We start from the raw sequence: 115343 nt of genomic DNA on the forward strand, positions 1-115343 counted from the left end.
GGCCTTTTAAATTTAAATCTGTATTTGCTAATTACTTAGCATCTAAGAAGCTTTTCAATAAGTCAGAGCGTGAAGGGTGGCGTAATTTACGTAGTGCCTTCGCTTCGATTTGACGAATACGCTCACGCGTTACGTCAAACTGCTTACCTACTTCTTCTAGGGTATGGTCGGTATTCATATCGATACCAAAACGCATACGCAATACTTTAGCTTCGCGGGCTGTTAAGCCAGCAAGCACATCATTGGTAGCGCCACGAAGAGATTCCATTGTTGCCGAGTCGATTGGCGAATCAATAGTGGTATCTTCGATAAAGTCACCTAAGTGCGAATCTTCATCATCACCGATTGGCGTTTCCATTGAAATTGGCTCTTTAGCAATCTTAAGTACCTTACGGATTTTATCCTCAGGCATCATCATGCGTTCTGCTAATTCTTCTGGATTTGGCTCACGACCCATTTCTTGCAGCATTTGACGAGAAATACGATTAAGTTTATTAATCGTTTCAATCATATGCACCGGAATACGGATTGTACGCGCTTGGTCGGCGATAGAGCGGGTGATTGCTTGACGGATCCACCACGTAGCATAAGTTGAAAACTTATAACCACGGCGATATTCAAACTTATCAACAGCTTTCATCAAACCAATGTTACCTTCTTGGATTAAGTCCAAAAATTGTAAACCACGGTTGGTGTATTTTTTCGCAATTGAGATCACAAGACGTAAGTTAGCTTCAACCATTTCTTTTTTCGCACGGCGCGCTTTTGCTTCACCAATGCTCATACGACGGTTGATGTCTTTAATACGCTCAATGCTTAAACCTGTGCTTTCTTCGATTACACATAGTTTATTAATACAGCGGATGATTTCTGGTTTGATTTCTTCTAATTTTGCAGAATGTTTTTCATTCGCAGCAATCTCAAGATCAATCCATGCAGCATCAGTTTCATTATTAGCAAAGTGCTTAACAAAAGTTTTCTTCGGTAACTTAGCGATTTGTACAGCTTGTTTCATGACGATACGTTCTTGAACACGAACTCTGTCCATCATTTCACGCATGTTGTTAACCATACGATCAAACTGTTTCGGCACTAGTTTAAAGGTTTTAAACAGCTCACCAATCTCAAAAATCGCAGCTTGCGATTCTGGATGTGAACGGCCTTTACTATCAAACGTGTCGCGCGCTTTATTATAAAGATCACGAAGATTTTCAAAGTGAACACGAGCCTCTTCAGGATCTGGGCCAGTATCTACTTCTTCTTCGTCTTCATCATCGCTATCAGTATCATCGTCATCTTCATCATCAAGTTCTTTTTCGCTTAATTCAGAACCGATATGGGTAGCAGAGATTGGCGCAGCATCTTCATTAGGATCGAAGAAACCAGATATAATGTCGCTTAAGCGCATTTCTTCTGCTTCAAACTTATCCCATTGCTCAAGTAGGTATGTAATTGCTTCAGGGTATTCTGCAACCGAGATTTGTACTTGGTTGATCCCTTCTTCAATACGCTTAGCGATAACAATTTCGCCTTCACGGGTAAGCAATTCAACAGTACCCATTTCACGCATGTACATACGAACCGGATCCGTTGTACGGCCGATTTCTTTATCTACAGTAGCAAGCGCAGCGGCTGCAGCTTCCGCTGCGTCTTCATCTGTTGTTGTTTCTTGCATCATCAATTCATCGGCATCAGGCGCGTTTTCGCTAACCTTGATACCCATATCATTGATCATACTAATGATATCTTCTACTTGATCTGAATCGATAATATCTTGTGGAAGGTGATCATTAACTTCTGCAAAAGTTAAGTAACCTTGCTCTTTACCTTTTTGAATCAGAAGTTTTAATTGTGACTGAGGAGTTGGATCCATAGAGATTGTTTCTTCCACTCTGATAAGTTGATACAACAGGCGCCAGCTTGCTTATTTATTAAGCCAAGCTAAGTATTATTTGACGCAGTGAATAGCACAGTATAACAGCATAATTCATTTTTGACTAGCTGTTAGTGTCTTTTCGACCCTTTTAACGCTTGAGTAAGGGCTAAACATTCTAGTCTTTCTTCACTCGTAAGTCCTTGGGTCTTGTCTTTTATTAATAAGGTCTCGAGTCGATAATTTAAACACTGATCTTCAATAAATCTGAAAGTATTTTTAAATTCGTCCTCTAAACGGTCGTCATTGATCTCATGACGCCAAGTAGCGAGCTTAATGAGCGCCTCGTACTCGGGTGTTTCTCGAAATGATTCAATTAATTGCGCTGTAGTAATGTCACTTTTTTGTAAAGCGCAATGTTGCAACCTAATAAGCAAGGCGATACCGGCAATATTCATTTGTGCTAAATCAGCTAAATAAGGCACTGTATTGGCTAATTTAGGGTGCTGAATTAGTAACCCAATTGCGCGACGCATTGGCGTAATTTTAAATTTTCGCTCAATCGCATGCTGCTGTTTAGGTGTTTTTAAGCGATTGTTTAACTGCTCTTTAGTGCGGCCTATTAATCGACCTAAGTGCTCTAATAAGTTTTCTTGATAAAACTGACTAGGGATTTTCTCAACCAACGGAAGCACAGCACTAAGAAGCTTAGCTTTACCTGCATCGGTAGTTAAATCAATCTCTTGGCTGAGTTTATTAAATAGCACTTTAGTAAAATCATCGGCTTGAGATAAACGTAGTTCAAACGCTTCTTTGCCTTCTTTTTGTACTAATGAATCGGGATCTTCACCGTCTGGTAAAAATACAAACAGTAGCGCTTTGCCATCATTTAAATAGGGCAGGGCATTTTCGAGTGCACGCCAAGCGGCATCTCGGCCAGCGCGGTCACCATCATAACAACAAATTACCCGGTCAGTGGCTCTAAACAATGTATGCATGTGTTCAGTGGTGGTGGCAGTACCAAGCGCAGCTACCGCATATTCAATACCTTGCTCGCTCAGTGCCACAACATCCATATAGCCTTCAACTATGAGTACATGGTCGAGCTTTTTATGCGCTTGTTTTGCTTCATATAATCCATATAGTTCAAAGCCTTTATGGAAGATACGGGTTTCTGGCGAGTTTAAATATTTAGGTCCTTGATCCGCTTGCATCACACGGCCACCAAAAGCAATAACACGACCACGTTTATCGCGAATAGGGAACATTAAGCGATCACGAAAGAAGTCAAATTGGCGGCCTGGGGTTTTCTCTGAGGCCAGCTTTAGCTCAACTAATTGCTCTTTTTGTGCTTTATTGCGGCCAAGTTGTTGGCAAAGGCCTTCCCATTCACTGGGGGCATAACCAATCATAAACTTTTTAACGGTTTCGCCACTTAGGCCTCGGCCTTTTACATAGTCTATTACGGTTGCTGAATTAGCATGATGTTTTAACTGGTGTTGATAAAAACGCGCACTATGGAGCATTAAATCGTAATCTGAGCGTTTTTGTTCTGCGGTACGCTCTGGGCCATTACTGGTGCCTTGCTCTCGAGGTACATCAAGATTTAGGATGCTTGCAAGTTCTTCAATGGCATCAACAAAGTCAAGCTTGTCGTATTCCATAACAAATGAAATAGCGTTGCCGTTCGCACCACAACCAAAGCAATGATAAAACTGTTTGTCTTGAGATACGGTAAATGATGGGGATTTTTCGTTATGAAAAGGGCAACAGGCTTGGTAATCTTTGCCCGCTTTTTTTAAGCCAACTTTGGAGTCAATTAGCTCAACAATATCGGTTCTGGCAAGTAAATCATCTATAAAATTACGTGGGATCTTTCCAGCCATTAGTAAAGTGTAGTCCTGAGATAAATAGAAAATAAGGTGAACGAAATATCAGATAATTTAGTTCTACAATTTAGATTTGAACACAAATGCTATTTTTATTAAAGCGAAAAACGAAGAAACCGAGCACATGGCTCGGTTTGCTTAAATCATACATCTGTATGTGGGAGTATTAGGCAGTTAATCGTTGCTTAATTAAACCAGAGATCTTACCTAAATCGGCGCGACCTTCAGCTTTGCTTTTGATTATACCCATTACTTTACCCATATCTTGCATACCTGCTGCGTTAGTATCAGCAATAGCCGCATCAATAAGAGCTATGATTTCTTCTTCACTCAATTGTTGAGGTAAGAATTCTTCAAGAGCTGTAATCTCATTGGCTTCAATTTCGGCTAAATCTTCACGGCCAGCATCAGTATACTGAGTGTAAGAATCACGGCGTTGTTTAACAAGCTTCACTAATACTGCGGTAATACCGTCATCATCAAGTGTTATTTGCTCGTCAATTTCACGCTGCTTGATTGCAGCAAGCACCATACGAATTGGGTTAAGACGAGATTTGTCTTTCGCTCGCATCGCATCTTTTTGCGCATCTTTTAGCTTTATTAAAAGGCTCATTTATACAAGACCAATACTGATCAATATAATTTAACGCGACGTGCGTTATCGCGAGAAAGCTTCTTCATGTGACGCTTAACCGCTGCAGCTTTTTTACGCTTACGCTCAGCTGTTGGCTTTTCATAGTGCTCGCGACGACGAACTTCTGAAAGGATACCTGCTTTTTCACATGAACGCTTGAAGCGACGAAGTGCTACGTCAAACGGTTCGTTCTCTCTTACTTTAATTACTGGCATTAAAAATTCACCTACCTAAATAATGAGCGTTGCTCAAGTTGATCAAACAATGATCAAGTGGTTCAAAAATGGTGCAGTATTGTAATCCGAAGCCGCACCACATGTAAAGGATAAATATTGTCTGCTCCAAGTGGAAACAAAAAATATTTCTATGTTACTAATTTTACTGTAGTTCATAGAGGCGGCAAAATACTTGTCCCGCCGCTTTTTCTTTTAATAACAGCCAATTGCTAGGCGTTTGCAACGCACTCATCTCACTTTCTACTTCAACATAAATGAGGGCATTTTTACTTAGCCAGTCATTTTCAGTAAGTAAGTCACAGCATTTTTGGGCTAAACCTTGGCGAAAAGGTGGATCAATAAACACTAAGTTAAACTGTTGTTGCTGAGTATTGTTACTTAAATAAAGCAAACTGTCGGTGCAAATTACTTCAGCGTTAGTGAGCTTTAACGTGTCAATATTAGTTTGTAATTGGTTGGCGGCGAGTTTATCCATCTCTAAAAAGCGTGCACTGAGAGCAAAACGAGAGAGTGCTTCAAAACCTAATCCACCGGAACCTGCAAAACAATCGAGTACTTTAGTATCGCGAGTATCTTGCATTAACCAGTTAAATACCGTTTCTTTGATACGATCTGTGGTTGGACGAAGACCTTGCACATCTTTTACTGGTAATTTACGGCCACGAAATTGCCCGCTGATGATCCTAATAACGCCATCGCTGGCTTTATTACTCACTTGTTTTTGTGGTGATTTATTTCTCATTTAGCTCACTAAAAAATGGTATCTAGAATCCAGCTCAGATAATATTGCAATCATATAGTAGCGTGTCATTTTTCAACTGCGCTAAAAGTGTTACTATGAGCATCTTAGACAATATGTTGTGGTTATTAGCGGCTGTGCTTTTAAAGCAATGCAGCGAATACACAAAGTATTACCGTTAGTTTATCAGATTTTTATAAGTGGTTATTAGCAAGTATGGCAAAAAAAAATAAATTCCTGTCTTGGTTTGGTTTTGGTAAGTCAGATAAAAACCAACAAGTAGAGCAGACCGCCCAAGAGGCCGATAACCAACAAGCGGAAGTTGAGCGCTTAGAACAACAGCGTATTGCCGCAGAGCAAGCTGAAGCTGAGCGTTTAGAGCAACAACGAATTGCTGCAGAAGAGGCGGAAGCTGAGCGCGCAGAGCAACAGCGCATTGCTGCAGAGCAAGCGGAAGCTGAGCGCTTAGAACAACAGCGCATTGTTGCAGAGCAAGCTGAAGCTGAGCGCTTAGAACAACAGCGCATTGTTGCAGAGCAAGCGGAAGCTGAGCGCTTAGAACAACAGCGCATTGTTGCAGAGCAAGCTGAAGCAGAGCGCTTAGAACAACAGCGCATTGTTGCAGAGCAAGCTGAGGCAGAGCGCTTAGAACAACAGCGTATTGCTGTAGAGCAAGCTGAGGCACGTGATGCTGAACGCCAAGCCATCACAGATGCTGAATTAGCAGCAACAGAACAAGCAGAACAACAACGCCGCGATGAAGCCGCTCGTTTAGTGCAGCAAGAAGAAGCAATGCTTTTAGAGCAAGAACGTATCGCAGCAGAGCAAGCCGAAGCTGAGCGTTTAGAGCAAGAGCGTATTGTTACTGAGCAAGCGGAAGCTGAGCGTTTAGAGCAAGAGCGTATTGCCGCGGAGCAAGCCGAAGCTGAACGTGTAGAGCAAGAGCGTATTGCTGCCGAGCAAGCCGAAGCTGAGCGTTTAGAGCAAGAGCTTATTGCCGCAGAGCAAGCCGAAGTTGAACGTGTAGAGCAAGAGCGTATTGCTGCCGAGCAAGCTGAAGCTGAACGTGTAGAACAAGTGCGTATCGCAGCAGAGCAAGCCGAAGCTGAACGTGTAGAGCAAGAGCGTATCGCAGCAGAGCAAGCCGAAGCTGAGCGTGTAGAGCAACAACGTATTGCTGCCGAGCAGGCCGAAGCTGAACGTGTAGAGCAAGAGCGTATTGCTGCCGAGCAAGCTGAAGCTGAACGTGTAGAGCAACAACGTATTGCTGCCGAAGAGGCGGAAGCTGAGCGTTTAGAGCAAGAGCGATTAACGGCCGAGCTTGCCATCGAGGAAGCAAAAACAGCTGAAAAACCTAAAAAAGAAGGGTTCTTTGCTCGTCTTAAAAAAGGCTTATTAAAAACCAAAGTAAACTTAGGTTCTGGCTTTGCATCGATTTTCACTGGTAAGAAAATTGATGATGAATTATTTGAAGATCTTGAAACTCAGCTATTAACAGCCGACTTAGGTGTTGATACCACCATGAAGCTGATCGATCGTTTGACTGATGCGGCTAACCGCAAACAGTTAAAGGATGGTGATGCATTATATGAGCTAATGAAGCAAGAAATGGCGGCGATGCTTAAAACGGCAGAACAGCCATTAGAAATTCCTGCTGATAAAAAACCATTTGTTATTTTAATGGTGGGTGTTAATGGAGTTGGTAAAACAACGACCATTGGTAAACTTGCTAAGCAATTTCAGGATCAAGGTAAATCAGTCATGTTAGCTGCAGGTGATACTTTCCGTGCAGCTGCGGTTGAGCAATTACAAGTATGGGGCGAGCGTAATAAAATCCCAGTAATCGCACAGCACACCGGTGCTGATAGTGCCTCAGTGATATTTGATGCATTTCAAGCTGCCAAAGCGCGTAACGTTGATGTGTTAATTGCAGATACAGCTGGTCGCTTGCAAAATAAAGACAACTTGATGCAAGAGCTTGAAAAAATAGCCCGGGTGATGAAGAAAATTGATCCCGATGCACCGCATGAAGTGATGCTAACCATCGATGCAGGCACAGGGCAAAATGCAATTAGCCAAGTGAACTTATTTAATCAGTGTGTTGGCCTTACCGGTATTACATTGTCTAAGTTAGATGGTACAGCCAAAGGTGGGGTTATTTTTGCCGTCGCCGATAAATTTAATATTCCGATCCGCTATATTGGTGTTGGTGAAGGCATTGATGATTTACGTGAATTTAATAGTAATGACTTCATTGATGCGCTATTTAGCCAAGATGAGGACGAAGTTTAAATTTCAAAGGGGAGCTTGCTCCCTTTTCAGCTGTGGATGATTGATAACTAAAATGATAAATTTTCAGCAAGTCAGCAAAACATATCCCGGTGGTCACCGAGCACTGGAAAAAGTTAATTTCCATGTTAAACCGGGTGAATTGGCTTTTTTAACAGGTCACAGTGGTGCCGGTAAAAGTACCTTACTTAAACTCATTAGTTTAATGGAACGCCCGTCGGCGGGTCATGTTTTTATTAATGGCGTTGATTTAAATGCAGTAAAATCGCGGCAAATTCCTTATGTCCGCCGTGATATTGGTATCATATTTCAAAACCACCGTTTATTAGAGCGCCACACTATTTTTGATAATGTTGCCTTGCCGCTAATTATCGAAGGTACGCATCATAAGCAAATTGAAAAGCGTGTGCATGGCGCACTTGATAAAGTTGGCTTGCTAGATAAAGTAAAATGCCACCCTTCAACACTCTCTGGTGGTGAACAACAGCGAGTTGGGATTGCCCGGGCAATTGTAAACTCTCCGCCATTATTACTTGCAGATGAACCAACCGGTAACCTAGATCCTGAGCTTTCCATGGATATCTTGCGTTTGTTTGAAGAATTTAATAATCATGGCACTACAGTCTTAATTGCCACTCATGATTTAGGGCTGATCTCGCGAATGAAATACCGTAGCTTAACCTTAAAAGATGGTCGCATGAGTCAAGATCCATTGGCAGAGGCAACACTATGAGTTTGTTATTCAAAGGCCGAAAAAGCCAAAATGAACGAGTAAAAAAATCAGTTTTTGCAGCCGGCTATTTTTTTGTGCTGAATATATTTCGCCAAGGTGTATATAGCCTAGGGGAAATGTGGCGCACACCGATGGCGTCAATGATGACCATTGCGGTGTTGGGTTTAAGTTTAACCTTACCAGCGACCTTGTATTTAGTGGTTAAAAATGTGCAGCAGGTCAGCAGTGGCTTTGAAGAAGCTGCAGAGATTTCATTATTTGTAAAAGAATCCATGAGTGAACAAGAAACAAAAACGCTTGTTAAACGCTTAGCACTCTACCCAGAAATTGATAATGTCACTTTTATTTCTAAACAAAATGCGCTCATTGAATTTAAAGAAGTATCAGGGTTTGGCCAAGCACTTGAATATTTAGATAGCAATCCTCTGCCAGATGTTGTTATCGTCACGCCGACTTCTCGCCATCGTCAACCAAACGCCGCGCAAGCATTATTAAAAAAGCTTGAAGCAGAGCGTGAAGTTGATTTTGGTAAATTAGATATTGCCTGGCTTGAGCGCTTAAATGCATTATTAAGCCTGTTAAAAGAAAGCGTGATCACCATCGCGTTGTTATTACTGACTTCGGTAACTTTGATCATAGGCAACACTATTCGCTTATCAATTATGGATAAGAAAGAAGAGATCCAAGTGATGAAGCTAGTCGGTGCAACCAATACCTTTATTCATGCGCCATTTTTATGGACCGGCATTTGGTATGGCATTGTTGGTGGTTTGTTTGCTTTTATATGTGTGGCCCTCATGATGTGGTGGCTTGGATCTGCAGTCACCCAAGTCGCTGGAGTGTATCAAACTAACTTTAATTTAATCGGCTTAAGCTTAGGCGAATTTGGCGCGTTAGTGCTACTTGCAACCAGCTTAGGGTTTGTTGGCTCTTACTTATCTGTTAATCGATATATAAAAGAAATCGAACCCGATAAAGTGTAACAATTATTGTTTATAATCATTGATTAAGTTGGTTGTGGTGAATTGCTTTATCATAACCAACTGACCGCAAAGCTAGAATTCATCGCTTATTCAGGCGTTTAAAGTAGAATAAAAAACACTAAAAAACCACTTGCTTCAATCGAAAAAAAGTTTTACATTGAAGTTAGCACTCTAAGTGAAAGAGTGCTAAGATGGTTTCAAATGTTTATCACTGAGGTGAAAAATGAGTAAAGATTTATACGCAATGGCACTCACAGTTGGACAGCAAAGCGCAAGTATGGACGGCTACCTTCAAGCGGTAAGCACTATACCTATGCTAGGTGCTGAGCAAGAAAAAGAGTTAGCGACTCGCTTACAGGAAGATGGCGATCTTAACGCTGCAAAGCAACTCATCATGTCTCACCTTCGTTTTGTTGCACATATAGCTAAAGGTTACTCAGGTTACGGTCTACCGCAAGCTGATTTGATTCAAGAAGGCAATATCGGCCTGATGAAAGCAGTAAAACGTTTTGACCCATCAGTGGGCGTACGTTTGGTTTCATTTGCAGTGCATTGGATCAAAGCCGAAATACACGAATTTGTACTTAAAAACTGGCGCATTGTTAAAGTTGCGACCACTAAAGCGCAACGCAAATTGTTTTTTAATCTTCGTAAAAACAAAAAACGTTTAGGTTGGTTTAACCAAGCTGAAGTTGCTACCGTAGCGAGTGAGCTAGGTGTGAGTGAAAAAGAAGTTCGTGAAATGGAATCGCGCATGAGCGGCCAAGACATGGGCTTTGATTTAACCGGTGACGACAGCGATGACGCACCAACTAGTACCTATTCGCCTGTGCAATACTTAACTGATGGCAGTAATGATTTAGCTGAAGAAGTTGAACAGCAACAATATCAAGAGCAATCTCATACACGTTTATTTAGTGCGTTAAAAACCCTAGATGAACGTTCACAAGACATTGTTAGTGCTCGTTGGTTATCAGACGATAAAGCAACACTGCAAGAACTGGCTGAAAAATACAGCGTATCTGCAGAGCGTGTTCGTCAACTTGAAAAAACAGCGATGAAAAAGTTACAAGCTGCAATGAGTTAATCACAGTTTTACAAAATTATTAAAAGCCCTGCATGAAAATGCGGGGCTTTTTGCGTTTAGGGAAGCTATAAGTTTTAAGCGATAAGTCATAAGTAGCAAAAATAATATGGATTTCATACAGGGCGACTGCTCCGTCGTCACGGCTATTACTTTTGCTTAATTTAATATAATGACTAGGGTCTGTTGATCTTTCAAGGTTGAATTTGCAGCAGTCTGTTTGGTATTTAGGCAAGGCAGAGTCTATGTGGTGTGGTTATTCCCCATAAATAGGCTATAACGCAGCATCAATGCCAAACAGGCGCTGCCCGAAGGGTTCTGCCTAGGGGCAATTAACTCTTTGTTACTCGATTTTTACTTAGCCCACTAGGTTACAAACCTCGCGCCGCGATTAAATTGCCCCTAGTTTGAACAAATATTAATCCGCAAAGGTCAACAGACCCTAGGCGTTACAATTATTTTAAATAAAAATATACCTGCAGTATTTATACCGTGCTATTTATTTACACTCGTTAGGTTATTAATTTAAGTTTTACATTGAATTAATAATGATTCTTTTTATATTCACTTAAATCACTGATTTTAATTTATTATTCAAATCTTGTATGCGAAAATAGAACAAGATTGAGAATTGTCTCTCAATTCATACTCTAAATTAAGCTAACCCCAAGCTGTATTTATATCCGTATTTCAATTTAATTAAAGTCAGTATTAGCACTCAATATGAATTCATATTCACTAAAGAAAAAAATATTATTATCGGTTGTTCTCGCCCTCGTAATTGTTGTTGTATTATTGTCATGGTATAGCTACTCCACGCAAAAAGCGTTGTTACTGCAAAACAGTGTTGATAGTGTGAGGCAAGCAGGTAAACAGCAAGCCGCGCGTATCGAAGCATGGTTAACCGATCGTCAGCGAGTGATCGCTTCTGTCGCCACTAAAGTTGAAGGTGATACGCTTAATGCATTGCAGCAAGCACAGGTATCTGGCGATTTTCAATTAACCTATTTTGGTAACCGCGACGGGCTGATGGTGGACTCTGATCCCAGCATTGACCGCTCAGGTTATGATCCTAGAACACGTCCTTGGTATCAGCAGTCACAGCAAGCTCGTAGCAGCATAATTACCAAGCCTTATTTGGATGTTGCCTTTAATCTATTGGTCGTTACCATAGCTCATCCAGCGCGTAATGGTGTGGTTGGCGGTGATGTGTCAATTGCGAGTATTGTCGATAGCGTTAGCAATATGTCTCTACCGGCAAACGGTTATGCCATCATGATGCATGAAGACGGTACTGTGATCGCCTATAAAGACTCAAGTAAATTGATGGGTAAAATCACCAATATTGAGACTAAATTAAGCAGCCGACTAATAGAATCAAGTAGCCAAACAGGCCAACTTACGCCTGTTTATTTTGAAACTGAAGCTCGGGATAAGCTAATTTGGAGTGAAAAAATCCCCAATACAGATTGGCAGCTAGTTTTTGTACTCGACAAACAAACGTTAGAGGCACCATTAGTTAGCTTGATGGTCACCCAGTTAGGACTGGCAACGTTAGCACTGATCATTAGTGTATTATCTATTTCTTGGTTGTTAAGTTTGTTACTAGGGCCACTAAGTCGCGTGTCGCAAGCGTTATCTCGTATTGCTGCAGGCAATGGTGATTTAACTCAGCGTATTACAGTCGACAGCCAAGACGAAGTCGGCATGTTAGCTGATAGCTTTAATAGTTTTGTAAGTAGTCAACATCAGCTGATCAGTCATATTCGTCAACTAGCGACTGATCTAGACTCAGATGCAGAGAAAAGTCTGTTAACCAATCAATCAAGCGTTAATGAACTACAGCGCCAACAGCAAGAAGTTACAATGGTTGCTACCGCAGTTACAGAGATGTCCAGTGCTACTCATGAAATTGCAGCTAACGCTGAAAATACCGCTGCTGCATCCCAGCAATCGGCGCAAAGCAGTATTCAGGGGAAAAGCTTAGTTGATAAAACCAGAACCACGATTAACTCATTGGCATCAGAAATTGATGAAACCACAGTTGTGATCAGTGAGCTGAGCCTGCATGCACAAGCAATCTCAAGTATTTTAACGACGATTCAGGAGATTGCAGAGCAAACTAATTTACTGGCATTAAATGCTGCGATTGAAGCGGCGCGTGCCGGCGAGCAAGGCCGTGGTTTTGCTGTTGTCGCAGACGAAGTTCGCGTGTTATCACATCGTACTCAAAACTCTACTGCAGAGATTTATACCACGATTGAAACGTTGCAAAATACCACTAAAAAAGCGGTTAGCTTGATGGATAGCAGTAAAAGTTTAGCTAATAACAGTGTTCACGATGTCAATGCCGCAGCACAAGCTTTAGAAGAAATTACTCAAGCAGTGAATGAGATCTCCGACATGGCGGGGCAAATTGCAGTCGCAGCAGAAGAGCAAACTCAAGTAACAAATGAGATAACCCGAAATACGGTCGCAATTAAAGATGTCACTGATGAAATCACGGCATCAGCAACAACGCATTTAAGCCAAGCAAAGGTACTGAAAGACCGCGCCACTGACTTAAATGAAAAAGTCGCCACTTTTATCCTGTAGCTTGTTGATATAGCTAGTAGGGCGGATACAGCCCCGCTAGCTTTTTTAGTTCTAAGTGATAAGTTTTAAGCCATAAGTGACAAACGCTGCCACCGCTATTTTCTTTGTCCTCTTGCAAAACATTATAGAAAAAGAACTTTAAGTTTATTATTCACAAAGAGGTTAGAGGCGCCGCGCTTTAGAGTTATCAACGTAGGTTGGTTTGAGCGCAGCGAAACCCAACTAAAAATATCCAAACCTATAAACTACAAAGTTTTGACTTATCGACTGTCTTGAATGTGCCAATTGCAGACGGTCAGGAGTTATAATGTTTGAAGCCAAAATTTGGCCCTTCCGGCTCTAAAAATAAATCATAACCCACAAAAAAGCCATTGCATTGCTGCAACGGCCTTTTTAATCATTTGAAAAAGTAAGTTTCAAGTTACGTACATGTAATTAAGTTGATTATTGGTTTTCACCTAGCATTTCATTTAGTAAAGTCATTTTTAACTCATCAAAAGGCTATTACTAGATAGGGCTGGCTGTAATATTGGTGAATAACCTTGCCTAGACTCGCATGCAGAAATATGCAGCTCTTCTTTTGCTCTACTTGCCCCTAAATAAACTCTTGAAACAAACCGCCTGTAAGCGCCACAACTTGGATTGTCTTCATCAACTTCAACTTTATCTAAATTTATGAGGTAAACCATATCAAATTGTAAACCTGCGACATACTCTGGCATAGAAAAGATGCACTTTCCTTTTAATCGGCCTAATTTTGTAACATCATCTCTTGAACTGATCGGCTCATAGTACTTCTTGATACGACCGGCAATAAGATATTCTTCAAACAAATCAAAATTGGAACAAAGAATAGCGACTGTTTTCTTTCCTGAAAGGCTTCTTGCTTGTCTACTGGCAAGCTTGAAAACGTTATCAATAAGATCAACTGGATCACTGTATAATGATAGCTTTGGTATTGCACCACTTGGTGTATTAGTCTTTAAAGTTAACTCACTCCATTCACTAGCAAGATCAAGAGCAGGAAAAGAACCATCAAGATCGCTTAAAAACTTTGCGATTTCTGGTGTATACCTAAATACCTGAGTCAACTCTACTAAATTAGTTTTACCAACATTAGTGGAGTTTATTAGTGCACTACCAGAGCCTTTTTTGACAGTACAAATAAAATTATCATCAACACTTTGTTTAATATCATATGCCATAAAAAGTGGTAATTTTTTAGTTTCAAATGATTTATTCAATCGAAATAACTCATGGAAAACCATTCTTTCAGGTCTAGTAAAACAATGAAGTTCATCAACAAATACTCCATCATAGCCTTCATCTTCACATATATGGTTCCATTCATGTGACATTAAGTATCGATTCAAATCAGCAATCATTTGATCCATACTCAGAACATTTAAATCTTTCAAATACTTTCTGAAGCCCATATGAAGCTCTAGTACTGCTCGTCTTTCATGCTCAGTTGGCAAGTGCATTTGCCAATTTTCACGAGATGATGTCAGATATTTATCACCATTGTCTGATCCCATAACTATATTTTCAGCATCTAATACACATGCGAATTCATTAAGAATTTCAAGTAATAAGGGTTTCCTGCTTTCTTTACTTTCCATAGCTGACTTAAAATTATCCCCACATTTACCTAACACTCCGACTTTAAATTTAGCTTCCAAAAGTTTTTTAGTTAATACTTCCTCAAGTATTTCAAACTGCAATTTCCTGCCTTCTTTACCATCTTTAGATATTGGAGTAAACTTTTTTAAATTGTAGTTAAGTAGCTCCTGAGCCAAGTCATACAAAGAAACTATCTTAATTTTCACGTGTTCCAAAAATTTCCAATTCATTTCGGAATCCATTGAGTTAAGCATATCTTCGACTAACTGCGCAGTAACGAAACTATGAGTAACAAATAGTAAGCGTTTCTGTTTCTTCTCAGTTTCAAACCTGTATGCATCTTTAAGAATCTTTACAGCTAAAGCTAGAGTCTTTCCTGTACCAGCAGCGCCTTTCAGCCGGACAGGCTCGTCATAGCTTTTATCAACAAAGCTTCTTTGTTCGTTAGTAAGCTTATTTTCATACCACTGTTCAAAATTCAAGCACTCACCAAAAGAGCGATACAAATCCTCAGTAAGCTCTATTCCATACTGTGTTTTATCATCAGCTTCGACTGTATTTTGCCAGCTAGAATTTATTGCTTCGTCAATTAATGTGACTGAATCTAAAAATAAGCTTTCATCGACTTCAATGTTCTCAAAGCCATTATTATTACTATCTAATGCGTAGGCAAAAATGTGGTTAGTATCTATGGGTGAGGTATCAAAATACAATCGATTTTTATTTTTTTGGGTGCGTTTTGTTGCATAAATTGATAGCTTCTTCCCTGAAACATAGCGTCCCCAACCTTTGCCGGGTGAAATTGATTCACCAAATTGGCTGAGCGCTATAGTGATTACTCGATCAAATGCGATACTTTTATCTTTATTATCAAGTTCCGAAAATATCCCATTACTATTAACTTTAATGACAAGTAATTTGCTTTCTGAAGTCGTTTTTTCTGATATTAGGAACAGTTTATCACTAATCTGAACTCGCTTAATTCTTTGTTCGAGTGAGAGTGGAATCTGATAATCCGTAAACCATAATGGTTTTATTGAAGCGTATGATAAGACGTTCACTGTCTCTTCATCAATTATTAGCGTTTTAATCATATATTTTTATTCCACTATAGATTCAGTGATTAAACTCAAGGAAGCATCCATATCATCTTCAAATGTTTTCGGCATTCCAATTCGTGAAAACAAACTAGCAAAATTCTGAGTAATACTATATCTGAGATAATCTGAAAAGCGGCCGACTCTTTCAATACAAGTATTCGGATCTATTTGAGCTGTTTTTAACTCCATACCATCTATAAAAACTCTATTTTTATGAATTGCTCTAATGTCTCTCAATTTTAATATCATCCCAGTTTCGGAGCTTAAACCTAAGTCGGGGATAAACTGAAATTCAGCTCTCATGTTTTTTTGAATTGCTTCTTTAATCTCTTTGTCAATTTTACTATTCGGTTTTCCTAGGTACTTGCGGTAAAGGACAAACGTTCTAATACAATTTACCTTCAAAGTCTCATTGTATTTATCTATAGTATCCTTTATTCCATTTTTACCTGTTGAAATCTCGATATTTAATTGTGCCAGTATTAACTCTATTGTCTCGCTACTCATCCAATCTTCAAGCTCACATACGCTCATATCATTACATTCAAGTGCCTTGAAGTTTGGGGCTTTATTCATATGCTCGACTATCTTGTGTATATAAGACTTCTTTTCATCGGATATAATTTTCTTTAGCCAGATTTCTTTGAGGTAGCTCTCAGTGCTAATCATAGGAAGGATTGTGAAGTAGTCGCCCATCTTCTTGTTTACAATGTCACAGTCCGCAGTTATAACAACAGCAAAGTCTTCTAGCGGCCCAAAAATATCACCACAACTAGAGCCGACTTTAAATACATCACCTTGAAGTATTCCTTTGTAATCATCATTTATCTCTTTTAAAAAATATGACACATTTCATTCCATTCATGCAAACTAAGTAAATATATGGCTACGTTACTCATAAGTAATTTACGGTTAATACAATCTTTATAGTTTTCAAATAACTAAAGCGGTTAAGCAAGCTATTATAAACATAATTTAATTAGGTAATGCACTAAAAGAAATTATCTTAAGAGCCACTGGTGAGAAATTAATTTAATTATAAAAATATGAAACATCAGGCCCAATAAACGAACATTGGTACCATAGTTTCTTGTTAAATGTTCGTCGTGCGATTTAGAATTTTACCAAGCTTTTTATGCTGTTTTTACACCTCGTATTTTTGATATTAAATCATTCAGCTCACCTTCTGAAATAGTCATTTTGAACGAACCTTCATTATTGAGGGTTAAAACAAACTTGTCTTTTTCAGGGTATTTTGACAGAGGGGCATTAGGATTAGAACTTACCCCATCTAAGGCGGATAGAATATGTTCAAGAGGGAAGTGCATATGAATGTTATTTATAACACCAAAAATAAACTGTTTTCCTTGGTATTCAAATGGCGATACACCTATAACAAATTTATTTCCGACTGAAACTGAAGTTTGATCAGACATCATTTTGATAGTAGAGAGTAAGTTTGAGATTTCTTGTTCTTTATTCTGAATTTCTCGTTCAAAATGTAACACCTGATCATTGCTGCCAGTAGTATTAATTTTTTGTAATTGGATTTTTAAGTCATTTACTTCTATTTCGTGCAGCTCTTTCATTGCATTTATTTGAGCTATAACATTAACGGCACTAACCGTTTCTAAGTATTTATTTTCTTTTTCGAGTATTTCTTTTTCTTTTGTAACATGATCAATTTCAGAATTACTTTTATTTGATTCAACAATAATGTTGTATATTTGGTAAGTAATGTTTTGGATCAAAGCAAATCCACACAAAACGATACCATAAATAGTGTTATCTTCACTCTCAAAATTTAAGTCGATTGGAAAGCCAAAATAGTCAGTGGATATTTTCCCAACAAATTTTAAAGCTGCAGGGCCACCAATCAAAGCAATACCAGCAAAACCAAACAACCATGTTAGTTTATTAGTAAAGTCAGGTAGTAGCACCTTTCTTAATTTATCTCTTAATATAATTTTTACACTATCCGTCATTGTTGAAAATAGCTCCTTGCAGCATAACAGTTTATTGAACACCATTTTGATGGTTTATAACACACAAAAACGGCGTATATTACATACCCTGATAATTTCACCAATAATTACTTTTGTAAACAAGTAATTAAAACAGCTAGGAATTAAGCATGTTATTTTTGCCCCAAAACGGCGTTTAATAATGCTATGGACAAAATTAGGCTCGTACTCAAAGAGGTAGGAATAAATTTAACTTTATCAGCGTCCGGTTATCGCTCGAAGCCGTAACCCAATTTGATTCTTCCATCGTTGGGTTTCGTTGCTCTCAACCACAACCTACGTGGTTAATTTTACGACGGACTATTCTGTTTTCCTAGAACCTAGTACCTAGAACCTTTTCCCTTGTAACTTTAGAGCCTACCTCGCACTAACCCCTTTATGCTCAGCTTGTGCGAGTTGTATATATTTTCGCTCTACCAGCTGCGATAGCGGCACGAGTTCAAAACCTTGTTGTTCAAGTTCGGGTAGCATGCGCTGTAAAAATTCAATGGTTTCAGGGTAAGGGTGGGCAATCGCGATGGCGAAGTTATAACGTTCGGCTTTATACTTTAGTTCGTTGAGGCGAAATTGTAACTGTTTCTCATTGGGAATATTATCTAAAAACACATGGCGGCCGACATTTTCAACGCCATATAAGTTGGCAACATTTTGCGCTTGGCTTAAGCCTGTGGTGCGGCTATCTAAAAAGTACAGGTTGCGCTTTTTCAGCACCTCCATAGTCCATTTCATGGGCAGGCTTTCTTGAGTAAGTGCTGAGCCCATATGATTATTTACACCTTTCACCTGAGGTAAGGTTGCAAGCGCATTGCCGAGGGTGATTTGTAATTGTTCTTTGCTCATATCGCTGGTAAGTGCGCCGGGGCCTAGTGCTTTGCTGCTGTCGAGTGCTTGCATGGGAATATGTAGCAGTAATTCTTTATTTGATTTACTGGCTAAGCGCGCAAAAATTTGCGAATACGGGGTATGAGGCAAAATCGAGAACGATATTTTACCTGGTAAATTTAGGATTTCGAGGTCGCGTTGATGGTTGCCAATATCATCAATTACAATCGCTATTTGCTTATTTGCGGCAAGCGTAGGCAAGCTAAAAAAAAGCCAGAACAACCAAGTTAATTTTTTCACGTTTATAATTTTTATTATCTTTTTTATAGTGAGCTAAAAGCTTTATTTCATAGTTAATAGCTGCTGTGCTTTTAATAACAGTGGATCAGCTGAGTCTGTGCGTGACCATAGCTGATCGTCATTTCCTTGTTCGTTTTTTATTATAACTACTTTATCAATTTGCGAAAGGGTTGATTGATTAATCGCCACATCAGGGGTTACGCCAATGCCATCAATTGATTGTCCTGAGGGGGTAAAGTATTTTGCAGTGGTTAGTTTTAGTGCTGTATTACCATTGCCTAATGGGATCAAAGATTGCACCGATCCTTTGCCAAATGATTGGCTGCCAATTAGTGTGGCACGGTGATTGTCTTTAAGTGCAGCGGCTAAAATCTCTGCTGCTGAGGCCGAGTTTTCATTAATAAGTACGACGATTGGCGCACCATTTAAAATATCACCTTTTTTGGCGCGAAAGTGCTGGTTTGCATCATAAAAGCGACCTTTGGTGGTGACTATGGTGCCACTTTGTAAAAACAGATCCGATACCGCTACAGCACTTTGTAATGTGCCGCCTGGATTGTCGCGTAAATCGAGCACTAAGCCTGTAAGTGGATTACCGTAATGGCTTTGCAGTGCTGTTATTTGCCGCGCAACATCATGCAAGGTGTGATTGGTAAAACTATTTATTGCCAAATAACCAATACCAAACTCTGATAATGAACTGGTGACACTCTCTAAGTTAATTTCTGATCTAGTCAGAGTAAAATAAATGGCTTGTGGTGAATTACCTCGTTCAATCGTTAAGGTAACCGTTGCTGTGTCACTCGCTTTAATCATTTGTGCAACTTGATTGATGTCTTTATGTGCGACCGTTTGCTGATTAACGGCAAGTAGCACATCATTCATTTGTACTCCGGCAATGGCTGCGGGAGAATCTTTGATCGTATTTACAATAATAATTTTTTGTTGTTGCTGTTTTACTTCAATCCCAAGGCCTGTATAGCGGCCGTTAGTGCTGCTAAATAGCGCTTCTAACTCGTGTTCATCAAGGTACTTAGAGTATGGGTCTAGCTGTGCAAGCAGGGCTTCAAATTGTTGGCTGCTTTCAAAGCTTTGTTGTAAAGCTAAGTCTTCAACATAATAGGCATGGATATTAAAGAGGATTTCGTTTTTTTGTTGGCTTTTTAAATCGCCCACCGAGGTCACTGCAAAGCAATTAAAACTCAGGCACAAAAAAACGCTAACGAGTAATAAATAGCTTATTAGAATGCGATTAAAAACAGGGTATTGTAACCGCTGTATTTGTAATTGTGTATTTAGCATCAGCTGCTCCCAGTGGGGTGCAGCTGTTTAATCAATTAAATGCGTCTGCACCATGTTACAGGATTTACTGCGCGTCCTTTGTGGCGTATTTCAAAGTATAGACCAGAATTTGCTTGTCCGCCGCTTTGACCAACTAAAGCGATAATATCGCCTTGGCGTACTATATCACCTACGTCTTTTAGTAAGGTTTGAGTATGGCCGTATAAACTCATAAAGCCTTCACCGTGGTCAATAACAATAACCCAGCCGTAGCCTTTTAACCAATCAGCAAACACGACTTGACCGTTGTGGACGCTATGCACATTATTGCCTTCATTAGCGCCAATTAATACGCCTTTCCAGTCAATACCACCGTGCTTATGTTGGCCGAAGCTGTGCTCAATTTTACCTTTTGTTGGCCAGTTTAATTTACCTTTATTGGCTGATAGGCCCAGCAACTCAACCTTTTTAGTTTTTTCTTTTTCAAGTTCTTGCAAGGTAGCTACTAGGGTTTTTTCATTATCTTTTAAGTAATCAATTGAGTTTTTGGTTGAGCTAAGCTTGGTTTTTAATTCACTGATGTTGGCTTTTCGTTGTTGTTGCGCTGCAATGAGTGCTTGATGACGATTGGCTTGCTCTTTATGGAGCACAACTAAGTGTTGCTTGGTTTTTTCAAGTTCGGTTTGTACATCCGCTATTTCAATCAGGAGTGCTTTTAACTCATCAATTTGCTCAATACGCGCTTTGTTGAGGTAATTATAATAACTTAAGGTGCGTTCAACCTGTGCAGTATTTTCTTGATTTAATAGCATTTTAGAGTAGTCATGTCCGCCAGACATATAGGCACTTTTAATTTGTGCGGCGAGTGCATGTTGCTGCTCTAGGCGTTTTTCCTCAAGTGCTTCAGCTTGCTGCTGTTGCTGCTGTTGTTGTTTTTCAGTATCGCGAATTGATTGCTCGGCAATATTCAGTGCCTTGGCATTTTTTGCGATCTCGAGTTCGTGCTGTTGCAGGTTCTTTTGCGATTTTTCGATGTCTTTACGCTGGGCGGCAAGTTCAGCTTGGCTTTGCTTTAATGCTGTTTGGATTTCGCTGAGATCTTTTTTAGTACGATCTTCATTAGCGACGGCAGGGGCCGTCACTAATGAAGTGAGTATTAACGCAGTAACAACGAGCGTACTAAAAATTAATGGGTTAATACTTTTGTTCATGGTTTATTTCAATGTCATGATTGGTGTGCCAGTCATCTCGCTTGGTTGTTCCATGCCCATTAGGTGCAACATGGTTGGCGCAACATCACTGAGGGCTTTGCCTTCGCTTGGTGTTGCATCACGACCAACATAAATGAAATGAACCGGTTCACTGGTGTGTGCGGTATGCGCTTGGCCAGTTTTAAGGTTAGCCATTTGTTCAGCATTGCCGTGATCAGCTGTAATTAATGCTTCACCACCAAATTCTTCAAGGGCAGCAACAACACGACCAATACAATGATCGACTGCTTCACAGGCTTTTACTGCGGCTTCAAATACACCTGAGTGACCGACCATATCGCCATTTGGATAGTTACAAATAATTGCATCGTATTTACCGCTTTTAATCGCTTCGACGAGTTTATCGGTGAGCATTTCTGAATTCATTTCAGGTTGTAAATCGTAAGTCGCAACTTGTGGTGATGGGATCAGCTCGCGGGTTTCACCTTCAAATTCATCTTCACGTCCGCCACTGAAGAAAAACGTCACATGTGCATATTTTTCGGTTTCAGAAATACGTAGCTGTGTTTTATGGTGTTTTTCAAACCATTCACCCAATACATTAGTCAAAGGGACTGTGGCAAAAGCTGCTGGTGCGTCGATGTCTGCTGCGTATTCGGTCAACATAACAAAGCCGCTTAGTGCGGGGGCTTTTTTCTTGGCGAAACCGTCAAAGTCTTTATCAACAAATGCGCGGGTCATTTCACGAGCACGGTCGGCTCTAAAGTTTAAGAAAATAACCGTATCACCGTCATTAATTTGTACTGCGTCTTGGCCTTGTGCTGCTATGGTAGTTGCAGCAACAAACTCATCGTTTTCATCACGTTCGTAAGCCGCAGCTAATGCATCAACACCATTTTCGTAGCTATGTTGTGCGATCCCACTGACCATTAGGTCGTAGGCTTGCTCTACTCGGTTCCAGCGATTATCGCGGTCCATTGCATAGTAGCGGCCAATGATCGATGCTAAGCGACCACAGTTTAATTTGCTAAACAGTGCTTCAATACGTTCAATTGACGCTTTTGCGCTACGTGGTGGAGTGTCTCGGCCATCTAAAAATGCATGAAAGTACACTTCTTTAGCACCGCGCGCTGCAGCTAATTCAATTGCAGCTACAATATGATCTTCATGACTATGCACACCACCTGGGCTTAATAAACCCATTAAATGCACCGCTTTATCGGCATTCACTGCTTTATCAATGTTTTCAACTAGTGTTGGATTATGTGCAAACTCACCGTCGTTTATTGCTTTAGTGATACGGGTGAAATCTTGATAAACCACTCGGCCAGCACCTAAGTTGACGTGGCCTACTTCTGAGTTGCCCATTTGCCCATCAGGAAGACCAACATCTAAACCTGATGCAGAAATTAGGGTGTGCGGGCGAGTTGCCCAAAGTTCGTCTAAAACAGGGGTATTTGCCGCTAAAATTGCGTTGCTTTGGGTATCTTCACGGTATCCCCAACCATCTAAAATCATTAATACGAGAGGTTTTTTATGTTGTGTCATTTTTGTTCCTGAAAATTAGCTCCTGCTTAGCCTTAGCATACCGTGTTTTGTGGTTATGATCAGCAATCAAAGGGACATATTAAAATATTTCACTCTCTGGTAATTTCTAATCAAGCACGTATACTTGCGTGGCTAGGGCATTGCCCTTACGTTTAACCCCAGTGCTACAGGCGCGGGACAATTTTCATAGTGGAAGACGCATGGATCAATATATTGAATTTGTCGGTAATCATCCGATATTAAGTTTAGCTTGGGTTGCTTTAGTTGCACTCATCGTGGGCGGCTGGTTTAAAAGTAAGTTTTCAGCAATTCGTCAAATAAATCCGCAACAATTAACGTTATTAATTAACCGTGAAGACGGTGTCGTTGTAGATATACGTGCACAAAAAGAATTTAATAATGGCCGTATAGCAGGCGCTGAGCATATTAGCCCTGAAAAAGCGAAACAATCTGACTTCTCAAGCCTTGAAAAGTCTAAGAGTAAACCCATTATATTGGTATGTACCACAGGCATGACAGCCTCAGGTATCGCAACTGCTATGCATAAAGCTGGTTTTGAATCGGTTTATGTTTTATCTGGTGGTATGGGTGCATGGCAAAGTGCTGGTCTACCAACGACAACAGGTCGCTAATTAAGTTAGTTAGGCCGATAGAGGAATTGTTATGAGTAATGTTGTTCTTTATACCAAAGCGTATTGCCCTTTTTGTCAGCGTGCTTTAGCGTTGCTAACAAATAAAGGTGTGCAATTTACAAATATCGACATTGGTGTACAGCCTGAGTTACGTGATGAAATGATTGCCAAAGCAGGTGGCGCGAGCACAGTACCGCAAATTTTTATTAATGATGAGCATATCGGCGGTTGTGACGACATGATGGCGATTGAAGCCCAAGGCAAACTTGACGCTAAGTTAAACGCTTAAGCATTTATTATAAAAACGATTAAAAGTTAGGAATTATCATGAACGAAGAAAATCAGAACGTAGCAGCACAAGAAGAAACTGGCGCACAATTTACGATTCAACGTATTTACACAAAAGACGTGTCTTTTGAAACGCCTAATTCACCTGCTATTTTCCAAAAAGAATGGACACCAGAAGTTAAGCTTGACCTTGATACACGTTCTAATAAATTAGACGAAGGCGTGTTTGAAGTAGTATTAGCACTGACTGTTACAGCTTCTATCGGTGAAGAAACGGCTTTTTTATGTGAAATTCAACAAGCGGGTATTTTCACTATCGCTGAAGTTGAAGAAGTACAACTTGCACACATGCTTGGCGCATTCTGCCCGAACGTATTGTTCCCGTACGCACGTGAAGCGGTATCTAACTTAGTTAACCGTGGTACATTCCCACAGCTTAACCTTGCACCTGTGAACTTTGATGCGTTATTTGCTCAATACATGCAGCAACGTGCAGCGCAAGCTGAACAGGCAACTGCAGACGCATAACTTATGAGTACAGCCAATTCAGCTGTTACTGTATTAGGGGCGGGGTCTTATGGCACCGCCCTTGCTATTTGTTTAGCCCGAAACGGTCACCAAGTGACACTTTGGGGTCGCAATAGCGATGACGTTGCCACGCTTGCAGCTGAGCGGAAAAATCAACGTTACCTACCTGATGTCACTTTTCCTGACACTTTACACCTTGAAGCCGACTTACACACCGCAGTAACTGCAAGCCAAGTGATCTTGGTTGTTGTGCCAAGTCATGCATTTGGCGATACGCTACAGCAAATTAAGCCTTCATTACTTGAAGGGGCACAAGTTGCATGGGCCACCAAAGGGCTTGAACCAGATACAGGCCGACTTTTGCAAGAGGTTGCACAGCAAGAATTAGGTGATGATGTGCCACTTGCGGTCGTATCAGGCCCTACATTTGCTAAAGAAATGGCGATGGGTTTACCTACTGCAATTTCAGTGTCGTCAACATCAACAGCCTTTGCAAAACAGTTAGCTGAACTATTGCATTGTGGTCGCTCATTTAGGGTCTATAACAATAATGATTTTATTGGTATTCAGCTCGGTGGCGCGGTTAAAAATGTGATTGCGATTGGCGCTGGTATGTCTGACGGCTTTGGTTTTGGTGCTAATGCGCGGACAGCATTGATCACCCGTGGTTTAGCTGAGTTATGCCGGTTAGGCTGCGCGCTTGGTGCTAAGTCAGAAACCTTTATGGGCATGGCTGGGCTGGGAGATTTGATCCTAACGTGCACCGATAATCAGTCTCGTAACCGTCGTTTTGGTTTAGCACTGGGTAAAGGTGAAAAGGTAGAGCAGGCGATAGCATCAATTGGTCAAGTGGTCGAAGGTTATCGCAACACCAAAGAAGTCTATTTACTTGCACAACGTACTGGTATCGAAATGCCGATCACTGAGCAAATCTATCAGGTACTTTATGAAAATAAAGACGTGAAAGAAGCCGCGATGGCTTTATTAGGTCGCGAGCAAAAATCAGAGTAACAGTGCCTTGTAGCTGCCAGCGTTTATGGGTTTGTATAAACGCTGGTAGTTAATCTTATAACTAACAAGGTACTTAGTCATTCATCAAATTAGATTGTTTTCTCAGATTGTTTTTTTCGAGATAAGTAGCTACCTTTTCAGCACAAAGCGGACGACTATAATAATAGCCTTGCATCGTATTACAGCCCATAACATGCAGCATATAAGCCTGCTCTTTAGTTTCAACTCCTTCGGCAACAACATCGATATGTAAGTATTTAGCGAGGCGAATAATTGTCGCGGTAATATTACGATCCTGCTCACTATCGACAATATCTTTAATAAAAGAGCGATCAATTTTTAAAGTATCGATTGGAAAACGTTTTAAATAACCCAATGATGAATGACCAGTACCAAAGTCATCCAGCGCAATGGTAAAGCCAAGTGCTTTTAAGCGGTTCATTTGCTGTTGGGCAAATTCAGGGTTATCCATCATGGCACTTTCGGTTATTTCTAACTCAACACAGCGTGCAGGCACATCATAGTTTGTTAAACACTCAGTGAGGGTTTCGACTAAACTACTTTGCTGAAAGTGCAGAGCCGAAATATTAATTGCCACTTTACCAAAACTTACTCCTTCATTACGCCATAACTCTAGTTGTTTAAATAGCTGCTTCATTAGCAATAAAGTGAGTGGAATAATTGCGCCATTTTGTTCTGCAAGAGGGATAAATTCAGCCGGGCTAATGATGCTGCCATCAACTTGCGGCCAACGCACTAAGGCTTCAAAACCATGTATTTGATCTTTATCTGCGTTATATTTTACTTGGTAAAATAATTGAAAATCCTGATGTTCGATAGCCCGAAAAAGTGCGCTTTCTTTACTAAGTTCATTCATATCAATTGTGTGTTTAGATTTATCAAAAAATTGGTAATTATTATGACCCATCTTTTTAGCGTGATTGAGCGCACTATTGGCGCTGCGCATCAGTGCTTCGCTGTTATAACCGTTTTCTGGGTACCCGGCGATACCACAACAGGCAGAAATAAAGCTCTCTATACCCTCAAGCATAAACGGTGTTTGGAATTGTTTAAGGATATTATCGGCCAGTTTTTTGGCGAAAAAGACGGACATGCCTGAATATAAATAGGGCGGTACGAGTATAGCAAATTCATCTCCCCCTAAGCGGGCCAAGGTATAACCAGAATCAAGATTACGAGTGAGTCTGCCCGCAACTTCTTTTAATAGTTCATCACCGATTGCGTGACCAAGGGATTCGTTAATTTTATTAAAATTGTCTAAATCTATAAAAATAATCAGTAAATTAGGGAAGTTGTTATTACAGCTGGCAATTGCCTTATTTACAGATTCAATAAAAATAGTGCGATTGGAAAGCCCAGTGACAGAATCTCGAGTGGTTAATTTAAGCATCGCACGTTCATTATTCTTACGTGCAGTTACATCTGAAAATAACCCAATATAATGCGCGCTACTAGTACGTAGGTTAGGGGTTTTTACTTTGGTTATCGATAAATCTAAGGCATAGGGTTGCCCGTCTTTACGCACATTCCAAATTTCACCAGACCAATAACCATCAACCTCTAGATCATTATAAATGAGGCTTTCTAATTTTTTATCGCGACCGTTTACAGTAAATGCTTTTGGTTTTTTACCCACTACATCAGCAAGAGTAAAGCCACAAATAGTTGTAAATGCTTGGTTTATGTTCGTGATTTGAAACTGCTCATTGGCGATCCAAATGGCATCTTTTGATTGCGTCATTAACGCGTTGACCAAATTATGCTTAGCACCACTTTTTAATCTATAAACAATTAACAGCAGTAAAATAGCAAAAATAGCCGCTAAAACGAGGTGGTTGATCCAGTGAGGGAAGGCAAAAGCCGTTTGTTTAATCATTAACACTAACGGCTCGTTATTTACTTGATTAAGGTTTTTAACTTCAAGATAAATATTCTTTGCATTACTAGCCAGAGACAGCATGGTCTGAGCATTCGGCAGTGCTAGCCAATCGCCATTGGGATCGAGTCGGTAATTGAGCTGCATAGGTAAGAGGCCATTACTGCTAAACCAAACAGAGATGCCTTTTAGCGGTTGGCTGGTATTTACTGCGTTGGTTGCTAAGTGGTAATAGTCTTGGTCTTGCTCTTGATAGTGTAAAGTCAGATGACTGATTAAAAAAGAGCTGTTTTGAGGTGGTACTTGTGTTGAATGCACTTCTAATAAAGTATTACCCGTTGGCGCAAACAACATTATTTTATCACGGTAGCTAACGCTAAAGAGTGATTTTGGAAGTTGCTCATAACTAATAGAATCATCAATATAAGCGGCAATACTATGAGTGGCATTTTCAACCCATAGGTTAGTGCTGGGTTTGTAGAGTTTTATCGCTTGAGAATCAACTATCCACAAAGCATTTTGTGGTGCTTCGTAAATGGCTGTGGTGTTAAATGTACTTACTTTATCAAAATTTATCTCAAGTGTTATTTGCTGAGAATTTTCAGGTGCTTGCCATTGGCTCTGCCATAAGCCGTTACTTGTCGCAAGCCAAAGCCTTGAAGAGTTGCGTTGATAATACATAGCATTGATCTGCCCGAGGGCTTCAGTTTCAAGCTCAAGGGCGGTGAGCTGTTGTTTAGCAATATAAAATAATTGCTCACCATCACTTGCGAGATATTGCTCGTCATTAAGGGATGTTAAAGCATTAATGTTACTAATTGGTAGTGTTTGGCTTTGTTGCTGCGTCGCAAAATCATATTTTATTAATTGCTTTTTGGTTGCTACCCACAGTGTTGTTGGGGCAGTTGAATGCAGCGCAGCAACTTGATCCTTTATTAATAAATCAAAAGTGAGGTTGCGGGCACTGTATAAATATAAACCAGTGTCGGTTGCAACAGCCCATTTGTCTTCGCGCAGATAAGCGATGGTAATAATTTTTTTATGTTGTGTAAAATTACCTAACTGCTCCAACATGTCAAAGTATTGCTGCATACGCGGAGCAGGATTATCGGTGATAGGGGTTGTGATAATTTGCATTGCAGGGAGCTTTAGCCAGCTTTTAGTGGCAGTTTGCAGCCACAGTTGTTGGTTGTTTTGTTTAATTGATAAAAAGCGTGCAGGAGCACTATAAAACAAAGGATTAGTGTTTTTGGTCGTTAAATCATGTTTATAAGCGCGATTTTTATGCAAATAATAGAGCTGATCATCAAAGTAATTTAGTTGTTGAACATGCGCATGCTGGAGTTTTATTTCTTGCATAGAGTGCGTGTTGTTAAACAGGTAATGTTGGTCGTTATTGGTATTGATAAGGATCGCTGCTGAGGTTTGACTTGGACTTAACTGCGCGATAGGCGCGGGGACGATGAGCTGAGCTGTAATTGCATTACTTGCTAAATCAAAGTGACTAACTAAATTACTACCTGAATGTAGCCATAGGCTGTTGTTAAATCCCAATGCGAGTTCGACGATTTGCTCTGAAAAGGCGAATGGGGAATGGAGTTTTTCGTCTTTTATAGTGTGGATCTGACCTTGGTACAGAAAGTAAAAGCCGAGCTCGGTGGTTAATATCGGCTGTTTTAGCGGTGTTGCGGTTAGTTGAATTAACTGGTTGTTAATTAAGTTGATTAAACTCAGCCCTTGCTCAGTGTTAATTAATAACCAGGATTTATAAGTCGCTACTTGTAAAATGGCTTGATTCGCAAATGATGAAAAAGGCGGTGCTTGGCCACTAAAAAGGTGCACCGAGTCGTAGTTAAACAGCCCTTTATTAGTTGCGAGCCAAAACGCATTACTCGGGTCTTGAGTAAAGTCATTAATGGCGGGTAGCGAAAGCTCATTCGCATTTAATTCAGCTACACTCGCGTTTACATTTACAGTAGATAACATACTAATAAAACAGCATGTTTGAAGGATAAAACGCATTACAATCCGTTGAATCAGTTTAAAAAGAACTTATTTAGAATAGTGTAGGAATAGAAATAATGCGAATCCACGCAAGGCAAATTTATTGCGCTAGGCGGTGCTAAATTTTAAAGATAATTAGAGGAGAAAGCGCCCAATGGTATAGGCGCATTTTAATATCACTTACTGCGCGTTAGGAAAGCCTAACTGACGCCATGATTCATAAACAAAAACAGCCACTGCGTTAGATAAGTTCATGCTTCTACTGTTAGCTTGCATAGGAATACGCACGCGTTGTTCATTAGGTAGTGATTGAATTATATCATCTGGTAAGCCACGGGTTTCTGGGCCAAACACTAAACAATCACCCGCTTCATAACTTGCTTGATGGTGAAACTGACTGCCTTTAGTGGTACATGCATATACTTTTTTAGGTTGGCATTTTTCTAAGTAAGCTGCAAATGATGGATGGCGTTGCACATGGCTAAATTCATGGTAATCAAGGCCAGCTCTTTTCACGCGCTTATCGTCCCACTCAAAGCCCAAAGGCTCGATTAAATGCAAAGCATAGCCCGTATTTGCACACAGGCGAATAATATTCCCTGTGTTAGGTGGAATTTCAGGTTGGTATAAAACGATATCAAGCATAACGAGCCTTATTGGTGATCTACATTTTGACGTTCGAGAGTATACACGAAACAGATAAAAAAAATGATATACTCATTTTAAGTAAACACTTTAAGCATAGGCAAAAACGTGCATCAGCGCAGTTATGAGTTTTGGGTAAAAACAGCAAGTGTGGTCACTATGGTGATGGTGAGTTTAATGATTGCTGCTAAATGTTGGGCATGGCTTGCGTCTGGCTCTGCGTCTATGCTCGGATCACTTACCGACTCATTGATGGATATTACCGCTTCAGCAATGAGTTTTATGGTGCTCTTTTATGCACTGCGCCCAGCTGATGACGATCATCGTTTTGGCCATGGTAAAGCTGAAGCCTTGGCGGGTTTAGGGCAAGCGGCATTTATTGCAGGCTCTGGCTGTTTATTGGCGTTTCATGGCATTGAACGATTATTTAATCCTGTGGTACTAAATCATTCAATGCTCGGGGTATGGGTTAGTCTATTTGCGATTGCTTGCACCTTAGTGGTGGTTTATGTACAAACTCAAGTCATTAAGCATACCGAGTCCATTGCAGTTAAAGCAGACTCTGTGCATTACAAAGGCGATATAATTTTAAATGCAGCAGTACTGCTGGCCATACTGCTTGCGCAAAATGACATGCTGTACGCGGATCCTATTTTTGCCATTGGCGTGGCAGGTTATTTGCTTTATAACAGTTGGGATATTGCTAGGCAAAGCGCTGACCATTTAATGGATAAAGAGCTACCTGAGGACGAAAAAGCCAGTATCATATCAATCGCTAACAGTCATAACGATGTATTTGGCGTACACGATGTACGCACGCGACAAGGTGGTAAAATTAAGTTTATTCAAATGCATTTAGAGCTTGAAGATCAACTCCCCTTGATCCGTGCTCATTATGTAGCAGATGAAGTAGTGGCGATGATCCAACAAGAATTTAATTGTGAAATGGATATTTTGATCCATCAAGATCCAATGTCATTGAGCCATAGCCGCGCTCAAGTTAATGAATCACAAAACTGATAAAAACGGCTAAGCACAGCTTTGCGAATGGTGTCTTGTTCAAATAGTAACTCGTGCTTAGCATTCGCAAATGTTTGTAAAATAGCATTACTTTGACGGTGAACTAAGGCTAATTGGGCTTGGTTATCAACCACAGTATCGTGCTCAGCACTGGCTACAAAAAGTGGAATCAATAGCTTTTGTTTTTCAAGAGTTGTCATAAAACCAAAAGCTTCATTCAACCAGCCGTAAGTCACCCCGCCTAATTGTAGCGCGCTATCCGTTTGGTAGGTCTGTCTAAATAAATCATAGCGAGTTTCGCTACTGGTTAGGTCGTTCTGTGTAAAAGCAATAGGCAGATAATCTGCTTGGCCAAATGCATAGTGTTTATTAAAACCAAATAAACAGGCAATACGAGCGGCAAGTTTAGCAACTGGTTTGGGAATTCCTTTAGTGAAAATATCAAACATGGGCGAAGACAAAAATACCCCACTGTAGTTATGTTCAAACCGGGTTAGGAAATCAAAAGCAATCGCGCCGCCCATTGAATGCCCGAGGATGACCTTTTTGCCTTGGTAGAGTTTACTGACAATTAAACGGTCAAACAGTGCTAAATCATCAGCATAATCACTAAATTTATTAACAAAACCTTTATGAGGGTTGGCTAAAGCGCGATAAGAACGGCCTTGGCCTTGATGATCAATAATAAACACCGCATAGTTATTTTTGTATAACTCCCAGATTAGCTCTTGGTATTTATCTAATCCTTCAATGCGTCCAGAGCAAATAACAATAGCGGCCTTGGCATGCTCAGGTATCACGTAGCCATAATATAAATCGCCGTTATCAGTAGTCAGCAGCGCTTTGTGCAACTGCTGTTGAAAAAACTCTGTGATCTCAGGTTGTTGGGTAAGTAAGTTTTGTTCTGTGCTGTAAAACATAATGGCCATGATTATTTTTGTTTATCCAGAGGTAAGGCGATACGCACACATAACCCACTTGGTTGTTTATTATGCAGCGTTAAACTGCCAGAATGGGCGGCAATTGCATTTTTAGCAATTGCTAAGCCAAGTCCTGTACCGCCGCTAGTTCTGTCTCGTGCATCAGATTGGCGAAAAAATGGCTCACATAATTTGGCTAAATTTTGCGGTTCGACGCCCGGGCCATCATCGCTGATCTCTATATAAATAGCATCACTTAAACTCAATGTTAGGGTGATTGTTTGCTCTGCATATTTTATTGCGTTGCGTAAAACATTCTCTAGCGCACTGGCAATGAGACTCTCGTCACAATAAATATCAACATTGAGTTGACCATTTATAATTAATTGCTTATTGGTCTGTTTAGCTTCAAATTGCGCATCATTCAAAACATGATCAATAATGATCTGTAAGGATTGTTGATGCAGCGATAGCGCCTGACTTTTCGCCTCTAAGCGCGATACTTGCAGCACATCAGCGATCATTTTATCGAGCTGATTTGCTTCTTTTTCAATGCGTAATAAATAGGTTTGGTTTTCTTCTGGGGTCTGCATTTGCGCAAGACCCGTAGCCATTTTAAGGCGAGTTAGGGGGGAACGCAACTCGTGAGATATATCAGCCAATAAGCGCTTTTGTGCAGAAATCAGTTGCTCTAACTGAGTTGCCATACTATTAAAGTCACGGCCAAGTACGCCCAGTTCATCTTGCCTGTTTGGATCAATTTCAGCGCGCGCGGTTAAATCGCCGTCAGAGAGCTTAATTGCAGCTTGCTTTAAGTGATTAATAGGTGCAATTAGGTTACGACTAAATATAAAACTTAAAGTTAATGAAGCCAGTAAAGCAATGATCACTTTTAGCCAAATCGGCATCAGCTTTAACCGTATAAAAAAAGGTGGTTGATGATTCTCATCAATTTCGTATAGGTAAAATTGCCCCTCAGGAAGGTTTATTTTTATCGGTCCGAATGCTTGATAATACTCGGTAAAAATAATTTGTGGCGGCATGTTTTTAGTGAAATTAAGTAAACTTAAATCAATCTCACTTGATGGTACTCTGCTACTGAGCGAGTGATCTGGCTGATCTGAATTTAAATATAGTAACTTTTGTTTTGCAAGCCGCGGATGAGTTAAAATTTCGGCAATCGATTTATTATGTTTGACTACCATACGTTCGATGCCTTTGGCCGTGTATTGCAAGTTTTTCTGCATGGGCCCTTGTAAGTTCTCATAACTGACTTGATTGGTCGCAATGTTACTTAAAAACACCAATGCAGTTATGGTGCCTATTACTGTTAGCCAAAACCACACAAAAATTTTGAAAAATAAAAAGTGCTGAGGATGTTTTAGCCAAGAAAACCGAGTTTTATTACTCCCCTTGGATAAAGACATAACCAGTCCCTCGCATGGTTTTTATTCGTTCTGCATTGTTGAACTCGGCAATTTTTTTACGAATATTACTCACATGCATATCAATTGAGCGATCAAAAGAGGCTAGGCGTCTACCGAGCACCTCTTCACTTATTTGCTCTTTACTGACCACTTCACCTGCATGTTTAACCAGTAAGGCAAGTACTTCATATTCAGTACCGGTTAGGCTTAGCGGGTGTTCATCTACATACGCTTCGCGGGCAGCTAAATTTATAACAATATTATTAACGGTTAACTTATTACTGCTGGTATTTGCTAGGCTAGTAATATGTTCAATACGACGAGTAATCGCTTTAACCCGTGCGAGTAATTCACGATGATTAAATGGTTTAGGAATGTAATCATCAGCGCCTAGTTCAAGACCAAAAATACGGTCAAAGTCTTCACCTTTGGCGGTTAGCATGATCACCGGCGTTAATTTTGTTTGCCTAAGCTGTTTTAATACTTCAAAGCCATCTAGTTTTGGTAACATAACATCGAGTAAAATTAATGCATACTCTTGCTCAAGCGCTTGTTTTAAGCCTTGTTCGCCATCATGGGCACATTCTATTTGAAAACCTTGCGCAGTTAAGTACTCTGAGAGTAACTCACATAAACCGGTATCATCATCAATCATTAATAGCTTCATTATTTGCTCACCTTAACCACGCTGGAATAACTTCATTTTACGCCTTAACGCACTTAAAAGTGAACCTTTACACAACCTTTACATTGCTTTGCGTTGCTTTGCACTTGGTTAGTTATAGTGAATATAACAACTGAACAGACACTAAGTTACAAGCAACTCAAAGGTAATGATTATGACTATTTCAAGTAAAGTTTCTAAACTAGTATTAATTTGTGGATTAGCGACAGCAACATTAGGCACTGGTGCCGTAATAGCAAAAGAGGGCATGGATCATAAACCAGGCCATTCTCAACAGCACAAACAAGCGCGCTTTTTACTCTCTGAGCGTGGCGTTAAAAAGCTTGATTTAACTGAGCAACAACAAACTCAGTTAAAAAGCATTTTTGATGCGCAAAAAGCACAGTTTAAAGCGCTACGTGGCAACGATAAACAGGCCATGAAGCAAGAGCGTGCTGCCCATAAGGCACAAATGCAAGCATTGTTAGATATGCCAACCTTTGATGAAGCCGCAGCGAAAGAGTTATTAGCGCAGCGCCAAAGCAAAGGCGAGCAATTTGGCTTAATTAACCTAAAAACGCAGCATCAAGTATGGCAAGTATTAAATGCTGAACAACGTGAAAAGTACCAAGAAATTAAAAAGCACATGCGTAAAAAAGGTGACAAAAAACGCAGCCGTGACGAACAAACGGCAAGCTAAGTAATTACCAAAATTACTAAAGCGAAAAATGAAGCGCGGGAGAGATCCCGCGCTTTTCTTTTTTAACGAGCCATGTGGCAGCGATTTTATATCGCGACAGAGTTTGCTCTGCAGCTGAGTTTTATCCAACGTCTAAATTATATATTTGACGGGGTAAACCTGCGGCTACACACTGGTAGCAGGTTTATATCGCGTCATAGTGCTAACTTAATAAGTGTAAGTAATTTGCGTACATTTAAGCGCATGCACAAGACAAGCTAACCTTACTCACTTATGCTATGAATGATGCAAATAAGCCCGCCATTTCACCCGATGAAATAGTCAATATCCGAGAAACATTTAATATGTCACGCGGCGTATTTGCAAACCTATTACATACCTCAGCAAGAACCCTTGAAAACTGGGAGCAAGGCCGCAGCGCACCTAATGGTCAAGCAATTACTTTACTAAAACTAGTGCAGCGTTATCCTGAGACTTTAAATCATATAGCTGAGTTGTAGGCTTCATGAAGCTCATTCAAGTAAATGAGACATTTAGACAAGTTTGATTTATTTCGAATGGTAAAAAGAGAGACGCCACACCCCATCATATTAAATGTTTAAAACTTGAATAGAGTAAATATTTTGATTCCAACTTTTCTGATTGCGCTGTACGAGAGGGGTGAAATGAGCTTCCATTTTCACAGCTAAAAACTGAGCAAAAATATAATGAATTTAATATATTAATCAATCTAAAAAAATTACTTTCTGTACCGTAGTTACTTTCAGGCTTCAGGGCGTGCAATATTGAATGCCTATTTAGGCTATGAGATTCATTAAATGCATTAGTATGTTGGTATAAAGATTTTTCTAAAAACCACCTCAAAGATTCAATCACTTGGATGCATTCATCATAAGTGTCATGGAATTTTATATCTAGAAAATCTTGAGGGACATAATTGCATGAATTAAAAATATAGTGCTTAATATAATAGCGCTGAAGCTTGATGAGATTTTCCACTAATTCCTTGGAAGAAACAGATGAAGCTTTTACGCCAAGATCCCTAATTACACCTTCTATACATGGTAATAATGAAATCACTGCAACTTTAAATAGTCCTAAGTGGTAAGCTTTAAGCGACTCTCCTAATATTTCAATGTACTTAGAAATATGTTTGTTGGTTGAGTATGTGCTTGTTAAAAGTTCAGGTAACCCTAAAGTACCTTTGAAAAAATCGGTAATTATTTTTTCATTTATATTGTTATCTTGGTTTTCAGATAATGCTTTTAGAAGCATTTCTTGATCACCATTAGAGATTAACGTTGGCAGAACAATACCAATTTTAAAAAATTCATTTCTAAGAAATGATAACCCATTGAGTTTATTTTTTTTAAGGTCTCTTGATTTTCCAATGGGAAGAAAAGCCGTTCTGTTTCCTATAGTAACTTTATATCCTTTAATATCTATAAATCGTCCGACTGTAATTTCTTCTACTGTAGCATGAGAGTAAGTTGACTTAATTATCGAGGATGTTTTTTCCAAGTTATTCAGTGAGTTCTTCTTCAATAAACCTTTATAGAGTTTACGAAATTTAAGATCGCAAATAGTAGGTTCTATCATATTAAATCCCTTTATTATTAGCGTGGGAAAAGCATTGAGTTAGTGTTCATTGATATTAGGCTTAGCAAAACACCCGCTTTAAATTCGTGGGTATATTGTTTGTCTTTGCTCATAAAACACCTGTTATTGGAAGTTACAATCTAACTCATTAAGTGTCTAGTAAACTATGGGAAGTCAAATCCAAATTAATAAATTAACTCAGCTCTTTAATCGCTCTACTGATCCCATCTAAGCTTAGCGGGTACATGCGGTTATCCATTAGCTGCTTTATAAAATCAATTGATTGATAGTAACGCCAGTGTTCAACCGGTTGTGGGTTGAGCCACGCGACTTTATCAAAATGATTAGTGATGCGATTAAGCCAGGCGCTGCCGGGCTCTTCGTTGTAGTGTTCCACTGAGCCGCCGGCATAGGCAATTTCATACGGGCCCATAGTGGCGTCGCCAACAAAGATCACTTTATAGTCACTGGTGAACTTATTGATTAGCGTCATGGTGTCGATGACGTTAGAGTGGCGGCGTTGATTATCTTGCCATACGTGTTCGTATAAACAGTTATGGAAGTAGTAAAATTCTAAGTGTTTAAACTCGCTATGCGCGGCGCTAAATAATTCTTCACAGGTGTGAATGTAATCATCCATTGAGCCGCCAATATCAAACAGCATCAATACTTTTACCGCATTGTGGCGCTCTGGTGTCATTTTTACATCCAGCATGCCGCCTTGCTTGGCGGTAGCGCGAATGGTCTCGTTTAAGTCGAGGGTGTCACTGGCGCCAGTGCGAGCAAACTTGCGCAGTTTTTTAAGGGCGAGCTTAATAGTGCGTGAGCCAATTTCACGGTCAGAATCTAGGTTACGGTATTCGCGTTTATCCCATACTTTTACCGCTTGGCGATTGCGGTTGCCGTCTTGACCAATCCTTACGCCCTCAGGGTTATAGCCATACGCGCCAAATGGCGATGTACCACCGGTGCCTACCCATTTATTGCCACCAGCGTGGCGTTTTTGTTGTTCTTCTAGGCGCTCTTTGAGGGTTTTCATTAGCTCATCAAGGCCGCCCATGGCTTTAAGCTGGGCTTTTTCTTCATCGGTTAGGTGTTTTTCAAACTCTTTGCGCAGCCAATCTTCAGGTAAGTTGTGCTGCTGTTTTAAGCTTTCGAGTAAGTCCAGATCGGCAATGCCGCTAAAGTAATCAGCAAAGGCTTTATCAAACCTGTCAAAGTGGGTTTCGTCTTTAACTATAATGGTACGGGCTAAATAATAAAATCCGTCAACATCGGCAAATACCGCGCCTTTTTTTAGCGCGTTGATCAAATCAAGCAGCTCGCGCAAACTAACAGGTAAACGGTATTCACGCAGTTTGAAGAAAAACGCAATCAACATCTTAACGGCGACTCATAAAGGCAAGTTTTTCAATTAAGCTGATATCTTGCTCATTTTTAAGTAGTGCGCCAAACATTGGCATTAAACCGCCTTTTTGAGTTTTGTCATGCAGAGTTTTTGCATCGATGTCTTCAGCCATAAGCAGTTTTAACCAATCAAGTAACTCGCTGGTGGAAGGCTTTTTCTTAATGCCGTTGACTTCACGTAGATTAAAAAATACTTCCAGTGCTTGGCGAACTAAATCTTGTTTTACGTGTGGGTGGTGAACATCGATAATTTGCTGCATTTCGTCACTAGATGGAAAATCAATGTAATGGAAAAAACAACGGCGTAAAAAGGCATCGGGCAGTTCTTTTTCGTTGTTTGAGGTGATGATCACAATAGGGCGTTGTTTTGCGATTACACGCTCACCGGTTTCATAAACATGAAATTCCATTTTATCGAGTTCTAATAGTAAGTCGTTCGGGAATTCGATGTCGGCTTTGTCTATTTCATCAATTAATAATACCGGGCGTTTGTTATGTTCTTCACCATAGGTAAATGCCTGCCACAACTTGCCTTTAATAATATAGTTGCCAATGTCGTTTACCCGGGCATCACCTAATTGGCTGTCGCGAAGGCGTGATACCGCATCGTATTCATATAAGCCTTGCTGCGCTTTAGTGGTCGATTTGATATGCCATTGGATAAGTGTGGTGTCTAAGCTTTTAGCCAACTCCTCAGCCAGCATGGTTTTACCTGTGCCGGGCTCGCCTTTGATCAAAAGTGGCTTTTCCAGCAAAATAGCCGCATTAACCGCTTGTTTTAACGCTGAACTTGCGATGTAGTTATCAGTAGAATTAAATTGCACGTAAATACCTATCTGGTCTGAGCAGTAAACAATATGCCTATCATGCCATAGTTAATCGGCTTCACCAAGGTAGCTAAAGCGTGGAATAATTTGGCCGTCTTTTTCAATCGTTTCGCTAAACATACTAAGCGGTCTTGCCCAAATGCCAAACTCACCATACAAGGCTTGGTAAATAACTAATTGTTCGTCTGTTTCACTGTGAGTGGCGACGTACAGAACTTTGTACTTTGGGCCTTTGTAGTGTTGGTATATGCCTGATTTGAGGGTATGTGGTTTTATTGCTGTAGTCATGTTTTGATCTCTTGTATAATTTGTCTTTGCACTTTTAATGCTAACTAATTTGCCAATACTATGAACTATATTTCGTTAGATGATTACAAAAAAGCGTGGGTTTTTCGTCATAAAGATGCGCCAGTAACAGAACAAGACCTTGCCTTAATTAAACCTATGAGCCATGAGCGTGCCGCTGTTTTATGGAGCACCATGGTGAGCCGTGAACATGACCATCCTGATTTTTTTGAAAAAACAGACTGGTGTGGTAACGAAGACAATTTCTCGCAAATTATTCACTGGGAAGCAGCATGGGAAGCCGGCGCTGAGCAATTGCCAGCGGAGATCCTTGCGCACTTAGGTTGGCAGGCTAATACTACAGTGTATTTTTGTATCGCCCGCGATAATATTATCGAAACCAGCTTTGATGTGTTTAAACGCAATTGGCAAAATTTTATGTTTTTAGCTGATGGTAGTCTGTTATTAGGTAAGAAACGTGATGAAGTAGTGCAGTTTTTAGAAACTGGCGATGCTAAATTAGGTATAAAGTCACAAGTTAAGTAACCTGAGCTTTGCTTTTGTAAAGAGCAGAGCTTAAAAAGCAGTCAATACTGTGCTATAAAACAAGCAACTAGATGTTTTAGAGTATGATCGTTGGCTGCAAGCGACCCCTTTCAACAAGTCGATATTTGGCAATCAGATACACAACGTGTGCTATATGCACAGTTGTGCAATGCTTTTTATGCGCGGGAAATAGGTCAATTAGTTGTTGAAGTTAATGAACAGCGTTTACGCAAGCGATTAAAAAGTCTTCCTTATTATATAGAACGCGCAGCAACGGCCGTGGTAAATGGTCAAGTTCCTTTTCAGTTAGATCCGCACAATGGCTGTTGGCTTGATAAGCAAAAAGCTCAGCCTCCCAACGCAAAAAATAATGATGATTTTTATCAAACACATAAAAATGTAGGTTTAATTGTTCCGCTTTTACTCAATAGCGCAAATCAAACCCGTGTTGCAATAGACAGCATCGACCAAGTAAGCGACAATAAACTTCATTGTAATGAGCATGGTTGGTTTGACTGCCAAGGTCAGCCGCTTGAAGGGCAGTCGGTGGTGTTATTAAAGCCCACAAAGGCAACAATGGCCGCTGCTTGTTGTGGCCATCAGTGGTCTTTTGATAAACGCACTACACCGCGAACGTTATCACTGAGAGAAATGCTGCTAGCAGGCAATATCAATTGGCGTAATTTAAAACGTCCCCATGTTCGAGTTAAAAAAATATAATACCAGTAGCCTTAATCGCATTATAAATTTGTACTGGTAGAGTAAAATCAAGGAGTGTTTAATGCGACTGTTTCAATTCACGCTGCTGTGCTTAGCGTTATTTGTACAATATCGATTATGGTTTGGCCACAACGGTGTACAAGATTATAGTCGTTTAAAAGCTGCTGTTACTTCACATCACGATACTAATGCTCAATTGATCAAACGTAATAAAGTGCTTAAAGCCGATATTGAAGATTTAAAGCTTGGTCAAGAAGGTGTGGAAGAGCGCGCTCGAAATGAATTAGGGATGATCAAACCCGGCGAAACATTTATTCGTGTTTTACCTGGGCAGCAACAAAATGACAACTAATTATACCCTTGCAGCCATAGTCCCAGCCGCTGGCGTGGGAAGCCGAATGCAACATAGCGCACCGAAGCAATACATTCGCTTGGCTGGTAAAACAATTCTTGAACATACACTTGCTAAACTAGCGCAACTCAAACAGTTAACGACTATTGTAGTAGCCGTCAGCGATGATGATCCTTATTTTGCTGCGCTGGAGTTTATTGATCAGCGCATTGTCCGTGCAAGTGGCGGCAAAGAGCGAGCAGACTCGGTACTTAATGGCTTATTAGCGCTTGCAGATAACCCGCCTGATTGGGTGTTAGTGCATGATGCGGCAAGGCCACTGGTTACGCTGGCTGATATTGAGTGCTTACTTAGTGAATGTATTAACGCTGATGAGGGCGGTATATTAGCAAGCAAAGTGAAAGATACCATTAAGCGCGGTGCAACTCATAGCCAACAAACAGTGCCACGGGATGACTTATGGCAGGCGTTGACCCCGCAATTATTTAAGTACCACGATTTAACGCAGGCATTGCAAACTGCGCTTGCTCAGCAGGTTACGATCACCGACGAAGCATCGGCAATAGAATGGGCGAATAAGCCCGTAAAGCTAGTGGCTGGGCGTAGCGATAATATTAAAATAACCACTCCAGAAGATTTAGATTTAGCCAACTTTTTACTCCAAAAACAACACAGTGAGAATGCATCATGATTCGTATAGGCCATGGCTTCGATGTCCATAAATTTGGTGGCGAAGGCCCGTTAACTATTTGTGGTGAAAAGATTGCTTACCCACAAGGCTTTTTAGCGCACTCTGATGGTGATGTTGCGATCCATGCACTATGCGATGCTATTTTAGGCTCATTAGCAATGGGCGATATTGGCAAGCACTTTCCTGATACCGCCATTGAATATGAGAATATAGATAGCCGTATTTTATTACGCCATGTTGTTGATTTAGCTAAGCAGCAAGGCTATGTACTGGGTAATGCGGATGTAACGATAGTAGCGCAAGCGCCAAAAATGCTGCCGCATATTCAAGCCATGCGTAAGAATTTAGCCGCTGATTTAAATGCTGAACTGGACCAGGTAAATGTCAAAGCAACAACCACTGAAAAGCTCGGTTTTGAAGGGCGAAAAGAAGGTATTTCAAGTCATGCAGTGGTTATCATGAGCAAGCAATCACTATGAGCGAGTTAAATTATTTATACGGTGCACCACTATCTAAAGCTGATTTTAAAACCACTGCTGAAGATTTTATGGTGGACGAAGACTTAGGCATCGAATTTACCGGCAGTGGTGAACACGTCTGTTTACAGGTCGTTAAAAAAGGCGAAAATACCCAATACGTTGCTAAATTACTTGCCCAAAAAGCGGGGATTTCGCCACGTGATGTCAGCTTCGCTGGTATGAAAGATCGCCACGGAGTATGTAGTCAGTGGTTTAGTGTGCCAGTACCCATTAAAAAAGACATTGATTTTACTGAGCTAAACAGTGAATCACTGTTTATCATTGCTCAGCAACGGCATAATCGTAAGCTGCGGACTGGCTGCCACAAAGGTAATAAATTCAGCATTATTCTGCGTAATGTAACTCAGCCGTTAGACATTCTTTGTCGTATCAACGCGGTACGCGCCGGGGTGCCTAACTATTTTGGCGAACAACGCTTTGGTCACGATGGTCATAATTTAGTGATGGCTAAAAAGATGTTTGCCGGTGAGCGCATTCGTGACAAAAAACTACGTGGTTTAATTATCTCTGCTGCACGTTCTTATGTGTTTAATCAAATAGTGAATTTGCGTGTTGCTGAGCACGGCTTAGCTAAAACCATGAACCGTGAAGTGTTTATGCTCAGTGGTAGCAATGCATTTTTTGAAGATGCCATTAGCGATGAAAATATCGCTCGTCTTGCCTCTGGCGATATTATGATGTCTGCGCCATTGGTCGGCACTAGCGAAAAAGGTCTCACCGAACAAGAAAAAATATGGCTAGAGCCGTATCAAGATTGGTGTGAAGGGCTTGGTAAGTTAGGGCTGAAAAATGAGCGCAGAATGTTGCGTTTGATCCCACAAGATTTAACCGTTGAAACGATTGATGAAACTACCATTAAATTGAGCTTTGGTTTACCCAAAGGCACCTTTGCCACGGCATTGTTACGTGAGCTGGTGGATTACACAGATGCAAGCCCACGAGTACATAAAGAACAGGACGCTGAAAATGAAAATTCTTCTAAGTAACGATGATGGTGTTAATGCAAAAGGTATTGCAGTGTTGTATCAGGCATTGACGCAAATTGCAGACGTAACGTTAGTTGCACCTGATCGCAATTGCAGTGGCGCAAGTAACTCACTGACGCTACTTAATCCACTGCGTGCTACCACGCTAGATAACGGGTTTATTTCGGTCAATGGTACGCCCACTGATTGTGTACATTTGGGCGTGAATGAATTACTTAATGAAAAGCCCGATTTAGTTGTGGCTGGCATTAATCATGGCGCGAATTTAGGTGACGATACTTTGTACTCAGGGACTGTTGCAGCAGCAACCGAAGGACGTCATTTAGGCTTGCCCGCAGTGGCGGTGTCTTTGTGCTCAAAAGAAGGCAATCATTTTGAAACGGCAGCAGCGGTGACTGTCAGCATAATTAAAGAGCTGGCGTCACATCCATTGCCAAAAGATCAAATCATCAACATTAATGTGCCAGATATTCCGTTATCTGAGCTAAAAGGCGTGCAAGTAACGCGTTTAGGTGCGCGTCATAAAGCAGAAACCATGACTAAACAACAAGATCCATGGGGACGAGACATTTATTGGTATGGGGTTTTAGGTGCCGAAAGTGATGCCGGAGAAGGTACAGACTTTTATGCTATCAATAATGGCTATGCATCGGTTACGCCACTAAGTGTTGATATGACTGCGAAAGATAGTTTGGCTGCGGTTGGTGAGTGGCTTAAAACAATGGAGATCAACGGTGCTGGCTAATTATACTCGAAGTGCCCGTGCGCTCGCTGACCTATTACAGCGTGAAGGTGTTGAAGATAAATTGGTACTCAGCGCTATTGCTGATATTCCACGTCATGTATTTGTTGATGATGTACTTAAGCATAAAGCGTATCAAAATACGGCGTTGCCAATAGGTCAAGGACAAACAATTTCACAGCCATATATTGTTGCCCGTATGACCGAGTTACTGCGTTTGGCTGGCGTGCGCGATAAAGTACTTGAGATAGGCACGGGTTCAGGCTATCAAACAGCGGTGCTGGCGAAAACCTTTTCAAAAGTATTTTCGGTAGAACGAATTAAAGCGTTACAATGGCAGGCTAAGCGCCGTTTACATAACCTAGACTTATACAACGTTTCCATGAAACATGGCGATGGTTGGCAAGGCTGGCAGTCACAAGCGCCGTTTGATGGCATCATTGTAACCGCCGCTGCATCGCAAGTCCCGCAGGCATTACTTGATCAACTCAGTGATGGTGGGGTGATGATTGCGCCAATCGGTAATGAAGATCAACAACTGGTTATGGTTGTGCGCGAAGGCGAAAAATTTACTCAACATGTTATTGCGCCAGTTAGATTTGTACCTTTAGTCCCTGGCGACATTGAATAGGAAGTCACTTTGAAATTGTTTACTAAGTTATACGATATGGCATTAGTGTGGGCAAAACATCGCCACGCAGAGCGTTATTTAGCTGGGATGAGTTTTGCTGAATCGGTTATTTTTCCTATTCCACCCGATGTAATGCTCGCGCCGATGTCGCTTGCACAACCGAGCAAAGCATGGCGCTATGCTACTTTTGCTACAGTTGCTTCGGTGCTTGGCGGTATTTTAGGTTATTTGCTCGGATTTTGGTTGTTTGAACCTGTAGTAGAGCCATTAATAGCGCAAATGGGTTGGCAAGAAAAGTTTAATACCGCTTTAAGCTGGTTTAAAGATTATGGCGTATGGGTGGTGTTTTTAGCCGGTTTTTCGCCAATACCCTATAAAGTATTTACTATTGGTGCTGGGCTTTTGCACATGGCGTTTTTACCTTTTTTATTAGCTTCTGCTGTCGGGCGTGGTGCGCGATTCTTTTTAGTTTCAGCGCTAATGAAGTGGGGCGGAGTAAAAATGGAGCAAAAATTACGTCAATATATTGAGGTACTTGGCTGGGGGGTAGTGATTTTAGTGGTGGTTGCATACTTTTTATTACGTTAAGCATCTAAATAACTACTTTTAGCACAAGGAGCAAAACACCATGAATAAACAGTACGTCTTCTATGTTACTTTATTTACAAGTGTTTTGCTCAGTGCCTGCTCATCTCGACATGCCCCCGCTCCGGTCAGTAGTTTAAATACCAGTGTTAAACCTTATACTAGTAAAGTAAATATTAATGGTGACCGCTACACGGTTAAAAAAGGTGATACGTTATACTCGATAGCCTTTAGCGCCCAGCAAGATTTCCGCACGTTGGCAAAAAATAATGGCATACCAGCCCCTTACATAATCCAACCGGGGCAAACAATTTCTTTTAAAAATGTACCTGAAAAAATAAAAAAGCATAAAAAATATACGAAACCGAGTAAGAAGTCTACAAGTGACATACAAAAAAATAACAAAAAATTAAAGAAAGAGCTTGATCAGCCAAAACAACGAGAGTATGTTCAAAAACAAGCCAATAGGAAAATTAGTAAAAATAACAGTTTGTCCTCGACCCAAGTTAAGTGGTCGTGGCCAGCTAAAGGAACAGTAACTCAGCGTTTTTCAACCAAGGAAAGCGGTTATAAAGGGTTACAAATTACTAATAAAAAAGGTGTCGCTGTTTTTGCCGCAGCACAAGGGACTGTAGTTTATGCGGGTAATGCACTTAGAGGATACGGTAATTTAATTATTTTGAAACATAATGATGATTATCTTAGTGCCTATGCACATAACTCTAAGTTGCTAGTTAAAGAAAAACAGGATGTGAAAGCTGGGCAAAAAATAGCCGAGATTGGCAGTTCAGACTCTGAAGTGACGGCATTGCGTTTTGAAATCCGTTACCGAGGACAAGCTGTTAATCCTGAGAAGTATTTGCCTTAGCTATCGGTCGGGTATTGATCATAGTGATATAAGATCACTTGTTTGCTTGAGGGTACGCTCATGGGTAACACAGCAAAAATAGAAAAAACGAAAGATGCGATTGATGATAAATTTGATGATATAGCTGTCGCTGATACAGACTCTGAATTATTAGATGACGTCGATAAAGATGATGATAAAGAAGATGAAATATTTGCCAAAGAGGAAATCACTAAGAATTTAGATGCGACTCAGCTGTATTTAGGTGAAATTGGTTTTTCGCCATTATTAAGTGCTGAAGAAGAAGTCTTTTTTGCTCGCAAAGCATTAAAAGGCTGTAGCGCTTCTCGTAAACGAATGATTGAAAGTAATTTACGTTTAGTTGTTAAAATCGCCCGCCGTTATAATAATCGTGGCCTTGCGTTACTTGATTTAATTGAAGAAGGTAATCTTGGTTTGATCCGCGCCGTTGAAAAATTTGATCCTGAACGTGGTTTTAGATTTTCGACCTATGCGACTTGGTGGATCCGTCAAACAATTGAACGCGCCATCATGAATCAAACCCGCACAATTCGCTTACCAATCCATGTAGTGAAAGAACTTAACGTTTATTTACGCACCGCACGTGAACTAACGCAAAAGCTGGACCATGAGCCCACTGCCGAAGAAATTGCAGCGTGTTTAGACCGACCAGTTGAAGACGTAACTAAAATGCTGCGTTTAAACGAGAAAATCACCTCTGTAGATACACCTATTGGTGGTGAAAACGATAAAGCATTGTTAGATATTATTGCCGATGAAAAAGGCTTTGGCCCGGAAGGCGAAGTACAAAATAATGATATCAATAAGCACATTGTAGACTGGTTAGGTGAGCTTAATCCTAAGCAACGTGAAGTGCTTGCACGTCGTTTTGGTTTGTTAGGTTATGAGCCATCAACGCTTGAAGATGTGGGTCGTGAAATCGGTTTAACGCGTGAACGAGTAAGACAAATTCAAGTAGAAGCACTGCGCCGCTTAAAAGATATTTTGCAGCATGAAGGATTAAGTACTGATAGCTTGTTTGATCAGTTTTCATAATATTGATACAGCAATAGACGCAGCAACACAAACACACACAGAAAATAATTATTAAAAGCTGAGGAGCTAACTCTTCAGCTTTTTTTGTGCTTAAAGCATGCTACAGCAGCGATTTTAGCTTATATAGTAAATCTTGAGCTTGGCGTGGGCTTAAGTTATCTAGGTCAACCTCAGCGAGTTGTGCTTCTACCTGTGATGGTTCAGCTGCAAACAATGATGGCTGTACTGCATTGATATCAGCAGTGACTGGCTGATGATTCTCCAGCATTTTAAGCTTTTGTTTTGCCTGCTTTATAACTGCTTTTGGCACCCCAGCTAAGGCCGCTACTTGCAAGCCAAAACTTTTACTTGCGGCACCATCAAGTACGGTATGCATAAAGGCAATTGTGTCGTTGTGCTCTATCGCATCTAAGTGAACATTCACCAGTCCCGCTTGTTGCTCGGCCAGTTCGGTAAGTTCAAAATAATGGGTTGCGAATAAAGTTTTAGCGGATATTTTTGATGCTAAATGATCCGCTGTTGCATAAGCTAATGATAGACCATCGTAGGTACTCGTCCCTCGGCCAATTTCATCCATTAACACCAGTGACTGCGCGGTTGCATTGTTTAAAATGGTGGCTGTTTCGGTCATTTCGACCATGAAGGTTGAGCGACCTGATGCTAAGTCATCACTGGCGCCAATACGTGTAAATATACGGTCGATATTACCAATCTTAGCGCTGTCTGCTGGTACAAAGCTACCAATGTGTGCCATTAACACAATCAGTGCAGTTTGGCGCATATAGGTTGATTTACCGCCCATATTTGGCCCCGTAATGATCAGCATTTTACGCTGAGCATTAAGCTCTACAGGATTGGCAATGAAAGGATCTTTCATTACTTGTTCAACAACTGGGTGGCGACCTTGCTTAATACTAATGTCATCGTTATCGCACAGTAGCGGTTTTGCATAGTTCAATGCAATTGCACGCTCGGCAAGGTTATTTAGCACATCTAAATCTGCCAGTGCTGCCGCCATTATTTGTAGCTGTTCAATGTGCGGGGCAATAAATTCAAACAGTTGTTCGTAAAGTTGCTTTTCAAGCGCCAGAGCTTTTGATTGGCTACCTAACACTTTATCTTCATGTTCTTTAAGCTCTGGAATTATATAACGTTCGTTATTTTTAAGCGTTTGGCGACGAATATAATCAGCGGGCACTAAATGTGCGTTGGCACGACTTACTTCAATAAAAAAGCCATGCACACGGTTATAACCGATTTTAAGGGTGCTAATACCGGTGCGTTCACGCTCGCGCTGTTCGAGTTGTTCAAGAATGTCGGTAGCGCCTTGGCTGAGTGAACGCCATTCATCGAGTTCACTGTTGTAACCCGGTGCAATTACGCCACCATCACGAATAAGTACCGGTGGGTTTTCAATCACTGCTTGCTCAAGTAATTGCTGTAAATCAGGTAATTCAGGAGATTGCGCGATGATCTGACTAATGCGAGGATCGCTGGCATCGGTTAATAGCTGGTGCAGTGGAGCTAGGGCTTGTAGTGCGCTACGCAGACGGGTTAAATCGCGCGGACGAGCGGTCCACAATGCTAAACGAGCAATAACCCGCTCAATATCACCTATTTGTTTTAACGACTCATGTAGCTCACCACACAGCTGTACATCGATAATGGCACTAATCGCATTAAGGCGAGCGTTAAGCTCAGGTTTAGAACGTATTGGTGTATGAATACGACGCTTTAATAGCCGTGAGCCCATCGCTGTTGCTGTTTTATCAAGTACTTGTGCTAAGGTGTTTTCAAAGCCACCAGAGAGGTTAACGGTCAACTCTAAATTTTTACGGGTGGCAGCATCTAAGATTACTGCATGTTCGTTATGTTCTAATGTGATGGCGCGAATATGGGGTAGAGCAATACGTTGCGTGTCTTTCACATATTGCATAAGGCAACCGGCGGCAACTAATGCAGCAGTTGCTTTATCAACCCCAAAACCGACTAAATCTTTGGTGCCAAACTGCTCGCATAACAAATGTTGTGCAGTGTCTAAGTCAAACTCCCATTCAGGACGACGGCGAATACCTTTGATATGCTCAATCAAATGAAAGTTGGCAAAGTCTTCGCTATAGAGTAACTCTGCTGGTGCTAAGCGTTGTAAAGTTGAACTAAATGCTTCTTCAGTATTTACTTCAACAATATTAAAACGGCCTGAGTTAATATCTAAGTAAGCAATGCCATACACGCCTTTTTTACTTTGCCAAACACTGGTCAGTAAATTATCTTGGCGCTCTTGTAATAGTGCTTCATCAGAAATGGTGCCAGGGGTAACAATGCGTACAACTTTGCGCTCAACAGGCCCTTTGCTGGTTGCAGGGTCGCCCACCTGTTCACAAATAGCGACGGATTCACCCATTTGTACCAAACGAGCTAAATAGTTCTCTACCGCATGATAAGGGACGCCTGCCATAGGAATAGGATCACCGCCGGCTTTACCACGGTGAGTTTGTGAAATATCAAGCAGTTGTGCTGCACGTTTTGCATCATCAAAAAATAGCTCGTAAAAATCGCCCATGCGATAAAACAGTAAAATATCACGATGCTCAGATTTTATTTTTAGATACTGCTGCATCATCGGAGTTTGTTGACTTATATTGTGCGGTGCATAAAGATCGAACGACATGTATTTACCCAAAGGCTGAATATGGAATTACATCAAGAGATTAAAACACTTGCTGCGCAGTTAGGCGCTATTTTAACGGATAAACGCTTATGGATCACTAGTGCTGAATCATGTACTGGTGGTGGAGTGAGTTATGCGTTAACAGATACCCCTGGCAGCTCAGCTTATATTGACCGTGCATTTGTAACATACAGTAATCAAGCTAAGCAGGATTTACTAGGGGTTACAGAGCAAACCTTAACTTTATACGGCGCAGTGAGTGAGCAAACTGTTTTGCAAATGGCCGCGGGTGCGTGTAAGGCCGCAGGGGCAGATATTTCGGTTGCAGTATCGGGGATTGCAGGTCCAGGTGGTGGCAGTACAGAAAAACCAGTAGGTTTAGTATGGTTTTGTATTCAAATTGGCGAGAAACAGTATCCGAGCCAACAGATATTCGCAGGCGATAGAGCGCAAGTTAGGTTGCAAGCTATTGTTTACTCATTAAAAACCATTATAGAAAAGATAAATTAATAAAATTAGCTTGATACTGTGATTTCATACAGTATACTTGTCTGCATTAGCCGGATTTGGAGAGTAAAATGAACGATAACAAACAAAAAGCGTTGGACGCTGCTTTATCTCAAATTGAACGTCAATTTGGTAAAGGCTCAATAATGAAATTGGGTGACAATAAAGCGTTAGATATTGATGCTATATCAACAGGCTCTCTGGGCATTGATATCGCATTAGGCATAGGTGGTTTACCTATGGGGCGTATTGTTGAGATATATGGCCCTGAATCATCAGGTAAAACAACGCTAACATTACAAGTTATTGCTGAAGCACAAAAAGAAGGTAAAACCTGTGCTTTCGTTGATGCTGAGCATGCACTTGATCCAATTTATGCCCAAAAATTGGGTGTAAATATTGATGAGTTATTAGTTTCACAACCTGATACAGGTGAACAAGCACTTGAAATTTGTGACATGTTAGTACGCTCAAGCGCTGTTGATGTGGTTGTTGTCGATTCGGTTGCGGCATTAACACCGAAAGCTGAAATTGAAGGCGACATGGGTGATTCACACATGGGCCTACAAGCACGTTTAATGTCACAAGCATTACGTAAGCTAACTGGTAATATCAAACGTTCAAACACTTTATGTATTTTCATTAACCAAATCCGTATGAAAATTGGTGTTATGTTTGGTAACCCAGAAACCACTACTGGTGGTAACGCACTTAAATTCTACGCGTCAGTACGTTTAGATATTCGTCGTATCGGTTCTGTTAAAGAGGGCGACGAAGTGGTGGGTAACGAAACCCGCGTTAAAGTGGTGAAAAACAAAGTTGCTCCTCCGTTTAAGCAAGCTGAATTTATCATCATGTATGGTGAAGGCATCTCTAAGCATGGCGAGCTAATTGACTTAGGTGTTAAGCATAAGCTAGTTGAAAAAGCAGGTGCTTGGTATAGCTACAATGGTAGTAAAGTTGGTCAAGGTAAATCAAACTCAATTAAGTTCTTGAAAGAGAACCCTGAGATCTCTAATGAGATTGAAGGTAAGTTACGTGATATGTTGCTATTAAAAGCAACAATTAAGCCTGACGATGTTGAAGATACAGTGTTAGCAGATGATGCTGAGCTTTAAAAGTATTTAATAAGCGCGATTTGACCCGCACTTAACATTAAAAAAGCCGCTAAATAATATTTAGCGGCTTTTTTGTATTTGTAACAGCCAATACCTTAAGCCAATTGGGTGTAGATAATTTAACTTTGATAAGGTATATCACAGGCATAAAAAAGCGGCCAAAGCCGCTTAAGGAAGTAATATAATTTTAGTTTTAGCTTAGAACGCGTATTTAACTGAGAACTGCAGGCGATCTAAATCACCATCAACGCCACTTTCTGTTTCACGTTCTGCATGCTTTAACTCAGCACCAAACGTTAAACGTTTAACTGGTGAGTATAAAATATTAGCGCTATAGCTTTGGCTAGATTCAGTTGGGTCACCGGTAATCGTAAGCAAATCAGTGTTATTGTCTGCTGAGAAGAACGAGTAAAGGAATGTTGAGCGCCATTGGTTATTCCAATTGTGCTGGTAAGCGATAAACCCTGATGTAGAGTCAATTGCATCTAGCTCATCACCATTAAGCACTGCACCATGCGCAACATTTAAGCCAACGTAACGACCTAAGCCTTTACCTTGGGTAAGCATAAATTTAACGTTGTCTTGGCCAACTTTAAACATACCTGATGCACTAATACCAATTGATGTTTCATCAGCGTCAAGGCCGCCCACTTTATAAGTAAGTTGACGAGCAAGCGCTGCAACCACTAAGTTACCCCAATCAGCAGTATGTGTGTAACGTGCTGTGAAATCCGGTAATGATGCATCATCGGTTACAGCCATACCATTTGAAGTTGTAATTGTACTTTCAGGGTTTTCTAACGAGAAAGACCATGCGCCAGTTGTGTATTTAACTTGTGCTTGGCGAACAAATACCGTGCCTTCAGCTGGACCTACAAAATCAAGAGTTTCAGGCAGTGCACCAACATTTTGGAAGTTTGACCATGTTTGACCAAATAACCAGCCGTCGTAAGAAATAAATGCGTGGCGAATACGTGGCGCGTATGAGTTAGATACGCGCTCATTACCGCCAGCAGCAGATGCTAAAAAGTCTATTTCGATTTTACTACTTATGGTTTTGCCGTTGTCTAGGAGTGTTGATGTGCCAAAATTAAAACGAGACTGACGTGCGTGCATATCAAATACAGCATCAGAGTTGTTGTCGGCACCGACTGTTAATGTACTTGGTACATAAAAGTCACGCCCTACATTTGTACCCGCAGGCGCGCCAGCTGAATAATCACTCCACATTGCATCGAGTTTTATATAACCGCCATAAGTCACATCAGTGCCACCGATGGTTGCGGCTTGTGCTGTAGCTGAAAGCGCGCACAATACGGCTGTGGCAGTAAGTGTTTTTAATACTGTTGATTTTGTTGTCATAGTCAAAGTCCTATTCGGGGCTGCTTGTTGCATTATTATACTTGTGTTGTGATACCACTTTTGATTAAGTATGCTTTTTACTCAATTACCTATTGGTCTATTAGACTAAGGTGGCAAGCTTGCCATCTCAGTATAAACATATCATTAACATTTTGTATTGATAGCGTAAAATGATGAAATTTTAAAACAATTTGAGCGTACAGTGAAATAAATCAAAGATAATACAACTAAGGTCTAATACTTTCGCCCGCTATGCTGGGTGATCCTTAAGATAGGCCTTAGGCAAGTAATTAAAATGGAGACGACTATGTCACAAAGTATCTATCCAGTTCCTGCACATATCAAGAATGCAGCCTTAGTTGATAACGATAAATATAATACACTTTACAAGCAATCTATTGATGATCCAGAAGGTTTTTGGGCAGAGCACGGTAAACGTCTCGATTGGTCAACACCTTTTACTAAAGTAAAAAACACCTCGTTTGATAAAGGCCATATCAGTATTAAATGGTATGAAGATGGTGAGCTTAATGCTTCGTATAACTGTATTGACCGCCATCTGGCAACTAAAGCAGATAAAACGGCATTGATCTGGGAAGGCGACGATCCTTCGCAAAGTGAACATATTTCTTATCAACAGCTGCATGACGAAGTGGCAAAATTTGCCAATGGTTTGAAAAAACTCGGTGTTAAAAAAGGCGATCGTATTGCTATTTACATGCCTATGTCACCGCAAGCTGTTTATGCAATGCAAGCATGTGCGCGTTTAGGTGCAATTCACTCGGTAGTCTTTGGTGGTTTCTCACCATCAGCAATTGCTGATCGTATTAAAGATTCTGGTGCTAAAATTGTTATTACTTCTGATGAAGGGCGTCGTGCAGGCAATACAGTGCCACTGAAAGCAAATGTTGATGAAGCCGTTGCACAACAGTCGGTCACTACCATCGAACACGTTGTTGTACATCAGTTAACGGGTGGCGAGGTACAATGGCATGAACATGATGTATGGTGGCATGATTTAGTTGCTGATCAAGCCCCAGACTGTGCACCAGAACCGATGAATGCAGAAGATCCACTCTTTATTCTTTACACTTCAGGTTCAACAGGTCAGCCTAAAGGGGTGGTTCATACGACTGGTGGTTATTTAGTATATGCATCGATGACTCACGAATATGTATTTGATCTAAAAGAAGATGATATCTTTTGGTGTAGCGCCGATGTGGGCTGGATCACAGGTCACAGTTACATTGCTTACGGCCCATTAGTTAATGGTTGTACGCAAGTCTTATTTGAAGGTGTACCCACTTACCCAACCGCAGGACGTATGGGTGAAGTAGTCGATAAGCATAATGTTACAATTTTATACACAGCGCCAACGGCAATTCGTGCACTGATGGCCAAAGGCGATGAACCAACAGCGACTTCAAACCGCGATAGCCTACGTATTTTGGGCTCGGTGGGTGAGCCAATCAACCCAGAAGCATGGACTTGGTATTACGAAAACATGGGTAAAAGTAACTGCCCAATTGTTGATACTTGGTGGCAAACTGAAACTGGTGGCATCATGATCACACCTTTACCAGGTGCAATTGATATGAAACCTGGTTCTGCAACCCGTCCATTCTTTGGTATTGCGCCAGCATTATTTGATGCTGAAGGTAATGCTCTGGAAGGCGCAGTTGATGGTAACTTAGTTATTCTTGATAGCTGGCCATCACAAGCTCGTACAGTTTACGGCGATCATGAACGTTTTGAACAAACTTACTTCTCAGCTTATCCGGGTGTGTACTTTACTGGAGACGGTTGTCGCCGTGATGAAGATGGTTACTACTGGATCACCGGCCGTGTTGATGATGTATTAAACGTATCAGGACATCGCTTAGGTACTGCCGAGATTGAAAGTGCACTGGTTGCTCACCCTGCGGTTGCCGAAGCTGCTGTAGTAGGTTACCCGCACGATATTAAAGGCCAAGGTATTTATGTTTACCTAACGCCAAACGAAGGTATAACGGTCAGTGACGAATTAACCAAAGAAGTTCGTAACTGGGTTCGTAAAGAGCTTAGCCCAATTGCATCGCCAGATATGATCCAATGGTCACCAGGCTTACCGAAAACGCGCTCTGGTAAGATCATGCGCCGTATTTTACGTAAGATCGCTGCAAATGAGCACGAGCAATTAGGTGATACCTCAACACTTGCAGACCCTGGTGTGGTTGATGAATTAATCGAGAACCGATTAAATCGTTAAATATGCGTTAAAAACTTGATTAGAAGTTGATTCTAAACGTAGTATATCGGCTGTCAGCTATTTGATAGATGGCAGCCGAATTCATTAGGAGTGAACCATGAGTCAGTTTTTAATAGCGGATGACCACCCGTTATTTCGCGAAGCACTAAAAGGGGCATTAACGGCAAAGTTTGATGGTTTAGAGGTTTTTGAATCTGAAAATTTTGAAACTACATTGCAAGTGCTTAGTGAACAAGAAGATTTAGATATCTTACTACTAGACCTACATATGCCCGGCAGTGGCGATTTATATGGCCTAATTCGCATTCGTGAAGATTATCCAAGCTTGCCAATTGCTGTTGTCTCTGGCAGTGAAGATATCAATATTGTTTCAAAAGTTATGAGCTACGGGGCGATGGGATTCATTCCTAAGTCATCATCATCAGATGATATTGCCGGAGCAATTAATCAAATACTCGATGGCGATGTATGGCTACCACCTGAGCTTAAAGACAAAGTAGCGAGCGTTACCAATGAAGATAAAGAAATCGCCGCTCAAGTAGCCTCCCTTACCCCACAGCAATATAAAGTGCTGCAGTACTTACACGAAGGTTTGTTGAATAAACAGATCGCTTATGAACTACATATTTCAGAAGCAACGATCAAAGCGCACATCACCGCGATATTCCGTAAGCTTGGAGTGTATAACCGCACGCAAGCGGTGTTGATAGCTGCAAAATTACAACTCGAACCTATCGAGCAAACACATTAAGTACAGTATAAAAGTAGTCAATAATAAAAAAAATAAAGAGGCGTTGCGCCTCTTCATTCTACTCTATTTCTAGAGCCTAGCTAAATACGACGGTTCTATTACCATTAATAAATAGCTTATGTTCTGATGCTAATTGCAGTGCCTTACAAAACACTGTTTTCTCTACATCTTTGCCCATTTTAGCCATCATTTCGGCAGTGTTTGCGTGGTTTACATGGGTGACGTCTTGCATAATAATCGGCCCTTCATCGAGCTCATTATTAACAAAATGCGCTGTTGCACCAATGATCTTCACACCCCGTTCAAATGCCTGATGATACGGTTTTGCACCGATAAAAGCAGGTAAAAATGAATGATGAATATTGATAATTTTACCGTCAAAACGGCCTACAAATTCAGGACTTAAAATCCGCATATATTTGGCAAGGCCAATGATATCGGGATTGTAGCTGGCAATTAAGTCACCCACTTGCAGGTCGTGTTCAGCGCGTGATAGCCCTTCATGGCTGACCACATGAAACGGCACATCAAAGCCCTTCGCCAATGGCGCTAAGTCAGGGTAATTAGCAATCACAGCCAATACTTCAATATTCAGTGCTTGCTCAAATTGCTTTAGCAATACGCCCCCTAAGCAGTGGGCTTCTTTAGTCGCTAGTAACACCACTTTAGTTTTCTCGTCAGTGTGCAGTGCTAATTGCGCGCCATCGGGTAACAAAGCTTGTAATTGATTTAAAAAATCTGGATGTGGTTGGCCCGTTAGTTCAGTGCGCATAAAAAAGCGCTGAGCATCTTTATCTACAAATTCATTATTGCGGGTAATATTTAAATTATGCTGATGACAAAGCCCGGTGATTTTCGCTATTAAGCCGACATCATCGGCACATTGCGTGGTTAGTATCGTGTTCATTTTTCCTCATTCTAATCCCGTGAACAGTGGCTCCATTATTTGTTAATTTGTCACAATAGCAAGGGCTTTATTGAGAAATTCAGTATTACCTAAATTGCTATAAGTGGAAAATAAAAAAATATTTTAATTTTGTGAGAAATTATTATACAGATTTCGTTATGGGTTATTTATTGTTCATTATCTTATTATCGTCAGGTAGACAAAATATAACAACGAAAGGGATAATTTTATGAATCTAATTAAATCAATGCTTGCGGCATCTATTTCGCTGGCTTTATTGTCTGGCTGTGAATCTGATTTTGTTGATCACCCTGATGAGCCTATAAATACCGCACCAGTTATTAGCGTAAGCGATACAGCAGTAGTTGAAAAACAAGCTATTTCAATCAGTGCCACAGTGCAAGATGAAGGCCCCGTTACTTATCTTTGGAGCCAAAATGCAGGGTTGTCAGTTGCATTAGAGAACACCAATACAGGGACTGTTAGCTTTATTGCGCCAAGTGTTAGCGAAGATAAAAAAATATCTTTAAATTTAACTGTTACAGACAGTGAAGGTTTAACGAGTGAAAAAAATGTTGTAGTTGATATTCAACAGCAGCTGGTTAAATTATCACTGGAAGGCATAGCAACAGATTCCCCCTTAATTGACGCGGCTATAAAAGCCAAAATAGGATCGCAAGAGTTCACGACAACGACAAATAGCGATGGTTATTATAGCTTAGAGTTAGCACTTGACGATGATGCTGATATGAGTCAATTGGTGACAATTGAAGCACAGGGTAAAGAGCAACAACAAGCCGCTTTGTTGCAGTCACGACTAATGAGCTTTGCAAGCTTAAAAACGAAAGCGGGCGATGACGCTGTACTTACTAATGACGAAGACTTTTCGGTAAATATTACTAATCTAACCACAGCAAAGTCGGCGCTTTTGGCGCGAGAAAATTTATTCGTAGACATTAAAAGCGAGCAAGACTTGAAACGCTTGTCGAATGAGATTAGTGCTGATGAGCTCGTTAAGGTTGCTACGACTATAAAAGTTATTTTGGACAAATCAACGAGCAATGAATTATTTGCTTTACCCGAGGGAGTAAATAATGTTTTAGAGCTGGCTTTAGATAATGAAAAAATGACTCAGTATATTAAAAAAGTGGAGCAAACGCCCGAGTTTAGCCAGGCCCAAGAAGAAATGCTAGCTGATGAGAAGGTTGTTCAGTCTACAAAGACTAATAACATTAAAACTTTTTACTATAATCGTGGCAATTTATCTATTAATCAAGTTATTGAATTAGATAACGACGGCACTGGTCGTTACCTTCTTCAAAATTATGATGGTCGCTTCGACTGGATATATCAAAACGATGTGTATACCTTAAATAATCCTGAAGGTTTTTATGCTTATCAGACTACTGCTGATATTGAAATTGATGGTGAAACAAAGCGGGTTCGCCAAGAGGTTACTACTTATAAAGCAGAGCTAAAGTTAATTGCGGCAACTGAAAATGGTTTTTTAGTCAAAGAAACTGAGTATAAAAATGTAGAGTACCCAGATGGTGAGTTAGAAAATTATCAACTCACTAACGAGTCTATCCTTAAAGTATTCACTCAAAATGAGCAAGTTGATTTTACCTTCGCGCAAACTCAAAACCCTATTGCATTGCCTGCACCGCATATTTTCGTTGATCAAGTATCTCTTGGTGCGATTACGTTAATGTTAAATGACGATGGAACAGGTGCTGTTTCAGAGCTTGGAAATACGCCTATTACTTGGCGAATGATAGAAGATAATAACAAACAGTCATTACATATCACACTGAGTGATTACGATAATGAAACAATACTATTTAGGCAATTAACAAGTGATGGTGATATTGCAACGTTTGCTGCATTTAGTGAATTTGACGGAATTAAAAATGCGAGTGTAGGTACTGGCAGCATTATCGACGAATCAGAGACATTCAATATTGCAACAATCCCTGGAATATATAGCTACAACTTTGATGGTAAGAGTTTAGATGAGTTTTGGTTTGAGCTTTGGCCTGATGGCAAAGCTATTTCGATGAGTGTGTACGACAGCAATGAGGATGGGCAATTATCAGTTGCTGAAAGTCGAATTTATGCTGGTAACTGGCATCTTGATGATGACATTCTTACAATAACGCGAAACCTAAATGGACGAGATGATTGTTACTACGTTGAGCAAGATCCTAATTGCTGGTTGTGGAATACTCGGCAATGGAAGCTAATTGAACAGATCGAAGATACTATTTATGTAAATAACATGCATCAATTTACCTATAGCCAAGGTGAGGAACCAAGAGAGAAAACGTTCGATAATCGCAAGTTTAATCGAGCAACTGAGCGGCCTATTTCGTCTCCACTACCTGATGAAATTTTACAACAGATAGGCTATCAGCCCCCTGTTTCTTTGACTGGCCTAATTAGCCCTAATAACTACTTGGGTAAGCGTTTGTATTTTACAGATCATGATTATAAAGTGGAAGGCGAGCTTGGTTATTTTCAATTTGATGACAATAACTCATTTCAATATTATCAAGATAACAACCTATCAACAGGGACTTACCAGATATTTTCTGATAATCAATTAATATTACGCGATGGTTCATCATTAATGTATGGGGCTAATTATAGTTTATTAATTGGCTCGAGTAATGTGGTAATTGCTACTTTTGAAGAGCATATTTGGCCGCATTTTACTAGCGAAAACGATGCCAAAGAATACATGAGTATTGTTGCCGACAATAAACCAGTAAGTAACGTCGAACATTTAATCGGGCGCGATATATATATGGTCGACCGAGATCGAGATGATCAGTGGGTGGTTAGTTATTTGAAGTTTGATGAAGATAAAATCACAATTTATAGTGATGAAAGTTTCACAACCATTAATACAGAGCTTGATTACAGTGTTGATGACACAGGCATGATTAGCTTCCCGGATGATCAAAATACAATGTACTTATCGTTAGTGACTGATGAGTTTAATATTATTATTACTAATGATGTAGGAAATAGCAGTAAAGATTTTAACTATTTCTTATTTGATCAGCAAAAAGCAAAAGATTTTGTTAACAACACAAATGCATTAAGAGAAAGCGCACAGCGTTAACTCCACTTACAATCTTTTAGTTTTAACAAAAATAAAGCGCGATAATTTTTATCGCGCTTTTATTCGTTTTAGTGGCCTGCAAAATTACCGTCGCAGAGATTTTATATCACGTAAAATGTGTAAATGTTAGGTTATAAGGCCGACGCGGGGTAAACCCTTAAAAGAACGGGGGTAAACCCGCTGTTATGGTGTTGTATGGAGGTGATTGTGGCTCGTTTAATTTTTTGTTGTTTGATGGTTGGTGTTTTACCAGGGTGCGCGATGAGTGACCCATCTGCAGAGATTGATGAAAATCAGTATGTATATCCTTATAAATGTACACATAAAGGAGAGGTTGAATATCATTCAATCACGGCACGTGAGCCTTTAAGTAAAGCGTTTTTAGCTAAAATGCAAAATGCATTGCACGAGGGCTTTGAGCTAGACCCTAATAGTTGCGTGCCTGTAGAGGCAATACCAGACGCTAAGAATAAGTAATTCGTCTCAACGATTTAGTAACGCCATTAAGACAGATAAAAATATTTTAAATTTATGAGAAAAATTTAACTTCTATTCGTGTCTGTCATTGTTGTGATTTCTTCGTAAAATTTATTTAGCTATAAATAATAACTATCTAAGGAATTACATGAAGTTACAGTTTGAATCACCTAAAGTTAAAACATCAATTTTATTCACGTTCAGTCTTCTTCTATCTGCTTGTGGAGGTGGTAGCGATGACTCACAAACTACAAAATCTGATGCAGATAAACAGCCAGATAAAGTAGAAGCGTCGCGCTTAGTGTGGGAAAAATTATTACCAACAACAAGCTTTGCTTATTACTCGTCACCGGCACTTAGTGCTGATGAGCAAACAATTTATATAGGCACAGCTAAGAATGTACGCAATGACCCCGCAGGCAGTGATTTGATGGTAGCTTATAACCGCAATGGCAGTGAAAAGTGGCGTTACACTTTGCCTAATGGTGAAGAAGTGCGTTCAAGCCCTGTTGTACATAATGAAAATATTTATTTCACTGTTGATAAGCGAGTAGGTGAGTTTGAAAAAGCATATCGCGATTTAGTAGCTCTAAATAGTAGCGGCGAGCAAATGTGGCGTCAACGCGTATCTGATTATGGCTTTCAAACAGGTTCTGGTTTAACCAAGGTTGCGGCTTTTGAAGGCCAAGTTATATATACCGGTTTAGATATCCGCGCTTTTAATGCGCAAACGGGTGAGAGCTTGTTTGAGCGTTTATGTAACTGTGCAGAGCGACAAGACCGATTTGTAAATGGAGCGGTAAATCACAATGGAGAATTGGTATTTTATGATGAAGGGCGTGTACTTAAGCTTGATTTAAATAGTTATGAGTTAGTTGGCGAATTCAAAGATATAGACACCTTTGAAGGTGACTTGGTTTACTCTACTCCAGCTATTGATTCTAACAATAATATTTACTTTGGGTCTGAAGCCGGAGTTTTATACAGCTTTGATGATAATTTGGATCTTCGTTGGCAGTTTGAGTTAACAAACCCGCAGGTGTTCGAGGCGCCATACATTCGCTCATCGGTAGCGATAGATGAGTCGCGTAGTACGATTTATTTTGGTACAAAAAATAATGATGATAGTGAGTTTTACGCACTCGATATCAATGATAAAAGTATAAAATGGCAAGTGGCAATTACCGGTGATGTTTATGTGTCTCCTACCATTGGCGATAATGGTAATGTGTACTTTTCTTCAGAAAGTAATTTACTTTATACATATAAACCAGATGGCACGCTTGCATGGCAATATGATTTAAAAGCAAATGTAACTTGGTCTTCTCCAGCTATCGATAGTCATGGGGTTTTATACATAGGTACTTTATCTGAAAGTAATGTATCGGCCGCAAGTGCAACAGGTAAGCTTGTGGCTATTCAAACCGACAGCACAGGTTTAATGCCTAATACTTGGTCTAAAATTCACCGGGATAATCAAAATAGTGGCGTGGTTAAGTAAAGTTAAAGTAAAGCAGTCGCACTAGTGTGCGATTGCTTTAACTAAAATTACAACGGGTTTACCACTGAGAACCGTTTATCAGAAACACTCCAGTAACCCAGATCAGAGACGATTAAAATTTTATAATTGTTACCTCGGCCATTAAAGAGTGCAGGGTCTAAGTTAAACTCTCCTGTATTTGGCAGTTCTTCAGCGAACTGGTACCAGCGCCTATTATTCACGATATTTAAATCCACTTGTTGCTTATCGCCAATTCCGCGAGAGTCATCATGCAGAACATACATAGCAACGGTTTGTCCGTAGAGTTTATTGGCGTTCCAGGTTATCGTTTTTTGCTGACCTACAGGGTAAATATCAAGGGCTTTAGGTGTGATAATAGTTGTAACCAATTTGTCTTTTAGTAAAAAGTGCTCTAAACCGTTATCAACAGTTTTACCTGAAGCAATACTAAAGAAACCATCAGATAGGCTCCAATAGCCTAAATCGCTGATGAGCATAAGTTTAAAGCGATTTGTGCCATTGGCCATAAAATGATAAGGGTCAATTTGGGCTGTTCCCGTGTTTTTTAAATTAGTTGCCGCTGGGTGCCAATCAATTTTCTTCAAATTATTAAAATCATCAAAGCTGTTAACTTTATAGTTGACGGTATGATTGACTAATACACTTATCGTATTGCCAATTAATCGTTTGCTATCCCATTCAATCGTAAATTCAGAGCCTATTTTTAGTTGGCTTGCATGTTTAGGGGCCGTGATCGAGCTAACTCGCTTTGTTTCACTTATCGCGTTGATATCTCTGGCAGGGCTAAATTGGTTCTTTGTGGAGTGTGATATATGGTTTTGCTTTTCGAGTTGTGCTAACCACTGTGTGTGTGGATTATTGTTTAGCTTATTAATAGTCGCTATTAATTCAAATGCCAAGGGAGAGTTTGATTTAGCATAAACAATGAGCTGCTGCATTTGCTGTGAAGTTAAAGTATTAAACATATTTGTTTTTATCACAAGCTCTAACCATTGAACTTGCTGTTGCTTGCTTAGTTGTGTTACGTCAATATCAAATAATGCTGTTTTATTCAGTGTATTTTGTTCATATTGCGCCGTGTATTTTGCTAAGGTGATATCGTAATATTGGCTTGATTGTTGTGTACCATTGGCAAGCCATAGCTCTGCATTCTTTAAGGTTTGTGAGTACTTACGCAAACTTAAACCTAGCATGGTACTTTCATAACGCCCCTTCATGCATTTTTGATCACTTGTCGAACAATGTAGTAGCTGTTTATTTAAAAAGTTATTTGCTTGCAAATAATCACGTTCTTTTAGGTAATATTGATATTGCTCATATAGTACAGTACTAAGTTCATGTTCAAAGTTTGGGAGTAGCTGTTGATAGATAAACATGGCTTTATTCAGGGCTTGTTCTTGCGCAAGTTGTGCACCTGCTTGAGCATATAAATTTGCCGCAAAATGGTTTAATTTTGCGAGCTCACAATGTAGTGGGTGGTAGTTATTCGCAGCATTTTTTAATGTTGAGTCTAGTAACTTAATTGCTTGGTCTATTTGATTATCTTCTATCAGTAGGCTGCTTTTCATTAACGATTGCCATGCTTTTTGCGAGGCAGACGTTGCTGTCGTATTTTCATTCTCGAGAATTAATTGACGGCTGAGTATAGGGTGATTATCACGATGAGTAAAAATATGTATTAATAATTCCAGTTTTAGTTCTGATGCATCGCTATTTTGAAAAGCTATTTTGATCTGCTTTATGTCACCAGCTAAATAGCTATCTTTAGTAAGCCAACCAAGCAATTTAATGTTGCTGTTTTGAGGGTTTTGCTGCGATAGTTTTTGCCAAAGAATTCGTGCTTTTTGTTGTTGATTTAATTTAATTAAACTTTTAATTTTTAATATTTGCATGTCAATCGAACTATCGCACAACGCCAATATATCTAAAGCTGCTGTAAAATTTCCATGCAAGTATAAGCTTTGGGCAACGGTTAAGAGTACGCTTTGTTGGTTTTTTGGGCTTAATTGACTCTGCATTACTTGTTCAACACCAGCAAGTAACAAGGCCGATACCGACAGTTTTGCACCTTGCGGCGCTAGCGGTGTGCTGCTAATTAGTAAGTTTTGATAAAAGTTGAGCAGTTCATACTGTTGCTTTGCGGCTTGCTTTTGTTCATCTTGATAAAGAAATAAGCTAATACAGGCGACACCCAAAAAAGCGATAGTTGAGGTTATTAGAGCAGCAGTAAGAGGGGAGCGTCTTATAAACTTACCTAATATATATGTTTTTGAGTGTTTAAACCAAAGTAATGGACGATGCGCCAGATAAGCGGCGATATTTTGTTTTAATGTATCTGCTGATGCAAAGCGTTGCTGTGGTAGTGGCGCCAGTGATTTATTGATGATTTCTTGAAGCTCTGTACTAATAGGTTGTATAAGTAGTTTTTCTAAAATACGCCCGAGGCTATAGATATCAGCTTGGGTTGTTAAGCTTTCACCAGCCAGTTGCTCTGGGCTTGCAAACTCGTGACTAAGCGCTTTTATATATGCGTTATGTAATGGTATTTCATGATTCATGGAACTGGAACGCGCAACCCCAAAATCAACAAGTTTAGGTTCACCATTGTTATCTACTAGGATATTTGAAGGCTTTAAATCTGCATGGATCACCCTATTTTGGTGAGCATACTCAACGGCATCACATACTTTTTGAAATACCTCTAACCTTGCTTTTTGCGAAAGGTTTTTTGCGTAGTTAATTAATGTATCACCGGCTATATATTGAATGATGATGTAAGTGCCAATACTGCATTTACCGACATCTAATACGCTAGCTATATTGGGATGTGATAATTTGGCAAGATATTGCGCTTCTTGTAAAACATGTTTTTGTCCATGTAATTGTACAATGGATGGATAAAATAACTTAATCGCTACCTTTTGATTTAACTGGCCATCATTTCTAGTCGCCAAGTAAACTGCACCCATTCCCCCATAGCCAATTAATTGCTCTAACCTAAAGTGACTTATTTCGCCGCCTTGCAGTTGTAAAAGCTGATGATCATTAGTAAGTAAATTTAATTGGCCATGTAATAAGTCATTAAACAATGAGCTTTGATCATTACTTGTATGTGCATTTATTAATTGCTTCACTTCAATGATGAATTGTTCATCAGATAGTTGTAATTGCAGCAATCCTGAGGTTAAGTTGTTGGCATGGTGTGTAAGTAAGTGTTCAAAACACGAAAGCGCGTCTTTAAATTGATTCATTAATTATCTTAATTTGTTTGAATACGCACTTTTATAAACGCTTTAGCAGCATCTAATTCGCGATAAATAGTAGCAAGTGAGACCTTGAATTGTTTAGCTAGCACTTTAGTATCTAGGCCCAAAAAGTAATGTTGAGAGAATATTTGAGCTTTTTGCGGATGATTTTTTTCTAGATGATTTAGGGCGCTATCTAATGCTAAAAAATCCTCTTGGTGTTTTAGTTGATCGTTTTGTTGCTGGATTTTTTCTGCGTTAGGAGTGCGTTTGAGAGTTTGAAACTTGCGAATTTCATCGCGTAAAATATTACGGATAAATACACTTAAATAAGTATTAAATTGTGTTTGGTGATTAATGCTTTGTTGTGGCGGGATTAATTCAATAAGTGACTGATGTAGTAGCGATCCAGTATGCGGTAAGTGCTGCAATACATAGGTTGAATCGATTTCATTACGGTAACCTTCTAAATGTACATGACAAACTTGTTTCAGGTGGTAGTAAAGCCGAGCTTTAAGTTCATCAGCACTTTGCGGGCAACCATTTTGCCAGCCATTGATTAGATCTTCTAATGATGCCTGCATCGATCTTCCTTATTTCGATATTTCAATTAATAAGGTACATTTGCGGGACTTTAATTACAAGTGTTAACTTAATGTTCGTTAATCAATTCTCTCAGCTGTGAGGGAGTCGTCCCAGTCCAGCGTTTAAATGCGCGGCGAAAGTTAGTTAAGTCGCTAAAGTTAAGTTCGCCTGCTAGGGTTTCGTTACTTTGCGCTAAAGTGGCGATATTAAACACCGCGGTTTGGCGATTGATACAATCTTGCAAGGCGCTAAAACGAGTATGATGTTGTTTTAGTTTTCGCTTAAAAGTGGCGGGGCTCATAGCGAAATGCTGGGCAACTGTTTCGAGGTTTTGTTGTGGTTGAGCGCCAATATGATTGCGCACTAATTGCAGCCAAGATGCCGCAGGTAAAGGGTGCTGCTTTATGGTTGCTAATGATTGCTGCAGCAGGCTCGGACAGCTATCTATTAAGTGTTTGTTATAAAGTTCATCACTAATACTGACCATAAATAATTGTTGTGAAAACTTGCAGTTGGCTTGTAGGTTAGTTTGATATTGCTCTATGTGTGAGGGCTGCGCATAGGGAAACGAAAAACATAAATCACTGTTATTACCTATTCGCCATTTACATGTTGCAGCGATAAAACTGGCAAATAATTCGCAGCAAAATTGTTCTACGGCTGCATTTATTGCCCCGAAGCTGAGGTTGATAATGAAGTAATGTCGGCCTTGATGGTATTTATGTTCGGCATTAAATAAGTTAAAGCCATGTAAAGGAGTGCGTGTGAGTAGTTTTTGCAGTGTGCGTAAACTTTCTGCTTGAGAAAATGCGCTATATAACGGATTGTGATTAAGTAGTTTTCGCCCTAGTAAAAAACTGAGTTGGTGTTGATTATCAAATTGACGACAGTTTTCTTGTAATCGATAAAATTGCTCAACACTGATCGAAGCCGTTCCAGCTGCAAAATCTTGATAAAATAATCGAGTCCCTTTGAGTAACTTATCAGGGTGTACCCCTCGGTGCTTGGCTAAATCCACTAATTGCGCCGCCCATGACTGTAAACCTTGATAAGGAGAGTCGATATAACTGCTGTTGCTAAGGTTTGCACTCACGCAGTATGTCCATGTAAGTTTTTGTTCGTTAGTAATTTTTGATGCAATTGACTGAGTAAACCAGAGGTCGAATCACGGTGCGTTGCAGCTACTAAACTGGTGTGTACTTTTTGTTTGTAGCTCACAGCTTTGTCGCTGCTATTAAACGAAAACGCTTCTAAAGCACTGACTAACGATACGCTTAGCCGCTCTGCAACAGCGAGTTCGGTATTGGGTAACATGACAATAAAGCAATCACTGGCGTAACGGCAGACTAAATCTTGTTCGCGTACATTCAAGGTGATCACTTGAGCAAACTCTTGTAACAGCTTATCGCCTTCTGCATCACCGAATTGACGATTAAACCGATCAAATTGAGCAATATCTAACATCAGTAATGAAAATCCATGCAGGCTATGATGGAGCAAATTTAGCTCGCGGTTGATCTGGCTTTTCATATAATCGGCGCTAGCTAGGCCGCTGATAGCATCACTGAGTTGATGCTCTCGATAAAAGCGCTCGCGATTACGTAATTGTTGATTAATGGTCATTTGCTCTTGGTGCCAATGATACAAAGCCATGGTCATTAAAATCATCCCAAATGGTGCGGGAATAGATTCAATGGTACTGAGCCATGCTTGTTCATCGCTGTAATATACAAATTCATCAATAAAATCGAGGGTCATCGATAAGTTCATAATCGCAAGGCCTGAGAATAATAAGTTAGTTACTCGTCCCTTTGGCCTACTTAATAGAATAAAAAAGATCCACAGCAGGGTCATGGCAGTAATACCGCCTTCGCCACCTACATCAAACCAATCGATCTGGCTATGGCCTTTATAGTGACCGTAGCTAAGTGTCAGGGTTAATACGCTGGTTAACATCACCACTAAGATAAGCAGTAATGAGCGATGTAATTTTAAAAACGATAAATTCATTGTCAGCTCAATAGGTATATTTGATAGGCAGAATAAGCAAACAGCTTAAACACCACTAGGGTCAGATTAGCTCACAGTGATGACATATTTTTTACGTTGGCAACTTTTCAAACGGATTATTGTTGATTTTTGAATTAAAAAACCATAAAAACAGGGGGTCAAATCAGCTCATTTTGCCGTATTTAACTACTTAAAATGCCCTTACAATGGCTAATTATCAAGGACGTAACGGGTACTGACATATTTCTTTCATGATTGCCCCTTAGGGTGTTGCTGCGAGCCAAGCATGGCCAAGTAAACAATCAAAATCATTAGCAGCAACCAAGAGAACAATTATGAACCCTTTTATCAAATCGAGTATTGCATTAGCGTGTTGTGGTATTTTATATGCGACCCCAGCCTTAGCGGATGGTCGTGTGCAAGGTCGCATCACTGATGCCAGCCAAAGTGTGTATTTTGGCGGCGCGAAAGTATCGGTTAAAGAGTTAAACTTAAATACGGTAAGTAACCGCGATGGTTCTTTTTCATTTAATAAGTTGCCAGCGGGTGATTACACCCTAGTGGTTGATTACATTGGTGCCCCCTCGGTAGAACAAAAAATTACGGTGGTTGATTCACAAGTTTTTACACAACAAATTATAATTGGTGAGCAACAAGAAGCCATCGACAATATCATTGTTTATGGCCAAAGTGCTGGCCAAGCAGGCGCAATTAACCGCCAAAAAAACGCAACTAATTTAAAATCGGTAGTCAGTGCAGACTCGATTGGCCAGTTCCCTGATCAAAACGCAGCAGAAGCATTACAGCGTTTACCGGGTATTTTTATCGCTCGCGACCAAGGTGAAGGGCGATTTGTTGGTATTCGCGGTATTGATCCAAATTTAAACAACGTTACGGTTAATGGCTTAAATGTGCCGTCGCCTGAGGCCGGTGTTCGCTCTGTTGCGATGGATGTATTGCCAAGTGAACTAATTCAAAGTTTAGAAGTAAGTAAAACTGTTACCCCAGACATGGATGCCAGTGCTATTGGTGGCTCTATCGAAGTAAAAAGCTTAAGTGCCTTTGATAAAGCAGGTGAAAGCTATAGTTTTACTGCACAGGGCTCATATAACGAATTAGAGTCAAAAACTAGCCCGAAGCTTTCAGGTAGTTACACTAATGTTTATGAGCTTGATGGTGGTCTTGATCTAGGTGTAGCAACAGCTATTTCGTGGTTTAAGCGTGATTTTGGTTCACGTAATATGGAGACCGACGGTGGTTGGAGTGAATTTGATGTTGAAGATGCAGCAACTGGCGACAAGGTCTCATTATTTGGCGCTGAAGAAATTGAGCAACGCCAGTATCAAATTACCCGTGAGCGTTTAGGTGCAGCACTTAATTTAGATTTACACAGCGGCGCCACTGATAAATATTATTTACGCACACTATATAGTGACTTTTCTGATGATGAGTATCGCCAACGTAATGAGTATAAGTTTAGCGATGGCAAACTATTAGATAGCAACGAGAGCGGTGCAAACTTTAGTGGTGCAGAAATGGACCGCGATACCAAAGACCGTTATGAAGAACAAAGTATTCTTTCACTGGTACTTGGTGGTGAAAATCAATTAGATAATTGGTTTGTTGAATATAATGTTGGTTATTCTAAATCAGAAGAAAAAGAGCCAAACCGCTTAGATGTGACCTTTGCTGGTAAAGATATTGATATGGGCTACATTGCGCGCGTTGATACTCCATTATTAAGCCAATCGACTAATGCCCACGATTTAAGCCTGTTTGAGATGGATAAAATTGAAGCGGCCAATAACCTTAGTGAAGACGAAGAGCTTAGCTTTAAACTCGACTTCAGCCGTGATTTTGTGTGGCAAAATAATAATGGTGAATTTAAGTTTGGTTTTAAACATCAAAATCGCGAAAAGCGTAATGATGTAAAGGTTGCTATTTATGATGGCGACTTTTTAGATGCTCTTGGTAGCGACTTTGTCGCGCCTGCACCTGACTTTGATTTGGGAAGTTTTGGACCGGGCCTTGATCGCGGCGCGATTCAAGCCTTTGTGAGAAAAAATAAAGAGGCGTTTGCTTTCAATATTAATGAGTCACAAGTTGAATCTGATGGTCAAAGTTATGTAAGTAATGAAGATATTACCGCCGCTTATGCGATGGTTAGTATGGATATTGATAAGTTACATGTTGTCGCGGGCGTGCGTTATGAAGGTACTAAGTTTGAAACGCAAGGTAACCAAGTTGACTTAGTAGTCGATAAAGTCAGTGATACAGAAACGGTTACCACAACGCCTTGGCAAGTAAGTAAAGATTATGACTACTTTTTACCAAGCTTAAATTTACGCTATAACATCAGCGATAAACTAGTGACCCGTTTTGCTTATACCAATACTATCGCGCGGCCAACCTTTAGCGATTCGGCCGCTTACCAATTAATTGAAACTGAAACAGTTGAAGATGAAGGTGTAATGGTTACAGAGCGTAAAGCTGAAGTCGGTAATCCAGCTCTCGACCCTTATGAATCAATGAACTTAGACGCATCAATCGAATATTATCCTGGTTCCATTGGGGTGTTATCTGCAGGTGTTTTCTATAAAGACATCGACAACTTTATTATTCAACAAGAAGTACAAGATAACGGTGATTGGGATGGTTTTGACGAAGTAGTGCAAATGGTTAATGGCGGTAAAGCGTCATTAACGGGGATCGAGCTAAACTGGAACAAAACCTTTAAATCAGGATTTGTGCTTGGTGCAAACGGAACCTTTATTGATGCGGATGAAAAATTACCAAATCAAGCAGACACAGTGGCAAATATCATTGTGGGCTTTGAAAATCATGCTATTAGCACTCGTTTAAGCGCATCATATAAGAGTGAGAGTTTCCAGTTTGATGATGCTGATATGGCGGTTTATGAAGATAGCCACATGCAATTGGATTTCAGCAGTAAATATTACTTAAACGATAATATGAACGTGTATTTCAATGCCACCAACCTAACAGATGAGCCAATGTACTTGTACCACGGCGAAAAACGTTACAACTACCAGTACGAATCTTACGGTCGTACATTTGAGCTAGGTTTTACGTTATCTTCTTTGTAAGGTGAACATATGAGCCTGCTTAACAGTAGGCTCATTGTTGAGGATATTATGATTAATAAAACTATTCTATATATTGCACTAACCGCATGTTTAGCAACGGTGGGTTGTACAGCTCAAAGTAACAAACAAAGCAGTACTGACGTCGCAAGTATCAGTAACAAAGCCTCCGACAAGATTGAGTTTTTAGCTTTTGGTGATGGTGGTTATCATGTTGACTATCCAAAAACTAAACACATAACCAACCCTAAAAACAAGCAACAGTTTATAGCCGCAGAGCTTGCTGATTGGTTAGAGGATTATCGCCCTCGCGATGAATTTGACCATGCACCAATATATATTTATCCAGGCACTGAGATTGCTACAGAGCAAGGTGGCGCTCAGGCTGTGGGGATCGCAATGGCAAAATTGTGTGAAACAAAAGCGTGCCAATTTGCTATTCAGCTCGGTGATAACGTATACCCTGATGGTGCCGATGCTAATGATGGTAAAGACGACCAAAAACGTTTACAAGACTTAGTGTATGCGCCGCTTGAGCCATTATTTAAAGCTGAGCCTAATTTAGTGGTGTATTCCGCATTAGGTAATCATGATTGGAAAAGCTCGCGCAAAGGCGTAGCGGTACAAACGCAATGGATGGCAGAGCAAGCGAACTTTCACCTAGACGAAAAAGGCTACTATAGCTACAAAATGGGTGAGCCGGGTAACGATGTAGAGTTTTTTGTACTCGATACCAATATGTTACTGGCAGGGCAAAGTTATTATGATGTGCCGCTAAACCCAGATGGCAGCGAAGCAGATGAGCAACAAGCAATACGTGATGGCCGCGCAGATCTTGAAGTACACGACCCCCATGAAGGGCCACAAAATGATGAAGACCTAGCTCAGCTTATATGGCTTGAACAAGGCATTGCAAACTCGACTGCTAAATGGAAACTGGTTTATGGGCATCATATTTTATGGTCAATTGGGGGCACTAAATATAGTGAAGGCCACGTACTGCGTAAATTACTAATGCCAACTCTTTGCAAATATGCAGATGGTTATATTGCCGGCCACGAGCATGACTTAGAGTTACTAACCGATGATTGCTCAAAGTTTGATACCGGTAATAGCGTTGGCAAATTGCCGCTGATCATTTCTGGCGCTGCGTCTAAAATGCGTGGTAAACATACCCCGTTTGCACAGTTTCAAGAACGCCAATATCCTGAATATGATTTGCTTTGGTCAAAAAGCTTTGTATGGGGGTTTAGCCACATCAGTCTGGATAATCAAGCCAATAAGCTTGATGTGAGCTTTTATACCACGCCACGAGATTTAACGGGCAGTATTATTGATGAAGGTAGTTTTAGTTTTTCTAAACGCACTCGATAAACTTATATTTTGCATAAAAGCCAGTGTAACTACGCTGGTTTTTTGTTGTTTTAATGTGTTAAATTGTGCATTTTTTTGCATGTTTGTACATTTATTTACGGTTGCGTAAATATTTGTAAGTGGAGGTAATGCTTTGTAAATCATGGAATTATTGCTTTTGTTAATGGTCAAATTCAAACTATTAACAATAAGGAATTGATTACATGCGTGGCCCGTTATTTAAAACTGCACTAACAACCTCTTTACTTGCAACCCTAACTGCGTGCTCTGGCGATGACTCAAGCTCGAGTAAAAGTGGTTATATCCAATTATACAATGGCTCTTATAATAGCCCGTACACCCGTTTATTTATCGAAGATGCTGAACGCTCAGGCACTGATTTTGGTGGCGTTACCACTCGTCATAATTACAGTGCTAATAACTATGATGTGAGCTTTAAGTACCTTGATGCAAACGACAGTTATATAACGATCAGTGAAAAAGCAGTTTCGGTAAAAGACGACATGACCCAATTATGGGTGATGAATGGCGATTTTTCAGAGCCAACATTCAGTGAGTTAAGTTTACCAACCGGCAGTGATGAAGGGGCTATTAATTTAGGCTTCTTTAATATTGCCGGAGAAAATATTAGTTTTGATGTGTATTTAGCAAATGATGATGGCTTATTTGAAACCGCTGAGTTAATTGCATCACCACGGTATTTAAACGAACTGGCACTGCAAAGCTTTGATGAAGGATATTACACACTGTATTTAACTCAAAGCGGCAGTACTGATGTGCTATTTGAGTCTGCTTCGATTTACCTAAATGATGATGCCAGTTATGTTGCGATGATCAGATCAAGTTACGCCACTGAAGAACATGGTATTACGCTAGATCTCGTTACTTCAAGCAATACCGTAACCACGCTCAAACATCAAAATGCCCAAGGGCAATTGCGTTTTATCAATACTATTGATGATTACCCGCAAACTAGCTTTAGTGCAACGCGGGGGAGCGCAAGCAGCACTTCGCAAGTAACCGCTAATGACAGCTACTCAAACTACATTGAGCTTGCTCCAAACAGTTACAGTATTGCTATGTTAGATGAACAAGGAAATGCAATTGTTGATAACTTTTTACTAACCCTTGAGCGCGAGCAAAGTAATGTTGGTGTTTTTTATAAAGATAAAGATTACGGCCCGCGAATGATGACAGTAAAAGAAACCTTAACGCCAAGTAGCTACAGTCATAAGGTGACAGTCGTTAACTTAATTGATAGTTACGCGGGGCAAAATATTACTGACGTTGATGTGGTATTTACCCTCAATGGTGAAACCGTAGATGATGCTAAAAATATTATTGATGGCATCGATCAGTATGATCAAGAAGATCAGGTTGTCGATAATGAAATTTACACCACTTATGTGCTTTATGAAGATAATGGCCAGCAAATTGTACTCATGCAACAAGGCGATATGGACTTTAGCCAAGAAGGTAACTACATATTAATTCTTGAGCATGATGAAACAACCAGCACTGGCTATAAAATGACGCTAGAGCGAACGGTTACTGATTCGGTAGAGTAATCTTACTTTAATTTCAGCCTCGTAATAGCGAGGCTGAGATTTTTGGGTATATTTTCAATACACTTTACGTTATAAGGGAATATTAAAAGCAGTCAAGGATTGAAAAATGGACGATGTTTTAGGGCTCATAGTCATTTTATCGTTAGTTGTAGTCGCAGGCTCTATTGCCGGTTTTATTGCTTTAACGCAAATAAGTACGTTAAAGCAAGATATTGCGATGTTAAAAAAACAACTGCGTGGAGTCATGGTAGACAATACCGGGCAGCATCAAGTGTCGCTAGACATTGCTGCTAATATAACTGAGCCGCAAGTAGATCATCCGTTTACGCTAGAACAATCATCCCAAGCTGAGGCAACTTTACATCAGCAACCATCGGTAAAAAAATACGTAAACACCGCACCGACTATAATAACAACTTCTCGCCCGAAACAAGCTTCTCCCTCAGTTATTGATATTTTCTTTAGTAAATTAAAAACACAGTTCCAAGAAAATTGGATGACCTGGATTGGCGGCGTCGCGCTGGCCTTTGGTGGTATATTTTTAGCAAAATACAGTCTTGATGCCGGCTTATTATCACCAAGCTTACGACTCACCTTAGGGGGCTTATTTGGTGTCGCATTAATTGCCGGTGCCGAGTATTTACATAGAAAAGGTATTGTCTTCGAAGGCTTTAATAATTACGTGCCTGCAGCACTTGCAGGTGGCGGGTTTATTAGCTGCTTTGCATTAACGTTATTAGCTTATTCAAGCTATGCCATGTTAAGCCCAACAGTGGCGTTTGTGATGCTGGCAGTAATTGCACTGGCCGCAAGCTCTATGGCGCTGCGTTTAGGGCCTTTATTGGCCGTGCTTGGCATAGTTGGCGCTTACAGCGTGCCGATTTGGGTTAATACTGGCAGTGGTAATTTAGCTGCTTTACTGATGTACATTGGCTTTATCACTTTTGCTGCGGTATTAGTGGCGCAAAAGGTAAAACGTAATTGGCTGTGGTATTTACTATGGGCTGGGCATATTGGCTGGTATTGGGTGGCACTGAGTGTAATCAATACGCAGCAATATTGGATTGTTGGTGGTTTTGCACTGCTCTCTATTATTGGTTTAATTGCCATAGCTCGATTAGGTTTAACTTTGCGTTTATTAGAATATCGCCCACATAGTTTACAGCGATTATTAAAATTACAGCCGGATCATCCGTTATTGTTAGCGATAGTAATTCCTTTATTGCTGGCGATAATGACAGAGGCGGTGAGCTTACAATGGCAAATAGTGATGGTGTGTTTAATCGTCATGCTGTTATTTTTAGTGCTGCAAAATAGTCGTTGGGATCTTTGGCAAGGTGTGGCGTTAGTGGTTGCGATGTTATTAGTCCTTAGCCAACAACGTTATAGTGTCGATAGCAATGATCATTTGTTTGTATTTAGGGAAATGTATGGCGTAGGGTTATTACTCGCGGTTGGGCTTTGTCTATACGGGCTTTATTTTGGCGCGCGTTACTATAAACGTTTAACGTTTCATTTAGTGGCTGCGTTTAGTGTGTTTACCTTGATTGCAACGATCTATACCATAACACCCGAGCAAGGCTTAGGCGTTGCGTATCCGCTATGGACTGTATTGTTGCTAGTAACTAGTGGTGTATTAATTAAACGCGCACAAACAGCTCACACTCAATGGCAGCAGTTTAGTTATTGGGTTGGCGCTAATGCTAATATAACTCTTTGTTTAACTATGTTATTAGCCGATAGCGGGTTAACTCTCGCACTGGCTGCTCAAGTGTTGGTTATTAGCTATCTGGTGAAACGCCATGATGTGCCTATGCCGCATTGGCCTATTAAAGTGCTGGTGGCTGTGGTGCTGGCAAGGCTAACCTTTGCACCGTGGACGGCACATTATTTTGATCTAACCATATTTTCAATGCATTGGAGCGCAATTGTGTATCCATCAGCGGTTGGGTTATTTTGGTTTGCCGCAAAACAGTGGCAACAAACAGATATGAAAATTTGGCTCGAAGGGGCTGCATTACATTGCTTAGCATTATTTATCACCACCGAGACCAGCTATCAACTAGTCGGGCATTATCCACAGCTTACTTCTTTAAGCTTTTATGAGCAGGTATTACTCAGTTGTAATTGGTTAGCACTTGGCTGCGTTTATTTGCATCGGTCACACAGCGCAGGGCAACTGGGTAAACTTTATCGCATTGCAGGGCTTGCACTTGCGGGACTCGCTGGCTTGTTGTTGATAAGTACAGCATTATATGAAAATCCACTATTTATACGCCTTTACGTTGGTGAAATGCCATTATTTAATTGGCTGTTATTAACCTGGCTCGTACCAAGTATTCTTGCACTGTGGTTGGCTAAATTAGTTAAACCACTTAATGCTAAGTTTAGCCAAATAGTACTGGGTGTATCAGGGTTATTAGCAGTGTTAGCTATTAACACATTGATCCGCCAATATTGGCAAGGCGGGTTCATTTATCTTGATAAAGCGACCAGTGACGCCGAGCTATACAGCTATTCGATCATTTGGTTATTGCTTGGCGCGTTGGTGGTCATTACCGGGCATTTAAAACAACAGTTGCTACTACAAAAAGTCGGCTTAGGCATTCTCGGCGCGGTTATCGTGAAGGTATTCTTAATTGATATGGCAAGCCTAACCGGCTTGCTCAAAGCTGTATCATTTATTGGTTTAGGCCTGTCGCTCGTTGGCCTAAGCTGGCTGTTTCAAAAGCTCAGGAGTAAAGCACCAGCGGGGTAATTTAACTCAAGCAGTACACCCAATAAGATTGTTGGGTGTACTTAGTTATGTTGTTTAACGCCAATCTGTTCTAATCTTTTGCCTAGCGCCTTTCCCTTCACGTACTATGGTTTAGCAGTGCTTTTAATTTCCCTGGCTTGATTGGTTTAGACAAATAATGAATATCAGCGGCTTTAGTCGCTTGTTTTAGCTCTACGTCGCGTACTGCGGTGATTAAAATTGCCGGCACATTGGTTTGCCAAATTTCCCGCAGGGCTTTAATTAATGTAATACCATCGTGTTCATGGCCTAACTGATAATCCATTAATATTACATCCGGTGCGCTGTGTTCATTTGCGTATGCGAGTACGCCTTCAACTTGATCAAACAACTGATAATTAGCTTGCCACTTTTGTAATAAACTGGCCATGGCGTTTAGGTTTTCAGGGTCGTCATCAACGGCAACGATATTCATTGCAGAGCGCTCTTCAAACAAGCTATTGGTAACGTGTTTTTGCTGAACAAATTGGCTTTCGCCATAAGGGACTTCAATACTAAAGCAGCTACCTCTTTGCGGGGTTGAGCGCACATCTAAGCGAATCGACAGTAAATCTACCATACGCTTTACTACGCTAAGGCCAAGGCCAACGCCTTTATTGTCAGAGGCCTCTACGCGGTAGAAGTCGTTAAATATTTTTGCTTGCTCTACCTCGCTAATGCCAGGGCCGGTGTCCCACACTTCAATGCGCAGGTGATGTTTGCGTTTACGACAGGCTACTAATACTTTGCCCGTATTGGTGTATTTAACTGCATTTGATACTAAGTTCTGCACAATTCGCCGTAGATAGGTGATATCACTGTGGACAATATGCTGTCCGCTGCGCACTGTGAGCTTGAGGCCTTTTTCGCTTGTTAAAATGGCGTATTCATTGCGCAGTGGTGCGAGGATATCATCAATACTAAAATGGCGAGGGGTGGGGGTCATCGCACCTTGTTCAAGTTTGGCAATTTCTAATAGGGCTGACATTAAATGCACTGTTGAATCGAGGCTGGCACCGAGCTTTTCGAAGTTATTGATATTATTATCAGCGAGGGATTTTTCATCTATCGCAGCAAGGTATAAACGGGCGGCGTTGAGCGGTTGCAAAATATCGTGACTTGCTAAAGCTAAAAAGCGGGTTTTACTGTCATTGGCTTGCTCTGCTTCTCGTTTTGCTAAAGTGAGTGCTTGCTCTGTTTGTACGCGGCTTTCTATTTGTGCTTCGAGATCTTTATTGATAGTTCGAATTTCTTGGGTACGCGCTTCAATACGATTTTCCAAATCCATATTCACTTCTTCAAGTGCATTTTGTGTGGCAATGTGAGTGGTAATATCTGAAAAGCTAGTAACAAAGCCGCCATCAGGCAGTGGGTTACCGATCATTTCGTACACTAGGCCGTTACGACGGTGACGGATAAAGTGATGCGAACTACCATTTTTTAAATGTTGCACGCGCTTTTCTACTTGGCGTTCTATTTCACCAGGGCCACATTCACCGCGCTCGGCATTGTAACGAATAATTTGCTCAATCGGTTGTCCTACTTCTAAAAATCCTGTTGGGTAATTAAACATTTCTGCGTAGCGCTTATTCCACGCAACAAGATTAAGCTCTTTATCAACAACTGAAATACCATGACTGAGATTCTCTAAAGAGGTGAACAACAGGTTTTGGTTAAACTGTAGTGCTTGCGTTGTTTCATCAAAAAAGTTAACCACTTCTTCAAATGCCATACGCTTGCCCGATGCTACCGTGTGGATCAAAGCTTGCGCTGAAGAGGCGCCTAATACACCAGTCAAGGCGCGTTCGCAGTAAGCTATAAACTCAGGGTCGGGGTGAGTGTTATTGTCTCCGAGTTGGTGAGTTAGTGAAAAATGCGTCAATACTTGTTGGCTACGCTGGACTCCTAAAAAGGTTTGTAACAGTACTTTAAAATCGTATACCGTGGCTTTCACGTTTTTGTTTAAACGTCTTGCAAGTACTGCTTGCTCCTTGGGATTAACGAATGCTGCAGCTTGAATTTTATCAATTAACCGCTCATCAGCTCCCAGTGAAAAACTAATATAACAGCCAATATTGGCAAATAAAGCGATCAGTGTGCCGCGGGTAATAAGGGTTTGTTGTAGTTCGGTGTCAAGTGTATTACCTGCATCTAAAATAGGTAACATTAAAAATAATATCCAACAAATCAACCCCGCTAATAAACCAGCATAAACACCGTAGGCATGGCCTTTGCGCCAGTATAGGCCGCCCACAATGGCCGGTAATAATTGCGTTACTAAAGAAAATGCCACTAATCCCATGCTGGCAAGTGCTTTGCCGTGACCAAACCATTGCTGATAAAAATACGATAAGATCAAAATACCGGCGATGGTAAAACGTCTTACCAGTAATATTTGTGGCTTATAACTGCTGGTGATCAGGTTGCGTTTGAATTTACGTCGCAGCATCAGCGGTAATACCACATCATTTGAGATCATAGTACTTAGGGTCAAAGTGGCAACCACAATCATCGCAGTCGCCGCAGATATTCCGCCAATAAACACAAACGTGGTAAGCAATGCATTGTCATTCATTAATGGCAGTGCCAATACAAAACTATCAGGAGAGAAGCTATTGCCGATCTGTGGATGAATAGCTGCGGTGGCTATTGGTAAAATCATTGCTGCAGTCAGCAGTAAATACAGTGGAAATGCCCAACGAGCGGTAAATAGGTGACGTTTGTCTTGGTTATCAACCACAGTAACGTGAAATTGTCGTGGCAAACAGATGATTGCAGCAGCGGCCATCAGTGATTGGCCAATAAAGTTAAAGCTTAAAAAGTTAAAATTATTCCAATGTTGCCATAAAGATTCTTTTATTTGTCCTTCATTAGCAGTGGGTAAATTATATAAGGTGTACACCGCCAAAGCCGCCACTGCTACTAGTGCCAGTAGTTTTATCATTGATTCAAATGCGACTGCGAGCATTAATCCTGAACGGTATTCGGTTACATCAACTTTACGGGTGCCAAAAAATATTGCGAACATTGCCATGATCAGGGTGGCAGAAAGCGCGACCATTGAACCCGATATTTTATTGTCACTTTGTAGTAGTAAGAAGCTGTTGCTCAGTGCCTTTAACTGTAAGGCGATATAAGGAATAGTTGCTAGTAGCGCAATCATAGTCACCATAATGGCGGTGGTTTGACGCTTACCATAACGGGCAGAGATAAAATCGGCTATGGTGGTGATATTTTGTTTTTTACTCACTAGTACCAGTTTGCGCAAAAATCCTTGTCCGAAAAAAAACAACAGTGCAGGACCAAGTAGAATAGGTAAATAGCTCCAACTACTGGTAGCTGCAGTACCAACAGAGCCGTAATAAGTCCACGAAGTACAGTAAATACCCAGCGAAAAGGAGTAAACAAAAGGGTGATGGCTAATTCGTTTTGCCAGCGGTGTGGTTTTATCGCCCCAGTTTGCTAGCCAAAACAATATGCCAATGTACGCTAAAGCGACAAAAATTAGTGCAGCAGTCATGTTTTTATTCAATTTTTATTATGTTATTGCACACCATACCAGAAGTTTTCACTATTTTGAGCTGTCAATTTTTGTGAGTATTCTGAAAATAAACATATTTATTTGATATATATGAGAAATTTAATGTTTTATTGATGTATTAGACTAATGTCGCAAGTGTGCAATATAACCTGGATGAATAGTTAAAATCACCGAGTGGAAAGACTTAACATTATGATAGAAAACGTTTTTTACTTTTTTGTAACAAGCGCTTCAGTATAGTTTACGTAAACGTTAACTTGTTGTTACGACTATGGTCTCAATTCAATATTGTTCAGGCATTGCTAAGTTTATAGCCGAGAATAAATCGAACACATCACTTTTTACAGATGTTAAAGAGGAAATAAAAAATGGCTTTTAAAGATGAAGAACAAGCAAAAGCTTATTGGGCGGAAAACATTTCACTGCTGTTTAAATTATTAGCAGTTTGGTTTGTCGTGTCGTTTGGCTTTGGCATATTACTGGTTGATGTACTTAATGAAGTGCGTTTCTTTGGGTTTAAACTTGGCTTCTGGTTCTCCCAGCAAGGCGCGATTTACACCTTTGTGGCTTTGATTTTTGTGTACGTTTTCAAAATGAATACGTTAGATAAAAAATACGGCGTAGACGAATAGGAGCTAAGCAATGGATGTTCAAACACTCACGTTTATAATTGTCGGGTTGAGCTTCGCGCTTTATATCGGCATTGCAATTTGGGCCCGAGCAGGCTCAACAAAAGAGTTTTATGTAGCAGGTGGTGGTGTTCCGCCTCTGGCTAATGGTATGGCAACAGCCGCTGACTGGATGAGTGCTGCGTCATTTATCTCAATGGCGGGTATCATCTCTTTTGCAGGGTATGATGGCGGCGTTTACTTAATGGGGTGGACCGGTGGTTATGTACTACTTGCTATGTGTTTAGCACCTTACTTACGTAAATTCGGCAAGTTTACTGTGCCAGACTTTATCGGCGACCGTTACTATTCACGCACCGCGCGTTTAGTGGCAATCTTATGTGCCATCTTCATTTGTTTTACGTACATTGCAGGGCAAATGCGTGGTGTAGGCGTTGTATTCTCACGTTTCTTAGAAGTTGAAATTGAAACTGGCGTTTACATTGGTATGGTTATTGTCTTCTTCTATGCGGTACTCGGTGGTATGAAGGGCATTACTTATACCCAAGTAGCACAGTACTGTGTACTGGTATTTGCTTACCTTGTTCCTGCCATCTTTATCTCTATGATGATGACGGGTCACTTCTTCCCACAAACAGGCTTTGGCGCGACATTAATTGGCAGCGATGGTGTATACGTACTTGATAAACTGGACGGTTTAAGTGCTGAACTTGGCTTTGCACAATACACTGAAGGCTCTAAGAGCATGATTGATGTGTTTGCTATTACTGGTGCCTTAATGGTTGGTACTGCCGGTCTTCCTCATGTAATCGTACGCTTTTTCACTGTACCTCGCGTTAAAGATACGCGTATTTCAGCGGCATGGACTTTAGTATTCATTGCGATAGTTTACACAACAGCACCAGCGGTTGCAGCATTTGCCCGTGTTAACATGATTGATACCATAAATGGTAAAGACGGAAGTGGTACTGAATACGCTGAAGCACCAGTATGGGTAAAAAATTGGGAAAGAACGGGCTTAATCACTTTTAATGATAAAAACGGTGATGGCAAAATGTTCTACACAGCAGGTAAAATTGATGATCCAAACAGCGCTAACGAAGTTAACGTTGACCGCGACATCATGGTACTTGCTAACCCTGAAATTGCTAACTTACCAGCATGGGTCGTGGCACTTGTGGCCGCCGGTGGTATTGCTGCGGCACTATCAACAACAGCAGGGTTACTGTTAGTTATTTCGACTTCGGTATCGCATGATTTACTTAAGCGGACCTTAAAACCAGACATTAGCGATAAACAAGAGTTACTCGCAGCGAGGTTGGCAGCCATGGTTGCGATTGTTATCTCCGCTTACTTTGGTATTAATCCGCCTGGATTCGTGGCGTCGGTGGTGGCATTTGCATTCGGCTTGGCCGCAGCAAGTTTCTTCCCGGCGATCATTATGGGTATCTTCTCTAAGAAGATGAATAAAGAAGGTGCGGTTCTAGGTATGGTTACAGGTATTACCTTTACTGCGGCATATATCATCTTCTTCAAGTTCATCAGCCCAGAACTAAATAGCCCTGAGCATTGGTTCTTAGGTATTTCACCGGAAGGTATTGGTTTAGTAGGTATGATTATTAATTTCTCAGTTGCAGCAATCGTACTTAAATTTACTGCCGATACACCGCTTGAAATTCAAGAAATGGTTGAAAGCATTCGTAATCCTAAAGGTTCTAGTGAAGCTCACGCTCACTAATAACGCTGATACTCTATTAATTAATATTGATAGATCCAAAAGCCCGACTTAAGTCGGGCTTTTTATTTACCGTTGATAGCAGTACAGTGATCGTACGATTGTTTTTTGCGAGTAGACAAATGAATAATGAGCAACAGGAAGTCGCCCAGTTTGTGCTAGCACAAATGCCATTTAGCGACCTTGATAGCAGCGCAACAGATTACTTTGTAAAACATCTCGATGTTATTTATCTAACCCGTGAAAACCAAACGCAATGGCTGCAATCAGCCTCACCTAAGCTGTTTTTAATTCGCTCTGGTTTGTATGACTTAGTGGATGCAAAAGGCGATGTGATCACTCGTTTAGCACAAGGCGATTATTTTGGCTTTCCTTCACTGCTGACCGGCGAGGCAATTCAAAACCGTTTAGAAGTGCAAAAAGAGGGCATAGTTTATATGCTCAACCAAGATGCTTTCGACTACTTACGCCGTGAATATAAAACGTTTGAGCAGTATTTTGTTCGCGCGCATGCAAATCGGCTGCTTTCTTCACATTATAAAAGCCAAAACGATAGTTGGTCTGAACGTAAGATATCTGAACTGATGTCACGTAAAGCGGTCACTTTGTCGCCTGATGCAAGTATTCGCCAAGCAGCTAAAAAAATGAAAGAGCACGGCGTTTCGTCGATTATGGTGACAGAATTTGAACGCTTGGTTGGTGTGGTTACAGATCGCGATTTACGCAACCGGGTATTAGCCGATGAAATCGATCCCAAACAAGCGGTTAGCACTATCATGAGTGTCAAACCCAAGTTTATTTTTGAAAATAACCGTGTTTTTTCAGCGCTGCATTTAATGCTCAAACATAATATTCACCATTTACCAGTGTTGGATGAACACCATAAAGCGTTGGGCATGATCACCAGCACTGACTTATTACGTCAGCAAAAGAGCGATCCCGTTCAATTGATTGGCCGTATTTATAAAGCTCATAGTGTCGCAGATTTAAAGCGTTATGCGGCAGAAGTACCTAAATTATTGCGGAGCTTTTCTCATAATATTGATGATATATCGTTGATAGGTAAATTACTCAGTGGTTTAACTGATGCGTTAACCTCACGACTAATATATTTATTCCAAGAAGAGTGCGGTGCCGCTCCTACTAGCTTTAGTTTTATTTGTTTTGGCTCTCAAGCGCGTGAAGAGCAAACCTTGCATTCTGATCAAGATAACGGCTTATTACTACCTGATGACTTAAGCGAGCAACATCAAGATTACTACCGCCGGATGGGGGAGTTTGTTTGCGAACAGTTGGTTGAGTGCGGTATTAAACGCTGCCCAGGTAATATTATGGCAAGCAGCGAATTATGCAGAATGAGTATATCGGATTGGTGTGAGCGCTTTTTTAACTGGATCAAAAGCCCGACACCTGAAGCAATGCTCAACTGTAAAATATTTTTTGATTTACGTTTTATTGAAGGCTCAACGGCACTTTACACTGCATTTTGTGAGCAACTAACCCGAATTTCTCGCAACGAATTATTTTACGCCGCAATGGCAACGGATATTAAATCGAATTCTGTGCCGATAGGGTTATTTAATCAATTCAAGTTAGAAAAAGATGCTAAGCAACATAGATACATTGATTTGAAAAAGCGTGGTGTGGTTATCATCAATGACATTGTGCGCTTGTATGCGTTAAAAGCAGGCATACGCCGAGCAAACACCCAAGAGCGCTTAGATGCATTGCTGAAACACTCATTGTTAAGTAATCACGATGTATATAATTTGAAAGACTGCTGGCGATTTTTAACTCAATTACGTTTACGTACACAAATAAATGAAGAAGGACTACCGAGTAACTGTATTAATCCAGATAGGTTAAACTCGCTAGAGCGCCATCAATTAAAAGAAGCGTTTTATTTACTCAAGCTCGCACAACAAGCTGCGGCATTTAAGTTTGCTCGTGGAAGTTTATAAATATGTGTTTTGCTATGAATAAGGTGGACAAGCTAAGTGGTTAAACGTTGGTTGAGTCGCTATTTTGCGCGTAAGCAATTACTTGCTCAAAGTGCACTAGTACAGCGCTATATAGTAATTGATTTAGAGCTGACTGGACTTGATCCAAAACTGCATGAAATCGTCTCGATTGCGTGGGTGTTGATAGAAAAGCAATGCATTAAATTGAGCCAAGCTCAGCACGCCATAAATAAAGAAGTGCTGCGCCTTGAGCAAAGTCCTGTTTATCATGGAATTGCCCAGCAAGATGTCGCTAATGGAAAAAGCTTAGCGGCTATTTTAGCTAAGCTAAGCGCTCATTTTTCGGATGCTATTTTGGTGTTTCATAATGCTACTTTAGATTGGGGATTTTTAAAGCAGGCATTTCAAGCACATAATATTGATGTGCAGCCTTTATTGATTATTGATACTTTTCAGATTGAAAAAAAGCGCCTGCACCAACAAGGCTATGAAATAGGCTTAGACGATTTAACTCTCAGTGCCTGCAGGGCGCGGTATGAGCTACCTCATTATGGTTGCCATCATGCACTTACCGATGCCATGGCTACCGCTGAATTACTGTTAGCACAATGCCATCAAATTAGCCGTGGCAATGAACTAAAGTTGGCTGAGTTGGTTTAAACCTAACGCTGATTAATTACACTCTACCGTTCTCATTATTATTAATATATATCCTAGCTGAACAACTGTTTTAATTGTTAACTATATCGCGCCGTAAGTATTAATTTTTATTCTTAAAAACAGGCTTTTATCGTAATCTTTTTAGGTACTTTATTTGCTATTGTAGAGCACTAACATTTACTTTCTCGTTTGGTTTTTATCTATGAAAAATAATTTACTGCCATCTTTAGCTGGCGTTTTAGTGAGCTTGTTCGCCGTATGGTGGTTACATGGGTTTTTATTGGTTGACCGCTGTTTAGATAGTGGTGGGGCTATTAATCATAAAACAAACTTATGCGTGGGCGCAAACGAGCAAATAATAGAACTTGCTACACCGTCAGGTATGTTAGTTATTTATGGTGTGGTGATTATGGCTTTGTCGCTATCAGTCAGTGTACTGCTGAAAAAGCTAGGTAAGCGCTAAGTTTTGAATTGAAGAGCGAACACGGCAGTTCGCTCTTAACTTTGAATGCTAACTGATAAAGCTCGCTGGCATTTTCACAGCAATTACGCTGCCTTTAACACAGATCACGTTGTTCGCTGATAGCGTGATGTCGACAATCACTTTGTTGGGTTTTACTTCAATGAAGCTACCTATTAGCTGCAGCTCTACCCCCATTGGAGTCGGCGCTAAAAAGTTAACATTTAAAGCCCCTGTAACAAAACGAAATGCAGGTTGAGTCCCCATCTCTCGCTCTGCATATCGATAAGCTATAGCAGCGGCACTGCCTGTACCATGGCAGTCAATCAGGGACGCAAGCAGCCCACCATAAACAAAGCCAGGGATTGCTGTATGGCAAGGTTGCGGCGTAAAGTGGGCGATAGTTTTATCGATATTGCCTTGATTTTGCTCATCCTGATACCAATAACTTTTTAATTGGTGACCCTGCTCATTGTTTTTGCCACAGCCATAACAATGGCTGAGCTCATCGGGGTAATAATCTTGAAAGGCTATATTGTTCATTAAAACTCCTAGTTCTAATTGGGTTATCCGATGACTCGTTGATCATCAATCACTTTGCCATCATCAGCTAAGCTGCCTAGCTCGACCAACTCAACACTGCCATTTAATTTTGTGTATTGTTTTAAGTTATCTAGCAATACGCCGGTGAGTTCCAGTTTAGTTAGCTCTGATTGGTCTTGATCGTATTCACACAATAGCTGCATTTTGTCTTGATGATCTTGTAGCTTGACCACTAAGCGCATTTTCTTTATCCCCTTAACACTGAGTCTAATTCGCTCTATTTGTTGAGGATGAACAAACATACCTTTTATTTTCGTGGTTTGATCGGCTCTACCTAACCAACCTTGAATGCGCATGTTAGTCCGACCACACGCACTTTGCCCTGGCTTGATAGCCGATAAGTCACCGGTTGCAAAACGGATTAACGGATAATCAGTATTGAAACTTGTAATAACCACTTCACCAATCTCACCATCTGCGACTGGAGTGAGGCTGCCTGGGCGCACAATTTCGACAATTAAATCTTCAGCGATAATTAACCCATCGTCAGCAATGGTTTCATAGCCAATTAAGCCTACATCGGCACTTGCGTAAGCCTGTAAGGTGTTGATACCTTGTTGTTTAAACGACTCGCGCAGTTCATGAGATAATGCCTCTCCAGTCACCAGTGCTTTTTTGAGGCTGCTAACGTCACGTTTAGTTGCCTGCGCTTTATCCAGTAATATTTTTAAAAAAGAGGGAGTGCCACAATAACCTTGCGGGTGTAAATCTTCTATTACGTCAAGTTGTTGATCTGTTTGCCCTGGGCCTGCGGGTATAACCACACAGCCACACGCACGCGCCCCTGAATCAAGAATAAAACCGCCAGGAGTCAAATGGTATGACAAACAATTTTGTACTAACTCACCTGCTCTAAACCCCGCAGCATGAAAGGCTTGGCCCATTCGCCACCAATCTTGCTGGCAATTTTCAGGGTCATAAATAGGCCCCGGTGATTGAAAAATTCGATTTATATGGCCACTTTTAGATGCGAGACCGCCAAGCGGAGGCTGTTGCTTTTGTATGTCTAAAAGGTCAGATTTTCTGGTGATCGGCAAAGTCGCTAGTTGTGAGCGAGTAGTGATATTCGTGGCATCAATGTTCGCTAATATAGCCTGATAATAGGGGCTGTTATTTTTTGCATAGGTAATAAAGTCAGCTAAACGGGACAATAAATTTTGTTCTCTGGTTTCAGAGTGTTGATGTTCATTGGCATGATAAAAATGGCTCATAATAGCTCCAGTAACATAGAAAAAGTAGAGAGATAGATAGGTTGATTACAACCAGCGTTTGCGACGTTTATATGACTTAAGATCTTTAAAGCTTTTACGTTCTTCGTTACCGCCACCGAGGTAAAACTCTTTTACATCTTCGTTGTTTAAAAGCTGCTCTTGTGTGCCATCTAATACAACTTTCCCTGATTCAATGATGTAACCATAATTAGCCGCTCTCAGTGCATAGTTGGCATTTTGTTCTACCAACAGCATAGTAATACCTTGATCTTGGTTAATCTTTTTTATGATTCCGAACACTTCTTTAACCAATAATGGCGATAACCCCATCGATGGCTCATCGAGGCAAATCATCTTTGGACGTGCCATTAATGCACGGCCAATTGCCAGCATTTGTTGTTCGCCACCTGATAAATATCCAGCTAAGCCTGTGCGTTCTTTTAAGCGAGGGAAATAGTGGTACACCATTTCAATGTCTTGATTTATTTGTGCGTCTTTGCGGGTAAAGGCGCCGAGTTTTAAGTTTTCTAGAGAGGTCATATCTTCGATGATACGACGCCCTTCCATAACCTGAAACAATCCACTGCGCACCACATCTTCGGCATTTTTATTGTCTATTCGTTCGCCCATAAAGGTAATGTCGCCTTTAGTGACTTCGCCATTTTCAGTTTTTAATAAGCCAGAAATGGCTTTTAAGGTGGTTGATTTTCCTGCGCCATTTGGCCCAAGTAGGGTGACTATTTCACCCTCTGGCACATCTAAACTAACACCACGTAAAACTTGGATGACTTCATCGTAAACAACTTCAATATTGTTAACGCTTAGAATTGGTGATGCAGGTTGTATTTTTATAGCTGCTTGTGACATAGCTAACTCCGTGAAAAATTAATAATTTATCAGCGGATGAAAATAACGAGATGCTTCATCCGCTGCTATGTTTAACGAGCTATTAAAAACCTAACCACGCATCACGGCGCTCAATGGTTACCAGTGATAACTCTTCAACGACGACATTGCCTTCGTTATAGTTGCCTTTGTAAATGTAAACTTGGTTAGTGCCACGGTGATCTTGTTCACTCCAGTTGCCCGCAAGGCATACGCCTTCAAGTCCTGCTGGTACCCAATCTTTACGGGCATACATGGCTTTTTTAATATTTTCACCGGTTATTCCGCCGTTATCTTTTGCCCATTCCATAGCCTCTTTCATAAAGAATGTTGAGCACACGCCACGAATGTAATGATGAACACGCTCTTCTTGGCCTGAAGGGTCTGATTGTTTTGAAATCTCCCTAACGAGTTTCATGCCAGGTACTTGATCAGTCCAAAACGGCGTCATAGCTGGAAATACATAATCTTTAATGCCTTCGCCCGCAGCTTGGAATATTTTTTTATCGCCCCCCCATATATTCGACATAAACTGAATATCGGTACCAACGGTGTTACATGATTTAACTAAAGACAATACTGAACCACCTAGATTGCCTATATATCCGTAATTTGAGCCTGAGCTTTTTAAGCTTAAACATTGCGCTTTAAAATCACCTGGTTTCATCGAAATAACAACCGCAGGTTGTACATCAAAGCCTAATTCGGTGGCGTACTCTGCACAGGCTTCTTTCGGTGCATTAGGGAAGGGGTGATTTGCACCAATATGAGTAAACTTAGGTTTGCCTTTGCCCCCCTTTTTTTGCCAGTCCTCAGCTGCCCACTGGACTAAACCGCGGCACGCATCTGAATAGGATGCGCCGTAAAAAAAGTTATAAGGAGCTGGTTTCTTTGTATGTGGGTTTTTACCCATAGGATCCGTTAAGTGGCCAGAGTAAGACGCTGAAAATACTGGTAGTTTATCTTTGGCTACAAATGAGATCAGTGCTTCGGTATCAGCGGTGCCCCAGCCTTGCATGGCAACCATGTTTTTACGCGAATGCCACTTTTTATAAGCGGCAATCGCTTGCGGCACTTTGTAAGCGTAATCAATTGTTTCATATTCGAGTTTAGTGCCATTGATGCCACCATTTTCGTTAATGTAAGCTAGGGAATCACGCACGCCGTCAGCGTAATTTTTACCAACAAAAGCTGTCGGGCCACTCATATCAGCTAGATGACCAACAAAGACTGAGTCTTCAGCGAATGTTTGTTGGCTGGTGCACAGCGCGCTTACTATTAATAGAGACGTTAATTTTGCCTTATGATTGTGCATAACTATTTCCTTTTTCTTTTTATGGCTAGATTGCCAATTATTTACGCATTAATGATGCTCATGTGTGTTGTATATGCTTAAGTTAGTGTCTATTGATTAGTACGAGAACGGGTAAAACTTCCAATAGTTTTTAATTTGTGCCCAGCGGTGTGCCATGCCTTGCGGCTCAAAAATAAGGAATAAGATAATCACTAAGCCAATGGCCATTTCTTTGATATAGGCCAGGCCATCAACCACCATAGGAATATTGCCCCAGTCGGTCATCTTCATTAAACCAACGCCGCTTTCGAGCACTTCAGGTAAAAACACCATAAATACCACACCCATTAAGGTGCCTTTAATTGAACCCAAGCCGCCGATGATGATCATGGCTAAAAATTGAATCGACATAAATAAGGTGAAGCCTTCGGCAGAAACATAGCCTAAGTAATGGGCATATAAGGCACCGCCAATACCGGCATAAAAAGACGATATACCAAAAGAGAGTAAGCGATATTTATTGAGCTTGATGCCCATGATCTCAGCTGATAGATAATGGTCACGTACTGCAACAAAGGCGCGACCATCACGACTGCGCATCAGATTACAGCCCCAAATATACATAATAACTAAGGCTGCTAAGGCGATATAAAAGAAGCTTTCATCGCTATTAAAAACAAAGCCAAATATACTAATTGGGTCGGCAGATGAGCCGGCAGAACCACCAGAAAACCAGTCAGCACGGGCAAAGAAGTCTTCTAAAATAAACTGCGCAGCCAGTGTGGCTATAGCTAAGTACAAGCCTTTAATTCTTGAGGCCGGTAAACCAAACATCATGCCTACAGCCATTGTTAAAAAACCAGCCAGTGGAATACACAGCAATACAGGAATACCAAAGGAGATATTGAGCCATGCTGATGCAAAAGCACCAAAGCCAAAAAATGCGCCATGACCTAATGAAATTTGTCCGGTGTAACCGACCAAAATATTGAGCCCTAGTGCGGCTATCCCTAAATATGAAATTTGAATAAATAGGGTTAGGTAATATGCATCGACTAAGTATGGCGCTGCACATAATAGGGCAATTGCGAAAATTGCCACATTTTTGATGGTTGTTGTTTCAAAAATTGTATTATCTTGTTTATAACTGGTGCGGAAATCGCCGCAGGGTCTCATGGTTAAACTGGACATAATAAACTCCTAAAATTTACCTTTATCTGCACTTGTTAGGCGCTATTGATGCACCTAAATTGGCTTGATTAAATACGTTCAATATCTTTTGTGCCGAACAAACCGTATGGTTTGAACCAAAGGATGACGAGCAACACGTAAAATGGTGCGATGTCATACATATTGCCAACATGCAGATATTGGCTGTCGAAAAACTCAGCGACATTCTCTAATACACCAATGATCAAACCACCGACAATAGCGCCGATGATAGAATCTAAACCGCCAAGAATAACTGCAGGGAAAACTTTGATGCCAATTAATGACAGTGAATTTGAAACCCCGTTTACCATGCCAATAACAATTCCAGCTGTGGCTGAAACCGTAGCAGCAATACCCCAGCTCATAGCAAAAACTTGTTTTACCGAAATACCTAAGCTTTGTGCAATCTGTTGATCAAAGGCTGTGGCTCGCATTGCTAAACCGTATTTTGAATGTTTAAAGAATAGATAGAAGGCAACCATAATTATTAAGGCGATTACGGTGCTCATTAAGTAAGCGGCTTCAATGTTCAAGCCAAATATTTGGATGCTATTAGTGGTAAATACTTGCGGGTAACTTTGCGCTGAAACACCAAAAATCCATTTCATCAAGGCTTGAAAAAAGATTGATAAGCCAATGGTGATCATGATCACTGAGATAATAGGTTCACCTATCATCGGGCGTAAAACAATCATTTGCAGCAGCACACCAAAGATTGCCATAAAGGCCATTGTCAGTAAAAAGCCCACTACAAAAGGCAGCTCTAAATAAATCAGTACTGCCCAGCATACCCAGGCACCCACTAATAAAAACTCACCTTGGGCAAAGTTTACAATTTGCGTTGATTTGTACACTAATACAAAGCACATCCCAACGACGCCATAGAGTAAGCCGACAATTAAACCATTGACGATTAGTTGAATTAGCAATTCAAAATTCATGAGACTCTCCGTGTTATGTTGATAGTGTTATCAGCAGCCGTGCAGGCTGTTTCGATCAGCGAAGTGACTTTAAGCTGGGTTTGAATACGGGTTTTAGTACCATCTTGAAATACCACCATGGTATCAATATCAACATTTTCCTTGTTGTCATAAATGGATGAAATAATGTCGCCATATTTATCCGCAATAACACTACGGCGAACTTTACGGGTTCGTGTTAATTCGCCATCATCGGCATCAAGTTCTTTGTAAAGTAATAAAAATTTATGGATTTTTTGTGATTCAGGAAGTGACTCATTGACGCGCATTATTTCTTCGCCAATTTTTTCGTACACTTCAGGCAGGGTTGATAAGTTGGTGTAGTTGGTAAACGACAGCCCTTGTTGCTCAGCCCATTTCGCAACAATACTAAAACGAATACAAATGATGGCTGATAGATAAGGCTTTGCTTTACCTAAAATAACGGCTTCGCCAATAAATGAAGAAAACTTAAGTTTGTTTTCTATATATTGAGGAGAATATTGTGCGCCGTCGCTGGTGCAAGCGAGATCTTTGATCCGATCAATCACCACTAAATGGCCAGACGGTTTAAAGTAACCGGCATCACCTGTTTGCATCCAGCCGTCAATCACGTCTTCATCATAGGCTTGTTGATTATTAAGGTAGCCACTAAACATTCCGACTGTTTTAGCAATAACTTCGCCAATACCGGCTTTATCGGGATTAATGACTTTAATTTGTGCATTATCAAACGCGACGCCAACACTGTCGTAGTCAACATCGGCTTCATGATGGATGGTGTAAGCTCCGCACATTTCTGTTTGGCCGTAGAGTTGGCGTAAAGGCACACCAATGGTTTGGAAAAACTTAAAGGTGTCAGGCCCCATCGCAGCTCCGCCGGTGGCAGCCGATTTTAAGAATGAAAAACCGAGTCGATCACGAAGTGCTTTTAGCAGTAGAATTTCAGCTAGCCATGATTTTTTGCCTGTTACTTGGCTTTGCTCAGCCAGCTTCATGGCAAAATTAAATAGCTTTCTTTTAAAAGGTGTTGAATCCATCATACGGGTTTGTACGTCAGCTAAAATGCCTTCCCATACCCGTGGTGCTAATAGTACAAAGCTGGGGCCAATTTCTCGTAGGTCAGCCATGAGTGTTTCTTGTTCTTCAACAAAATTTACAATTTGACGGGCGATCAGTGCTTGGCCAATTGCATAGACTTGCTCCATGATCCAAGGTAAGGGCAATACAGATACATAGTTGTCGCCAGCTTGACGCGGGTCAGCACGTAAATATGAACTACAGTGCTTAATAAAATTGCCACCATTGAGTAGGGCAATTTTGGGTTTTGATGTGGTACCTGAAGTGGTGCAGTAAATAGCAATGTCGTCAGGGGCTGAGGCATCTATCATGGCTTGATAACGATCAGGGTATGCTTGTTCGAGTTCTTGGCCCAGTATGTATAGGGTATTGATATCTATAAGTCGCGAGTCGTTGTATTTGCGCATACCTCTTGGGTCGCAATAAACAATGAATTTTACTTGCTCTATGCCATCACCTAAATCAAGTAATTTATCGCATTGCTCTTCGTTTTCAGCAATCACAACGGTTGCGCCACTGCTAGCGAGTAAATAGATTACTTCGTCATGCATTGAATCTTGATAAATACCTAATGAATGGCAACGTAAAGCGTGAGCAGCAATTTCGCCCCATATCCATTCTGGGCGGTTATCACCAAGTAAGGCAATGGTATCATCTGTATTCACGCCTTTGTTACTCAACGCGAGCGACAACCACTTTACTTTATTGTTATATTCGGCCCAGCTGAACTCGTTCCAAATACCAAACTCTTTTTCTCGCATCGCCACCATATCAGGCCAATGCGTGGCATTGTGTTGTAGAATTTTGGGGAAGGTATTCAGTTCACCCATCTCAAAATCTTGATTGATTTGGCTAGTCATTAACTTACCTCCTCTAAGGTGGCTGGCTCTGCGTCGTCTTCAAGACCAAGGTAGGCACGTTTAACATAGGGGTCAGCCATGACTTCGTGTGGTAAACCAGAAATTAATTTTTTACCAAAATCCAGCACCATAACTTCATGAGAAATATCCATTACAACTCCCATATCATGTTCAATCATAACGACCGTAATACCGAATTCTTCATTTAAATCGAGGATGTATCTGGCCATGTCTTCTTTTTCTTCCAGATTCATTCCAGCCATTGGTTCGTCAAGTAAAATCAGTTTTGGGTTTAGAGCCATTGCACGAGCTAATTCAACGCGTTTACGAAGCCCGTAAGACAAGGTGCCAGCGATGGATTTTCTGATATGAGAGATCTCAAGGAAGTCGATCACTTCTTCTACTTTTCTACGGTGAGCGAGTTCTTCTTTTTGCGCCCCAGAAGCCCAATATAACGGCCCTGTTAACCAATTGTTTTTTAATAAGTGATGGCGACCAACCATAATATTATCGAGCACTGACATATGGCCAAATAAGGCTAAGTTTTGAAAAGTACGGCCCATACCTAAGTCTGCGCGGTCATTGGGTTTTAAGTGGGTAACATCTTGATCTGCAAAGGTGATTTTTCCACTGTTAGGTTGATAGCGGCCAGAAATGCAATTGAGCATTGATGTTTTACCAGCCCCATTTGGGCCAATAATTGAAAATACAGAGCCTTTAGTCACCGAAAAACTAACATCTGTTAAGGCTTTAACACCACCAAAGGCTAGCGATATTTGCTCTATATTGAGTATCGATGTTGTCATACTCATACTCCTAAATTTAACTGAGAATAAAAATGAATAACGAATGCGTTGAAAAATAAGAGGGGGTGAACCCTCTTTAAAATGTATTAACGGTTGGGGTCGTTATTACACACAACAAACATTAGAAAGTGTTCTGTCAGCTAGAGGATGTATCTCATTGTGGCTTGTAGGTAATTTGAATCTTTATCTAACTCATCAATTGAAAAGTTACCGACTTCAATACCCACTTCGAGTTCTTTAGTTAAGTTTTGAAAGAGGTTTATACCCCATTGCGTACGCTCACGATTGGATACATCTCCATCAACTTTGCCGTACAGCACGCTTGAACGCAGTGAATCATTCCAAAAATGACGATAGGCAACTAATACAGAGGTAATATCTTCAACTTCTTCACCATAGAGATCTTTAACAGCCGCAGCCCCTACATAGCGGCCTAAATCACCTTTATGAATTTGTAGGCGTAAGTCATCTTTTCCTGTTGTTTTAATTCGTGCCGCAACAGATGCGCCAAAGGCGCTTTCAGTGTTACCTGATAAGGTATGTAATTGCCGTGCTAAGCCAGAAATAGAGACATTGCCCCAATCACCTTTGATGTTATAGCGTGCGATTAAATCAGGAATATTATCGTTTGCGGTATCGCCCCCCCAGCTCTCAGGATTTTCAATGGATACTTGGAAGTTGCCCATGTTATAACGTACTTGTCCTTGACGAATAAATACTAGACCTGTTGTTGCGCCAGCAAAATCGGCAGTTTCAGGAATTGCGCTAGTATTCATAAAGGTTGACCAAGTTTGGCCAACAGTGAGATCTTTGTAGTTTATAAAAGCATGTCGGATGCGCGGGTTAGCTGAGTTAGAGACAATTTCATTACCGCCGCCGCCCCAAAAATCCATTTCGATGAAGCCTGTTATCTCGCCGTGTTGGTATTTAGTATTGAAACGGGTTTCGTTAGCAAAGATACGAAACTGGGATGCGTCTTCTTCTAAAGCAATGCCATCACCAATCCAGTAATCACGATAGGCAATGTCACCGTCAACGTATCGTGCATCAATTTTAATGTAGCCACCGAAGGTTAATTTATCGTTTTCAGTTATGTTGATCTCGTAGCCTGCCAGTGCGGATGTACTGGCAGTAAGAAAAGCAGATGTAAGCAGTAATTTTTTATATTGTGTGTTGAACATCGACCAAATTCCTTTGTTATTATGTGTGATTCATACTAGGTGAGTCGAAAAAATCAACAATTGTAAATAAGGGCTAGTACCTTGCGCTTAGTCCTTTAGTCCAATGTTATATGCTGTGTTTTACGGGCAAAGTAAGCATTGAAAATAATAATAAATACAATTTGATACAAAGAAGAGCGCGATGTTTTCTAATTGGTTGTTGGTTAGTGTAAGTATTGGTTACATTAGTTTGTTATTTCTAATTGCCCACCTTGGGGGCAAGTATCGACATAAGCTAGTTGCCAAACAGCATGCTATTATTTATGCCTTATCATTAGGGGTTTACTGTACGTCTTGGGGGTTTCTAGGTACTTCAGCGCAGGCGGCAAATAGCTCTTTTTCTTATATTTCGGTTTATTTAGCCCCTATTTTATTATTTATATTTGCTTGGCCTTTTATTCAGCGGATCATAAAAACCTGCCTCAAACTCAAAAGTACTTCCATTGCTGATTTACTTTCGGCTCGGTTTGGTAAATCACAAAGCTTAGCCTTGTTGGTAACGTTAGTGGCCATGATTGGCACCTTGCCTTATATTGCTTTGCAGCTTAAAGCGATTGTTTACTCTTATAAAATTTTACAGCAAAGCCAAGATTTTCCGATTTGGCAATTAGGTTTAATCGTTAGCCTGATTTTAGCTGGATTCACCATTATCTTTGGCATTCGAACTATCGATGTAACAGAGCGTCATCCCGGCGTCATGATAGCGATTGCCTTTGAATCGTTAGTTAAACTGATCGCTTTTTTACTTGTTGGCTTATTTGTATCATTTGTTATTTATGATTCCCCCGCTGATATTTGGCAAAAGTCACAAGATTACGTGTCCTTATCGCAGCAGTTTGAAAGCTATAACCTAGTAGGTATGGTGGGTTTATTGATCATCGTTATGTCAGCTTTTTTATGTTTACCAAGGCAATTTCAAGTTATGTTTGTTGAAATTAAAGAGCAAAAAACCAGTAATTTAGCACGTTGGTTATTGCCTATTTATATCTTGGTATTCGCATTTTTTGCAGGCCCTATAGGCCTTGCTGGCACATTAAATTATGGACACTCTTTAGACCCTGACGCGTATGTTTTATTTTTGCCCGCTTATAACGGCCAAGAGTGGTTGTCGCTATTTGCATTTTTAGGAGCGGTTTCTGCGGCAAGTTCAATGGTAATTGTATCGACCATTGCTTTGAGTACTATGCTCAGTAATGAAATTGTTTTTCCATTAATTTTTAAACTCGCACCTCGTAAGCACCACGACTTTTTACACTTTCAATCCCGATTATTATTGATCCGAAAAATATTAGTGGTGGTGGTTATTGCACTTAGTTATTGCATGTTACTGGTATCTCCCCCTGATACGCTGGCATCACTTGGGGAGGTTGCGTTTGGCGCGATTGCGCAAATAGGGCCTGCATTGGTTGCTGCTTTTTTTTGGCGAAGAGCAACTCAAAAGGGCGTTTTTTGGGGCATGTTTTGTGGTTTCTCTATTTGGGCACTGTTTAATTTATTACCACAGCTTGGGTTTTATGCACACCCGTTAAGCAATACAAATTGGCCTGCTACAACGGTGGCTACCTTGTTTGGCTTGGCTATTAACCTTATTGTGCTGTTTATTGTTTCACAGCTTACTCGGCAAAATATTCGCGAAGAAATGCAGAGTAAATATTTCTATGAAACCGATAATAAACAAGATTCACATCTGCCTAAACAACCAAAAATAGATCGTCAGGAACTCGAGCTGTTAATTGCTCGCTTTATTGGTCAAGACAAAGCAGCCGAGTGCTTTGCTGAATTTAATCAATCACATAAAATTAAAAAGCATAAAACCTATAATGAGGCTTTATTACTGCATGCAGAGCAGACATTAGCGAGTGTAATGGGCTCGGCATCAGCCAAATTGGTGATTTCTTTTGCTTTGGCTGGTCGTGATATCGCATTTGATCAAGTTGCTAAAATTGTTGAGGATAACTCTACTCAACAACTTGAATTTAGTCGTTCAGTATTGCAAGGAGCGATTGAAAATACCAGTGAAGGGATCTCTGTGATAGATGCTAATTTGAATTTAGTAGCATGGAATAAGCAGTATCTAGATATTTTTAATTACCCTAAAAATTTAATCTATATTGGTTGCCCAATTAGCCAGTTGATCCGCTTCAACCTTAGCAATCAAAATCGCTATATACATAATATTGAGGGGCAGGTTAATAAACGTCTTGAGTACTTAAAAGCCGGTAGTAAGCATAAATCAGAGCGAAAGTTAGCCAATGGTAAGGTGCTGTTAATTGAAGGGAACCCAATACCTGGTGGAGGATTTGTGATGATTTTCTCAGATATTACGGAGTTTCGCCGAGCAGAAAATTATTTAAAAGAAGAAAACACCGATCTTGAAAGTCGTGTTCTTGCGCGCACGACAGAATTAGAACTAGCAAACTTAGAGCTTGAAAAAGCCAATCGAGAACTCGCTGATGCAAGGTTAAAAGCAGAGCAGGCTCATTTGAAAAAGAGTCAATATTTAAGAGCCTGTAGTCATGATCTTTTGCAACCATTGTCGGCTGCTCGGTTGTTTTCTTCTGCGGTATGTTTGAGCCCTAGAGTGTCAATACAAGAGCGTGAGCAAATTAAGAAAATTGATAATTCGTTAGAGATAGCAAATAACCTATTACTTGATTTAAATGAAATTGCGCGGATTGAAAGTGGCAATATCACCCCTGTTTTCAATGACATTGCACTGGAGCGGGTATTTAGTATGTTGCATTCGGAGTTTTCTGCCTTGAGTAAAGATTATAAAATTGATTTTCGCTGTCACTCAAGTCAATTATTTATCCGCACAGATCTAACTTTGCTAACGCGGATTGTGCAAAACTTTTTAAGTAATGCATTTCGCTATGCAAATAACGGTAAAGTATTGCTGGGTTGTCGTCGTAAGGGCAATTACTTAAGTATTCAAGTAATTGATAACGGACCTGGCATCCCCGAAGATAAGCAGCAAGAAGTATTTGAACAATTTACACAATTATCGACGCAAATGATTGGCCCTAAAGGCTTGGGGTTGGGTTTAAATATTGCACAAAGCCTGGCTAATATTCTTGAGCATAAGGTTGGCTTGGTATCAGAGCCTGAGCATGGCTGCTTGTTTAGCGTTGAAGTACCGATTGTAAACCGTGTACAGCAAACAAAGCCGACACTTGCCCCTAAGAATATGACTTTGCAAGGAGTTGGGGTGCTATGTATTGATAACGAAAAAGATGTTATTGCAGGTATGACCGAGCTTTTAACAGCCTGGAAATGTCGTGTATTTACCGCGACAACCGCAGCTGAGGCGTCTGCACTTTATAAAACACATGAAGATGAAATTGATATTCTCTTAGTTGATTATCAACTTAGTGCTGAACCAATGTTCCCCGCTAACCCTTTGCATATTGTAACAGTAGACTACTCTGAGCGTCAGGAGCAAAAGCCTCACTCGGAGCATCTTGATGGCTGTAATGGCATTGAATTAATCAAGCGTATTCGAGCAATCAGCCAGTATCCATTACCTGCGATTTTAATCACCGCAACAACTGATGAGTTAGTGCAAGTACAGGCAAAGCAAGCCGATATTGGCTATTTGCGGAAAATCATCAAGCCCGTCGCATTACGGGCGTTGATGAGTGCTTTATTAACTAAACAGCTAGAAAAAAATTATAATAGTTAATGGCGATGAAAAGGTGAAAGTGATGCTTGTGCCAGTTGCTGCTCGTTTAATAAAATCACGGCTTGAGTTCGACTTTTTACCCCAAGTTTTAAGTATATTGTGCTGGCATGGCTTTTGATTGTAGATTCAGACAAGCTAAGTTCGTAGGCGATTTGTTTATTTAACAAACCATCGGCAAACATGTGTAATATTTTATGCTGTTGGGGCGTTAATGTTGCTAACTTTTCTGCTTGCTGTTGCTCTGGCGTATTTTTATTGTGATCATCGGTGGGTGTCCATAGTTTGCCTTGTAGCACATCTTCTATTGCTTTTATCATCTCAGGGACGGGAGTTGATTTAGGTATAAAGCCTGCTGCACCCAGGCTCATCGCTTTGCGTATGGTATCAGGCTCTTCAAAACCTGATACTACAATCACCCCTATTTCAGGATACAGCTCACGTATATTACTCAGCGTATTAAAACCCTGTGCACCCGGAATATCAAGATCGAGTAAGATCAGATCAACATCTGTGGTGTTTGCTAATTTGTGCTCTAATTCGGGAATTGTTTCGGCTTCAAGTAGGCAAGCATTATTAAAGCTTGATTCCAGCATAAGTAATAGTGCTTGTCGAAACAGCGGGTGATCATCTGCAATTAAGATTTTTGTGTGTGTTGTCATTTTATTTCTAACCTAATGTTTAGATTAATGATCTTTTAGTTTCATCAATTGTTTTTTGATTGAATAGTGTTCGTTGTCTTGAATAAAGTAACGCTATTATAAAATAATTCAATAATAATAAACCTAAATAGCATAAATTGACTAAAATTCACTCGTGAAAATGAACCTATAAGCGCTGTTTTATTCTATGTTATGAGTAGATATCAGGAAGAAAGGAGAGGGAGTAAACATTTATTTAATCTTGCCTTTTATATTCAGATTAAAGGTCGATTACCAAAATTGCAGCATCAAAAGCAGGCTTAACACATTTATTTAACTTTCCCTCTTATAATCAAGACAAAGGTCGATTACCAAAATTGCAGCATCAAAAGCGGGCTTAAAACATTTATTTAACTTTCCCTCTTATAATCAAGACAAAGGTCGATTACAATACGCGCATCTAAAAGGCAGGTTGCCTTTATCTGCAAGCAACTAGAGTGGATTTTCTTCTTCATGGCAATCAAACTTGCAATCAATGGTTTTGGTCGAATTGGTCGAAATATTGTTCGCGCTCTTTATGAATCGGGCTTAAGCGACGAGATCAAAATTGTTGCGATTAATGAACTTGCTGATCCTCAAGGGATCGCTCATCTTCTTAAATATGATACGTCTCATGGCCGTTTTGCGTTTCCAGTTACTTTAGGTGAAGACACCTTATCGGTAGCGGGCGATACAATTGCTTTATTTGCAGAACAAAACCCGCGTGAATTACCTTGGCAGTTACTTGATGTTGATGTGGTTTTAGAATGTACTGGTGTGTATCACTCTCGTGAACATGCGCAGTTACATCTTGATGCTGGCGCAAAGAAAGTCTTATTTTCTCAGCCCGCAGATGCGGATGTTGATGCCACTATTGTTTATGGTATCAATGATGATGAACTACTCGCTGAGCATACGATTGTCTCTAATGGATCATGTACCACAAACTGTATAGTACCGGTGATTAAAGTACTTGATGATGCCTTTGGTATAGAATCAGGGGCGATTACGACTATTCATGCGTCGATGAATGATCAGCAAGTAATTGATGCTTATCATCATGATTTACGTCGTACCCGCGCTGCGAGTCAGTCGATTATTCCCGTTGATACTAAATTAGCTCGCGGTATTGAGCGTATTTTACCTAAGTTCCATGGCCGCTTTGAAGCTATTTCGGTGCGAGTACCTACTATCAATGTTACTGCGATGGATTTGAGTGTGACTGTCAACGCCGATGTTGATTTAAAAGCGGTGAATAAGGTATTAAAAGCAGCAGCGAGAGACCGCCTAGAAGGTATTTTAAGTTATACCGAAGAGCCATTGGTCTCGGTTGATTTTAATCATGACCCACATTCTTGTATTATAGATGGCACACAGACACGAGTCAGTCATAAACGACTGATAAAGTTGTTAGTGTGGTGTGATAATGAGTGGGGGTTTGCTAATAGAATGCTCGATACAGCACGAGTGATGATGGCAGCAAGTAATTAATATAAAAGTTCAAACCTAAAAATAAAACCTATATATTTCAAGTCAGTATCGTTAACTAAGGAGAAGTCCATGTCGGTCATAAATATGGCGGATTTAGATTTAAACGGCAAACGCGTGTTAATTCGTGAAGATTTAAATGTACCAGTAAAAGCAGGTAAAGTGACCTCAGATGCACGTATTCGTGCTGCATTACCGAGTATTAAATTAGCCCTTGAAAAAGGCGCTAAAGTAATGGTTATGTCACACCTAGGCCGCCCTACGGAAGGGGAATATGATGAAGCGTTTTCTTTAGCGCCAGTTGTTGATTACCTTAATGAAGCACTTGAACAAAATGTACGTCTTGAAAAAGATTACTTAAATGGCGTTGAAATTGCTGATAATGAAGTGGTCGTTTTTGAAAACGTACGCTTTAATGTTGGCGAAAGCAAAGATGACGAAGCGTTATCTAAAAAGCTTGCTGCATTATGTGATGTGTATGTAATGGATGCATTTGGTACCGCCCATCGTGCTCAAGCGTCTACCCATGGCGTTGGTTTATTTGCAGATGTTGCTTGTGCAGGCCCACTATTGGCGGCTGAATTAGAGGCATTAGGTAAAGCACTTGATAACCCAGCTCGTCCATTAGTGGCGATTGTGGGCGGCTCTAAAGTATCAACTAAACTAACAGTACTTGATTCACTTTCAACGATTGTTGATCAATTAGTCACTGGTGGCGGTATTGCAAATACCTTTATTGCTGCGGCAGGCTACCCGGTTGGTAAGTCATTATACGAAGCTGACCTAATTGATGAAGCAAATAAGCTAAGTGCGGCTGCTAAAAGTAATAATGGTGAAATACCAGTACCTACTGATGTGGTTGTTGGCAATGAGTTTTCAGAATCAGCCGTTGCAACATTAAAAGATGTTAGCGAAGTAACAGACACAGATATGATTTTTGATATTGGCCCAGATACAGCGAGCAAACTTGCAAAAATTATTGCTAATGCAGGTACTGTTGTATGGAATGGTCCGGTAGGTGTATTTGAATTTGACCAGTTTGGTAATGGCACCCGTGCTATTGCTCAAGCAATCGCTAATTCAAATGCGTTCTCAATAGCTGGTGGCGGTGATACGTTAGCAGCGATTGATAAATACGGCATTGTCGATAAAATTTCGTATATTTCAACTGGCGGTGGTGCTTTCCTTGAGTTTTTAGAAGGGAAAAAATTACCAGCAGTTGCTATGCTTGAACAACGCGCTAAGTAATTAGCGTTTACTCAATGTAGTTAGCAATCGTTAGTTTAGGCTGCTAACTACACTGAGTGTGATCAGATATTAAATACCTCTCACCCTTATTTAATAGCTGGTTTTGTATAACGGTAGATTTGGCAAGAGCCAATACTATCGAGGTGCAGTGATTGCACCGAACTCAACTATTCCGTTCGAACTAGGTAGTTTTGCGCGTGCGCAGCTATCGACAATTTGGAGAATACCAAATGGCTTTAATCAGTATGCGACAACTTCTTGATCATGCAGCTGAACATGGTTATGGCGTACCAGCATTTAACGTTAATAACCAAGAGCAGATCCGCGCTATTATGATGGCGGCTGACAAAACTAACAGCCCAGTAATTGTACAAGGTTCAGCTGGCGCTCGTGCCTATGCTGGTGCCCCATTTATACGTCATATGATTTTAGCTGCGATTGAAGAGTGGCCACATATTCCAGTGGTAATGCATCAAGATCACGGTACCTCACCTGGCGTTTGCCAACGTTCAATTCAATTAGGTTTTTCATCAGTGATGATGGATGGCTCGTTAATGAGCGATGGTAAAACACCATCATCATATGAGTATAACGTTGATGTAACGCGTAAAACTGTTGAACTTGCACACTCTTGTGGTGTGTCTGTTGAAGGCGAGTTAGGTGTGCTAGGCTCACTTGAAACTGGCGAAGCTGGCGAAGAAGATGGCGTTGGTGCTGAAGGTAAACTAACCACAGATCAAATGTTAACCGATCCAGAAGAAGCGGCCGATTTTGTAAGTAAAACCCATGTTGATGCCTTAGCGATTGCGTGTGGTACTTCACACGGCGCGTATAAATTTACACGTCCGCCAACGGATGATATTTTGGCGATTGATCGTATTAAAGCGATCCACGCACGTATTCCTAACACTCACTTAGTTATGCACGGTTCGTCATCAGTGCCGCAAGAATGGCTTGAAATCATCAACCAATATGGTGGTGAGATCCCAGAAACCTATGGTGTGCCAGTTGAGCAGATCGTTGAGGGAATTAAGTTTGGTGTGCGTAAAGTAAATATCGATACAGACTTACGATTAGCATCTACAGGGGCTATTCGTCGCCATCTTGCGCTTAATCCAGCAAACTTTGATCCACGTAAGTATTTAGCTGAAGCGACAAAAGCAATGACAGAGATCTGTGTTGCACGTTATGAGTCATTTGGTACAGCGGGTCAAGCAGGTAAGATCAAACCAATCTCACTTGATGAGATGCACCTTAAATATTTAACGGGTGAATTAGATCCGAAAATTAAATAATTTAATTTATTAAGTTATAAAACAGCCAGTAGTGTTAAAGCTACTGGCTTTTTTATGCCTGATCGTAAAAGATCATTATTTTACCAAGCAGGGGCTTTGGGATCATTGCTTTACTAACTGTGCTTTGTTGAGATCAGATTTTTACTAAGGATCAGCTTGATTGGCAGAGGTTTTGTTATAAAAATAGCCATTTCAAAGCTTTGTTGTATAAATGATCAACAACTTATGGCTTTAGCTAGGTAAAACACTGATCCCAGATCTAACTCGGTTGGTAAACGAATGATCCCTGAAATGAAACTTGGTAGGATTTTGATCTCTGTTAATGATCGCCGATGTTAATAGGCGTTTTAATTGAGTTAGAGTATGAAGATGCTTTCGTGGCTTACATCGTGATACTGTATAGTTGATTATTGAAAGGGGAATTTAATACAAAGTAGTAATGTAGCAATTATAAAGTATGATTTTTAAATGTGAAATTTGATAATGCATGCTAATTATGTACCTTAAAAAGGTTTATTTTGCATTTTTTACCCCGCATTTCGATTTACACGTTACACTTTCATAAAAATGTCATACTTAGTCATAATAATGAAAACTAGTTCGATAACGAAAGAGATAAATTGGAATGTCACGTAAAGTACTTGTCGTCGATGACGAAGCACCGATCAGAGAGATGCTGGTTTTTGTATTAGAGCAAAATGGTTTTCAAGCAATTGAAGCGGAAGATTACGATTCAGCCATTGCAGCGATGGTAGAGCCTTATCCAGATATGGTGTTATTAGATTGGATGCTACCAGGTGGTAGTGGAATTCAAATTGCTAAAAAGTTTAAGCAAAGTGAATATACTCGCCAAATTCCTATTATTATGCTGACTGCTCGCGGCGAAGAAGAAGATAAAGTTCGCGGTCTTGAAGTCGGTGCTGATGATTATGTTACTAAACCATTTTCACCAAAAGAATTAATGGCGCGTATTAAAGCCGTTATTCGTCGTGTGTCGCCTACTTCATTGGAAGAAGCGATTGATGTACATGGTTTACGTCTTGATCCTATTTCACACCGTGTTACCTCTGAAGGTAGCGAGTTGGATATGGGACCGACAGAATTTCGCTTATTGCATTTCTTTATGACTCACCCTGAACGTGTTTATAGCCGTGAACAGCTACTAGATAACGTATGGGGGACTAATGTCTATGTTGAAGATAGAACCGTAGACGTGCATATTCGTCGCTTACGCAAAGCGATTGCACCGCTTGGTCATGACCGTTTAGTACAAACTGTACGTGGTGCAGGCTATCGTTTTTCCAGTAAATTATAAGTGTCATGGAGATGACCAAGCCAATAATTAATTTTGGCTTAAATTTACTTACTCTAAGGTAAAGTGAGTGTATGTATCGAGTTGTTAATAAGCAGGCGTTAGCAAAGCGTCTGTTTATCTATTTCCTACCTTTATTATTAATTGGCGTGCTTATTGGTGCGCCATTTTTGCTTTTATTTTTAGGATCTTTTTCACTGCTTGTTTGGCATTATCATCAACTCTATCGGCTCAGTGATTGGCTATTGAATCAACGTAGTTTTAATCCACCTGAAGGCGAGGGGGCATGGGAGCAAGTATTTGAAGGGATCTACCATTTACAACATCGCAACCGTAAAAAACGTAATGAATTAGCTGATTTGATCCGTCGTTTTCGCGATGGCGCAGAAGCAGTGCCTGATGCGGTTATTGTTCTACAACGTGATTTAAGTATTGTTTGGTGTAATCAACTAGCTTTGAAAGTGCTTGGATTACAGTGGCCAGCGGATCATGGTCAACGGCTTGACAACCTTATTCGCGATCCTAAATTTGCGAAATACATGCAAACGGAATTGTTTGATGAAGCATTAGAACTTGAAAGTGGTCACAGTGTTGAGCAAGTTTTAGAGTTTCGGGTAATGCCATATGCCAGCTCACAATTAATGGTTGTTGTGCGTGATGTCACGCGACTGAAGCAACTTGAGCAAATGCGCAAAGACTTTGTTGCCAATGTATCTCATGAGCTACGTACGCCATTAACCGTTGTTACAGGTTACTTAGAAATGTTTGATGGCGATATGGTGCCACCACCGGCAATGTGGAATAAAGCACAAGGTACTATGCTTGAACAGTGTAAACGCATGGATAGCTTGGTAAATCAGCTATTGTCGTTATCACGTATTGAAGGCGCTCGACGTCAAGATAATGATAAAGCGATCAATGTACCGCAGTTACTTAGCTATATTAGGACTGAAGCACAATCATTGAATCAAGACAAAGGGCATGAGTTGATATTTGATATTGATGCTAACGTCGATATAAAAGGCGCTGAAGAGGAGCTGCGCAGTGCCTTCTCTAATTTAGTGTTTAATGCTATTCATTACACCAAGGCGGGCGGTAAAATAACCGTAAGCTGGAAGCTAAAAGATAATCAAGCGTACTTTTCAGTAGTTGATAATGGCGATGGTATTGCACCAGAGCATATTAATCGTTTAACTGAGCGTTTTTATCGGGTTGATAAAGCACGTAGTCGTACCACCGGTGGCTCAGGGCTGGGTTTAGCCATCACCAAACATGTATTAACTCGTCACGATAGCCAATTGATAATTAAAAGTAAATTAGGCGAAGGATCATGTTTTTCGTTTGCTTTTAGTCGTGAAAAAACAGTGCTATTAAATAATTGAGCCAAAAAGCCAAAGTCATAAAAGTGTCATTTTAGAGTAATCTAACTGTCATCTATTCTCTTTAGAGTAGACGACAGTTAAGAAATGGACGAACAAAATCGGAGCAACCTAATGAGATTTAAAAACCTAGTAGCCGCAATGGGTGTGGCAGTAACAACATTTGTATCTGCACAAGCAATGGCAGTAGATACAGTTATTCCTGAGTATCAAAAAACCAGTGGTATTTCAGGTAATTTTTCATCTGTGGGCTCTGATACTTTAGCCAACATGATGACCTTTTGGGCTGAAGAATATAAACGTATTTACCCAAATGTGAACATCCAAATTCAAGCGGCTGGTTCATCTACTGCGCCACCGGCATTGACAGAAGGCACAGCAAACTTTGGCCCGATGAGCCGCAGAATGAAATCAAAAGAAATCGAAGCGTTTGAAAAACGTTACGGTTATAAACCTACTGAAGTACGTGTAGCGATTGATGCATTGGCAGTATTTGTTCATAAAGACAATCCAATTGAAGGTTTACGTATCGACCAAATCGATGCGATTTTCTCTTCAACTCGTAAATGTGGTGCTGATGCAGATGTGACTCGTTGGAGTGATGTAGGTTTAACGGGGAATTGGGCTGCAAAAGACATTCAGCTTTATGGCCGTAATTCTGTATCTGGTACTTACGGATACTTTAAAAACAAAGCGCTATGTAAAGGTGACTTCCGTAACAACGTGAACGAGCAACCAGGTTCAGCATCGGTAGTGCAATCAATTTCTTCATCAGTGAATGCAATTGGTTACTCAGGTATCGGTTATAAAACATCAGGCGTACGTACTGTACCACTGGCGAAAAAAGGCGATAACTTTGTTGATGCAACACTTGAAAATGTAGCAACAGGTAAATACCCACTGTCGCGCTTTTTATATGTTTATGTGAATAAACACCCGAATAAACCGCTTGCACCTATTGAAGCAGAGTTCTTAAAAATGGTGTTATCACAAGATGGCCAAAAAATTGTAGAGAAAGATGGTTATGTACCACTTTCTGGCAAGATGGCAATGGGCGAACTTAAGAAGCTAGGTCTTCTTTAAACTTAACGCCAACTATGAGTTAATAAAAAACCGCGCAATGTAAATTGCGCGGTTTTTTTATATCAACTAGGTTCAGGTTAGTTAAACAGCTTCTTTTTGAGCTGTTGATGGGCATTTAAAACGCGTTTACGTTTACTTAAACCTTGGCGCTTAAAGCTCTGAATTGGCATTACGCTAGGTTGCTCTTGCCCCAATGTAGGGATTGTAAAGTTAGCAACATCATCATTCGGTAATGCTATTTCTTGCTCATGTACACGTAAGGCTGCAAGGGTGTCGTTATTATCAACTTCACTCGGGCAAATAAATATGCCCATTTTACGTAATTTAACCCCTAAGCCTATGCTACTTGAATATCGTACAATTGGGGCTGCTAAGATCAATCCAACTAAGATCGGCGATAACCACCAAAAGAATACAGGCGTAAAGTAATAAGCAATACCGCCCCAAGCTAAGGCGATTAAGGTTGATAGTAATGTGTAACCTATCGCTTCTTGCCACGGAACCATGCGGCCTGATCGAGGCTGGGCGTCCCACGTTACTTTTTTACCTAAAAATACACACACCACAAAGTAGCTATGAAAAACCATCATCAGCGGGGCGATAATAATGGCAAACACGGTTTCAATGATTGAGCCTAAAATTAATTTAAATGAGCCGCCAAATTGTTTATTACGATGGATCAGTGTGACAATAATCCCCATTAATTTCGGTAATAATAACAACACAATTGTGACAAAAAGCAACGAGTTAATTAATTCTGTTTTTGCTATTTGCCAAGTCGGAAATAATTGATACGCCTGATTAAAATAGACATTACTGTTTAGTGCGCGGGTGACCGCATCTATGGTACTTAGCACTAACATTGATAACCAAATTAATGATGAAATATATGCCGTTGCACCTAATAAAAAGTGCAGCTTGCTGATTATTTTTAAACCCGACGCAGGTAACAAACCTAAATGTTGAATGTTGCCTTGCACCCAACGCCTGTCGCGAATAGCGTAATCTAAAATATTACTCGGTACTTCTTCGTAGCTACCTTGTATATCACTGAGTAATAATACATCCCAGCCAGAACGATGCAGCAACGATGCTTCGACAAAGTCATGGCTTAAAATTTCGCCGCCGAAAGGGGCATTACCTTTGAGCACCGGTAAACCGCAGCAATCAATAAACGCTTTAACCCGAATGACGGCATTGTGTCCCCAGTAATTAGCGTGATTAGTCTGCCAAAAAGCTGAACCGGTTGCTAGCATTGGACTATAAAGTACTGACGCAAACTGTAGAAAGCGACCAAAGAAGGTATCTTGCCTAACAGGGATCGGAATCGTTTGAATAAGCCCAGCTTGTGGATTGTTGATCATGCTGCTGGTGAGCTCAAGCATACACTGACCCGTCATGATACTATCTGCATCAAGTACAATCATGTGCTCGTATTTACTGCCCCAACGCTCGCAAAAGTCAGTTAAGTTACCTACTTTACGGTGTTTGTTATCTTCACGGCGGCGGTAAAAAGTTTGTTTGGCAAAATCACCTAGGCGTTCGGTCAAGGCATGCCACGCTTTTAGCTCATTGTTAGCTATTTCTTTATCTTGTGTATCACTTAATAAGTAGAAATCAAAATGCGCAAATTGGCCTGTTTTTATCAGTGAACGTAAGCTCACTTCAAAACCTGCGATAACTCGCTGTGTATCTTCATTGTAGATAGGCATAACGACAGCAGTTCTGGTTTTACTCAATGCTTGCTGATCAATTTCGATTGCTTTTTGGCGCGTCAGTGTCAGCGGGTCAATTCTAAATAATTGTAAAATAAATCCCATACAGCCACTGCAAAATGCGGTCACAATCCAAGTAAAGGTAATTGAAAACAGCGCAAGTAATGCATACTCTAGCGGGGTCATGCCATTTGAATTTAAAATATCAAACATGATCCACATACCATAAGCTGAGATGGCTAACACTAACAGTGAAAAAAGCCATACACGAGTCTTTTTAAAAGGCATTGTACTGTTACTCGACGTCATTTGGATACCAGACATAACTCCATACCTCGCTAACTTCTTTGTCACGTAGTGTTAATGATAAGCGCATGTCTACAGGCTTACCGCCCTCTGGCGCGACTTTAAAAGCAACACGCCATCCTTCATTATTTGGTAATTGTTGAACTGTTTTATCGCTTATTTCACCTGAATTTAGGGTCAAATTAGCAAGCAATTTTAGTTTAGCTGACAAGTTGTTAATATTGTCACCAGTGAAGTCAACCGTAAATTGGCGATGACTTTTTGGTGGTGGATTTTCTTCACCGGGTAATGCAGCACTGCCAATGCGAGTGCGTAAAACTCGGGCTTTATCTTGGCTTGCAAGCGCCGCGTTAAATGTTGACAATTTATAACTAAAACTAAGTGTTTCACCTGCTTTAAGTGGTTGCTCTGGTACCCAATAGCTAACGATATTGTCATTGGTCTCGGTGTCAGTCGGTATTTCTACTAACTCAACTCGACCATTTCCCCATTGTCCTTGTGGTTCAATCCACAAGCTTGGGCGGGCATGATAATGTGCCTCAGTATCGAGATAGTTATTAAACTCACGGTCGCGCTGTGCTAGTCCAAAACCTTTTGGATTATCATAACCAAATGACGTTACACTAAGCTGTTTAGGGTTATTTAGCGGACGCCACACCCATTTATTGTCTTGTGATTGCATTAGTAAACCATCAGAGTCATGTACTTCTGGTCGGTAATCATCAAAGAATTTAGTGCTATTTTCGCCGTGGTAAAACATGCTTGTAAGCGGTGCTATACCTAGTTTTTTGATATCTTTGCGGGCGAATATTTGCATTTTAGTTGTTACTTCAGTTGCTGTTGATGGACTGATCTCAAAACGATATGCGCCAGTAACAGAAGGACTATCAAGTAATGCATATAACACAATATGTGTGTCTTCAGGTTTTGGCTTAACTAACCAAAACTCTTTAAATACTGGAAACTCTTCACCAGAGCTGAGTGCTGTATCAATCGCCAGGCCGCGTGCTGAAATACCATACACTTGATCAGGGCCCACTATGCGAAAATATGAAGCGCCTTGAAATACAGCAACTTCATCTTTGTAGTCGTTATTGTTTAGAGGAAAGTGTAATCTAAAACCGGCATGTCCCAACTGAGTGGTGCCTAAAGCTGTGGTAATTTCCTGCTCAAGTGGTGCTGCGGTGCCATCATAGCGGTAGTAATCAGTTTTAAATGGTAGATTTTTTACCTTCGCATCAGCATCAACTGTGTTAATCGCGATAGGGTTTTTATAGAGAAAACCTGGATGGAATAACTGTACCTCATATAAACTTTCATCTTTCCAGATCGCATGATCTTGACGAAAACGAATCGCTCGATAGTCCTGATAATTAATATTATTTAACGCATCAACAGCAATTACGGGAGCTGCTACGTAGTCTTTGGCAGCCAGTTGTTTGGCTCTAGCTGTTACCACCGAAAATAATTTTTCAGAAGGGATTGTAAGCAAAGTTGGCTGTGTAGTTGGTACAGCATCAGCAGTATCCGCATCAGATTTTGTTATTGGTTGTTCTGCCGCACTGACATTACATGCACACAAGGCTAATAATGCACTTAATAATGCCCTCTTTTTAAATGATGGATACAGAGTTGCCCGCGTTATCGTTTCCATGAGGTTTTTTCCTTTAGCCGTTATCTGGTTAATTTTAAAATGCTTTAGTTAGTTGAATTCAAGTTTGCAAAAAACGAACCTAAAATAAACTTATATATTTCAATGACTTTATATTTATTAGTATCGTAGAGGGTGTACTTTCTTTGTGTAAGCTGGAAATAATTACACGCAATGTATGACTACTTCTTACTAATATAAGTAGATATTACTAAACTAAACCTTGCTCTAAGGTGAATGGCAGAAAAATCACGATGGTTGGATGTAGAAAGTTTGCCTAAAGTAGGCGCAGGGGGGGAGGAAACTTGCCAATCATGATAATTGGCAAGTTAATATCAGTTATTGCACATTACCTAAAGCTTGAGCATTTTCTTTGCATTGGTTATAGGCTTCAATACATTTGGTATTACATACTTTATATACCATGCCTTCGCCGGTACTTTGCTGTTCGCAGTTCACTTCACATTGATAATTCTGTTGTGCGCATTGCTGCATTTCTGGGTTTTCTATTTGGTTTTGACACCCAGCTAATATGCCTATACACAGCGAAATGCTTGATAATTTTAATAATGAATTCATGCTTATCCCAATTATTGTTATGTAATATCAACGAGCAGATTGTCTATTAGCCTTACTGGCCCTAAGAAGGCTGCCGCCAAAATCACTAGTTGACTATCATTGAGTGTAGCTTTTTTTAAGGTATCGCGCTGAGCTATTTCAAAGTAGTCAATTTTGAGCCCTGCTTGCTCTAGTTGCTGCTTTGCTTGTCGGCATATGTCGTCAAAATCACGCTGCCCGGAGTTTAACTGTTCTGCGCTCCAATTAAGGGTTTTAAATAGCACTGTCGCTGTTTCTTTTTGAGCTTCTGATAAGTAGCCATTGCGAGAGCTCATAGCCAACCCTGACACTTCACGGCTGGTTGCAACGCCAATAATTTCTACTGGAATTGACAGGTCATGAGCCATGGTTTTAATCACTTGCAACTGTTGATAGTCTTTTTCACCAAAGCATGCATAGTCAGGCTGTACTAAGTTAAATAATTTAGTAACCACCGTTGCTACACCGCGAAAATGACCTGGACGTGATCCGCCGCAATAACCCATTGATATATTTGGTACATCGACAAAGCTTTGCGCATCTAAACCGTTAGGGTAAATGGCTTCCACACTTGGGGTAAATACAATATCAGTACCAAGCTCTGCCAGTCCTTGTTTATCCGCAATGAGGGTGCGCGGGTAGTTATCAAGATCTTCGTTGACACCAAATTGCATTGGGTTTACAAAAATACTAACCACGACTTTATCAGCCATGTTTTTGGCTTTCTCAACGAGTGAAAAATGCCCTTGATGTAGATTACCCATAGTTGGCACTAGTGCTACACTAAGCCCAGCTTGGCGCCATGCTTTAATTTGACTACGTAATGATTTTATTTCAGTGATCGACTGCATTATTTAAACTCATGTTCCGTGCTTGGAAAAGCACCACTTTTAACGTCGCTACAATATTTTTTAACCGCATCCGGCATATTGCCTGTTTCGAGTAAAAAGTTTTTAGAAAATTTAGGGATGTAACCTGCTGAAATGCCAACTAAGTCATGCATGACTAGAATTTGGCCATCAGTTTGATTTCCTGCACCAATACCAATGGTAGGAATATTAACCGCGTCAGTAATTAATTTGGCAAGTTCAGATGGAATACATTCAAGAACCAGCATTTGTGCGCCTGCCGCGGCAAGCGCCTGAGCATCGCTAATCATTTTTTGTGCTTGTTGTTCACTACGGCCTTGGATTTTAAAACCACCAAACACATGTACTGATTGCGGTGTTAAGCCTAAATGTCCACATACCGGTATACCTTGTTGAGTCAGCGCAACAACTGAGTCATACAGCCATTCGCCCCCCTCAAGTTTGACCATGTTAGCGCCAGCTCGCATTAACTCTGCTGCATTTTTACAGCTCTCGGCTGGGCTTGAATAGGTCATAAATGGCATATCTGCAATGACGAATAAATCACGGCTCCCGGCGCGTACGCTGCGAGTATGATAGGCAATATCTTGATTGGTAACAGCCAGTGTATCGTCGCCGCCTTGTAACACCATGCCTAACGAATCACCGACTAAAATAACGTCTACGCCGTTATCGTGAAATAACTTTGCAAAGCTGGCATCGTAGGCCGTTAATGCCGTAATTTTTTGTTGGTCTGCTTTCATTTTATTGAGCGTAGAAACGGTTATTTTAGACATAGTATCCTCGTAGGCAACAGCCTGAAATTAATTACAGAGGTAATTGTTGTAATTCGTTTAGTGCCAAATTAGTGCTAATACTGTGAAGTAATGTACCATTTGGCAGCGTAATATTTGGGGCTATTTCAAGTAGCGGGTAAACCACAAACTCGCGTTCAGTTAGACCATAATGTGGCACAATTAAACGCTCGCTATTAATGACTTGATCACCAAATAATAAAATATCAATATCTAAGGTGCGCGGCCCCCAGCGCTGTGCTTTTCGTACTCGGCCGTGTTCAAGTTCTATCTGTTGTGTTAAATCAAGCAACTGCTCAGGTAATAGCGTGGTTTTTAGCGCCGCAACAGCGTTAACGTAGTCAGGTTGATCTTGCGGGCCCATCGGTTTACTCGCGTAATAATGCGATACACCAATAAACTCGCAATCAGCCAATGCACGAAGTGCTGCAACAGCATGATCTAGCTGAGTACGAGGGGCGTTTAAATTAGCCCCTAAACCAAGGTAGACGGTTTCCATGATCATTCAGCCGCTGGTTTTGGGCTGCGTCGGCGAGTACGACGACGGCCTTTTGTTGCGCCTTGCGTACCTAACGCTTTAACTAGCTCTTTTTGACCATTGATGTCTTGTTTTAAATAGTCAGTCCACCAGTTAACTAATTGCTGATGCTGTTTTTCACCGGCCTGTACGCGCAAGAGTAAAAAGTCATACGCAGCTTTAAAACGTGGTTGCTGTGTAAGGCGATATGCACGTTGTCCTGAGCGTTTATCTAAGCGGTGTTGAATATGCCAGATATCACGAGCGCCAAGAGTAAAGCGTTTTGGTACGGCAATATGTTGGGCATTATCACTGAGTACTTTGTTCATACCTTGAGCGAAGGCATCGTATTCAGATAGTTGCTCTTGTTCTTGCAGTGCTTTAGTGATCTGCAATAATGGGAACCATAACAATGCAGCAAAAATAAATGCTGGAGTTACTTTTTTCTCCGCATTAATACGTTCATCTGTATTACGGAACATCTGTTGAATTAAAGCGAACTCTAAGCCATCAGGATTACTATCTAAAATACTATCAAGGGCTGGAAATAATGATTTAAAAAGGCCATATTTACGTAGCATTAAAAAGTTTGCTTCGGCCTTGCCATTTAAAAACAGTTTCAGTGTTTCTTCAAATAACCGCGCTGCAGGGATATTATCTAACAGGCTTGCTAATTCATTTAATGGTTGCTCGGTTGCCGGTGCAATCGACATATCGAGTTTGGTTGCAAAGCGAACTGCGCGCAGCATACGCACAGGATCTTCGCGGTAACGGGTTGCTGGATCACCAATCATCTCGATTTGTCGAGCGTTAATAGCTGCTAAGCCATTAGCATAATCATGGATTGAAAAATCATTAATTGAATAATATAACGCATTGATTGAAAAATCGCGGCGTTCAGCATCTTCTTCAATACTACCAAAAACGTTATCGCGCAGCAGTTGTCCTTGGTCACTCGATTGGCTAATTTGGTTTTTATCTTCAGGCGCTTCGTGATGACCTCGCATGGTGGCCACTTCGATTATTTCACGACCAAAAACAATGTGTGCTAAACGAAAGCGACGGCCAATTAAGCGGCAATTACGAAATAGCTTTTTAACCTGATCAGGAGTGGCATTGGTGACCACATCAAAATCTTTTGGTTGTTGACCTAACAAAATATCACGAATGCAACCACCAACAAGGTAGGCATCAAAGCCTCCGTCTTTCAGGCGATATAATACCTTGATTGCATTTGGGCTAAATTGTTTGCGAGAAATACCATGCTCATTGCGTCCAACTATTAAAGGCTGCGCAGAGACTTGGGTATGTTCGGCTGTTACAGAGGCGGTTGGGCCAATAATTTGCCGACAAAATTGAAAAAGCTTGGAAATAATAATCTGTCTCCTACAGAATTCGGTTATTTGATGGACGCCATCAAAAATCAAACCAAGTATAGCCTCACTTTACTATTAACTGCACATGTGTTGCGTTTACTTGGTAATACCTATGGTATTAGAGTCTTGTTTATTCTAGTCAGTTAAACAGTCATTGCTAGGGTTAAAATTTTCTAGCATCACGATGCTGGAAATTATTATCCTGTTATTGGGCTACTTGACTGCTGAATCGTGTACAACCTTAACGCAATTGGTATTAATTAAATGAATTGCACATTTAAGGTGGGCTATCATATACCAGCACAGCTTAAAAATTAAGTTGAAGGCCTTAAAATTAGCCTTTTTTAGTGAA

The 115343-nt window shown here is 40.5% G+C and carries 91 protein-coding genes and 1 pseudogene; 46 read left to right on the plus strand and 46 right to left on the minus strand.

Annotation, left to right across the window (positions count from 1 at the left end; translation table 11 throughout):
- Window positions 1–31 precede the first annotated feature (31 nt).
- The 5 genes from rpoD to rsmD all read right to left on the minus strand — a co-directional run bounded on the left by rpoD (window position 32) and on the right by rsmD (window position 5374).
- The gene (gene rpoD, locus H5186_RS03325) at window positions 32–1873 is read right to left on the minus strand and encodes an RNA polymerase sigma factor RpoD (RefSeq protein WP_145234798.1); all 1842 of its coding nucleotides are present in this window, start codon (window positions 1871–1873) and stop codon (window positions 32–34) included.
- A 131-nt stretch (window positions 1874–2004) separates the two neighbouring features.
- Entirely contained in the window at window positions 2005–3759 is a 1755-nt protein-coding gene (dnaG, locus tag H5186_RS03330; protein ID WP_182739861.1) for a DNA primase, read from the minus strand.
- A gap of 169 nt (window positions 3760–3928) precedes the next feature.
- The gene (locus tag H5186_RS03335; RefSeq protein WP_145234803.1) at window positions 3929–4375 is read right to left on the minus strand and encodes a GatB/YqeY domain-containing protein; all 447 of its coding nucleotides are present in this window, start codon (window positions 4373–4375) and stop codon (window positions 3929–3931) included.
- A gap of 20 nt (window positions 4376–4395) precedes the next feature.
- The gene (gene rpsU, locus H5186_RS03340) at window positions 4396–4611 is read right to left on the minus strand and encodes a 30S ribosomal protein S21 (protein WP_002957797.1); all 216 of its coding nucleotides are present in this window, start codon (window positions 4609–4611) and stop codon (window positions 4396–4398) included.
- A 163-nt stretch (window positions 4612–4774) separates the two neighbouring features.
- Window positions 4775–5374 carry a 16S rRNA (guanine(966)-N(2))-methyltransferase RsmD gene (gene rsmD / locus H5186_RS03345; RefSeq protein WP_145234805.1) on the minus strand — a complete coding sequence of 200 codons (600 nt, stop codon included), beginning with the start codon at window positions 5372–5374 and terminating at the stop codon, window positions 4775–4777.
- Window positions 5375–5587: 213 nt separating this feature from the next.
- On the opposite strand from rsmD, the gene ftsY reads away from it, so the two are divergent.
- The 5 genes from ftsY to H5186_RS03370 all read left to right on the plus strand — a co-directional run bounded on the left by ftsY (window position 5588) and on the right by H5186_RS03370 (window position 13055).
- On the plus strand, window positions 5588–7663 hold the full coding sequence (gene ftsY, locus H5186_RS03350) for a signal recognition particle-docking protein FtsY (protein ID WP_182794125.1): 2076 nt from the start codon (window positions 5588–5590) through the stop codon (window positions 7661–7663).
- A 52-nt stretch (window positions 7664–7715) separates the two neighbouring features.
- Window positions 7716–8393: a cell division ATP-binding protein FtsE gene (ftsE, locus tag H5186_RS03355; protein WP_064665448.1), complete on the plus strand. Its 678-nt coding sequence runs from the start codon at window positions 7716–7718 to the stop codon at window positions 8391–8393.
- Entirely contained in the window at window positions 8390–9376 is a 987-nt protein-coding gene (gene ftsX, locus H5186_RS03360) for a permease-like cell division protein FtsX (RefSeq protein ID WP_182717203.1), read from the plus strand. The genes ftsE and ftsX overlap by 4 nt, the downstream gene beginning before the upstream one ends.
- Window positions 9377–9599: 223 nt before the next feature.
- A complete protein-coding gene (rpoH, locus tag H5186_RS03365; protein WP_145234811.1) occupies window positions 9600–10463 on the plus strand; it encodes an RNA polymerase sigma factor RpoH in 864 nt (287 codons plus the stop codon).
- A 720-nt stretch (window positions 10464–11183) separates the two neighbouring features.
- The gene (locus H5186_RS03370) at window positions 11184–13055 is read left to right on the plus strand and encodes a methyl-accepting chemotaxis protein (RefSeq protein ID WP_182739747.1); all 1872 of its coding nucleotides are present in this window, start codon (window positions 11184–11186) and stop codon (window positions 13053–13055) included.
- Between the two features lie 485 nt (window positions 13056–13540).
- On the opposite strand, the gene H5186_RS03375 is transcribed toward H5186_RS03370, so the two are convergent.
- The 7 genes from H5186_RS03375 to gpmM all read right to left on the minus strand — a co-directional run bounded on the left by H5186_RS03375 (window position 13541) and on the right by gpmM (window position 22964).
- On the minus strand, window positions 13541–15772 hold the full coding sequence (locus tag H5186_RS03375) for a UvrD-helicase domain-containing protein (RefSeq protein WP_182794126.1): 2232 nt from the start codon (window positions 15770–15772) through the stop codon (window positions 13541–13543).
- A 6-nt stretch (window positions 15773–15778) separates the two neighbouring features.
- Window positions 15779–16627 carry a hypothetical protein gene (locus H5186_RS03380; RefSeq protein WP_182794127.1) on the minus strand — a complete coding sequence of 283 codons (849 nt, stop codon included), beginning with the start codon at window positions 16625–16627 and terminating at the stop codon, window positions 15779–15781.
- Between the two features lie 284 nt (window positions 16628–16911).
- On the minus strand, window positions 16912–17763 hold the full coding sequence (locus H5186_RS03385; RefSeq protein ID WP_182794128.1) for a hypothetical protein: 852 nt from the start codon (window positions 17761–17763) through the stop codon (window positions 16912–16914).
- A 396-nt stretch (window positions 17764–18159) separates the two neighbouring features.
- Window positions 18160–18924, minus strand: coding sequence for a divergent polysaccharide deacetylase family protein (locus tag H5186_RS03390; RefSeq protein ID WP_182767260.1), 765 nt, complete (start codon window positions 18922–18924; stop codon window positions 18160–18162).
- A 42-nt stretch (window positions 18925–18966) separates the two neighbouring features.
- The gene (locus H5186_RS03395; protein WP_182717198.1) at window positions 18967–20226 is read right to left on the minus strand and encodes a S41 family peptidase; all 1260 of its coding nucleotides are present in this window, start codon (window positions 20224–20226) and stop codon (window positions 18967–18969) included.
- Window positions 20227–20261: 35 nt separating this feature from the next.
- Entirely contained in the window at window positions 20262–21416 is a 1155-nt protein-coding gene (locus H5186_RS03400; RefSeq protein ID WP_182794129.1) for a murein hydrolase activator EnvC, read from the minus strand.
- A gap of 3 nt (window positions 21417–21419) precedes the next feature.
- A complete protein-coding gene (gene gpmM / locus H5186_RS03405) occupies window positions 21420–22964 on the minus strand; it encodes a 2,3-bisphosphoglycerate-independent phosphoglycerate mutase (protein WP_182739742.1) in 1545 nt (514 codons plus the stop codon).
- A 200-nt stretch (window positions 22965–23164) separates the two neighbouring features.
- Between gpmM and H5186_RS03410 the strand changes: the two genes are divergently transcribed.
- The 4 genes from H5186_RS03410 to gpsA are packed head-to-tail and all read left to right on the plus strand — an operon-like array spanning window position 23165 to window position 25423.
- Window positions 23165–23596 (plus strand): rhodanese-like domain-containing protein, encoded by a 432-nt coding sequence (locus tag H5186_RS03410; protein ID WP_149982153.1) that lies wholly within the window; start codon window positions 23165–23167, stop codon window positions 23594–23596.
- 31 nt (window positions 23597–23627) lie between these two features.
- The gene (gene grxC, locus H5186_RS03415; RefSeq protein WP_145235234.1) at window positions 23628–23885 is read left to right on the plus strand and encodes a glutaredoxin 3; all 258 of its coding nucleotides are present in this window, start codon (window positions 23628–23630) and stop codon (window positions 23883–23885) included.
- Window positions 23886–23923: 38 nt separating this feature from the next.
- Entirely contained in the window at window positions 23924–24412 is a 489-nt protein-coding gene (gene secB, locus H5186_RS03420) for a protein-export chaperone SecB (protein WP_145235236.1), read from the plus strand.
- 3 nt (window positions 24413–24415) lie between these two features.
- Window positions 24416–25423: an NAD(P)H-dependent glycerol-3-phosphate dehydrogenase gene (gene gpsA, locus H5186_RS03425; RefSeq protein ID WP_145235238.1), complete on the plus strand. Its 1008-nt coding sequence runs from the start codon at window positions 24416–24418 to the stop codon at window positions 25421–25423.
- Window positions 25424–25496: 73 nt separating this feature from the next.
- Here the strand turns inward: gpsA and H5186_RS03430 are convergent, their stop codons facing one another.
- Both H5186_RS03430 and trmL read right to left on the minus strand, forming a co-directional pair.
- Window positions 25497–29342 (minus strand): EAL domain-containing protein, encoded by a 3846-nt coding sequence (locus H5186_RS03430; protein WP_182794130.1) that lies wholly within the window; start codon window positions 29340–29342, stop codon window positions 25497–25499.
- A 162-nt stretch (window positions 29343–29504) separates the two neighbouring features.
- A complete protein-coding gene (gene trmL / locus H5186_RS03435; protein ID WP_149982151.1) occupies window positions 29505–29969 on the minus strand; it encodes a tRNA (uridine(34)/cytosine(34)/5-carboxymethylaminomethyluridine(34)-2'-O)-methyltransferase TrmL in 465 nt (154 codons plus the stop codon).
- A gap of 108 nt (window positions 29970–30077) precedes the next feature.
- Here trmL and H5186_RS03440 point away from each other — a divergent pair, with 108 nt between their 5' ends.
- Window positions 30078–30989, plus strand: coding sequence for a cation diffusion facilitator family transporter (locus H5186_RS03440; RefSeq protein ID WP_149982150.1), 912 nt, complete (start codon window positions 30078–30080; stop codon window positions 30987–30989).
- Here the strand turns inward: H5186_RS03440 and H5186_RS03445 are convergent.
- The 3 genes from H5186_RS03445 to H5186_RS03455 are packed head-to-tail and all read right to left on the minus strand — an operon-like array spanning window position 30965 to window position 34003.
- Window positions 30965–31909 carry an alpha/beta fold hydrolase gene (locus H5186_RS03445; RefSeq protein WP_182794151.1) on the minus strand — a complete coding sequence of 315 codons (945 nt, stop codon included), beginning with the start codon at window positions 31907–31909 and terminating at the stop codon, window positions 30965–30967. The two genes, H5186_RS03440 and H5186_RS03445, sit on opposite strands and share 25 nt — an antisense overlap.
- 11 nt (window positions 31910–31920) lie before the next feature.
- Window positions 31921–33336, minus strand: coding sequence for an ATP-binding protein (locus tag H5186_RS03450; RefSeq protein ID WP_182739740.1), 1416 nt, complete (start codon window positions 33334–33336; stop codon window positions 31921–31923).
- The gene (locus H5186_RS03455) at window positions 33314–34003 is read right to left on the minus strand and encodes a response regulator (protein ID WP_149982148.1); all 690 of its coding nucleotides are present in this window, start codon (window positions 34001–34003) and stop codon (window positions 33314–33316) included. Before H5186_RS03455 ends, H5186_RS03450 begins: the two co-directional genes overlap by 23 nt.
- 172 nt (window positions 34004–34175) lie before the next feature.
- Here H5186_RS03455 and H5186_RS03460 point away from each other — a divergent pair, with 172 nt between their 5' ends.
- Complete coding sequence (locus H5186_RS03460) at window positions 34176–34700, plus strand: Spy/CpxP family protein refolding chaperone (protein WP_182717194.1); 525 nt, start codon at window positions 34176–34178, stop codon at window positions 34698–34700.
- A gap of 242 nt (window positions 34701–34942) precedes the next feature.
- A pseudogene (locus tag H5186_RS03465) lies at window positions 34943–35200 on the plus strand (helix-turn-helix domain-containing protein); the annotation flags it as partial.
- Window positions 35201–35285: 85 nt separating this feature from the next.
- On the opposite strand, the gene H5186_RS03470 reads toward H5186_RS03465, so the two are convergent.
- From H5186_RS03470 to H5186_RS03485, 4 genes are all read right to left on the minus strand, one after another.
- A complete protein-coding gene (locus H5186_RS03470) occupies window positions 35286–36299 on the minus strand; it encodes a hypothetical protein (protein WP_182794131.1) in 1014 nt (337 codons plus the stop codon).
- Window positions 36300–36492: 193 nt separating this feature from the next.
- Entirely contained in the window at window positions 36493–37680 is a 1188-nt protein-coding gene (locus tag H5186_RS03475; protein WP_182794132.1) for a VWA domain-containing protein, read from the minus strand.
- A 1-nt stretch (window position 37681) separates the two neighbouring features.
- On the minus strand, window positions 37682–38530 hold the full coding sequence (locus H5186_RS03480; RefSeq protein ID WP_182731547.1) for a MoxR family ATPase: 849 nt from the start codon (window positions 38528–38530) through the stop codon (window positions 37682–37684).
- Window positions 38531–38581: 51 nt separating this feature from the next.
- A complete protein-coding gene (locus H5186_RS03485; RefSeq protein WP_182767256.1) occupies window positions 38582–38821 on the minus strand; it encodes a DUF1653 domain-containing protein in 240 nt (79 codons plus the stop codon).
- A gap of 60 nt (window positions 38822–38881) precedes the next feature.
- Here H5186_RS03485 and H5186_RS03490 point away from each other — a divergent pair, with 60 nt between their 5' ends.
- The 11 genes from H5186_RS03490 to rpoS all read left to right on the plus strand — a co-directional run bounded on the left by H5186_RS03490 (window position 38882) and on the right by rpoS (window position 46534).
- Window positions 38882–39364 carry a DUF2947 domain-containing protein gene (locus H5186_RS03490; protein ID WP_182761389.1) on the plus strand — a complete coding sequence of 161 codons (483 nt, stop codon included), beginning with the start codon at window positions 38882–38884 and terminating at the stop codon, window positions 39362–39364.
- 90 nt (window positions 39365–39454) lie between these two features.
- Window positions 39455–40084: a hypothetical protein gene (locus H5186_RS03495; protein WP_182731534.1), complete on the plus strand. Its 630-nt coding sequence runs from the start codon at window positions 39455–39457 to the stop codon at window positions 40082–40084.
- A gap of 61 nt (window positions 40085–40145) precedes the next feature.
- The gene (ftsB, locus tag H5186_RS03500; protein ID WP_145235264.1) at window positions 40146–40436 is read left to right on the plus strand and encodes a cell division protein FtsB; all 291 of its coding nucleotides are present in this window, start codon (window positions 40146–40148) and stop codon (window positions 40434–40436) included.
- Window positions 40426–41127, plus strand: a complete 702-nt coding sequence (gene ispD / locus H5186_RS03505) for a 2-C-methyl-D-erythritol 4-phosphate cytidylyltransferase (RefSeq protein ID WP_182761388.1) — start codon at window positions 40426–40428, stop codon at window positions 41125–41127. The genes ftsB and ispD overlap by 11 nt, the downstream gene beginning before the upstream one ends.
- Window positions 41124–41606, plus strand: coding sequence for a 2-C-methyl-D-erythritol 2,4-cyclodiphosphate synthase (ispF, locus tag H5186_RS03510; protein WP_182761387.1), 483 nt, complete (start codon window positions 41124–41126; stop codon window positions 41604–41606). The genes ispD and ispF overlap by 4 nt, the downstream gene beginning before the upstream one ends.
- On the plus strand, window positions 41603–42652 hold the full coding sequence (truD, locus tag H5186_RS03515) for a tRNA pseudouridine(13) synthase TruD (RefSeq protein WP_182794133.1): 1050 nt from the start codon (window positions 41603–41605) through the stop codon (window positions 42650–42652). The genes ispF and truD overlap by 4 nt, the downstream gene beginning before the upstream one ends.
- Window positions 42633–43397: a 5'/3'-nucleotidase SurE gene (gene surE / locus H5186_RS03520; protein WP_145235272.1), complete on the plus strand. Its 765-nt coding sequence runs from the start codon at window positions 42633–42635 to the stop codon at window positions 43395–43397. The genes truD and surE overlap by 20 nt, the downstream gene beginning before the upstream one ends.
- Complete coding sequence (locus tag H5186_RS03525) at window positions 43387–44025, plus strand: protein-L-isoaspartate(D-aspartate) O-methyltransferase (RefSeq protein ID WP_145235274.1); 639 nt, start codon at window positions 43387–43389, stop codon at window positions 44023–44025. Before surE ends, H5186_RS03525 begins: the two co-directional genes overlap by 11 nt.
- A gap of 9 nt (window positions 44026–44034) precedes the next feature.
- Window positions 44035–44613 carry a YqaA family protein gene (locus H5186_RS03530; protein ID WP_182761386.1) on the plus strand — a complete coding sequence of 193 codons (579 nt, stop codon included), beginning with the start codon at window positions 44035–44037 and terminating at the stop codon, window positions 44611–44613.
- Between the two features lie 40 nt (window positions 44614–44653).
- Window positions 44654–45478 carry a peptidoglycan DD-metalloendopeptidase family protein gene (locus H5186_RS03535; protein ID WP_182761385.1) on the plus strand — a complete coding sequence of 275 codons (825 nt, stop codon included), beginning with the start codon at window positions 44654–44656 and terminating at the stop codon, window positions 45476–45478.
- A 60-nt stretch (window positions 45479–45538) separates the two neighbouring features.
- The gene (gene rpoS, locus H5186_RS03540) at window positions 45539–46534 is read left to right on the plus strand and encodes an RNA polymerase sigma factor RpoS (protein ID WP_145235280.1); all 996 of its coding nucleotides are present in this window, start codon (window positions 45539–45541) and stop codon (window positions 46532–46534) included.
- Window positions 46535–46634: 100 nt separating this feature from the next.
- Here rpoS and mutS read toward each other — a convergent pair whose 3' ends face one another.
- Window positions 46635–49205 (minus strand): DNA mismatch repair protein MutS, encoded by a 2571-nt coding sequence (gene mutS, locus H5186_RS03545; RefSeq protein ID WP_182794134.1) that lies wholly within the window; start codon window positions 49203–49205, stop codon window positions 46635–46637.
- 21 nt (window positions 49206–49226) lie between these two features.
- Here mutS and H5186_RS03550 point away from each other — a divergent pair, with 21 nt between their 5' ends.
- Complete coding sequence (locus tag H5186_RS03550; protein WP_145235284.1) at window positions 49227–49715, plus strand: CinA family protein; 489 nt, start codon at window positions 49227–49229, stop codon at window positions 49713–49715.
- 68 nt (window positions 49716–49783) lie between these two features.
- Window positions 49784–50830: a recombinase RecA gene (gene recA / locus H5186_RS03555; RefSeq protein ID WP_145235287.1), complete on the plus strand. Its 1047-nt coding sequence runs from the start codon at window positions 49784–49786 to the stop codon at window positions 50828–50830.
- Window positions 50831–51028: 198 nt separating this feature from the next.
- Here the strand turns inward: recA and H5186_RS03560 are convergent, their stop codons facing one another.
- On the minus strand, window positions 51029–52192 hold the full coding sequence (locus H5186_RS03560; RefSeq protein WP_145235291.1) for a DcaP family trimeric outer membrane transporter: 1164 nt from the start codon (window positions 52190–52192) through the stop codon (window positions 51029–51031).
- A gap of 307 nt (window positions 52193–52499) precedes the next feature.
- Here H5186_RS03560 and acs point away from each other — a divergent pair, with 307 nt between their 5' ends.
- Both acs and H5186_RS03570 read left to right on the plus strand, forming a co-directional pair.
- Window positions 52500–54440, plus strand: a complete 1941-nt coding sequence (acs, locus tag H5186_RS03565; protein WP_182783735.1) for an acetate--CoA ligase — start codon at window positions 52500–52502, stop codon at window positions 54438–54440.
- Window positions 54441–54537: 97 nt separating this feature from the next.
- A complete protein-coding gene (locus H5186_RS03570) occupies window positions 54538–55191 on the plus strand; it encodes a response regulator transcription factor (protein ID WP_145235295.1) in 654 nt (217 codons plus the stop codon).
- Window positions 55192–55267: 76 nt separating this feature from the next.
- On the opposite strand, the gene purU is transcribed toward H5186_RS03570, so the two are convergent.
- A complete protein-coding gene (gene purU, locus H5186_RS03575; RefSeq protein ID WP_182783733.1) occupies window positions 55268–56098 on the minus strand; it encodes a formyltetrahydrofolate deformylase in 831 nt (276 codons plus the stop codon).
- Window positions 56099–56327: 229 nt separating this feature from the next.
- On the opposite strand from purU, the gene H5186_RS03580 reads away from it, so the two are divergent.
- From H5186_RS03580 to H5186_RS22970, 3 genes are all read left to right on the plus strand, one after another.
- On the plus strand, window positions 56328–59225 hold the full coding sequence (locus H5186_RS03580) for a PKD domain-containing protein (protein WP_182761383.1): 2898 nt from the start codon (window positions 56328–56330) through the stop codon (window positions 59223–59225).
- A 207-nt stretch (window positions 59226–59432) separates the two neighbouring features.
- Window positions 59433–59702 (plus strand): hypothetical protein, encoded by a 270-nt coding sequence (locus H5186_RS03585; protein WP_145235301.1) that lies wholly within the window; start codon window positions 59433–59435, stop codon window positions 59700–59702.
- Window positions 59703–59850: 148 nt separating this feature from the next.
- The gene (locus H5186_RS22970; protein WP_259400276.1) at window positions 59851–61203 is read left to right on the plus strand and encodes a PQQ-binding-like beta-propeller repeat protein; all 1353 of its coding nucleotides are present in this window, start codon (window positions 59851–59853) and stop codon (window positions 61201–61203) included.
- A gap of 47 nt (window positions 61204–61250) precedes the next feature.
- Here the strand turns inward: H5186_RS22970 and H5186_RS03595 are convergent, their stop codons facing one another.
- The 4 genes from H5186_RS03595 to H5186_RS03610 all read right to left on the minus strand — a co-directional run bounded on the left by H5186_RS03595 (window position 61251) and on the right by H5186_RS03610 (window position 67064).
- Window positions 61251–64475, minus strand: a complete 3225-nt coding sequence (locus H5186_RS03595; RefSeq protein WP_182761382.1) for a serine/threonine-protein kinase — start codon at window positions 64473–64475, stop codon at window positions 61251–61253.
- A gap of 8 nt (window positions 64476–64483) precedes the next feature.
- On the minus strand, window positions 64484–65053 hold the full coding sequence (locus H5186_RS03600) for a sigma-70 family RNA polymerase sigma factor (RefSeq protein ID WP_145235307.1): 570 nt from the start codon (window positions 65051–65053) through the stop codon (window positions 64484–64486).
- 68 nt (window positions 65054–65121) lie between these two features.
- Window positions 65122–66147 (minus strand): AraC family transcriptional regulator, encoded by a 1026-nt coding sequence (locus H5186_RS23300; RefSeq protein WP_182717184.1) that lies wholly within the window; start codon window positions 66145–66147, stop codon window positions 65122–65124.
- Entirely contained in the window at window positions 66144–67064 is a 921-nt protein-coding gene (locus H5186_RS03610) for a GGDEF domain-containing protein (protein WP_145235311.1), read from the minus strand. Before H5186_RS03610 ends, H5186_RS23300 begins: the two co-directional genes overlap by 4 nt.
- A gap of 335 nt (window positions 67065–67399) precedes the next feature.
- Here H5186_RS03610 and H5186_RS03615 point away from each other — a divergent pair, with 335 nt between their 5' ends.
- From H5186_RS03615 to H5186_RS03630, 4 genes are all read left to right on the plus strand, one after another.
- Complete coding sequence (locus H5186_RS03615) at window positions 67400–70171, plus strand: TonB-dependent receptor (protein ID WP_182794135.1); 2772 nt, start codon at window positions 67400–67402, stop codon at window positions 70169–70171.
- Window positions 70172–70219: 48 nt separating this feature from the next.
- A complete protein-coding gene (locus H5186_RS03620) occupies window positions 70220–71542 on the plus strand; it encodes a metallophosphoesterase (RefSeq protein ID WP_182794136.1) in 1323 nt (440 codons plus the stop codon).
- Window positions 71543–71745: 203 nt separating this feature from the next.
- Window positions 71746–73110: a hypothetical protein gene (locus H5186_RS03625; RefSeq protein ID WP_182739729.1), complete on the plus strand. Its 1365-nt coding sequence runs from the start codon at window positions 71746–71748 to the stop codon at window positions 73108–73110.
- A 106-nt stretch (window positions 73111–73216) separates the two neighbouring features.
- Window positions 73217–75868 (plus strand): DUF2339 domain-containing protein, encoded by a 2652-nt coding sequence (locus tag H5186_RS03630; RefSeq protein WP_182794137.1) that lies wholly within the window; start codon window positions 73217–73219, stop codon window positions 75866–75868.
- Window positions 75869–75965: 97 nt separating this feature from the next.
- On the opposite strand, the gene H5186_RS03635 is transcribed toward H5186_RS03630, so the two are convergent.
- A complete protein-coding gene (locus tag H5186_RS03635; RefSeq protein ID WP_182761379.1) occupies window positions 75966–79406 on the minus strand; it encodes a PAS-domain containing protein in 3441 nt (1146 codons plus the stop codon).
- Window positions 79407–79795: 389 nt separating this feature from the next.
- Between H5186_RS03635 and H5186_RS03640 the strand changes: the two genes are divergently transcribed.
- From H5186_RS03640 to H5186_RS03660, 5 genes are all read left to right on the plus strand, one after another.
- On the plus strand, window positions 79796–80059 hold the full coding sequence (locus tag H5186_RS03640; RefSeq protein WP_004586074.1) for a DUF4212 domain-containing protein: 264 nt from the start codon (window positions 79796–79798) through the stop codon (window positions 80057–80059).
- 10 nt (window positions 80060–80069) lie between these two features.
- A complete protein-coding gene (locus H5186_RS03645) occupies window positions 80070–81794 on the plus strand; it encodes a sodium:solute symporter family protein (protein WP_182739726.1) in 1725 nt (574 codons plus the stop codon).
- A 119-nt stretch (window positions 81795–81913) separates the two neighbouring features.
- On the plus strand, window positions 81914–83752 hold the full coding sequence (locus tag H5186_RS03650) for a DUF294 nucleotidyltransferase-like domain-containing protein (protein ID WP_182761378.1): 1839 nt from the start codon (window positions 81914–81916) through the stop codon (window positions 83750–83752).
- A 36-nt stretch (window positions 83753–83788) separates the two neighbouring features.
- Entirely contained in the window at window positions 83789–84412 is a 624-nt protein-coding gene (locus H5186_RS03655) for a 3'-5' exonuclease (protein WP_182761377.1), read from the plus strand.
- Window positions 84413–84614: 202 nt separating this feature from the next.
- A complete protein-coding gene (locus H5186_RS03660; RefSeq protein ID WP_145235329.1) occupies window positions 84615–84875 on the plus strand; it encodes a hypothetical protein in 261 nt (86 codons plus the stop codon).
- A 48-nt stretch (window positions 84876–84923) separates the two neighbouring features.
- Here the strand turns inward: H5186_RS03660 and H5186_RS03665 are convergent, their stop codons facing one another.
- The 9 genes from H5186_RS03665 to H5186_RS03705 form a co-directional block, all read right to left on the minus strand.
- Entirely contained in the window at window positions 84924–85415 is a 492-nt protein-coding gene (locus H5186_RS03665; RefSeq protein WP_145235331.1) for a PaaI family thioesterase, read from the minus strand.
- Window positions 85416–85438: 23 nt separating this feature from the next.
- Window positions 85439–86686, minus strand: a complete 1248-nt coding sequence (locus H5186_RS03670) for a phenylacetate--CoA ligase family protein (RefSeq protein ID WP_182767249.1) — start codon at window positions 86684–86686, stop codon at window positions 85439–85441.
- A 45-nt stretch (window positions 86687–86731) separates the two neighbouring features.
- Window positions 86732–87553, minus strand: a complete 822-nt coding sequence (locus H5186_RS03675) for an ABC transporter ATP-binding protein (protein ID WP_145235336.1) — start codon at window positions 87551–87553, stop codon at window positions 86732–86734.
- 82 nt (window positions 87554–87635) lie between these two features.
- Window positions 87636–88886 carry an ABC transporter substrate-binding protein gene (locus H5186_RS03680; protein ID WP_145235338.1) on the minus strand — a complete coding sequence of 417 codons (1251 nt, stop codon included), beginning with the start codon at window positions 88884–88886 and terminating at the stop codon, window positions 87636–87638.
- 96 nt (window positions 88887–88982) lie between these two features.
- Window positions 88983–90056, minus strand: coding sequence for a branched-chain amino acid ABC transporter permease (locus H5186_RS03685; protein WP_149982122.1), 1074 nt, complete (start codon window positions 90054–90056; stop codon window positions 88983–88985).
- Between the two features lie 68 nt (window positions 90057–90124).
- Window positions 90125–91018, minus strand: coding sequence for a branched-chain amino acid ABC transporter permease (locus H5186_RS03690; protein ID WP_145235342.1), 894 nt, complete (start codon window positions 91016–91018; stop codon window positions 90125–90127).
- Window positions 91015–92976: a long-chain fatty acid--CoA ligase gene (locus H5186_RS03695; protein WP_182761374.1), complete on the minus strand. Its 1962-nt coding sequence runs from the start codon at window positions 92974–92976 to the stop codon at window positions 91015–91017. Before H5186_RS03695 ends, H5186_RS03690 begins: the two co-directional genes overlap by 4 nt.
- Window positions 92976–93782 carry an ABC transporter ATP-binding protein gene (locus tag H5186_RS03700; RefSeq protein ID WP_182717177.1) on the minus strand — a complete coding sequence of 269 codons (807 nt, stop codon included), beginning with the start codon at window positions 93780–93782 and terminating at the stop codon, window positions 92976–92978. Before H5186_RS03700 ends, H5186_RS03695 begins: the two co-directional genes overlap by 1 nt.
- A gap of 140 nt (window positions 93783–93922) precedes the next feature.
- Window positions 93923–94963 carry a DcaP family trimeric outer membrane transporter gene (locus H5186_RS03705; RefSeq protein ID WP_145235348.1) on the minus strand — a complete coding sequence of 347 codons (1041 nt, stop codon included), beginning with the start codon at window positions 94961–94963 and terminating at the stop codon, window positions 93923–93925.
- A 181-nt stretch (window positions 94964–95144) separates the two neighbouring features.
- On the opposite strand from H5186_RS03705, the gene H5186_RS03710 reads away from it, so the two are divergent.
- Window positions 95145–98684: a PAS-domain containing protein gene (locus H5186_RS03710; RefSeq protein ID WP_182767248.1), complete on the plus strand. Its 3540-nt coding sequence runs from the start codon at window positions 95145–95147 to the stop codon at window positions 98682–98684.
- On the opposite strand, the gene H5186_RS03715 is transcribed toward H5186_RS03710, so the two are convergent.
- A complete protein-coding gene (locus H5186_RS03715; protein WP_145235355.1) occupies window positions 98681–99343 on the minus strand; it encodes a response regulator transcription factor in 663 nt (220 codons plus the stop codon). The genes H5186_RS03710 and H5186_RS03715 overlap by 4 nt on opposite strands.
- Before the next feature lie 492 nt (window positions 99344–99835).
- On the opposite strand from H5186_RS03715, the gene epd reads away from it, so the two are divergent.
- From epd to H5186_RS03745, 6 genes are all read left to right on the plus strand, one after another.
- Window positions 99836–100852: an erythrose-4-phosphate dehydrogenase gene (gene epd / locus H5186_RS03720; protein ID WP_145235357.1), complete on the plus strand. Its 1017-nt coding sequence runs from the start codon at window positions 99836–99838 to the stop codon at window positions 100850–100852.
- A 69-nt stretch (window positions 100853–100921) separates the two neighbouring features.
- Window positions 100922–102097: a phosphoglycerate kinase gene (locus H5186_RS03725; protein WP_182794138.1), complete on the plus strand. Its 1176-nt coding sequence runs from the start codon at window positions 100922–100924 to the stop codon at window positions 102095–102097.
- A 230-nt stretch (window positions 102098–102327) separates the two neighbouring features.
- The gene (gene fba / locus H5186_RS03730; RefSeq protein ID WP_145235361.1) at window positions 102328–103392 is read left to right on the plus strand and encodes a class II fructose-bisphosphate aldolase; all 1065 of its coding nucleotides are present in this window, start codon (window positions 102328–102330) and stop codon (window positions 103390–103392) included.
- A 625-nt stretch (window positions 103393–104017) separates the two neighbouring features.
- On the plus strand, window positions 104018–104707 hold the full coding sequence (gene phoB, locus H5186_RS03735; RefSeq protein ID WP_145235364.1) for a phosphate regulon transcriptional regulator PhoB: 690 nt from the start codon (window positions 104018–104020) through the stop codon (window positions 104705–104707).
- 71 nt (window positions 104708–104778) lie between these two features.
- Window positions 104779–106086: a phosphate regulon sensor histidine kinase PhoR gene (phoR, locus tag H5186_RS03740; protein ID WP_182739720.1), complete on the plus strand. Its 1308-nt coding sequence runs from the start codon at window positions 104779–104781 to the stop codon at window positions 106084–106086.
- A gap of 111 nt (window positions 106087–106197) precedes the next feature.
- Window positions 106198–107166, plus strand: coding sequence for a PstS family phosphate ABC transporter substrate-binding protein (locus H5186_RS03745; RefSeq protein WP_145235368.1), 969 nt, complete (start codon window positions 106198–106200; stop codon window positions 107164–107166).
- A gap of 77 nt (window positions 107167–107243) precedes the next feature.
- Here the strand turns inward: H5186_RS03745 and mdoH are convergent, their stop codons facing one another.
- The 7 genes from mdoH to pcnB all read right to left on the minus strand — a co-directional run bounded on the left by mdoH (window position 107244) and on the right by pcnB (window position 115039).
- Entirely contained in the window at window positions 107244–109205 is a 1962-nt protein-coding gene (gene mdoH, locus H5186_RS03750; RefSeq protein WP_145235370.1) for a glucans biosynthesis glucosyltransferase MdoH, read from the minus strand.
- The gene (locus H5186_RS03755) at window positions 109177–110841 is read right to left on the minus strand and encodes a glucan biosynthesis protein (RefSeq protein ID WP_259400277.1); all 1665 of its coding nucleotides are present in this window, start codon (window positions 110839–110841) and stop codon (window positions 109177–109179) included. The genes mdoH and H5186_RS03755 overlap by 29 nt, the downstream gene beginning before the upstream one ends.
- 336 nt (window positions 110842–111177) lie before the next feature.
- Window positions 111178–111417: a hypothetical protein gene (locus H5186_RS03760; RefSeq protein WP_149982117.1), complete on the minus strand. Its 240-nt coding sequence runs from the start codon at window positions 111415–111417 to the stop codon at window positions 111178–111180.
- Window positions 111418–111434: 17 nt separating this feature from the next.
- Window positions 111435–112286 carry a pantoate--beta-alanine ligase gene (panC, locus tag H5186_RS03765; RefSeq protein WP_182739831.1) on the minus strand — a complete coding sequence of 284 codons (852 nt, stop codon included), beginning with the start codon at window positions 112284–112286 and terminating at the stop codon, window positions 111435–111437.
- Window positions 112286–113080, minus strand: coding sequence for a 3-methyl-2-oxobutanoate hydroxymethyltransferase (gene panB / locus H5186_RS03770; protein WP_149982115.1), 795 nt, complete (start codon window positions 113078–113080; stop codon window positions 112286–112288). The genes panC and panB overlap by 1 nt, the downstream gene beginning before the upstream one ends.
- Before the next feature lie 31 nt (window positions 113081–113111).
- The gene (gene folK, locus H5186_RS03775; protein ID WP_149982114.1) at window positions 113112–113597 is read right to left on the minus strand and encodes a 2-amino-4-hydroxy-6-hydroxymethyldihydropteridine diphosphokinase; all 486 of its coding nucleotides are present in this window, start codon (window positions 113595–113597) and stop codon (window positions 113112–113114) included.
- Between the two features lie 2 nt (window positions 113598–113599).
- Window positions 113600–115039 (minus strand): polynucleotide adenylyltransferase PcnB, encoded by a 1440-nt coding sequence (gene pcnB / locus H5186_RS03780; RefSeq protein ID WP_404936340.1) that lies wholly within the window; start codon window positions 115037–115039, stop codon window positions 113600–113602.
- Window positions 115040–115343 lie beyond the last annotated feature (304 nt).

The sequence above is a fragment of the Pseudoalteromonas sp. SG41-2 genome (assembly GCF_014164535.1).
Lineage (GTDB): Bacteria > Pseudomonadota > Gammaproteobacteria > Enterobacterales > Alteromonadaceae > Pseudoalteromonas > Pseudoalteromonas rhizosphaerae.

Coding starts and splice junctions, on each gene's coding strand:
- panB (WP_149982115.1), bottom strand. CDS start 113,080: ATGTCTAAAATAACCGTTTCTACGCTCAATAAAATGAAAGCAGACCAA.
- H5186_RS03665 (WP_145235331.1), bottom strand. CDS start 85,415: ATGAACAATATAGCCTTTCAAGATTATTACCCCGATGAGCTCAGCCAT.
- H5186_RS03635 (WP_182761379.1), bottom strand. CDS start 79,406: ATGACTGCTGCACTAATTTTTGTCGCTTTAGCGTACATTGGCATATTG.
- H5186_RS03490 (WP_182761389.1), top strand. CDS start 38,882: ATGAACTATATTTCGTTAGATGATTACAAAAAAGCGTGGGTTTTTCGT.
- H5186_RS03760 (WP_149982117.1), bottom strand. CDS start 111,417: ATGAATTCATTATTAAAATTATCAAGCATTTCGCTGTGTATAGGCATA.
- H5186_RS03640 (WP_004586074.1), top strand. CDS start 79,796: ATGGCTTTTAAAGATGAAGAACAAGCAAAAGCTTATTGGGCGGAAAAC.
- H5186_RS03445 (WP_182794151.1), bottom strand. CDS start 31,909: ATGTTTTACAGCACAGAACAAAACTTACTTACCCAACAACCTGAGATC.
- H5186_RS03630 (WP_182794137.1), top strand. CDS start 73,217: ATGGACGATGTTTTAGGGCTCATAGTCATTTTATCGTTAGTTGTAGTC.
- surE (WP_145235272.1), top strand. CDS start 42,633: ATGAAAATTCTTCTAAGTAACGATGATGGTGTTAATGCAAAAGGTATT.
- H5186_RS03595 (WP_182761382.1), bottom strand. CDS start 64,475: ATGAATCAATTTAAAGACGCGCTTTCGTGTTTTGAACACTTACTTACA.
- H5186_RS03650 (WP_182761378.1), top strand. CDS start 81,914: ATGAATAATGAGCAACAGGAAGTCGCCCAGTTTGTGCTAGCACAAATG.
- H5186_RS03560 (WP_145235291.1), bottom strand. CDS start 52,192: ATGACAACAAAATCAACAGTATTAAAAACACTTACTGCCACAGCCGTA.
- mutS (WP_182794134.1), bottom strand. CDS start 49,205: ATGTCGTTCGATCTTTATGCACCGCACAATATAAGTCAACAAACTCCG.
- ftsY (WP_182794125.1), top strand. CDS start 5,588: ATGGCAAAAAAAAATAAATTCCTGTCTTGGTTTGGTTTTGGTAAGTCA.
- H5186_RS03450 (WP_182739740.1), bottom strand. CDS start 33,336: ATGTCTTTATCCAAGGGGAGTAATAAAACTCGGTTTTCTTGGCTAAAA.
- H5186_RS03690 (WP_145235342.1), bottom strand. CDS start 91,018: ATGAATTTTGAATTGCTAATTCAACTAATCGTCAATGGTTTAATTGTC.
- acs (WP_182783735.1), top strand. CDS start 52,500: ATGTCACAAAGTATCTATCCAGTTCCTGCACATATCAAGAATGCAGCC.
- folK (WP_149982114.1), bottom strand. CDS start 113,597: ATGGAAACCGTCTACCTTGGTTTAGGGGCTAATTTAAACGCCCCTCGT.
- mdoH (WP_145235370.1), bottom strand. CDS start 109,205: ATGTCTGGTATCCAAATGACGTCGAGTAACAGTACAATGCCTTTTAAA.
- ftsE (WP_064665448.1), top strand. CDS start 7,716: ATGATAAATTTTCAGCAAGTCAGCAAAACATATCCCGGTGGTCACCGA.
- epd (WP_145235357.1), top strand. CDS start 99,836: ATGGCAATCAAACTTGCAATCAATGGTTTTGGTCGAATTGGTCGAAAT.
- rsmD (WP_145234805.1), bottom strand. CDS start 5,374: ATGAGAAATAAATCACCACAAAAACAAGTGAGTAATAAAGCCAGCGAT.
- H5186_RS03460 (WP_182717194.1), top strand. CDS start 34,176: ATGACTATTTCAAGTAAAGTTTCTAAACTAGTATTAATTTGTGGATTA.
- H5186_RS03680 (WP_145235338.1), bottom strand. CDS start 88,886: ATGCACAATCATAAGGCAAAATTAACGTCTCTATTAATAGTAAGCGCG.
- ispD (WP_182761388.1), top strand. CDS start 40,426: ATGACAACTAATTATACCCTTGCAGCCATAGTCCCAGCCGCTGGCGTG.
- H5186_RS03485 (WP_182767256.1), bottom strand. CDS start 38,821: ATGACTACAGCAATAAAACCACATACCCTCAAATCAGGCATATACCAA.
- H5186_RS03625 (WP_182739729.1), top strand. CDS start 71,746: ATGCGTGGCCCGTTATTTAAAACTGCACTAACAACCTCTTTACTTGCA.
- secB (WP_145235236.1), top strand. CDS start 23,924: ATGAACGAAGAAAATCAGAACGTAGCAGCACAAGAAGAAACTGGCGCA.
- gpsA (WP_145235238.1), top strand. CDS start 24,416: ATGAGTACAGCCAATTCAGCTGTTACTGTATTAGGGGCGGGGTCTTAT.
- H5186_RS03700 (WP_182717177.1), bottom strand. CDS start 93,782: ATGACAACATCGATACTCAATATAGAGCAAATATCGCTAGCCTTTGGT.
- purU (WP_182783733.1), bottom strand. CDS start 56,098: ATGAACACGATACTAACCACGCAATGTGCCGATGATGTCGGCTTAATA.
- H5186_RS22970 (WP_259400276.1), top strand. CDS start 59,851: ATGAAGTTACAGTTTGAATCACCTAAAGTTAAAACATCAATTTTATTC.
- H5186_RS03375 (WP_182794126.1), bottom strand. CDS start 15,772: ATGATTAAAACGCTAATAATTGATGAAGAGACAGTGAACGTCTTATCA.
- ftsX (WP_182717203.1), top strand. CDS start 8,390: ATGAGTTTGTTATTCAAAGGCCGAAAAAGCCAAAATGAACGAGTAAAA.
- ftsB (WP_145235264.1), top strand. CDS start 40,146: ATGCGACTGTTTCAATTCACGCTGCTGTGCTTAGCGTTATTTGTACAA.
- H5186_RS03535 (WP_182761385.1), top strand. CDS start 44,654: ATGAATAAACAGTACGTCTTCTATGTTACTTTATTTACAAGTGTTTTG.
- rpoS (WP_145235280.1), top strand. CDS start 45,539: ATGGGTAACACAGCAAAAATAGAAAAAACGAAAGATGCGATTGATGAT.
- H5186_RS03675 (WP_145235336.1), bottom strand. CDS start 87,553: ATGTCACAAGCAGCTATAAAAATACAACCTGCATCACCAATTCTAAGC.
- H5186_RS03550 (WP_145235284.1), top strand. CDS start 49,227: ATGGAATTACATCAAGAGATTAAAACACTTGCTGCGCAGTTAGGCGCT.
- H5186_RS03335 (WP_145234803.1), bottom strand. CDS start 4,375: ATGAGCCTTTTAATAAAGCTAAAAGATGCGCAAAAAGATGCGATGCGA.
- H5186_RS03755 (WP_259400277.1), bottom strand. CDS start 110,841: ATGGAAACGATAACGCGGGCAACTCTGTATCCATCATTTAAAAAGAGG.
- recA (WP_145235287.1), top strand. CDS start 49,784: ATGAACGATAACAAACAAAAAGCGTTGGACGCTGCTTTATCTCAAATT.
- H5186_RS03745 (WP_145235368.1), top strand. CDS start 106,198: ATGAGATTTAAAAACCTAGTAGCCGCAATGGGTGTGGCAGTAACAACA.
- H5186_RS03620 (WP_182794136.1), top strand. CDS start 70,220: ATGATTAATAAAACTATTCTATATATTGCACTAACCGCATGTTTAGCA.
- H5186_RS03430 (WP_182794130.1), bottom strand. CDS start 29,342: ATGCGTTTTATCCTTCAAACATGCTGTTTTATTAGTATGTTATCTACT.
- phoR (WP_182739720.1), top strand. CDS start 104,779: ATGTATCGAGTTGTTAATAAGCAGGCGTTAGCAAAGCGTCTGTTTATC.
- fba (WP_145235361.1), top strand. CDS start 102,328: ATGGCTTTAATCAGTATGCGACAACTTCTTGATCATGCAGCTGAACAT.
- H5186_RS03370 (WP_182739747.1), top strand. CDS start 11,184: ATGAATTCATATTCACTAAAGAAAAAAATATTATTATCGGTTGTTCTC.
- H5186_RS03695 (WP_182761374.1), bottom strand. CDS start 92,976: ATGACTAGCCAAATCAATCAAGATTTTGAGATGGGTGAACTGAATACC.
- panC (WP_182739831.1), bottom strand. CDS start 112,286: ATGCAGTCGATCACTGAAATAAAATCATTACGTAGTCAAATTAAAGCA.
- H5186_RS03455 (WP_149982148.1), bottom strand. CDS start 34,003: ATGAAGCTATTAATGATTGATGATGATACCGGTTTATGTGAGTTACTC.
- rpoH (WP_145234811.1), top strand. CDS start 9,600: ATGAGTAAAGATTTATACGCAATGGCACTCACAGTTGGACAGCAAAGC.
- H5186_RS03725 (WP_182794138.1), top strand. CDS start 100,922: ATGTCGGTCATAAATATGGCGGATTTAGATTTAAACGGCAAACGCGTG.
- H5186_RS03470 (WP_182794131.1), bottom strand. CDS start 36,299: ATGATAGAACCTACTATTTGCGATCTTAAATTTCGTAAACTCTATAAA.
- H5186_RS03660 (WP_145235329.1), top strand. CDS start 84,615: ATGAAAAATAATTTACTGCCATCTTTAGCTGGCGTTTTAGTGAGCTTG.
- H5186_RS03670 (WP_182767249.1), bottom strand. CDS start 86,686: ATGAGCCATTTTTATCATGCCAATGAACATCAACACTCTGAAACCAGA.
- rpsU (WP_002957797.1), bottom strand. CDS start 4,611: ATGCCAGTAATTAAAGTAAGAGAGAACGAACCGTTTGACGTAGCACTT.
- phoB (WP_145235364.1), top strand. CDS start 104,018: ATGTCACGTAAAGTACTTGTCGTCGATGACGAAGCACCGATCAGAGAG.
- H5186_RS03385 (WP_182794128.1), bottom strand. CDS start 17,763: ATGACGGATAGTGTAAAAATTATATTAAGAGATAAATTAAGAAAGGTG.
- H5186_RS03600 (WP_145235307.1), bottom strand. CDS start 65,053: ATGCAGGCATCATTAGAAGATCTAATCAATGGCTGGCAAAATGGTTGC.
- H5186_RS03580 (WP_182761383.1), top strand. CDS start 56,328: ATGAATCTAATTAAATCAATGCTTGCGGCATCTATTTCGCTGGCTTTA.
- H5186_RS03615 (WP_182794135.1), top strand. CDS start 67,400: ATGAACCCTTTTATCAAATCGAGTATTGCATTAGCGTGTTGTGGTATT.
- H5186_RS03570 (WP_145235295.1), top strand. CDS start 54,538: ATGAGTCAGTTTTTAATAGCGGATGACCACCCGTTATTTCGCGAAGCA.
- H5186_RS03645 (WP_182739726.1), top strand. CDS start 80,070: ATGGATGTTCAAACACTCACGTTTATAATTGTCGGGTTGAGCTTCGCG.
- rpoD (WP_145234798.1), bottom strand. CDS start 1,873: ATGGATCCAACTCCTCAGTCACAATTAAAACTTCTGATTCAAAAAGGT.
- H5186_RS03715 (WP_145235355.1), bottom strand. CDS start 99,343: ATGACAACACACACAAAAATCTTAATTGCAGATGATCACCCGCTGTTT.
- H5186_RS03395 (WP_182717198.1), bottom strand. CDS start 20,226: ATGCTAAATACACAATTACAAATACAGCGGTTACAATACCCTGTTTTT.
- gpmM (WP_182739742.1), bottom strand. CDS start 22,964: ATGACACAACATAAAAAACCTCTCGTATTAATGATTTTAGATGGTTGG.
- H5186_RS03400 (WP_182794129.1), bottom strand. CDS start 21,416: ATGAACAAAAGTATTAACCCATTAATTTTTAGTACGCTCGTTGTTACT.
- H5186_RS03410 (WP_149982153.1), top strand. CDS start 23,165: ATGGATCAATATATTGAATTTGTCGGTAATCATCCGATATTAAGTTTA.
- ispF (WP_182761387.1), top strand. CDS start 41,124: ATGATTCGTATAGGCCATGGCTTCGATGTCCATAAATTTGGTGGCGAA.
- dnaG (WP_182739861.1), bottom strand. CDS start 3,759: ATGGCTGGAAAGATCCCACGTAATTTTATAGATGATTTACTTGCCAGA.
- H5186_RS03710 (WP_182767248.1), top strand. CDS start 95,145: ATGTTTTCTAATTGGTTGTTGGTTAGTGTAAGTATTGGTTACATTAGT.
- H5186_RS03475 (WP_182794132.1), bottom strand. CDS start 37,680: ATGTTGATTGCGTTTTTCTTCAAACTGCGTGAATACCGTTTACCTGTT.
- trmL (WP_149982151.1), bottom strand. CDS start 29,969: ATGCTTGATATCGTTTTATACCAACCTGAAATTCCACCTAACACAGGG.
- H5186_RS03610 (WP_145235311.1), bottom strand. CDS start 67,064: ATGAATTTATCGTTTTTAAAATTACATCGCTCATTACTGCTTATCTTA.
- grxC (WP_145235234.1), top strand. CDS start 23,628: ATGAGTAATGTTGTTCTTTATACCAAAGCGTATTGCCCTTTTTGTCAG.
- H5186_RS03705 (WP_145235348.1), bottom strand. CDS start 94,963: ATGTTCAACACACAATATAAAAAATTACTGCTTACATCTGCTTTTCTT.
- truD (WP_182794133.1), top strand. CDS start 41,603: ATGAGCGAGTTAAATTATTTATACGGTGCACCACTATCTAAAGCTGAT.
- H5186_RS03685 (WP_149982122.1), bottom strand. CDS start 90,056: ATGTCCAGTTTAACCATGAGACCCTGCGGCGATTTCCGCACCAGTTAT.